This is a genomic window from Saccharococcus sp. Marseille-Q5394 (assembly GCF_946901335.1).
Classification (GTDB): domain Bacteria; phylum Bacillota; class Bacilli; order Bacillales_A; family Planococcaceae; genus Sporosarcina; species Sporosarcina luteola_C.
Genome location: NZ_CAMPPQ010000001.1, coordinates 403,060 through 518,402, shown reverse-complemented (window position 1 = coordinate 518,402; position 115,343 = coordinate 403,060). Strand labels below are relative to the sequence as shown.

Here is a 115,343-nt window from a genome sequence, read left to right as displayed (position 1 = left end):
GTATATCTGTCCTTGAAAAATACGTACACGGCAGAAAGGGAACCTTTGCCATACCTCAAGGAATCAGCAGTTCTTTGGCAGGAAATCATGTCGATAGATGGAGGAGAGTCGACTAGAAAGACAGCATTCCGGAATGGAAAGGGAAGCCCGCTTACAGCCTATTTAAAAGAAAGGACAAGTGGGACTTCTGATATTCATCGTTATCTTTCATGGGCTTTAATCGGTACATCCCTGTTCAAACCATCACGTAAACGACAGGAGGAAATTGGGAATCTACTAAATCAGGGCGATGAATTCTTGGAAGATTATTTAACAAAACGATTGGTTGTCATGCCGGTGTATCATACCGCAGCCCCACCCCATGGAATTGTTTATAAAGAGATTTTTTCAATTAGAAAGACTTTCCTGAATTACATGCCGTTTGCGGCGTATGCGAACACATGGGGGCTTCCTTCCCTGACTGTCCCAATCGGAAAGGATCGTGATGGGATGCCGATCGGTCTGCAAATCATTGGCAAAAACGGAAATGAAGATGCTATCTTTTCGCTCGGTTCGTTTCTTGAGAAAGAATTTGGAGGTTACTCGAGAGTCGATTAACTATATATGTATATTAAAAGGCAGACGAGGGAAGGGGATCCGTTTTCTATCGTCTGCCTTCATCGGCATCCTTGTCAATGCACTATAGTTATAAATTCTTATTTCTAAATTTGGTGGTGAAAAGTGGATGCTATGATATAATGCATTTGTGAAAAGTAAATTATTAATGAGGAGTAATGGAAATGTTAAAAGATTTCTTTATCGGCCTATCCCAAAACCAATTTCTGAATAATGCTGCAAAAAAATACGGTTTACAAATGGGCGCGCAAAACGTTGTAGCAGGAACAAACATTGCTGAAACGATTGAAAGCATTAAGGAATTGAACAAACATGGCATCTCTTGCACTGTCGACAATCTGGGCGAGTTCGTCTTTGATAAAGAAGAAGCGATTACTGCAAAAGAACAAATACTTGCAGTCATTGAAGCTATCCATGAAAATGAAGTGGATGCGCATATCTCATTAAAACCTTCCCAACTTGGCCTTGATATCGACTATGATTTCTGTAAGGAAAACATTGAAGAAATCGTAGCTGCGGCAAATGAATACGGGATTTTTGTCAATTTCGACATGGAAGACCATGCCCGACTCCAGCCATCATTCAATCTATTGGACGAACTTTCAGCTAAGTACGACAATATCGGAACGGTCATCCAAGCTTACTTTTTCCGCGCGGAGGAAGATTTGTACAAGCATAAAGATTACCGACTCAGAATCGTCAAAGGGGCTTATAAAGAGCCAGCGGAAGTCGCATACCAAGATAAACAGGATATCGATAAAAATTATATCAAATTGATTGAATGGCATTTGTTGAACGGTAAATTTACATCCATTGCGACACATGATCATAATGTCATTAACCATGTGAAGCAATTCGTCAAAGACAATAATATCCCGAACGACAAATTTGAATTTCAAATGTTATATGGTTTCAGGAAGGACATGCAATTGGATTTAGCAAAAGAAGGGTATAACTTCTGTACATACGTTCCATTTGGCCAAGATTGGTACGGCTATTTCATGCGTCGCCTTGCTGAGAGACCGCAAAATATGAACCTAGTCGTGAAACAGGTGTTTACAAAGAAGACAAATACAATGATTGGCTTAGCTGCTGGGGCATTCCTACTGGGACGTCTTACGAAAAAGAAATAAAAAAACGGCCGGCCACTGGTTCATAATCCAGTGACTGGCCGTTTTTTATCCGAATATGACAATTACAATGAAATAGATGACCATTGCAATCAAACCGATTGGAACTCCGAATCTTGCCCACTCGACACTTTTAATATTCAATTTGCCAGCAGCGATAATATTCGGGATATTCCCGGGGATTAGCATCCCACCACTTATGAGTAGACCTAGCAAGATTGCTTTAATTGTAGGTTCGTCCATTTCACTGCTAATTTCTGCAGCTGCAAGCGTTGCGTTATCTAGTACGGCAGAAATCATATTGATCCAGTACAGAATATATGGGTTCAAGTCCAAAAGGAATCTTTTTATGAACGGTTCGAAGCCTGCACCCAATAAAGTCAACGCCATAACGAATAGATAAACCTTAAATCCTCTAATCAGGATATCCAACAATGATTCTTTCCCTTGCTTAGCTTTTAAGCCCCCGTACTTTTTGACGGGGCGGATTAACATAATTGCCAATAAGCCGAAAGCGAATACTCCAGGGATAACATCAGGTCCAATAAGTCTTAAGAGATAAAAGAAATTTTCATCCAACTTACTTGTTGCGATCGTGGATAGAGGTTCACCTATTGGAGTTAATACAGCCCCCATTCCAATCGAATAACAGGCGAGTATGACAAACCGGACTTCCGATTTGCGATCCAGTTCCAAAACACTGACGATCGCAACTAAAACAAGAGCTGCGATGATTGCCGTGATGACACTTGAAACAATTCCCAGGATAATGATGACCAGCGCTAGAAATAGTCTGAATGGTAGTATCCGGCTTACTCCTTTAATCATTTTTTCAAAAGGCTTCTGCAACCATTTGAAAATGAGGCCAGCCACTATGACGGCAATCGTAATATGTATTGGGTCTTCCAGCGCCTTCAACACTAAATCCTTATTCAAAACTCCGCTGACTATGACAGCTGCAATCCCCATAACGAAAAGGAAAACTTCCAAATTGCGCTCGACGAATTGGATTGTAAAGGGTAGGAACAAAACTAAAGCTAAAATGATCGACAATCCCAAAATCATAATCTATCCCCTTTTCCACAACTGAATTGACTTTTAATTCTATCATATCATTTTAATTTTCAGAGGAGAACAATCTATTGAAAATAAAAAAGCAATACTGCGAACAGTATTGCTACTAAAGATTTTATTTAATTAATGGACACCCTTCATAAACTTCGAAATAACTGGAGAGATGGCGAATAGAATTAGACTTAACGCGATCGCCACACCGCCAATGATCCCAAAATACATCATTTCTGTTTCAGCGGAGTAAAACTTCACTAGCTGTGCATTCAATGCTTGAGCCGCTGCGTTCGACAGGAACCATAAGCTCATCGTCTGCGCGGAGAAGGCCGCAGGCGCAAGCTTCGTCGTTGCGGATAATCCAACCGGTGAAAGGCAAAGTTCGCCTAATACTGCAATGAAGATGCTTAGCACAAGCCAAAGTGGATTCACAAGCGTATCCGCTCCACCGAAATAGGCCGGCAACAGAATGACTATGAACGAAAGTCCTGCAAACAGAATTCCGAACGAGAATTTTTGTGGAATCGTCGGTTGGCGATTGCCCATTTTAATCCACAACCAGGCAAAGATCGGCGCCAGCACGATGATGAACAATGGATTAAACGATTGGAACCATGCAGGCGAAATATGGAAGCCGAAAACATCCAAGTTCGTTCGCTTGTCTGCAAAGAGCGCTAAAATCGTTGAACCTTGTTCTGCAATCGACCAAAACATGACAGAAGCCAAAAACAATGGAATGTAGGCAAGAATTCTTGATTTTTCATCTGAATTCGTCTTTTTGCTTCGATACATGACGACGAAATAACAGAAAGGAATTAAGAATCCAAGGATCCCTACAAGCCCGATGAATGATTCGAATGTGAGCCATCCTCTAGGAATGGAAATGACCATAAGGATGACTAAGACAACTACAGCCCCCAAAGTAGTCAACATGAAGCGTTTGCGTTCTTCAGGCTTCAATGGATTAGGGACTTGAGTACCCGCAAGACCCAAATTTTTCTTTTTCGTCAACATGAACATGACAAGCCCGAAGAACATCCCGACTGCAGCGATGCTGAATCCAAGATGGAAGTTATATTTCAATCCGATCTCTCCTACAATCAAAGGAGAGAGGAATCCACCCATGTTAATGCCCATATAGAAAATACTGAAGCCTGAATCACGGCGAATATCGTTAATGTCATACATATCTCCGACGATGCTCGAAACGTTCGGTTTCAATAGACCTGTCCCAAGAACAATCAATCCCATTGAGATGAAGAGCGCTGTCGCTCCTCCTGGCATTGCAAGGACAATATGGCCAAACATGATCAGAATTCCGCCGTAGAAAACGGCTTTCGACGTTCCGAACAGACGGTCTGCGAGCCATCCTCCGATTATGCCGGACATATAGACGAGTGCACCATAAATGGACATGATGGAAAGTGCTGTCGTCTCACTAATTCCGAGTCCGCCTTTGGTAACCTCGTAGTACATGTAGAAGAGGAGGATTGCCCTCATTCCATAATAGGAAAAACGTTCCCAAAATTCTGTAAAAAATAAAGTGAAAAGGCCTTTTGGATGACCGAAGAATCCTTTTTGGGGAACGCTTTCAACAATTTGCTCTTTCGTTATTTGTGACATTTGAAATGTTGCCTCCTTTAAGTATTTCATTATTATATAGACAAATTAATTATATTGTCAAAATAAAAATAGGCAATTTTAAATTTGTTTTTACCGTGATAATATAATGTTTTCTGACACCTGCTGTATTTTTAAAATTAGGTTTATAGTGAAATATCTGTCCGGAACTTTCGCTTTTGGAACTGTTTTGTAGGGAACGGTACGTCTACGTTCAAAAATGTTTGAATTTGAGCTATCATGTAGATATGCAGTTAGTAGAAATGGATGTGTTGTTATGAGCCAATTGATTGTTGAAAACCTAACAAAAAGTGTTGGAGAAAAAACGTTGTTCCGTGATATATCCTTCACAATCATAAATGGGGATAAAGTCGGCTTGATCGGAATTAATGGGACTGGCAAGTCAACATTGCTTTCCATTATCGCCGGAACCGAGGATGCGGATTCCGTCAGAATGGATCATCCGAATAAGTACAGTATTTCTTACTTACCGCAAACACCTGTACTTGATCCGGACAAAACAGTAATGGAAACAGTATTCATGTCAGATGCGCCAATTATCAAATTGAATTTGGAGTATGAAAATGCGCTTGCCGCACTTGAAACCGACTCATCCTCGAAAGAGAATCAAGAAAGGTTCTCGCGTGTCCAAAATGAGATGGACGCAAAATCGGCATGGGATTTAAACACGAAAGCGCGGATGGTCCTGACGAAATTAGGAATTGATACATTTGATAAGAAAATGGGCGAGCTTTCTGGAGGTCAACAGAAACGTGTGGCTTTGGCGAAAGTAATTATTGAACCGGCGGATCTTTTACTTTTGGATGAACCGACGAACCATCTCGATGTCCAATCAATCACTTGGCTGCAGGAGTATTTGAAAAGTGAGCAAGGGGCCGTCATGTTCATTACTCATGACCGCTATTTCCTTGATGCGGTCTCTACCCACATTTACGAGTTGGCTGATCGCAAGTTATATACCCACACCGGAAATTTTGCCGATTATTTGGAAGCGAAGGCAATCCGTGAAGAGATGGCGGAAGCGACGGACGCAAAGATGCAAAATCGGTACCGGACAGAGTTAAAGTGGATCAGACGTGGAGCGAAGGCCAGATCGACAAAACAAAAAGCGCGGATCGGACGTTTTGAAGAACTGCAGGAGAACTTGAAAAAGGAAGGTTCTGCGGGTGACATGGATGTGACGCTGAAAACATCCCGTTTAGGCAAGAAAGTGATTGAAGCTAATGAAGTTTCAAAAGCATATGAGGATAAAAAAATCATCTCTCGCTTCAGTTGCATTTTACAATCGGGGGATCGGATAGCTATTGTCGGTCCGAATGGAGCTGGCAAAACCACCCTTATGAAGTTGTTTGCGAAAGATCTCGAACCTGATAGCGGTTCGATTGAAATGGGATCAACAGTAAGAATAGCGCATTTTCATCAGCAGTTGCCGAAAATGGCCGAAAATAAGCGCATCATTGAATATATAAGAGAAACATCAAACGATATAGAAGATAGTAGTGGGACACGGATATCGGCTACTCAAATGCTGGAGCGCTTCTTGTTTCCTTCCTCGTCACATGGCACGCCGATCGGAAAACTGTCCGGCGGGGAAAGAAAACGGTTATACTTATTGAAATTACTAATGGAACAGCCCAATGTGCTGTTGCTCGATGAACCGACAAACGACCTTGATATCGAGACGTTATCCGTACTAGAGACCTTTATTGATTCATTCCCGGGTGTCGTGTTAACGATCTCCCATGATCGTTTTTTCCTTGACAGGACATCTACAAAGCTTTGGGTATTGGACGGGTCAGGGAACGTAGAGGTCCATTACAGCCTCTACTCGGAATATCTAGAATCGGAATCGGTGAAAACTGACGATGCCTCATCCGAAAAAATCATTCAAGATCCACAACCGAGGGAATCGGTTCCGATGAAGAAACGAATGACTTATTCGGAGAAAAAGGAATGGGATACAATTGAAAAAAGTGTCGAAGACATCGAGTCTAAAATCGAACTTACTGAAGCCCAAATGGTCGAATCCGGTTCCAACTACGATCTTTTACGTGAATTGACAAAAGAATTGGATGAATTGAATGCTGAATATGAGCGTCTAATTGAGCGATGGGCATATTTACAGGAAATATCCGAACAAGAATGAGAGGAGTGTTGGCAATGAAGATTGTAACAATAGAACCGACCCCTAGTCCGAACTCGATGAAACTTATTGTGGACGAAGAGCTCCCGATGGGTGTCAGTTATAATTATAAGAAAGAAGATGCGGAACATGCACCCTATCCAGTGTCGGAAATGCTATCTATTAAAGGTGTAAAAGGGATATATCATGTAATGGATTTCATGGCGATTGAACGTGTAGGTACTATTGCATGGGAAGACATCCTTGCTGAAGTGCAAGGAGTATTTAACAAAGATTCAGTGGATGTAGAGAGGAATTTGGAAAAAGCTCCAGATGATCATTATGGTGAAGTGTATGTCCATGTCCAAACGTATAAAGACATCCCTCTGCAAGTTAAAGTGTTCGATAGCGATTCGGAGCTGCGTTTTGGTCTTAGTGAACGGTTTAGCATAGCGATGGAAAAAGTGCATAGTACGGAAGTGGAAAACTATATCCTCCTTCGGAAATGGGCAGATTACGGCATCCGGTACGGTGACAAACAGGAAATTGGGGAAACAGTCGTCCAAGAAGTCGAAGCCGCTTATCCTGAGGAACGCTTACATGAAATAATAAATCAGTCGCAGCAAGGGAAGGGTAACCTCGAAGAGAAGAAACGTAAAGTTACATTGGAAGATTTTAATGTAAAAGAGTGGGAAAAACGTTTCCAACTGATTGATCAGATGCCCGATCCCGATGTAACAGATCTCCCTTTGCTAGAATGTGCGCTGGAAGATGAAAAAATGTCTATTCGCCGGCTTGCAACTGTTTATCTTGGAATGATCGAGGATGAATCTGTCATTCCTTACGTGGAAAAAGCATTAAAGGATAAAAGTTGGGCGGTGCGGAGAACGGCAGGAGACTGCATGAGTGATTTAGGATTTGCAGGCTTTGAAAACGCTGCAATAGAGGCATTGAAAGATAAGAACAAGCTTGTGAGATGGCGCGCTGCCATGTTCCTATACGAATCGGGGACTGAAAACGCGTTAACTGTTTTGCATGAAGCAGAAAACGATTCTGAATTCGAAGTGAAGCTGCAAGTCCGAATGGCCATTGCAAGAATCACTGAAGGTGAGGAAGCGAAAGGTTCCATCTGGAAGCAAATGACGGAAGTACACGGCAATTCTGCCAAACAATAAAAAATCATTAACGTAATAATATTATGTCAACTCAATCGATAGGTCACTGTTCAATACTATTGAATACATGAAATTGCTTCGTATTCAATGTAGAATGAGAGCGATAGTATCGATTTGTCGAAAGGGGAATGAATTATGAATGCTTACGATGAGTATATGAAAGGCATTGTAAAACCGATGAGGGAGGAACTCGTTCAATCGGGCTTTACGGAGCTGACGACAGCTGAGCAAGTTGAGGAGAAAATGAAATCACTTGAAGGGACCGCATTGATTGTCATTAATTCAGTTTGCGGTTGTGCAGCAGGACTTGCCCGACCGGCAGTGAGGGAAGCGCTGCAAACGGTTGAAGCAGCACCGAATCATCTATTTACAGTGTTTGCCGGCCAGGACAAAGAAGCGACAGAGATGATGAGAAGCTATTTCCCTGAAGTACCTCCAAGCTCACCTTCCATCGCTGTATGGAAAGACGGAGCGCTTGCCTACTTCATTCCAAGGGAGCAAATCGAGAATTTTGAAATGGAACAGATCAAAGATCATCTGAGCGGCGTCCTTGAACAAGTTTGTGCAAAATAAAACAATTATCACGACGGCAGGTAGACCAGATCCGACTACGTACAAAGTAGCCGAGATTGCAAGTTCGGAGCTTGGTTTTCCGGTTGTCGAAAGGAAAAAACGTTCCATTTTACGCATGCAGCGCGAATACGATGCCGATGTCCTTGTCGCAGGTAAAGACCGTTATGAACTATTCCGTGAGGGGATGGAACAGCCGTTATTTTTTCATCCGAATTCGGCAGCTTTCCGTTTAAAGCGCATTAGTAAAGGGGAGCCAGATCCACTCGTTGAGGCGAGTGCATTAACGGAAGGTGATACATTCCTTGACTGTACGCTAGGATTAGCGTCGGATAGCATTGTTGCTTCTCATATAATAGGGGCAGATGGGAAATGTGTAGGATTGGAAGCAGATCCGACTGTTGCTTTTGTAGTAAAAAAGGGTCTTCGAAGTTTTCCTGCCACTTTCGAGGCGTTGGAGATGGCCATGCAGAACATTGAAGTCATTCATTCTGAAGCGATTGAGTTTTTGGCGAATCAGCCCGATCGTTCGTGGGATGTCGTGTACATCGACCCTATGTTCCATGCTCCGATCGAAGAATCGTCGAATTTCAAACCACTACGGCAAGCAGGCGTACATACTTCCTTGACTGAAAAGTGGATGCAGGAAGCATTCCGAGTATGCAACCGACGCGTTGTCGTGAAAGACAGGTTCGATTCAAACGTATTCAGCCAATTCGCCATGCATCGTAAAATTAGATCGAACACCAAGTTCCATTTCGGTTACTTATCCAGATGAAAAAAGCCGTCCATACATTTACTGTTTGGACGGCTTTTTGTATCAATTTGTAAAGTTCAATGAGCTTAAATAAAGGACGAGTGCGAGCATTCCAATTCCCATAAGTAATTCTACGTTCATTTATAAAACCTCCTTCATAAAACCTCACAATAATCTTCAGTTTTATTGTACAATGAATTTAAGAAATATGAAACCTTTACAAATCCTTTTCGTAATATTAGGAAAGACGATTTGTAATTGATAAATAGAATAAAAATAGCGATTCTGTAATGGGAAATTTCCAAATACATAAAAAGCAGGTGGCCTGATGAAAAAACATTTGCAAAACCTTATTATCGCACTCGTTGCGGTCCTGACGCTTGGTGTTATTTCACCAAACCATGAGATATGGACGAATCTGCATCCGAAAGACGACACGAGGCAAGCTGGCATTCCGACTACCTCCAAACATGACTTACAGTTAGGATTAGAAGATTCCGTTTTTGAGCGAGAATCATTTGAACATACTCTATCAATTGAAGATGCTTTATTGCAGCCCGCCAAGGAATTGGCATACTTGAAATTTGGATCAAGAATAGGTCCTGTCATTCAAAATGAATTTGATAGCAATATTTACCCGAAGATTGAAGAGGTTATTCAACAGACGGTAGCGTCTACTGGAGGACTTGGGAATCGAATGCTTTCCATTACTGAGACTCCTTCCGGTGATTACGCAGAGAAAATGTTTCATGTTACTGACAAAGATGACAATAAAGATCTTATACGCTTTCATGTACGTACCGAAAAACGGCCACTAGACGGTTATTTCTATAACTTCCACTACCATACCGCAGAAGACGGTTTCATAGTGCATCATTCTCTTGGTGATATATATTGGTCCAAGAACACACCGCCAAAATGGTTATCATAAAAATGTTAAAACACTCGTCGGAATAACGAGTGTTTTTTTACTACCGTAATGGAGATGTTGGGCTGACGTTTTACACTTCAATAAACTACTATTGAATATCAGAGGAGAGACAAACGCATTTTATGCGAACTAACAAAACCGATTTTTCCTATTCAGGGAAGGTCGGTTTTCTTGTTTACAGGGAACACGCCTAAGCCCTTATTCACCTCTATGCATACTTTGGTATGAACCAGCTATTTGCCCAACTACTAGTAAATAGCTGAAATATTGAGGGGATGTGTACCACTGTTGATCGGAAAGAGATTCAAACATAAGTTAGCATTATTGGGGAGCCTGCTTTTAGTTATGGGATTGGTCTTGAGCGCTTGTGGCACCACTGAAGATGCAAAACCACAAACCACTGCAGACCAGAAAATTCGGATCGGTTATCAGAAAAATGGTCCTTTGTTCATCTTGAAGAACTTAGGAACGTTAGAGAAAAGGTTAGAACCGCTCGGATATAAAGTTGAGTGGAATGAATTTCAAGCAGGGCCAGCTCTTCTCGAAGCTTTGAATGCCGGGAGTGTCGATTTTGGAAGAACAGGTAATTCTCCTCCGGTCTTTGCACAGGCCTCGGGTTCTTCGCTGCAATATATAGCTGTGGCGTTCTCGAAGTTCGAAGGCTCAGGGATTTTGGTGAAGGCTGACTCACCCATCCAAGAACTTGAGGATTTGAAAGGAAAAACAATCGGTTTTGCTAAGGGTTCAAGCTCCCACTATTTACTTGTGAAAGCTTTGGAGAAAGCAAACCTGAAGTATGAGGATATTACACCAGCATTTCTATCGCCGGGAGATGCTCGCGTTGCGTTCGAACAAGGAGACATCGATGCTTGGGTGGTTTGGGATCCCTATACGGCCGACACAGAAGTATCAACAGGTGCGCGACTTTTAGTAAACGGTGAAGGGTTAACTACGGACCGTGATTTCTTTCTCTCATCGTCAGATTTTGCAGGTGAACATAGTGACATTTTGAAGGAAGTAATCGATGAAATCCAGAACTCCAGTAACTGGGCCAATGAAAATCCTGAAGAACTTACGAAGATGCTCTCAGATATTTTAGGGATTGATGAAGCTTCCATGAAGCTAGCGGTTGATAGACGGGTACATGGAGTAGAGAAAGAGATTTCCGATGAAATCATAGCTGAACAGCAGTCCATCGCAGACACATTTTATGAATTAGGAATTATCCCGACAAAAATCAACATAAAGGAAAGGATATTTTCATTTGAAAAGGATGGGGGGAAATGAGACCCGCATTTACGAAGACCCTTTACAAAACCCTCCCTTGGGTTGTACCCTTCCTGCTTCTGTTCATTTGGCAAATAGCCAGCATGACAGGAATCCTGTCAGCTAAAATCCTATCTGCACCGTCGGATGTTCTCCTTGCGGCAGTTGAGCTGACACAATCCGGTGAACTGTTCCATCACGTTTGGGTGAGCCTTGGGAGGGCTGTAAACGGCTTCTTGATCGGAGGAAGTATCGGGTTCATTTTAGGTATCGTGAACGGATTATTCCGTACATCTGAAATGGTACTTGATACATCTGTACAGATGCTGCGGAACATTCCACATCTGGCACTAATTCCACTTGTCATTCTATGGTTTGGGATTGGGGAAGAAGCAAAAATTTTCCTCGTTGCTTTAGGGGTACTCTTCCCAATCTACATTAATTCGTACCACGGCATTAAATCTGTCGACTCAGGGCTAATCGAGATGGGAAAGATGTATGGGCTGAGTAAAGTCTCCCTATTTTTCAATGTGATCTTCCCGGGAGCACTCTCCTCCATCTTAGTCGGAATCCGCTTTTCGCTAGGAATGATGTGGATCACCCTTATTGTTGCTGAAACCATCTCCTCCACAGCCGGAATAGGCTATATGGCGATGAATGCCCGGGAATTCATGCAAATGGATGTCATTATCCTGAGTATCTTACTGTATGCCTTCCTCGGTAAACTATCTGATATGATTGCACGTTTCCTCGAACAACGATGGCTAAAATGGCATCCGAGTTATGCAAAACAACAATAGGAATGGAGGATAGCATGAAAGAAGAACAATTTCACGTACAGCTCAGGGATTTGAAGAAATCATATAATGGTACGATCGTACTTGATCAGTTATCTTTGAACATATGTAAAGGGGAATTTGTCGCGATTGTTGGAAAGAGCGGCTGTGGGAAAAGCACGTTGCTCCGGCTACTCTCCGGCTTGGAGAAACCATCGGAAGGACAGATCCTGATTGAACAAGAACAATTGATGTCCATCAATCGGCAATCGTGCATGATGTTCCAAGATGGACGTTTACTGCCTTGGAAGAGGGTTTTGGAGAATGTTGAATTAGGTTTGAAAGGATCTCACCGAGAAGAGGCTATGACAGTTTTGAAACATGTCGGTCTAGAACATCGGATTAAAGAGTGGCCTGCCAAACTATCTGGAGGTCAGAAACAGCGGGTTGCATTGGCGAGGGCCCTCATCCATAAGCCTAGTCTATTGCTCCTCGATGAACCGCTTGGAGCACTCGATGCGTTCACCCGACTGGAGATGCAGAGCTTAATCGAAAATATATGGCAGAAACACGGGTTTACGGCATTACTCGTTACACATGATGTGGAAGAAGCGGTTACGTTAGCAGATCGAGTTATCCTGCTCCAAGACGGGCTGATTGCCCAGGATGTAACGATTCCGCTACCGAGGCCTAGACAACGGGATCATGTCACCTTCACTTCCATAGTCAAACTAATATTGGATCAGATTCTTCATGAGCCAAATCCTAGCGAACCGGACAGGACGGAAGAGATTAGTTATCACCTCAAACCCGTGCCTAAAGCGGTTTTATGAGAAGTTGCCGTGGCATTCGATAGACGAATGCCACGGCGAAATTATGGTATCCATTCTTTTGTCCAAGCATAGACTGATACAGCACAACCCATTGTGCTATACCTAATTAGGATGATGCCAAGTGAAAAAAAGAGCACGTAGACAACCCATAGAAAAAAATAGTAGCAGCTTCTTCAGAAAATATATTCTTGTGGCAACAGGGGCAGTTATTCAAGGCTTTGCCATGGGCGTGTTTTTATTTCCAAACTATATCCCTTCAGGTGGAGCGGGCGGCTTTACTGTCTTGCTGAACTATTGGTTCGGAATCCCGTTAAGTTTAGCCCTATGGATCATGAATGCTTCTATGTTATTATTTGCCTTGCATTTTCTTGGCGGCAAAAGTACAATCGGCACCCTCTTTGGGATAACCATCACCTCAGTTTCTGTTAGTCTGTTTGAAGTGTCTATGGATTCCCCATTCTCATCAGTATCGCTCGACTTATTATTCGGATCTATTTTTTTGGGTACTGGAATTGCCATTCTTCTTAGACAGGGCGTATCAAATGGTGGCGTAGGAGTCATCGCGTTGATCATTGCCAAGTATAAGAGAATCAATCCAGGAAAGTCTCTATTTTGGATCAATGGCGCCATCTTTGTTTTAACTGGTTACGTCATTGTATGGGAAATCATTATTCAAGCTTTGGTTTGCCAATGGGTATCGACGACTATTGTTAGATGGTTGTACAATGTACGCGTGCCGAGAAAAAAAGTCATTATTGATTTGATTTGGGGAAGGGATTAGGTATAAAGTGGTTTAGCGCATAAATTAAACACGTAAGGAAACCATACCTTTAATCAGCAAAATTTTTGATTGGACGAGGTGTGGTTTTGGAAAAAAGTATTGATAAAGTGAGTGCATGGTGTATTGTAAGTTTGGCTTCAATTCCTCTCATCATGACGCTAGGAAATTCCATGCTTATCCCTGTACTTCCTATATTGGAAGACAAGGTTGGAATTACATCATTTCAATCGAGTATGATCATTACGAGCTATTCGGTTGCGGCTATTTTCCTTATACCAGTAGCAGGTTACTTATCAGATCGCTTTGGGCGAAAAATGGTGATATTACCTAGTTTAATCGTTTCTTTATTCGGAGGTCTGGTAGCTGGGTTTGCTTCATGGAAGATGGAAGACCCTTACTCGATAATTATTATCGGTCGGGTTTTACAGGGGATAGGGACGGCCGGAGCCATGCCAATTGTATTGCCACTCGTAGGAGACCTATATCAAGACGACAGCGAAAAAACGAGTTCTTGCTTAGGTATTATTGAAACATCGAACGCGTTTGGAAAAGTGTTAGCCCCCATCTTAGGTTCAGTATTTGCCGCTATATTCTGGTTCCTTCCGTTCTTCTCCATTTCAGCGCTGAGTTTAATTTCAATTGTACTCATATTTTTCTTTGTTAAAGTCCCAAAAGAAAAAGATGTGCCAGTAAAGTTTAAAAAGTTTTTAGGGAACACAAAAAAAATATTTAAAACAGAAGGCAAATGGCTGTATACCGTATTTCTTAATGGGGTTCTTGTAATGCTTGTTTTATTCAGTATGTTATTTTTCTTATCGGAAAACCTTGAAAAAGTCCATGATATAAAGGGCATTAAGAAAGGTTTCGTCCTTGCAATTCCACTATTGTTTTTTTGTGTTGCTTCTTTTGTTTCCGGTCGGAAAATTAAAGGGGATCTACCGACCATTAAAAAAGTAATGATTTTTTGCTTGATCGCAATGTCCGCAAGTGTCATTTTTGTTGGGTTTACGAGCAAAAAACTGATCCTTCTGTTAGTCGTAACGAGTGCAGTAGGCATCGCAATTGGCGCTTTATTGCCTGCACTTGACGCAATTATTACGGAGAATATAAAAAAGGAGTTAAGAGGTACCGTTTCCTCTTTTTATAGTTCAGCAAGATTTATCGGTGTTGCAGCAGGTCCTCCTATTATGTCACTAGCCATGAAAGATTTTCTTAAAGGAAGTTATATTATCGCAAGTGTACTCGGTGTTATCTTAACGTTCATTGTTGTTAAGTTCATTAAAGTCGATGAAATTGAAGAATCGAATAAAGTAACATAAAGCGATTCTTCAATCAGTGAAGGTTTTACTGTCCATTTCTGTGGAATGAATAATAAGGACCTAACAGCAGTTTTGAGCTGTAAGGGTCCTTTTTATAATGCAGATATGTAAATAATGAACCTTTAATTTGATTTCAAACTAAAAAGGATGAGGGAAATTCCGGCGAATAGACAAACCATTCTAGTTAATGAAATTTTATCAGCCAGGCCATGTAAGGCTAGTCCAGTTGTAACAATTAAAATACATGGACCTACTAAAGCAAGTAGCGAATTAATATAAAAGGCTTTTTCCAAATCATTGAACTTAAACATGAATGCGGCAGCTGTTATTTCTATACTCCCTGAAATTACTCTTAAAATAATGATGAATAGCAGTGCTCTTTCTATAATGGTAACCACATCCCCTACTCATATTCAATCCTACTATATGCAACGAAAGTAAGAATTATTTTGGAACATTGCAACTAGGATAGGGTGTATACATTATAGGAGTACCGGAGTGTTTCAGTTTATAAGGGAATGGTTTTCTAGAAGGTTTATCGACCGCATTCAATAAAAACTCCTGTTGCAATGCCGCCAAGGCGATATTGGTTATTATTTTTGATATACTGTCAAGTAAGCACAAGGAGGATTTAGTACATGAAACAATACTTAGAGTTATGCTCCCATATTCTTGAAAAAGGGACTGTGAAAGAGGATAGAACAGGAACAGGGACAATTAGCGTGTTCGGCTATCAGATGAGATTCGACCTGCAAGAAGGATTCCCTTTGATGACAACAAAAAAAACAGCATTCCGCCTAATTGCCTCAGAATTGTTATGGTTTTTAAAAGGTGACACAACTCTTCGAACGTTAATTAATGACCGAAATCCGATTTGGGATGAGTGGGGTTTCGAAAAATGGGTGGAAAGTTCGGAATACGAAGGTCCGGACATGGCAGATTTCGGCAGGCGCAGTCTTCGAGATGAGGAGTTCGCAAATACATATAAAATGGAAATGGTTGCTTATAAAAAACGTATTCTTGAGGACGATGAATTTGCAGCGAAATATGGAGATCTGGGACCGATATACGGAAAGCAATGGAGGTCTTGGAATGCGGGAGAAGGCGTCATAGACCAGATTGAACAGTTGATTGATGGGATAAAACGAAATCCGGATTCTCGAAGACATATTGTCACTGCCTGGAATCCATCCGAAGTGAATGATATGGCTTTGCCGCCATGCCATGCATTATTCCAATTTTACGTAGCGGATGGTAAGCTTTCCTGCCAACTCTATCAAAGAAGTGCAGATGTATTCCTTGGTGTGCCTTTCAATATTGCTTCATATGCATTGCTTGTTCATTTGATTGCGCATGAATGTAATTTGGAAGTCGGAGAATTTGTCCATACGCTTGGTGATGCGCATCTTTATTTGAATCATCTGGAGCAAGTAAAAGAACAATTATCAAGAACTCCGAAAAAATTGCCTACATTGAAATTGAATACGGAAGACAAATCGATATTTGAATTGACATATGAAGACATTTCGGTTGAAGGATATGATCCTGATCCGAAAATCAAAGCTCCAATTGCGGTATAAACCAAAAGCAAAGGGCGCCTGCCTAGAAGCGATAGGCACAAGGCGAAGATGCGGCGTGGCGTCTATTGCCACAGAGCAGCTTTGACTTATGACCCCGAGCTTCTGGCGCCCGGAGTATAGACGTAACGAAGAAGGAGGATGGTGAAATATGATTTCTTTACTTGTGGCATATGATCTAAACCGGGTGATCGGCATTGATAATAAAATGCCGTGGCATATCCCGGAAGAGCTGAAATACTTTAAAAAAGTAACGATGGGCAAGGCCATGGTTATGGGAAGAAAAACGTTTGAATCAATTGGACGGCCGTTACCTGGCCGTTTGAATATTATCGTCACACGCAACAAAGATTATGTAGCCGATGGGGTAGAAGTGTTCCATGACCTCCACAAAGCAATTGAACGAGCGGAAGCGTATTCCGATGAAGTTGTTATTATTGGGGGCGCTGAAATCTTCAAGTTAACGATGGATATTGCTGATCGTTTATACATAACGGTCATCCGCAAAGAGTTTGATGGGGATACGTTTTTCCCTGAAATCGATGATAGCTGGAAACTTGTTTCTCAATCGGCCGATCAGTTTACGGAAGATGGGATACCATATTCGTACTTGATATATGATAAGATGCAGAAATAAAGACAAAAAAAGCGTCCTCATACATATAGGAGGACGCAGAAAAACATAGAAGCACTGCCTGCGATGACGAAGATATGCCAAATTGCGTGATTGAAAGGGATCTTCCTCCATGCGTAGAAAATCGAGCCGAAAGTGTAGAGGATTCCGCCGATAACTAATAGTGCGAAGCCTTCTGTCGGCAAATTGACATATAACGGTTTAATGGCAGAAACGATCAACCATCCCATCACAATATAGAAGACGAGTGAAATGGCTTCGTATTTATGGATGAAAAATACTTTAAAAAGTATTCCTGCAATGGCAAGTCCCCAGATGACTCCGAATAGTGACCATCCGAGGGCTCCTTTGATCGTGACTAGAAGAAATGGCGTATATGTGCCTGCGATAAGAATGTAAATCGCGGAATGATCGAAAATGGAAAACAATTGCTTCAGTTTTACAGGCATACTGTGTAGAAGTGTACTCATAAGGAACAAAAGCACCATGGACACTCCAAAAATAGTGAAACTGACTACCGCAGTTGCACTGCCATGTTCTATTCCCGCAATTATGAGCAAGACAAGGGCTGGGATGCTCAACGCAAATCCAATACCGTGTGTGATTGCATTCCAAAGTTCCTCTCTTGAATTTTTATAATCAAAAGCTTCGGACATAATAAAACCTCCTTGCAGTTACAATCCTAACATACTATGACTGCCGCCAATATAATAAAGGAAGTGCTATTCTTGAAAAAAATTCATATCGTTACCGACTCGACAGCGGATTTAATAGAAAACTATATTGACCAATACGATATCCATGTTGTTCCGCTTACAATCCATATTGACGGCAAAACATATACCGATGGAGTCGATTTACAGCCAGAATCATTCATACAAAAGATGAAAGGGAGCAAAGAGCTTCCTAAAAGTTCGCAGCCTGCCGCGGGTGTTTTCAAACAACTGTATGATCACCTCGGTGAAGATGGCAGTGAGATCATCTCTATCCATATGACAGGTGGAATGAGCGGAACTGTGAAATCGGCTGAAGCTGCTGCTGAAATGACCGATTCGAAAGTGACTGTTATTGACTCTATGTTCATTTCACATGCGTTGACGTTTCAAGTCGTGGAAGCTGCCAAAATGGCCAGTGAAGGAAGAAGTGTAGAGGAGATTGTTACGAGACTGGTTGATGTTCGTAAAAACACCACGCTTTTCGTAGTTGTCGATATGTTGGATAATCTCGTTAAAGGTGGACGTATCGGCAAAGGGAAGGCATTGATCGGATCTCTATTGAATATTAAGCCGATTGCAACTTTGCAAGACGGCGTCTATACACCTGTAGGGAAAGCACGAAGCCATAAGCAGGTCGTATCACAACTATTCAAAGCCTTTAAAGAAGAGACGGCAGGCAAAATAATCCGTTCAATCGGCATATCCCATGCTAATGGAATGGCAATGGCTGAGCCGCTTATGCAGCTAATGGAAGAATCAGGTTGGAAAGATGTCAAGTTCTCTTTCACTTCACCAATCATCAGCACACATACCGGCGAAGGCGCTATTGGATTCATGTATTATACCGACTGATCACTCGGCAGGCGGTTCAAATTTCAATAAAAGGGGAACTGTGTTTATGAGAAGAATTTTCTTATTGATCGTCTTCTCATTCGTTTTAACAGGATGCCAGGAAAATGCCATATATGAGACAACATCATTTTCCAAAAGGGAAGGCTTGGCACTATCGGACTATCGAATTCCAGATTATTTTATTCCTGAACCTGTCACTGTCATAGGGCTTGGAGATTCACTTACCCAAGGTGTGGGGGATGAGCTGAAGAGAAGCGGATATTTCGGTCGTGTTGCACTAGCAATGAATGATTGGAAAGGTGTAGAAGAGATCGATTCAATAAACTTGGCCAAACGAGGAAGGCGAAGCGACCAATTGATCGATCAACTGGAAAAGGAAGACATCCAGGAGCAAATTAAAAAGGCTGATGTCATCTATATGACAATCGGTGGAAATGACATGATGAAAATCGTCAAGGCGAATCTTTTTAATTTGACCGCAAAGCCGTTTTATGTCGAATTGGGTAAGTTTGAAAATCGGCTCGATGAAATATTTAAGATGATACGCGGATTAAATGGTGATGCAGTCATAGTCGTTGCCGGCTTATATAATCCGTTATCCATCGTCACCGATGAAGCGAATGAATTTGAAACTGTCATCGAAGATTGGAATGAGGCAATTGAAATTCAGGCTGTCATGGACGGAAAGGCCTGTTTCGTTCCTGTCGTTGACTTATTTGTTAGCAATGAAAACATGGTATACCACTCCGATTTCTTTCATCCAAATGCGAAAGGATATGAATCGATGGCAAATCGCTTTATTGAAAAGATCAATCAATGCGGTTTGATGGATTTGTCGGATGGAAAATTGGATATGTAGAGGTGACCGTTGGTGAATCTTTGGAAAATAGGTTTTTTCGTCCTTGCCGCAATAATAGCCTCCGCTATTATTGCCTTAGTAATATTTCTAGAAAGTCCGGGAGATTCGGATCCGCTTCCATTAAATCAATATACGCCGAAGGGCAGTGTATTGAGTGTCAAAGCGACGAGAAATGATTTGGAGGCGCTCGCGAATAATTATATCCGTAAGGCGATGAAGGGAGATGCACTTCCTGTCACAATGCTAATCAAGGAAGACGTCAGACTCAATTCTGAGTTGACTGCATTTGGGATGACATTTCCCCTCATGATGCACTTTGATCCGGTTGTTCTGAGTGATGGAAACTTAATGCTGAAACAGACTTCCATGGAAATCGGCGAATTGGAACTTCCTCCATCGGCCGTTTTAAGTGTATTGCGCGATTCGTTCAAGTTGCCTCCATGGATGATCGTCAGACCTAAAGAGGAAGAAATATTCATCCACTTATCGGAACTGGAAATCGCAGGGAATTTACAAGTTCGGGCTAAATCGGTCGATCTTGTGAATGATAATATTGAACTTGAAGTGACAATACCCAATGATTGAGGAGTGATAGTATTGGCAATTCAAAAAGCGACGTTCGCCGGAGGTTGTTTTTGGTGCATGGTAAAGCCTTTCGATCGGTATAAGGGTGTCTTATCTGTCATCTCCGGATATACGGGTGGAGATGTTGAAAACCCTTCATATGAACTCGTCTGCACAAATTCGACGGGACATCGTGAGGCAGTTCAAATCACCTTTGATGATTCTGTAATTTCATATGAGGAGCTGCTTGCTATCTTTTGGCGTCAGATTGATCCGACAGATGCAGGGGGGCAGTTTTTCGATCGAGGGGAATCATATCAAACAGCGATTTTCACCCACTCACCTGAACAAGAAGAGCTAGCCATGAAATCGAAACAGGAGCTTGCGTCTTCCGGTAAGTTCGACAAGCCGATCAAAACTGAAATTTTAAAAGCAAAACCATTTTATCCTGCGGAAGAAGGACACCAGAACTATTATGCGAAAAACCCTGCTCACTACAAACGGTACTCTATCGGATCGGGACGGGAGCAATTCAAAACTGAACATTGGGGTGATCAATCATGAAGGAAGATCTTAAAATGAAACTGACCGATATGCAATACTATGTGACACAGGAAAATGGAACGGAACCGCCATTCAATAATGAATTCGACAGTCATTATGAAGAGGGAATCTACGTAGATATCGTTTCGGGAAAACCGCTTTTTAGCTCCAAAGATAAATATGATGCAGGATGTGGTTGGCCGAGCTTCACTAAACCGATTGAGACCGAGGAAGTGACAGAGCACTTCGATACAACCCATGGAATGCGTAGGACGGAAGTACGGAGCAGAACAGCGGATTCCCATTTAGGACATGTTTTCCCTGATGGTCCCGGGCCTGCTGGTCTACGTTATTGCATCAATTCGGCAGCTTTACGATTTATACCTGCAGATAAGCTTGAAGAAGAAGGTTATGGCAACTATTCCCGTTTATTTACTGACTGATAGGAGGTTTAAGATGGATCGTTCTTTTTATCAATTTGTCTTATCATTCCGAGGCGGGAATAAAGACGATGAAAAATCCGCTTTTGCAGAAGCGGTGTTCAATGACCATAGTTTCCCTAAAGATGAAAAAGGCTTTGATCCGCTTTCCCGTTACTTGGAGGAAAAAGCAGATCCCGAAATGCCAAGCATTGTTTTCGATGAATTGTATACATTGTATAAAGAGCGGTTCCAGTAGGGCCGGAGCATCATCTTCATTGCATAAAATGAGGATTAACTGTATGATTAGAAAAGAAATTTGAAAGTGAGGCGTGTACATTGAGCATACATATTAATGCAAAAAAAGGCGATATTGCAGATACGATTCTCCTTCCGGGAGACCCATTGCGTGCGAAATATATCGCAGAGACATTCTTGGAAGATGTAAAGCAGTATAACGAAGTGAGGAATATGTTCGGATATACAGGAACATACAAAGGAAAGCGGATCTCTGTACAAGGTACAGGTATGGGTGTTCCGTCAATTTCGATTTACATCAATGAGTTAATGCAAGAATATGATGTACAGAAATTGATTCGCGTGGGTACTTGTGGAGCGATTCAAAAAGACGTGCACGTACGCGACGTTATTTTAGCGCAAAGTGCGACAACGAATTCGCCGATTAACCGGACGTTTTTCAACGGTGTCGACTATGCACCGACAGCAGATTTCGATTTATTGCTGAAGGCTTACAATGCAGGTTTGGAAAAGGGTCTGAAGTTGAAAGTTGGTAACATCTTCACAGAAGACTTCTTCTACAATGAGCATGCAGAGCATGAAAAGCTTGCGCAATACGGTGTGTTAGCTGTCGAAATGGAAGCTGCCGCCCTCTACACATTGGCTGCAAAATTCGGAAGACAGGCATTAGCAGTATTGACGGTAAGCGACCATATCCTTACTGGTGAAGTCACAACTGCTGAAGAACGCCAAACGACATTCAATGACATGATTGTTGTTGCACTTGAAGCTGCAATTCAATAATATTGCAACGGAGGACCGCTCGCTGCATCAACGGCGGTCTTTTTTTGAATGAACCGTTAAATCGGGAAGGAAAGTGGGGAATGGGATGGACGAAAAAGAGAAAAATGGCGGCAATGAAGCTGAAACAAACTATGAACCGCCGGCAAAACGTTATATACGAATGAAACCGTTCTCGTTAGTCATGCTCATATTCGGTCTCGTTCTTGCGACGGCCGCGGTGACTTTTTTTGCGTTGACGACAGGTGAGGATAAGGTCGTTGAAGTAGTCAGTCCTCAAAACCCGACGGCAGAGCGTAAGGAATTCAAAAAGCTATATGAAGCTTATGATGAAATGAAAAAAACCTATTATAACGAAATTGATGAGTCGGTAGTTATCGATGGGGCAATTAATGGGATGATTGAAGCACTTGGTGATCCTTTTTCGGACTATTTGAATGAAAAGGAAGCACGTCAATTAACTGAAAGTATTTCTTCAAGCTTTGAAGGAATCGGTGCGGAAATTCAAGAGTTAAACGGGTATATTAATGTCGTTTCTCCTATAAAGAATTCGCCTGCGGAACGCGCTGGCCTTTTACCGAATGATATGATCATCGCAGTAGACGGCAAAAGCATTCAAGGCATGTCCTCATCAGAAGCTGTCCTTCTAATTAGAGGGAAAAAAGGGACAACGGTCACCCTTTCCGTCCGACGGGGTGAAATTGGAGAACCATTTGACGTGAAAATCGAAAGAGACGTCATTCCGATTGAAACTGTATACGCGGAAATGCTTGATAACAACATTGCTCATATTCATATTACAAGCTTTTCTGAACATACGTATGACGAATTATTGGCGGCCTTGGCTGAAATGGAAGACAAAGGAATGGAAGGCCTTATAGTGGATGTCCGTCAAAATCCAGGGGGCATGCTGAACACGGCAATCGATATTTCTGACCTATTCGTTGAAAAGGATAAAAACCTCTTCCAATATGAAGGCAAAGGTAATAATCCCGAAGTATATGTTGCCTCTGATGGTAAGAAAGTAGACGTTCCTGTGACACTGATCATCGATGACGGAAGCGCCTCTGCATCTGAAATTTTGGCTGGCGCATTAAAAGAATCTGCAAACGTACCTCTCATCGGCATTAAGACATATGGGAAAGGAACTGTCCAGACACCAAAGGATTTGCCTGACGGCTCCAACTTGAAATTGACGACAGCTAAATGGTTAACGCCTAATGGCAACTGGATACACGAAAAAGGAATTGAGCCAGACATCGAAGTTCCGTACCCATCTTACGCCATGCTTCCATTCCTTGATCCGTCAATGGAAATGAAAGAGGGAATGGTATCACCTGCAATCAAGACGGCAGAGGAAATGCTTAGCGCTGTTGGATATGATCCTGGAGAAATCGATGGACTGTTCGATCAAACGACGGAGACAGCTGTTACAGAGCTCCAAAAAGCATTATCCTTGAAAGAGGATGGCATTCTTGTTGGTGATACGACTTATGGATTGATGAATGAATTGAGAAATAAAATCCATGATGAAGATCCACAGTTGCTAAAAGCAAAAGAAGTTCTATTGGAACAGATCAAAAAATGATTGAAAAGCGTCCACTCCTCCGCGGTTGGGCGCTTTTCATATATAAAAGAGGGGTACAGATGATTGATGTATATTTGTTAAGCGGTTTTTTAGGCAGTGGGAAAACTTCATTATTAGTAAACTTGATTTCCCAACTGAAAGAACAAGGAAAGAAGCCAGCGATTTTCATGAATGAATTCGGCTCTATTTCAGTCGACTCTGATACAGTCGGCAAGGAAAAAGACATTCCTTTGAAAGAACTCTTAAATGGATGCATTTGTTGTACCGGTTCTGAAAAGACAGAGGCACAGCTGCAAGGACTGTTGGAAGAGAATAATGACATAGATGTCATATTGATTGAGACGACTGGTGCGGCCCATCCTGTTGAAGCTTTAGACGCGGTTTACTCGCCTTTATTCGCTGAAAGGCTTCAAATCAGAGGGATAGTAACTGTAGCAGACGCAAAAAGATGGCTGGAAAGGGATAAGATGTCACCGCAGGTACGATCATTATTCATGGAACAAATCCGCCATGCGCATGTTCTCTTGGCGAATAAAATGGATTTATTGACAGAATCGGAATTGGCAACCGTTTCGATGGAACTATCTAATTTCAATAATTCAGCGCCCATTATTCAAACTACTAATGCGGATATCTCTTTCTCCTTCATTGAAAAAGTGTTAAGTAACGCTCAAAATATGACAGGTACATCCATCGTTTCAGGCAGGAATCTACCTTTATCATCCAAGTTAATCACCTTTGATAAGCCTGTTGATAAAGATGAATTTGAAGAGTGGGTCAAATCATTACCAGATACGGTATACCGGATGAAAGGCTACGTACCGGTAAGAGGAATACCAAACCCTTTCCTTTTCCAATATGCATACGGAATGGTCAATTGGCTTCCGGAGTATGTGAAAATGGAACCGAAACTTGTAATCATCGGTGAAGGAATCAATGAGATAGAGTATAAGGAATACTAGTGATGGCGTGACTGTCAACCCCGTATTAAATGAAATAATAGTAGAATCAGCCAAAACCATCCAATTCACTTGTTGTAGAACCGCCTTTGTCATCGTGTTCAGATATTAATTGGTCCCTTTGGAAATTCATTCCGATTCTCCACTTCTCCCATGCGTTATGATAGTTTGCGAAGGGAGGAGTTATAAGATGAAAAAATCGATGGCAGTCATCTTGCTCGGTTCGGCGTTCTTATTGTCGAACACAAATAATGCTGAAGCTTCTTACAGCAATAACGACTTGAAAGTGCAAAACGTTCAGTACTATGTATATGAAGGGAACTATTCTGCGTACAATTCAAAAGAGGTTACTCAATATATAAATACGTACTTGAATGGACTTGAAAAGTATTTTGGTAAAAACATAGAGGTTTCTCTACAACAAGCTGAAATTCCGGTTATGCAACCGTCCGACGAAAAACCTATGGAGCAGGCTAAACCGGCAGAACAACCGAAACCTGCAGAACAACCAAAACCTGCAGAACAACCAAAACCGGTTCAACAGCCTCAACCGATTGAACAAGCAAAACCTGTAGAAAAGGCAGAGCCTGTTGTGGAGGAAAAACCGGTTGAAAACTCTGTGCAAAATGAAAACATCTCCGCTATTGAAAAAGCGGTACTTGATTTGACCAACGTCGAAAGACAAAAGGCCGGATTGCACCCTTTGCAAATCGATAAGAATTTAATGAACTCTGCTCGTCAAAAATCAACAGATATGTCGAGAAATAATTACTTCTCACATACGAGCCCGACATATGGCTCTCCTTTTGATCAAATGAAAGCGAACGGTGTTACATACCGTTCTGCTGCTGAAAACATCGCAATGGGTCAGCGTTCTGCTGAAGAAGTTGTGAAAGCTTGGATGGAGTCCCCGGGTCACAGACAAAACATTATGACACCGAACTTCACTCATATCGGCATTGGTTACGATGCAAACGGGAACTATTGGACACAACAGTTCATCCAAAAATAATTGCAATTGAAGAGTCATCCTTTGTGCCGCCATGGTACAGAGGGTGACTTTTTTTGATGCAATTCAGGTGATTCCCATATATGAGCCATTACAAAACGTTTAAAACATTTTTGCTGGGCACATACTTTTCCAAGAGGTGAATATCATGGATGACGTAAAATCGAATGACAGTTTGATTTTATATATACAAAACCTTTTCCATGATTCCGCAGATCTTATTGTGCGGAAAATCACTTGGAAAGATGGAGATGGGATTATCTGTTTTTTCTCTACAATGACGGAAAGCAGCGAAGTGAATAAGCAGATTGAGATTCTTCGACTTCGTTCAATTGCTGAACTTCCAAATTGGGCGGGAACCGCAACCTCGAGTGTAGAAGCATTTTCAGTACCGAAATTGGTCAATAGTGTTACCAATGGATTTGTTGCAATTTTTTTCCCTGCAACGAATCTGTTAATGACCATTACAATCCCCTCATTTGAAGTACGTTCAACGACCGAGCCGACTAATGAATTCGTCATTCGCGGTCCCCATGAAGGTTTCGTGGAAAGCATCGACAAAAACATTTCGCTTATCCGGAAGCATCTACCCATTCCAGATTTAGTTAGGAAGGATATACTGATTGGAACAGATACGAATACGAAAGTTACGTATGTGTACATCGAGTCCATCGCTGATAAAGATGTCGTAAACGAAGTTAAAACACGACTTAAAAATATTGATCGTTCCAAAATATACAGCATTGGACAAATCGAGGATTATTTGGAGGATTCGGTTTGGTCTCCTTTCCCCCAGTTTTTGAACACAGAAAGACCGGATCGTGCCGTGGCGAATTTATTGGAAGGGAAAATTGTCATTTTCACGGACCAGTCTCCTTCAGCACTCATTGCACCGGTCACTTTTTTTTCGTTTTATGAGTCACCGGACGATTTTAATGGACGTGTCATCGTCGGATCATTCTTTCGGATGCTTCGATTATTCAGTTTCCTGATCGCCGTTTTCCTGCCCGCATTTTACATTGCTGTCGTCGGCTTCCATTCGGAAATCTTGCCATTCGACCTAAGTAGAAAAGTGAAATTAGCTGTGGAATTTATCCCATATCGTCCAATAATTGAAGCACTAATTGTGGAACTTTTCATAGAAATCATCCGGGAAGCGACAATCCGGCTACCAGCGCCGATTGGTCCAACAATCGGGATAGTCGGTGGTCTCGTAATCGGAGACGCAATTGTCAATGCGGGTCTCGTGTCGAATTTAATGGTGGTTGTCGTGGCAATGACTGCAATTTCAAGCTTTGTCGTGCCGAGCGTCGAAATGAACACGACAATACGGATAATCCGGTTTCCATTCATGCTTGCTGCCACATTTTTTGGTTTTTTCGGCATCGCTATTTTAGCACTCATCTTGTTTATCCATTTACTGAATAGATCTTCACTGAACCAACCCTATCTATCACCGGTTGTCCCATTTGACCCTTCCCGTTTTAAAAATATTTTCTTCAGGCTTCCTTATTATAAAAATCATAAGCAACAACAAACATTTAAACACGGCGGAGGCAAACGGAAGAAGGGGGATAGAAATTGAACTTCAATATATCTAGAGGTCAGTTTTTTCTTCTTCTTTTTATAGTCCAGTCAGGATCATCATTTTTCTCCTTCCCGTCTCCTTTTATCAATGAAGCAGGGAGGGATGCATGGCTTATCTTCCTCGTTGCAGGGGCGTTCCACTATGTGATGTTGCTCTTCTTTGAACGAAATTACAGACATTTTAAGATTGGTCAAATTGTCGGATGGTTGTATAAAGGTTATTGGCTATTTGTATCCATCGTATATCTTGCCTATATCGATTATACATTAGCGGTATGGGGGTTCCCGAAAACACCACAATTCATTGTTATCGCAGTTCTAGTCAGTGTATCTCTGTATGCTAATTTAAGCAGGGCGGAAACGGTAATAAACTTGTCTGTCTTGTTGATTCCACTAATATTATTATTTTTAGTATTCCTACAGTTCGCTTGGAAAGATTTAGTGTGGACGAATCTTTTTCCGGTAGGTGAGTCGACGAGTGCGGAATGGACGAAAGGACTACTCAAAGCACAGCTCGCTTTCATAGGTATTGAACTGTATTTGTTTTTCAGAAAGCATGTTGACGAGAAACAGAAAATAAAAGGTCGACCGTTATTTGTCTATCAACTGGTGTGGTTCTTATTCTTTTTCTTCTCTGTCGTCATAGTACTCTTATATTTCACGCCCCAGGGATTGGAAAGGATTCCCGAACCGCTATTATTTCTATTAAAAGCACAGGAAGTAACTTTTGTTGAGCGCCTCGATTTGTTTTTTTTATACATTTGGACGGTATGGACCATTGTCACCGTAACGATAATCTCCTTTGCTGCAATGTATGTTCACCGGCTTCATAGTACTAAGCATGACAAAAGGGATACAATCATTTGGCACATACTCCTCGTCTTGTTGCCTTTGCTCTTTTTGTCCAAACAATCTATGGAGCAACTGAATCATTTGATCATTTATGTGTATCTTGTTTTTGGCTTACTCGTTCCGGTCACCGTTATAATTACGAATCGGAGGAAGCGAAAATGAAGAAAATCGTACTCGTTTCTATCGCCTTTTCACTTCTACTAGCTGGTTGTTGGGATGAACGACTATACAAGGATATTACGATCGTCCCGCTAATCGGCTATGATGGAGAACCCGGAAAATGGACGGGATACTTCACATATGGTGTAGTTGCTAATCCTGATAGCTTTAGCTTTTCGACTGTTGAAGGAAGCGGCGTTTCCATAGAGGAAGCTCGACTCGATGCAAATCGGAAGACGAGTGAAACACTTGATCCTTCGCAAGTTCTAGTCGTACTTCTCTCTACAAAAGCAGTAAAGACGGATCTCTTGGAGACTTTCGATATCGCTTATAGAATGCCGCGTACCCGGTTAAGCAGTCGCTTTGTTGTAGTGGAAGGGGATTTAGCACCTTTTATGGAAAAGACAGAAAAAATGGGTAAAGAGGTCCCCGACTACTATGATGAAACTTTAAACACTGCTATATTTGCTTCTATTATTCCTGACGAAGATATCCAGTTAGCTGCCAGATTGCTATTAGACGAAGGGATTGACCTTCAATTACCGTACGTGAAAATGTCGGAAACGACAGGCACACCTGAGGTGGCGGGAGTCGTATTGTTCAGTGACAAAGTTTTTTCGGGTCACACGTTAGATACAAAGGAGTCAACCATCATTCAAATTCTTAAAAAGAAACCTGGGGACGAAACGATGTTCACATACGAGTGGGAAAAAGAAGGTAAAAAGTATCCGGTTACCGTGGGACTAGTCAAGTACAATAAGAAATGGAACATAAAGGATAGCAAGATCAATGCTGCCTATAAAATGAAAGTTCAGGTTAATGAATTTGCTAATAATCATTTAGATGAAGAGAAGAAAAGGAAAGAGTTGGAGGGGTTTCTCTCTAAAGAACTGACGAATGATTTTAATGAAGTGATTAAGAAATTACAGGAAGCGAAAAGTGACCCTGTCGGCTTTGGTAGAACAGTACGTGCGTTCCATCCTCACTTATGGAAAAAAGGGAAATGGCAAGATACATTTTCTGAACTCGACATTAATGTAAAAGTCGAGGTTGAAATTACGAGAACTGGGATATTAAATTAAATTAACTTAAATTAAAACCCGCGAGCTAGTTTTTAGCATCGCGGGTTTATTATTACCTGAATTTCCTTTTCTGAATATGGAGCAGTCGGAGTGTCAATGCGATTGCTCCGACCGTCAGACCTGCAATGAGGCCGACCCAGTAACCGAACGGACCCAAATCGCTATACGTCGCCAAAAGAAAGCCGATGGGCAAACCGAGCACCCAATAAGACATTATTGCCATAATGAATGTCATATTGACGTCTTTATATCCGCGTAATGCACCTTGGACGGGTGCTTGGATCGCATCAGACAACTGAAAGAGCGCTGCATAGATGAGGAACTGAGCAGCCATTCCGATGATTTGTACGTCTGTCGTATAGAGTGAGGCGATTTGTCCCCGGAATATAAGGAGGATGATGATGGCTATGGCACTGAATGCAATGGCAAGACCGACAGCCAGAAAACTGTATTGTTTCGCATCACGGAATTGACCAGCACCGACAGACTGTCCGACTAGAATGGTTGCGCCCATCGAAATGCTTAAAGGAATCATATAGAGAAGAGACGAGAAATTCAGGGCGACCTGATGTGCCGAAATAACAATGGTCGAATAGTTACTCATCATCAATGTAACCGCGGAAAATATGCTCGTTTCGACAAATATTGAAATCCCGATTGGCACGCCGATGAATAATATCTCTTTCCACCTTACAAATGAAAGCTTGCCCCATTTATTAAATAGTTGGTAATCGCTGAACGATCTGTGTTTCCAAGCGACACCATAGGCAATGAAAAAAATAAGCCAATAGGTGATCGCTGCTGCATAACCTGCCCCGACACCACCTAATTCGGGAAAGCCCCAGTTTCCATAAATAAGAAGATAGTTCGTGAAAATTGTAAGCGGTGCAGATAAAAGAATGATAGCCATTGAGACGCGTGTTGCGCCGAGTGCATCGAAGAAACAACGTAATACGGTGTATGCGAAAAGCGGAAACAGCCCTAAGCTCATAGCTTCCAAGTAGTCGGCAGCTACAATCCGGACCTCCTCTTCGAGCGGCATTGATTCGAGGATCGGTGAAACTCCATATCGAATGATCATGAAAACGACACTAGCGAGGGCGATTGATACATACAGACCTTGCTGAACAGTAAATTTCACATCTACGTTCCGGCGGGAACCTATTAGCTGGGCGATAATGGGAGTCAATCCCATCAAGATGCCGGCTAGACCGGTATAGACAGGTACCCAAAACGAAGAACCGATTGTTACACCTGCAAGATGGTATGTATCATATCGCCCAGTCATAAGAATGTCGAAGAAGGTAATCATGTACAGGGCAACCTGCGTAATAAGAATTGGCATAACAATTGTAGCCAGTTTTAACGACTTTTTCTTAAATGGAACGGTAGTTTGCAAGTAAATCATCCTTTAATCCAAAATTACCCCCATTGTACCATGGTTCGTTTGCTATAATGACTATGGAGTTCAATTAGAATGAATTCATATACTTGAGAATAGATGAGGTGAATGGCCATGAAACGGCCTGTCGTATTACTAACCGGGGGCGGCACTGCAGGTCATGTGTCGGTAAATGAAGCACTTATCCCCGTATTCATTGAAAAAGGATATGAAATCCATTATATCGGTTCCCACGATGGCATTGAAAAAGAATTGATAAAAGATGGTCATCGTGAAGTGACCTACCATGCAATCCAAAGCGGCAAGTTAAGACGTTACTTTTCCATGAAGAATTTCTCCGATCCATTCAGGGTAGGAGCCGGGGTTTTACAGGCATATTCGATATTGCGAAAAGTGCAGCCGGAAATCATTTTTTCGAAAGGCGGATTTGTTTCCGTACCTGTCGTTTTAGCTGCAAAGCTTGCAAAGATCCCCGTTGTCGTCCATGAATCGGACGTTACTCCGGGACTTGCAAACAAGCTCGCTCTACCGTTTTCAAAACATATATTTACGGTCTTCGAGCAGACGCTTGACTATATACCTGCCGGAAAAGCAACTTGTGCAGGTGCTGTCATCAGACCTGAAATATTCCAAGGAGACAGGAAAGAAGGACTGCGGATTGCGGGTTTGACAGGAGAGAAACCGATATTTATCGTCATGGGAGGCAGCCAAGGATCAGCATTGCTCAATAACGCCGTGCGAAGTGAATTGGATGCTGTGCTGGAACATTTTGAAATCATTCATCTATGCGGTAAAGGGAATATTGATGAGTCTTTGGAACAGATGAAGGGCTATACCCAGTTTGAATATGTGACCGAGGGGTTGCCGCATTTATTGGCGGCATCCGATTATGCAGTATCACGTGCAGGGTCGAACGCTATATTTGAATTGTTGTCCGTCTTAAAACCGATGCTGCTCATTCCTTTATCCGCTTCACAAAGCAGGGGAGATCAGTTATTGAATGCCTCCCTGTTCGAATCTCTAGGTATTGCAAAAGTGATCCAAGAAGAAGAGTTGGGTGAAAACTCCATGGCTGAGCTTTTCTCATCACTAAGGGAAGATAGGGAGAATCTTGTATCCAATATGAGAAATGTTTCGCACACGAAATCTCCGGAAACAATGGTGGATTTAATCCTCTCATACAAAAATTAGCTGGAATAGAATTCGGCAGTTGTAAAAAGAAAAAAGAGAGTTGCAAATAAATGAAAAGGAATCTATTTTGGTTGAATGCCAATATGTCAATAAAATAGAACTAATCCCTTCCCGTTCTATTATTTGCGTGGTAATATGGATACGGATAAAAAATAGAAACACAACATGCCAAAAGGCAAAATGTGGAGGTCATTTTACATGTCGAACAATGTTGGTACCCAACGTTCCCCTTATTCGGTATTTGCTGGTCCGAACCTTGGGTATGTAATGGAAATGTATGATCAATTTAAAGCGTCACCCGAATCGGTGGATCCCGAACTTGCTGAAATGTTCAGAAGCTACGGTGCGCCTTCTATAGAGGGTGCAGATCAAAATACAGCAATGTCAGCTGTGCCAGAAAGTAATTTTGGAAAAGTTCTGGCCGCCTACACGCTAATCGACGCTATCCGCACATACGGGCATCTTGCCTCGGATATATATCCGCTGAACGATAGACCTAAAGATGCAACGCGACTGGAACTTTCGTTTTATGGTTTATCCGAGAGCGATTTACAGTCGATGCCAGCCTCCTTGTTTGTGAAAAATCCGCCCGCCCATGTAGAAAGCGGACTGGATGCAGTAAACTATCTGAAATCATTATACACTGGGAAGATTGCTTATGAATTCTCTCATGTGATTGATGAAGAAGAGCGAACTTGGATCCAATCGAAAATTGAAAACGGAGAAATCTCCGTGCAGCTTTCTGAGGATGATAAAAAGGCTTTACTTGAACGGCTTACAAAGGTCGAAGGCTTTGAAAAATTCATTCACCGCACATTTGTCGGGGCAAAGCGTTTTTCCATTGAAGGACTTGACTCTCTAGTCGTCCTCATTGATGAGTTGGTTCGCCGTTCCGAGGCTGACAGAGTGAAGAAGATACTGATTGGCATGGCACACCGGGGACGTTTGAATGTATTGACCCATATTTTGAATAAACCTTATGAAATGATGTTCGCTGAATTTGCCGGCGTCCCATCCGAGCCATTTCTACCTGAAGATGGAACGCTAGCGACAACACATGGCTGGTTCGGTGATGTTAAATACCATATGGGAGCTCTATACAAAGCTCCTTCAGGAACGGAACGTTTCTTGGCTTACAACCCTTCCCACTTGGAAGTCGTTAATCCGATAGTAGCAGGTCAGACTCGAGCCGCACAGGAAACGACATCTCATGAAGGACTGCCTGAGCAAGATATGAAAGCGGCATACGCGATCATGATTCATGGTGATGCAGCATTCCCAGGTCAGGGCATTGTTCCTGAAACGTTCAACTATAGCCGCGTCCGCGGTTATAAGACTGGCGGTTCAATTCACATCATCGCCAATAATACGATCGGTTTCACAACTGAATATTACGATTCGAGATCAACCCATTATTCATCTGATCCTGCAAAAGGTTTCGAAGTTCCGGTACTGCATGTCAATGCTGACAGTCCGGAAGATGTTATGGCTGTTGCGGCGTTTGCATTCGAATATCGTCAGAAGTTCGGCAAGGATATTTTAATAGACTTGATCGGATATCGCCGTTACGGGCATAACGAAATGGATGAACCATTAGTGACGAACCCGATGATGTACCATTCAATCCATAAGCACCCGACTGCACGCCAAATATACGGTTCGAAACTAGTTGAAGCAAACATCTTGAAAGATGATGATGTTGAAAAGTTGGATGCTGACATTTTTGCGATGATGCAAGCTGCATACGACAAGGTGAAAGAGGATTCCTCCAAAGCGAAAGAAAGGTCCAATGCGACGCCTGAAGCTGTCATGGCAGGATACCCTAGGGATCTTGAAACCGGTGTAGACCATGACAGATTGCAGCGGATGAACGAAGAGTTGCTATCCTACCCGGATGACTTCACTGTGTTCAGCAAGCTGGATCGGATCTTGAAGCGTCGTGAAGAACCTTTCAAAGGAAAAGGAAAAGGAAAAGTCGACTGGGCACATGCCGAACAACTGGCATTCGGTTCCATTCTACAAGACGGCAAGCCAATCCGCATTACAGGGCAAGACGTCCAACGGGGCACTTTCGCGCATCGACACCTTGTGCTGCACGACGAAAAGACAGGAGAAGAATTTGTACCGCTTCATCATATTAGCGACTCCAAAGCTTCATTTGTCGCTTACAATAGCCCATTGACTGAGTTTGCCGTTGTCGGTTATGAATTCGGTTATAACTTGGAGAAAGACCAAGCATTGTCGATTTGGGAAGCCCAATATGGCGACTTTGCAAATATGGCACAAGTAATGTTTGACCAATTCATTTCCTCCAGTCATTCAAAATGGGGACAGCAGTCCGGCATGGTCATTCTTCTGCCGCATGCATACGAAGGTCAAGGACCGGAACACTCTAGCGCACGTCTCGAAAGATATTTGCAGCTAAGTGCAGAAAACAACTGGACGGTTGCAAACATTTCAAGCGCAGCGAATTATTTCCACGTCTTGCGCAGACAGGCAATGATGCTTGGAACTGAAGTGGAGCGTCCTCTTGTCATCGTATCACCGAAATCACTTCTTCGTCATCCGCTCGTCGGTGCCGAAGTGAGCGATCTCGCAGAAGGACATTTCCAAACTGTTCTTGAACAGCCTGGAACAGGCCAAAATCCTGAAAAAGTGAAGAAGATCCTATTCGCAAGCGGTAAAATGGCAATCGATCTTGCAGAGAAAGTTAAGGACGGAGAAGGCTTCGACCACTTGCATATCGTACGCGTGGAACAGCTTTATCCATTCCCATCCGAAAAAATTGCGGAAATCACTGCGCGCTATCCAAAAGTGAAGGAACTTGTCTGGGTCCAAGAAGAGCCTAAAAACATGGGATCTTGGTCATTTGCTTTGGAATACATGCTGGAAATCGCGGGAGATAAGAAATCAGTTTCCTACGTAGGCCGTATTCATCGCGCGAGCCCTTCAGAAGGCAATGGGGAAGCGCACAAAGCAGAGCAACAACGCATCATCGAAGAAGCTTTGAAAAAATAATTTCACATTAATTAAAGATATTTGTTGCAACCGTTGAAACGGTAGAACAGAGGAGGAATTTATTGTGGCTGAAATCAAAGTACCTGAGCTTGCAGAATCGATTACTGAAGGAACGATTGCAAAGTGGTTGAAACAACCCGGTGAAAGTGTTGACAAAGGCGAGTTCATCGTAGAATTGGAAACGGATAAAGTAAACGTGGAAGTCATCTCCGAAGAAGCCGGAGTCATCCAAGAACTTCTTGCTGCAGAAGGTGACACAGTTGAAGTCGGTCAAGTCATCGCAGTCGTAGGCGAAGGTTCCGGAGCTCCAGCGGCACAACCATCTGCTCCTGCTCCTAAAGCTGAAGAGGCTCCTGCAGCAGCACCGGCACCACAGGAGGCGGCAGCTGCGCAAACAACTGAACAGTCTTCTTCCGATCGTACAATCGCAAGTCCGGCAGCTCGAAAGCTTGCACGTGAAAAGGGCATCAATCTTGCTGATGTATCACCAGTAGATCCAATGGGCCGTGTTCGAGCGCAAGACGTTTCAGCACATGGTACAGCACCTAAAGCTCCTGCTGCACCTGCAACTCCTACTAAAGTTGCTGCAACACCTGCACAAGATGGCCGTGAAACGCGAGAAAAAATGACGCGTCGCCGCCAAACGATTGCGAAACGTCTATTGGAAGTCAGACAATCAACTGCAATGCTTACAACATTCAATGAAATCGACATGACTGCAGTTATGGAACTCCGTTCACGTAAAAAAGACGATTTCTATGACAAGAATGATGTGCGTCTTGGTTTCATGTCTTTCTTTACAAAAGCGGTTGTCGCTGCTCTTAAAAAGTACCCATACGTCAACTCGGAAATCGATGGCGACGAAATCATCTTGAAACACTATTACGATGTAGGAATCGCAGTTTCAACTGAAGGCGGATTGGTTGTTCCAATCGTCCGTGATGCTGATCGTAAGAATTTTGCTGAAATTGAATCTACAATCGGAGAGCTTGCTGGAAAAGCGAGAGATAATAAATTGACGATTGCAGATATGTCAGGCGGATCATTCACAATCACAAACGGCGGTGTATTCGGATCTTTGTTCTCGACACCGATACTAAACGGTACTCAAGTGGGTATCCTAGGAATGCACACAATTCAAAAACGTCCTGTAGCTGTTGGCGATAATGTGGAGATTCGTCCGATGATGTACATTGCATTGTCTTATGATCACCGTGTCATCGATGGAAAAGACTCTGTCGGATTCTTGAAAATGGTCAAAGAATTGATTGAGAACCCAGAAGATCTCCTTCTTGGATCTTGATTTCTACCTAACTAAAAAGCCCGAGTTTCTCGGGCTTTTTCAAATTACTGAAATTGGATGGTGAACAAAATGTCTTTCAAAGAGTGGACGACTGCCCCGACACTGCGTAAAGTAATCTGTAAGCATGCGGATGCGGAAAAGTATGTCGTTAACGATTGTTTAACACCCGGGAAAGAATATGATGTGAAAAACGAAACAGACGAATTCATTTTCATCGTGGATAATACCGGGAAAGTCGGCGGCTATTATAAAACGTATTTCGAATGAATCTTTGCCCATGCCGATCGTTTAGGCATCGGGCATTTTTTAGGAGGATGAGCGATTCATGGATTCTTTTATCGCAAATGAAAGAGCAAATCGGCATGAGAGAAAGTATGAAAATCAATATACCGCTCTAATACAGGAGGGCGGCTATATTTCCCCAATCCCTGATTTATGGGAAGATATCCTGATCGGAGTGATATTGAAGAAACCCGTTCTTTTGAAAGGCCCCTCAGGCTCAGGAAAAACGAAGCTTGCACAGAGCATCTCTCATTTTTTCAACCAGCCGATGCATAGCGTGAATTGCTCTGTCGATTTGGACGCGGAATCTCTTTTAGGTTTCAAGACGATCAATGCAAGCAGTGGGCAATCAATCATCGAATTTGTTGAGGGCCCTGTCGTTCAGGCGATGAAAGAGGGGCATATCCTCTATATAGATGAAATCAATATGGCGAAACCGGAAACCCTCCCCATTTTACATAGTGTACTTGACCATAGGCGAATGCTTACAAATCCTTTTACAAGTGAAGTTATACATGCACATCCAGATTTTACGGTAATTGCAGCTATAAACGAAGGATACGTCGGAACATCACCGATGAATGAAGCGCTGAAAAACCGATTCATTTCATTTTCGATTCCTTATTTGTCCGGTGAACAATTACGGGAGATCATTCAAAATCTTTTCCCTCAAGCAGAGGCGAATTTAGTCGATACGATGATGAACATCAATGAAGATCTGAGAAAGCAAGTGGTGAACGGTTTATTGTCTGAGGAAGCCGCTTCTGTCAGAAGTTTATTGGATGCAATAGCGTTAGCAGAGCACATGCCAGTAAGTCGCGCCATCCGGTACGCGATTGCTGAGAAACTGGAAGACAGGATGGACAGGGATCTTGTCATGGAATTAATGGAAACATGGGTGAAGTGAGGCGTAAACCATGGTCAAATTAAATCGGTTCATACAATTCAATGATGAAACGATCGATGCAAACTTACTGCTTCTTTACGAACGGTTAGGGAGGGCGCTTGCGGATGCGGAATTCCTGGAATTGACAGAGCGTAAACTGTTCGAATTCCAGCCGAAGGAAGGCACCATTTCAATTAGTGTGTTTTGGAGGCATCGTTCCGAAGAAGTGACGCATGCCGGCCGGTTATCAGACGTGTATTTATTGACAGCTGGTTATTGGAAGCATTTTTCCGTTCCGGATTGGATCCGGTTCAGAGATAAGTACAAAAGCCACGTTTTGCGGAAGTTTGCTGAAGAGCTGATGCTTATGTTGGAGGAATACAGACTGATTGATGTGGTCGAAAAGGAAAGGCCTGGTACAGCAAAGGCATTTTCAATCAGACGGCAACTTATGCTAAACTTTCACAGGGATCGGCTCCTATCCAACACTAATAAAGCGTTTATTGCTGATGCATTACTGAATCAGCTGTACATCACATTACACGAAGGTTTGTTGACCGAAACACAAGTGGATTGGAATTTGCCGATCAGCCAAATCATGATGATTGCTGCATATACGACCGATGCGAAATCAACTGAAGAAGTGGCCGAACTGGCAGAGCGTATCATCTTCATGGTCGAGGAAATCATCGAAAATGACCTTATTCATCAATATTATGCTGTCGGAGACGCCATCACGGAAGAGACAGCCGTATTTCATTATCACGAAGGAATGACGGATGCAGAACAAGGGGAACCGAAACCGAAGGAAACGATTGAAGAAATTTTCCGTACATGGCATCGTGAAAGTGAAAGTGAATCGGGTGTTCATCTCGAATACGAGCTGGAGCATGGCCGAGCGGGCAGGGGGGACGGTGAAAATACGACTGAAGGCAATGAACATGCCGATGTCCAAGAAACAGGAACTGGACAATCAGAGGGAAATGAGAGCAGCAAATGGTCCGATGAAGAACGGAGCGGTTCAGGGAAGAAGTCAAAGAGGAAAACGGCAGGTCATGACTTCGGCAAGGAAAACGTCAATGTCGTATATGAAGAGAGGGCAGTTCAAGCTGTGCGCGATGATGCGAATCTAGCTAAACTACTGATATGGCGTGAAGAGCAAAAACCTTTCGTCCGTTCATTTGCAGAGGAAATGAGAAAGCGGATTGAGTTGAAAACGGATGCAAAAAGGAACCGGTTGATGAAGGGCAGGCTGTCTACAAAATTGACGACATTGCTAGTGGATGAACGTCCACGTCCATTTTACCGGAAAAACATCCCTTCGGAAAAGTTGGATGCGGTTTTCGGTTTGCTTGTAGATGGTTCCGCATCCATGATGGATAAACTCGATGAGACAAAGAAAGCCGTTTTACTATTCCATGATGTCTTAAGGGAGCTATCTGTCCAACATGAAATATCCTCTTATTACGAAGATGCCAATTATGCTACCAAGGATATACAACCGAATGTTTTTGGGATGATGCACACATTTGACGATCAGAGGAAAGATGACGGGTTGACCATTCTTTCATTTGATACGAATGAAGATAATCGAGACGGTTTTGCAATTAGATGGATGACGCGCAGGTTGCTGGGCAGACCAGAGAAGCATAAATTCTTACTGGTCTTTTCGGATGGTGAGCCGTCTGCATTTGGTTATGATCGGAATGGTATTCTGGATACGAGGGAATCGTTGTTGGAGGCCGAGAAGAAGGGAGTCTCTGTCATCCATTTGTTTTTATCGTCAGAGGAACCGACAGATGATCAACGTGCACTATTTTCGATGATGTTCGGAAATAAATCCGCAGCATCGCAATCCGTTGAACATTTTACGGATCAGACATTGAGAATTTTAAGGAAGCTGTTGGTAATTGCAGTGGGATGAAAGAAGGAAAAAAACCGCCAAGAGGGCGGTTTTTTTGAATGTTATAGTGGTCGATTTGGGGATTGGGTTTTTTCGTGCACGGCTAGGAGGCGTTGTTTCAATTCTTCTTCCATACGGGCAATTTCCACTTCCGCCTGCTTTCGCTTCGCACGTCCATCGGCTTGGATGACAAGCGTTTCTTCGATTGTTTGGATCAGGTTTTCCTGCGTTTTCTTCAATGTGTCGATCTCAATGATGCCACGTTCATTTTCTTTTGCAGTTTCGATGGAGTTCACTTTTAGCATTTCAGAGTTCTTCAATAGAAGGTCATTCGTTGTTTTTGTCACTAGACGTTGGGATTCTACGGCTTTCCGCTGTCTATTCAATGTTAACGCGATAGCGATCTGGTTCTTCCATAACGGAATGGAAGTCATGATGGAAGACTGGATCTTCTCGGCAAGCGTCTGATTCGTCTGTTGAATCATCCTGATTTGCGGAGCGCTTTGAATCGTAATCTGTCTCGAAAGCTGAAGATCGTACAGTCGTTTTTCCAACCTATCTAGGAATTGTCCCATGTCGTTCACTTCTTGGAACGCCATTTGATCATTCGAAAGTTCCGCTTGCCTTTGCATTTCAGGAATAATGACGTTTGCAATTTCGTCTCGTTTCAGTTCTGCCGCAGCAATATAGACATTCAATGCTTGGAAGTATGTCTTGTTTTGTTCGTATAAGCTGTCTAGCATTTGGACATCTTCAAGCAGGCCGCGCTTGGAATGCTCAAGCTGGACACCGATGCGGTCGATTTGTGTGCTAAGCTTCTGGTATTTCGTCATCATCTCTTGGATAGACCTTTTCGCTTTTCCGAAAAGTCGGCTGAGGCCGGTTTTTTTCTTCTCGGAGAGATCTTCAGGATCAATTTCCGATAGCTTGCTCATTAAATCTCCTAGCACATCACCTACGGGGCCGATATCTTTACTTTGTACGTGGTCTAGCATTTTATGGGAGAAACGTGATAGTTCATTTTGTGCATTTGCGCCATAAGTGATGATCGCTTCATAATTACCTACAGGAATTTGTTCGGCTAGTTGTCTCGCTTTTTCCTGCTCTTCGGGTGATAGCCGATCCATCAGTTTTACAGCCACTTGGCCTTTCGTTTGCTCCGTCTGCATTTCTTTCGGCAAAAGTGGCTCATTCATATTAAACGGATTGTCCAAAAGGTCATCCATTGTTTTTACCTCGGAATTCGTCACGTTATTTTCTGTCATTACGCATTTCTCCTTTCATCTCGAGCAACGGTTTATTATTTTTCATCGTCACATCCACATAGTCCAGTTCAAGTTGCAACTGTTCTATATCTGTTGCCAAGGCGCCTCGAAGATCCTGCTCCAATTGTTTGTTCACTTCTGTAAGTGTTTCCCTTGTATGTTGGAGGGCAACCCTGATTTCCTGGTCGTTCAATGGTTGATTGACCAGAATTGCATATTTGGAAGTCAACTCGACAGCTGAATCGAGATGCGAATAGAAAAATTTCTCAACATGATAGAATTTTTTAGGGTTTTTGCGTACTATGGTAAGAATCCTTTTTGCCAAGTTATTCATCTCATATACTTGTTTAAATGCCTGGACAGAGCGGACCTGACCATATAACCCGTTCAATTTATTTATTTTTGATTTAGCTTCAGAAATCTGTGTTTTAATATGCTTATATTCCGATCTTGACATGCCGAGCTCCTTGACATTCGACGAAAGTTGTATTTGTTTGATCGTGAAATTACCACCTAAGTATATTGCAATCATCAGACCGGTTGCGGCAACTGGATTCATGCCTGCAGCAAGGATCATCGTTAACCAAGAGCCGAAGCTGATTGGCGCCGCAATTAAATGCCGTTGGAAAAACTGCTTAACTTCTTGCATCGTCTACAGGCCTCCTTATATTCTCTATCCTTTACTACGTTTAAAACGACCAAAAGTTTCATCCCCTTAGTCCAATTATACCTGATTCCTTACAGAAATACATTGTAATGGGCGTGTGAATTCATTTACTTGGATAGTTAATCGAGATTTGTTAAAATGAATCCACTCACGGCTTTTTAGTTAGGGGGAACGTTAAATGAAATATGAAGTTGTTTATATGAAAGCGGATTACGAGCCGTGGTGGATGTTTGAAGACTGGGAAAAGAAAATCCAATTAAGGCAGGCATTTGAATCCGCTCAAGAGGCTTTGGAATACTTACGTGAATTGAACAAGGAATTTGGGTCAAAGTACAAATACCGAGAAGAGCGAAAAGATTGTTTTTTCGCGTATTGGTCAGATAATGAACGCATCTTCTGTGAAGGTTGCGATGAAGATTTACAAATTTTCCATGGAATCATTTCCTTGACAGATGGAAAGCCTTCTTCGTTTATGATGATGAATAATTCGAATATTTGATAATGTTATATTGACAATTAATTTGGGTATGGTATAGTAGCAGTAAGATAAAACGATTTACCGAAGCAGACGTATTCACGTATTACAAAAGGTGATCGGCGTTGTCGGTGCTTTTTGTAATATGTGAATTTTTTTCATATATTAGCAAGAACAATTATTTGGAGGTAGTCACAAATGAAACAAGGTACTGTAAAATGGTTCAACGCTGAAAAAGGCTTCGGTTTTATCGAAGTTGAAGGGGAAGACGATGTATTCGTACACTTCTCTGCAATTCAGGGAGACGGATTTAAATCTTTGGACGAAGGACAACAAGTCGAGTTCGAAGTCGTAGAAGGCAATCGTGGTCTTCAAGCTGCTAACGTAGTTAAACTATAATTCGTCAGACAAAAGAGGCGCCTTTAGAGGTGCCTCTTTTTTACGTGCAAAAGCGAAGACGGCCTACCTAGATGCCGAATTTCTGCGGTTTCTCCAGAAATTGAGGCATCCTTCCAGCCGCCGGAGCTAGACGTTTCCTATTCAGGTTTCGTAACAGATTCCAAAGTTGAAGTGACAATGTATTCCTCATCAACGGTTTCCATAATCGACTCGCGTTTCACTTCTCCGAAGCCTTCCACAAAATATTTACGGTTGACGAAATCATCGCCTTTTTCTTCAATGACAAAAGCATGATCGAATGTCTGATAAGGTGTTTCAACCGTTACATCCTTCTCGACAATCTTCCAATTGCCGAATTCCGTGCCGACATTCAAAGGCTTCTTGAGGTAAATGCCGATTGGTTCCATCGCATTGATGTCTTGCAGGGAAGGGAAGTCCTCATGTAAATCCACTGGCTTTTCTTCCATTTTCAAGATCTGCTCTTTCTCAATTTTGTAAATGCGCCTGATTACTGCGCCACCATTATTTTCATGAAGAATTACATAATCTTCATACGGATGGGCAAAATCAATATCCAACTTTGCAAATTCATTTCCTTCTCCTTGATACCGCGCAGTTGATCCTGCCGGAAGGAAGAATTCAAGTAATGATTGGTCGTTTTGATTTGGTTTTGTGTTCGAGCCGTTGGAATTCCCTTGTTGTTCGTTCGGTTTTGTTGTTTCCCCGCTATTTCCCGAATTGTTCAGGCTAGTAGTTTTGTTCGTACAACCGGAAGCGATCAACGCAAAAAGTAAGACGTGTAATATTATGGATTTTCTCTTCATCTGCTGCACACTCCTTTCCGGTAGTATTGCCGATAAGATGATGAATATCCTTATATATATCCATTACCGATGTCAGATTTTCAAAACCAAAAAACCGTTTTCCATTAAAGGAAAACGGTTTACGTATTAATTGGAGACAGATTGCTGGTCTCTCCATTCCAAATATTCATCATACTGCATCATTTTATCGAGAATCGTTCCGTCTTCACGGATTTCAATAATTCGATTAGCTACCGTCTGAATGAATTGCTGGTCATGGGAAGTAAAGATCATAGCGCCTTTAAAAGCGATCAAGCCGTTATTCAATGCCTGAATCGACTCCAAATCCAAGTGGTTCATCGGCTCATCTAGCAGAAGGACGTTAGCATTATTCAACATCATTTTGGAAAGCATGCAACGTACTTTTTCTCCCCCTGATAATACGGATGGTTTCTTTTTAACTTCTTCACCGGAGAAAAGCATCCGGCCAAGGAAACCGCGTAAAAACGTTTCCGTCTGATCTTCAGGTGAATATTGGCGCAGCCATTCAACTAATGATGTTTCAGATCCTTGGAAGTACTCGTTATTATCAAGAGGGAAGTAGGAACGGGAAGTCGTTACGCCCCATTTGAATGTCCCTGCGTCCGGTTCAGCTTCTTCGGCAAGGATTTCCAACAATGCTGTTTTAGCTAGCGGGTTGCCTAACAGGATGATCTTGTCCTCTTTATTCATCGTAAATGTAACATCTTTTAGCATGACTTTGCCGTCTTGTGTTTTGGACAGGTCTTTAACGCTTAGCACATCATTACCGATTTCACGTCCGATTTGGAAGTTGACGAATGGATATCTGCGTGATGAAGGTTTAATGTCATCTAATTCAATCTTTTCAAGTGCTTTTTTACGGGATGTAGCTTGTTTCGATTTTGACGCGTTTGCACTGAAACGGGCGACGAAAGCTTGTAATTCTTTAATCTTTTCTTCTTTTTTCTTGTTCTGGTCTTGTGCCATTCTTAATGCCAATTGGCTGGATTCGTACCAGAAATCATAGTTTCCTGGATACAGTTGGATTTTTGAGAAGTCGAGGTCCGCGATTTGAGTACAAACCTTATTAAGGAAATGACGGTCATGGGAAACAACGATGACAGTGTTCTCAAAGTTAATTAGGAATTCTTCCAGCCATTGGATGGCTTTCAAGTCCAAGTGGTTCGTTGGCTCATCCAGCAGCAAGACATCCGGTTTACCGAATAACGCTTGTGCAAGAAGTACTTTAACCTTTTCCGAACCGCTCAGCTCAGCCAATTTAACATGATGGAGACTTTCAGGAATGCCCAAACCTTGAAGAAGGATTGCGGCTTCCGATTCAGCCTCCCAACCATTCAATTCAGCGAATTCACCTTCAAGTTCAGCTGCGCGCATGCCATCTTCATCTGAAAAATCTTCTTTCATGTAAATAGCATTTTTCTCGGTCATAATATCATAAAGACGTTGATGTCCTCTGATGACCGTATCAAGCACTTCGTTTTCCTCATATTCGAAATGGTTCTGCTTAAGGACTGCCAAACGCTCATCCTTGTTCATGATGACGTTGCCTGTTTGAGGTTCAAGTTCGCCTGATAAAATTTTAAGGAATGTTGATTTTCCGGCTCCGTTTGCACCGATCAATCCATAACAATGACCAGGGTTGAACTGTATATTCACATCTTCAAACAGTTTACGGTCACCGAATTGAAGACTAACATTACTAACTGCTATCATAAAAATCCTCCTAAATTCACAATGCTCCTATTATAACACGGATTCTGCATCGAGTGGTATGGGTTCGATCCGCTTTTCATACTTTTTCAGTTCATATCGTGTATGATTGTAATGTACATTTTCCTGCATGAGTGTTTTTCCCTTCTACCTCCGATTCATTTCCACAAAAAAACCCCCGTATTGGGGGGATCAACATTTGAATACGCTTCGTTGCCGATACGCGTCCAATAGACATAGCTCTTTATTCAATAAATATTCCATTCGCACATAATCCTTTTTTGTTGCAACGGCATGCTTATCCAATCCGGACATGGAGAACAGAAAATAATAGTCCTTCACTTTGCGGAAAATAAAAACAGTATGGGGGAACTCATCAAATCTACATTTTACTTGATACTTACGAGTATATTCCCAATGGAGAAGTTTCATGGTACATCTTTCCTTTCACTACTTAGTATAGTTGAAAAAGGGAAGGAACACAAGTTCGCAATCAACATAGTATAAGGAGTTTTGTAATGTCACAACGTTCTTTGAAACATAACACCATCTTACTTATCATTACGATTTTTATCGTTGCGGTCAATATGAGGCCAGCCATAACATCAATTGGTCCGATGCTCGATATCATTCGGGATGATCTATCTTTGACAAACGCAAAAGTGAGTCTCTTGACGGCTTTACCGGTATTTTGCATGGGCCTGTTTGCGTCTTTGGCACCTCTTCTGAATCGCAAGCTGGGATTGACACGTTCAATGTATCTCATGCTGTTTGTCATTGGTTTAATGACGGCGATGAGGGGATTATATTCTAATTATGCTTCGTTGCTCCTATCTGCAATAATTATAGGGATTGCAATTGCCGTCATGGGCCCACTTCTCTCTGCGATGATCAAACAGAGTTTTCCGGAACGGGCGACGAGTGTAATCGGTGTCTATTCATTCGGTATGGGAGTTGGCTCTTCATTAGGAGCAGGACTTACCGCCATTTTCTTCGAATCCACCGGCTCATACCCGTTTGCACTCGGCATCTGGGCTGTTCTATCGGTTGCGGCAATTTTCTTCTGGAGACTTTCAGTAAAAGGGGATAGTAGTCTTATGGAGGAGGTAAGGGAGAAGGGGGAAAAGAGGAAAGTGGACGCCTTGTCACCATGGCGACAGAGAAAAGCATGGCTATACTTGCTCTTTTTCGGCTTACAAGCGTCAAGTTTCTTTGGTATCATTACGTGGATTGTTCCACTAGCAACAGATGCCGGAATGTCACTCGTGCAAGCGAGCACTCTATTAAGTGTAATGATGACGTTGCAAATCTTTTTGAATCTCCTCTTTCCAATCGTTTATGAACGTTTTCCGAAAAGGAGATTCTGGCTGTTTGTGTTTTTAACAATGGGATTACTTGCATTCGTTTTGTTTTGGACGGGAGATCGCACGCTTATGTGGGTGAGTTCCATTCTCATGGCGATTCCTCTGGCTGGTCTATTCCCAATTGCGTTATTATTTCCATTGGATGCGACCGAAACAGCGGAGGATACAAATGAATGGACCGCAATGATGCAGACGGGCGGCTATCTAATCGCAGGGTTTTTGCCGTTATTGATTGCATTGATATACGATTGGACTGGCGAGCATCAATATACATTGATGATTTTCATGGGCTTGTTTGTAACTATGATGATCTTGACGTTTATGATTGGTGACCGTGAGCAGAAAGTGGAGTAGGGATTGAAAACAGGTGAAGGATTAAATCCTTCACCAGTCAGACTGTAGACAAACATCAAAAATTTCGGTGTTTGCCTTCGGTCTTTTTTCTTTTAAAATAGAGATAAAGCTAACAATGTTGATTTCCGCTGCGAGCGGACGCTTTCCGCGGGCACGGCTTCAGCCGCTTCCCTCGCTGCGCTCAGTCCAGGGTCTTCAGCTCGCGCTGTTCCCGCTGGAGTCGCCGCTCTCCGCTCCAATCAACGGTGTTTCCTATTAAATGAATGAAGTGATGGATATGATGACGAAGAATCAAATTAATGAACGCGAACAGTTGGAAATGCTGACCATAGAGCAGTTGGTTCCTCAAGACCATCTGGTGCGTAAACTGGATGCGGCCATTGATTCTTCCTTCATCTATCAATTAGTTGAAGACCTTTACTCAACAATTGGAAGACCTAGCATAGATCCTGTAGTACTCATCTAGATGACATTCATTCAATATACCTTTGGTATCCGCTCCATGCGTCAGACAATCAAGGAAATAGAAACGAACGTGGCATATCGCTGGTTCCAAGGCTTCGGCTTTCATACTGAGGTTCCTCACATCTCCACGTTCAGGAAGAAATATGCCCGTCGTTTTGCAGATACTGATCTGTTCGAGCGGATCTTCTATAATGTTCTAAACGAGGTGGCAAACCGTGGGCTTCTCAGCCGTATCATATTTCATTGATTCTACCCATGTGAAAGCCAGTGCGAATAAGAGTAAGTTTGAGAAGAAGGATCTTCGTAAAAAGACGCGGGCTTATGAGAAGAGGCTACAGGCTATCGAACAACCACGAAGGAAGGATACCGTCAGTATGCCTCGTCACAATCATGAAATCAAAGAAATATACGGGAAGCGTAAAGAGACGATTGAACGTGTCTTTGCCAATGCCAAAAAGAATCATGGCACGCGATGGATAACCCTAAGGGGACTTTAAAAAAATGTCAATGCAGGCGATGCTGACTTTTCCGCCTTAAATCTTAAGAAGCTGGCTAGTTGGACATGGGGAGCGCCGGCTATGGAGACTGAAATGATACCCCTGTCTTAAAGGATTTCCAGTTGATTGGAGTGCAGGGCGGCGACTCCTGGGGAATCAGCGCAGCGTGAAGACCCGCAGGAAAAGCCGTAATGAAGAACGGCTTTTGCGACCAAAAGCGATAGCGTTGGGAGCACATCCGAGGAGGCTGAGGGCAAGCCCCCGGAAAGCGTCCGCCCGGAACGGAAATCAACGTCGCGTCAATCTAACGTTTTTGCATTAATGCGTCTAAGAAGACAAAAGGAATGGAAATCAATTCGATTTCCATCCTGTTCCCTACAGTCTGAGGTGAAGGATTAAAATCCTTTACCTGTTTTTTGAATCACTCATTTCCAGTATTCTGATATGAAATCGTCCCGTCCTGATTTAGCACGGTCCTCTTCATAATGTTGCTGCTCTTTCTCATGGTAGTCCTGGTGATATTCTTCTGCACGGTAGAATGTCTCCGCTGGACGAATATCTGTCACGATTGGCTTCGCGAACCTGCCGCTATTGGCGAGCTCTTTTTTCGACTTCTCCGCAGCTTTCCTTTGTTCCTCGTTGTAATAAAAGATGGCTGTCGTATACGAATGTCCACGGTCGTGGAACTGTCCGCCCGCGTCTGTCGGATCGATTTGGGGCCAATACAATTCAAGAAGTTTTTCATATGTAAATATAGAAGGATCATAAGTGATCTCGACGACTTCCAAGTGTCCCGAGTCCCCTTTTTTCACGTCTTCATAAGTAGGGTTTTCAACGTGCCCACCCATATAGCCCGAAACGACGTCAACAATGCCATCCCATTCCTTAAATGGCTTCACCATGCACCAAAAACAACCTCCGGCGAATACCGCTTTTTCGATTCCTTCACATGTCATCGTCTACAACCCCTTTCAATGTATAATCTAAATTGTAGCACACGAAAGAAAGGCTGCATACGGGTCATCCAAGACCGGAATGCAACCTTCTCTCGAAGTGCCAATGAGTGGTTGTGCTTTATTGTATTATGAATTAATAGACAAAGCTTGCGCCAATAATGATTAACAGGATAAAAAGCACAACAATCAAAGCAAAGGAAGAACCGTAACTGTTTCCGCCCCCGCCACCGTATTCACGACCCATTTATACCACCACCTTCAATATAGATTATGCTTCGCTTCACTACTTGCATGGGGAAATGACCAGATTCCGTGGCATTATCTTATAGCCCTCACATGGTATACTATCCATATACATACGCAACCATTGGCACTCACCAATCGTCCCATACGTGACTTTACAATTTGGAGGAATTAAACTTGAACGAAGACCAGTACGAAGGCCCGGTGCCAAGAAGAAGAAGGAGAAGAAAGCTACGGATAGGCAGGTTATTCTTCACGATCCTGTTCATCGCTTTCATCGTGACAGGGCTTTATTCATACTTTCAATATAAGGAAGGGAAGTCATTGGCGAAAGGGAATATCATTGACCCAGGCCCTTTCCGTGGTGATGTTATCGATCCACAGAACCCCTCCGTCGAGAATTACCTGTTGTTAGGCATTGACGATGATGGGAGCGGAAAGTCGCGCACGGACACGATGATGGTCCTTTCTTGGAATAAACAAGAAGGGTCGATCCGCATCGTTTCATTCATGCGGGATATTTATGCAGATATTCCTGGATATCAATCCTATAAACTTAATACGGCCTATTACTTGAACGGGGTACAGACCGTTAAGGATACAATTACAGGCATGTTCGGCATCCCGATTCATCATTATGCCATTGTGGATTTTGACAATTTCGAGTCGATCATCGATATTGCGTTTCCAAGTGGAATAAAAATTAATGTCCAAAAAGAGATGTCCGAAAAGATCGGAGTCACACTCATGCCCGGCGAACAGCGCTTGAATGGCAAGGAACTGCTTGGATATGCCCGCTTCCGCGCCGATGCACAGGGGGATTTCGGCAGGGTGACAAGGCAGCAGGAAGTAATGAACGCAGTTAAAGATGAGGCGATGAGTCCTGGAATGCTTCTTCATGTTCCGAAATTATCCGGTGCATTATCCGGCTTCATTGAGACCGATTTAACGACAAAGGACGAAATTTCAAAAGCATTCACCCTTTTGGTGAAGGGCAAAGCCGATTTGGAAACGATGACGATTCCTGTTGAAGGCACGTATCGGTTCAACTCATATGCACATGCTGGATCGGTTATCGAGCTTGATGTTGAAAAGAATAAAGAGGCACTTGCAGCCTTTCTTGATTTAGAACTTGAGTGATGGAAAGTGGGGGAGTCAATGGATTACGAAGAAATTAGGTCGACAGCGCGCAAAGAACTGAATGATGGAACACCGCGGATTATTCGTTTCCTAGGAGGACGAGCCACAATGTTCGTGCTCCTATCAATCTTGTTGATTGGCCTGATTATTTTAGTATTCAGCAAAGTGGATTTCGTCTTTTACCCGATAAGAGTATTCTTTTCAACTGTCGTACTGCCAATAATCCTTGCAACAATTGCCTATTATTTGCTGCGACCTATACTCCGTTTTTTTGAACGGATAAAGATTCCGAGAGTTTGGGGGATATTCATCATATTCGTCGGTCTTATCGGTTTGATTACTTTATTGGTTTTTCTAGTTTTTCCTTTTCTAAAGATGCAATTCGCTAACTTGATTGAAGAGTTTCCTACGTATTTCAATCAAATGCTCATCAATGTTGACACATTTTTGCGGACCTCCATTTTTTCAGCGTATTATAAAGAAATGGATATAAACATCAACAGTTTTCTCGACAACGGGAAAGGGAACATTGGTGAATTCATTACAGATGCAGTTGGCGGAATCGCTTCCGGGATCACCTCATTCATTTCAGCATTGACCGGTTTCATTCTTGCGATTGTGACTGTTCCATTCATCCTTTTCTATCTTTTGAAGGATGGGGATAAGCTTCCACAGATGATTAAGAAAATGTTGCCGCCACGCCTCCGGGATGATGCGGAAGTGATTCTCAATGATGCAGATCATCAGATCAGTGCTTATATCCAAGGTCAAATCCTTGTCGCCATAAGCATCGGAATTATGGTATCGATCGGTTTTCAAATCATTGGCATGAAATATGCACTATTATTAGGCGCACTCGCGATGTTCACGAGCGTCGTTCCGTACTTGGGTCCACTTATTGCAATTACGCCAGCAGTCATCATTGCCATCGTCACATCGCCTTTAATGCTTGTGAAGCTTGCCGCCGTCTGGACGATTGTTCAATTGGTCGATGGGAAATTCATATCCCCGCAAATAATGGGGAAGTCATTAAAAATCCATCCGATTACAATCATTTTTGTTTTACTGACTGCAGGATCTCTATTCGGGGTGGCAGGGGTCGTTCTAGGCATACCTGGTTACGCCTTATTGAAGGTGGTTTTAACGCATATGTTCAAGTTGCTGAAGATCAGGTATAACAAGTACGAACCGGATCGCGCTATGCATTATGAAGATGTACAAGTATAAATGAAATGAACGTCCGATATGGGCGTTCATTTTTTGTTTGATAATATTATTATGTAAACTTATATTTTATTGAAAAAGGCACCCGATTCTATATCGATGTGCCCTTAACCTAATCCGTCTCATACATGATTGTCCCAGTTAATGAAAGATCGTAGCCTCCTAACGCTCCGATTTCATTTTGAAATGCGGGTGAGCGAAGGATGGATAAGATAGAATCACGTAAGAATTCATTCTCGGGAGCCTTGTACATAACGAGGTCGTACCGTTCCTGGACGAGCGGGATGAAGTCTACGCCTACCATTGCCGCAGCTTTTTCAATACCGACACCGACATCCGCAAATCCGGATGCCACTTTGCTGGCGACGGAGATATGGTTCAGTTCCTCTATATGATAACCTTCGACGTATCGGGGAAGTATGCCTTCCAACCGCAACTTTTCATCTAACAACACTCTCGCGCCTGACCCTATTTCCCGATTGACCATTTTGATGGAGGGATTGCTGAAATCCGCCCACGTCCGTATATTTTTCGGATTGTTCTTTTGTACGAATAGGCCAGCCGACCTCGATAGCAAATTGATGACTACGAATTCATGACCGGTAAGAATCCTTTTAATATAGGGGATATTGTACATTCCCGTATCCCCATCGAATAGATGGGTACTGACAATGTCTGCTTCCCCTTCATACATTGCAATCAAGCTGTTCAAACTGCCTGTGTACGAACGTAGTGGACGGTAACTAGCACCGCTTCTTCCAATTGCATTTGCAAGCAGGTCCAGGCTGATGTCCTGTCCACTTATGATCAGTTTCCTTTGTGATGCTGGCTGATACGGTTGAGGTGGTGGAGTTGGTTCAGTCCTTTGAATCGGTAGTTCAGGTGTTGTCTCTGAAGCCGTTTTTTCCTGTTTGACAAGATTCCCGCAACTTTTCGATTTATCCTTGTAAGCTTCCAGGTCTTCTGAATCGACACGCATTTGCCGTCCTACCCGGTATGCACGAATATCTCCTTTTTTTATAAGATCATAGACGGTCAGTTTGGAGACTTTCAAAAGATCCGCGATTTCCTCGGTCGTATACGACGATTCCTTATTTCCGGTCATAAGTAACCTCCTGTCAGATTCTTATTTCTATTTTCTCTTAAATTGAAGTAAAAAGCAATATATTCAGATATAACTAGATATAATCAATAATAGGAAAGTATAATTAGTTATAAGTAGATATATCCTGTTATATTGTGTTATATATGAATATATCTAATAGTAACGAGTGAAAGGAGGAGTAATTTGAAAAAGTTTATAAAAACGATGCTACTTCTCGCCATTGCTGCCATTCCGTTAGGGTGTGCAAATAAAGGAGAGGAGGGTATGGAGAAAAAGGAGATTGCAATTTCAGCAGCCGCCAGTTTGACAGATGCTTTGACCGAATTGAAAAATGTATATGAAGATGAGCACGATGACGTTTTCATCACTTTGAATTTCGGAAGTTCTCGAAAGCTTGCAACTCAGATTGAGCAAGGCGCCCCCGCTGATATTTTTCTTTCAGCAAGTTCGGATGACATGGAAAGGTTGAAGGAGCAGGGGCTAATCAATGAGTCGACAATCGTGGATTTCACAGAAAACTCTCTTGTGTTAATTACGAATAATGTAGTTCAGAATCCCGTTTCATCATACGAACAGCTTGGTACCGATAAGTCAGATCATATTTCCATGGGAGAGCCGGATACTGTCCCGGCAGGAAGATATGCGAAAGAAGTTCTGGAGAATCTGCAATTATGGACACCTCTACAAGACAAACTTGTCATGGGGTCGGACGTAAGGCAAGTGTTGACGCATGTTGAAATGGGGAATGCAGATTATGGCATTGTATATGCAAGTGATGCATGGACCTCAGATAAAGTGACTGTCGTGGCAGTAGCCGATCCCACTTGGCATTCAAACATCATCTATCCGGGAGCAGTTGTGAGCGATTCCGATCACCCATCCGAATCACAGGAATTCCTAGAACTCCTATCAGGGGAAAAGGGAAGAGCGGTATTGCAGAAGTATGGCTTCAAATAAGCAGAAGAGGAGGGAGCGACGGACATGGATTATTCACCCTTATTGCTTTCCTTAAAAGTGGCGGCCATTTCCACTATGGTCGTATTCATTTTCGGTGTCTTTTTTGCACGCGTTTTTGCAAGAAAACAATTCTTCGGTAAATCGGTGATCGAGGCCATCTTCATGTTGCCTCTCGTCTTGCCGCCTACTGTAGTTGGCTTCGCCTTGCTGCTTCTATTCGGCAAACATGGTTGGATCGGAAAGTGGCTGCTCGAGTGGTTCGATGTCCAAATTGTTTTCACTTGGCTCGGCGCAGTCATCGCTTCCATTGTCGTCTCCTTCCCACTGATGTACCAAAGTGCTGCAGCGGCATTCAACAGCATGGACGACCGGATCGAAAATGCCGCCCGAACATTGGGAGCATCAGAATGGCGTGTATTCAGGACCATTAGTTTCCCGCTGGCATGGCCAGGTCTGCTCGCCGGTCTCGTCTTATCATTTGCAAGAGGGCTCGGAGAATTCGGAGCCACCCTTATGATTGCAGGCTATATACCTGGAAAGACCGATACGATTCCGATGTCTATCTATTTCGCTGTTGAATCGGGACAAATGGAGAAAGCTGTGTTTTGGGTTGTCATCATCGTCGCATTGGGCTTCAGTACAATCTTGTGGCTCAATTGGTGGAGCCGACGAAACATGCTGCGCTATACGAATGAAAACCGAAGTAGGTGATTTTATGTTGGAAGTGGATATAAAAAAGCGGTTATCCCATTATGATCTTGAAGTCGATTTCAGTATGGGAGATGAAATCCTTGTCTTGTTCGGGCCATCCGGTTCCGGCAAAACGACGATTTTACATACGATTGCTGGATTGACAACGCCAGACGAAGGATCGATCAAATTGGGGGAAAAGGAGTTTTACAGTGGCAAAAAAGAATCCATGTCAGTCCAGGCAAGGAATGTAGGCATGTTATTCCAAGAGTATGCTTTGTTCCCGCATATGACGGTTGAGCAGAACATCCAGTACGGCATGAAGAGGAAGGACGAGCACCGTTCCTTTGTCATTGGTCAACTCCTGCAAGTGTTAGGTATCCAGCAACTTTTAGTGAAATATCCACACCAAATATCCGGCGGTGAAAAACAACGAGTTGCTCTTGCGCGAGCATTGGCATCGGAGCCATCCATCCTGTTATTGGATGAGCCTCTTTCCGCTTTGGATAAACAAACGCGCATCGATTGCCAAAATGAACTGATCCGCCTTCATGAAATGTGGAAGATTCCGTTCATCGTTGTGACGCATGATAGGGAAGAAGCTGAAAAATTAGGGGATCGTATTTTATTTCTCAATCAAGGAAAAATCATCGATGAGATGGAAGCTCCGTATACCAGAACACCGCATTCTTCTTATTCTAACTAACCAATGTTATAATTCGAGGTAATCATTGTACGTAGGAATGGGGAATGGCAATGGAGGCCGGCAGAACAGATTCTCAGTTCGTTATGTTTTCGTTAGTACATCTTTCTGTTCTTTCATTCATCGTTATTATCGTTATTCTTCTTTTTATGCAACGGAAGAGATTGCGAGAGTGTGTTCATAGATTGAATATGGCTGAACGTTATTTTGCGCTCTCTTTATTGGCGATGGATATCTCGTATCATATATGGCTCATTTCGACTGGACGTTGGGGATTGGATGACTCACTGCCGCTAGAATTATGTAGCATCTCTCTATTTGTCTCAATTGTGCTGCTATTGACCGGTAATCGGCACTTGATCGATTTTGTCATTTTCGCTGGCATCGGTGGCGCTCTCCAAGCAATGGCAACACCTGTTCTTGACATGAGTTTTCCTCATTTCCGCTTTTTCCATTTTTTCTATACACATGCGGGAATTATAGTAACGGGGCTTTATTTCGTATGGGTGAAAGGGTATGAACCTACGTTTAAAGGTGTCATGAAAACAATGTTGATCATCAATGCGATTGTACCGTTTATTCTAGCTGTAAACTGGCTCTTTGATGGGAATTATATGTTTCTTCGAATGAAACCCCACAATGGCAGCTTGCTTGATTTTTTAGGTCCTTACCCATGGTATATATTGTCACTGGAAGCGGTGGCTTTCATCATATTTTCGGTCATTTGGCTAGTACTGCGAAGAAGGGGAAGCAAGGCAGTACTTTAACTTTGCCGATTCAGCGTATTTTCTATATAGACAATCATTCATCAGGAGTGCTAAAATTTACTAACGGACAATAGGGGAGGGAGATGACCAAAATGGAAACGAACAAACAATCAGGGGATAAAGGGAAAATCAGCTTGAAAGATGCAGTCAAACAACAGCTAGAAGCAAAGAAAAATAAGACGCAGTCAGCAAAAACAAATGGTAATCCAATTCAACAAACTCCGAAAATGAAGAGCCAACAGTCGAAGAAAGTAACACAATCGAGCCGGAAAATGGGTGTTTAATCAGTACGATAAAAAAAGCAAATCCCAACAAGGGACTTGCTTTTTTCTTTCCTTATAACTGTTTCATGAGATTTGCCATTTCAATCGCGGAGACTCCTACGTCCCATCCTTTATTTCCTGCTTTCGTCCCGGCACGTTCAATCGCTTGTTCAATTGAGTCTGTCGTCAATACGCCAAAAATGACTGGTATCCCTTCTGTCATATTGATGGCGGCAACTCCTTTTGCGACTTCATTACATACATAGTCGAAGTGGGGGGTAGACCCTCTAATGACAGTGCCTAATGTAATGACGGCATCATATTTCTTTGAAGCCGCCATCCGTTTTGCGATGATCGGAATTTCAAAAGCGCCGGGGACCCATGCGATTTCGATATCATCGGTGTCAACTCCGTGGCGGCGCAATGCATCCTCAGCTCCACCGAGTAGCTTCCCTGAAATGAAATCATTGAACCGGGAAACGACGATGCCGATTTTAAGTCCTGTACCAATTAAATGTCCTTCGTATGTCATACTCATTCGTATTTCCTCCTCAGTTATGCAATAGATGCCCTAGTTTCGTCCTTTTCGTCTCCATATAGAATCGATTGCCATCTTTAGCAGGAAGTTCGATAGGGATCCGATTCTCTATCGTAATGCCATGTTCTGATAGGCCTTCGATTTTACGTGGATTATTCGTCAGCAATTGTATTCGGGTGCATCCTAGATCAGAAAGGATTTGTGCGCTAATGAAATACTCCCGTAAATCATCCCCGAAACCTAAGCGGGTATTTGCCTCGACTGTATCATATCCTTGTTCCTGAAGTTTATAAGCTTTCATTTTATTGACAAGACCGATTCCGCGGCCCTCCTGGCGCATATAGACAAGGACCCCTGTCCCGGCTTCCTCAATCTGGGCAAGCGCTGCCTGCAGCTGTGGTCCACAGTCACACCGGCAGGATCCGAATACGTCACCTGTCAGGCATTCCGAATGAATCCTGACGATAGGAGACTCGGTTTCACTGATTTGACCTTTCACTAAAGCGATATGTTCCTGTCCAGTCAATTTTTCTACATATGTTGTCGCTGTGAAATCTCCATACGAAGTAGGTAAATGAATTGTGACAACCTTTTCAACAAGCGTTTCAATTCGCTTGCGGTATGCAATCAACTGTTTGATTGTTAAAATGACGAGTTCGTGTTGCTTTGCAATTTCCAGTAGCTTTTGTCCTCGGGCCATTGTTCCATCATCATTCATGATTTCACAAATGACACCCGCTGGAGTCATCCCTGCAAGACGGGCAAGGTCGACTGCAGCTTCCGTATGTCCTGGGCGCTCCAATACGCCGCCCGATTTCGCGACTAACGGGAAAATATGGCCAGGCCTTCTGAAGTCAGAAGACTTTGAGTCTCTATCTATCATTTTTAAGATCGTTTCCGAGCGTTCAAATGCTGAAATACCTGTATGGCAAGATGAATGGTCAATACTGACCGTGAATGCTGTCCCATGGACATCGGTATTCGTATTTGTCATTGGCGCTAATCCTAATCGGTCCGCCATCTGTTGTTCAATGGGGGTGCAAATTAAGCCGCGGCCTTCTTTAGCCATGAAATTGATCATATCCGGAGTCGCATAATCAGCGAGTGCAACAAAGTCACCTTCATTTTCACGACTTTCATCATCCACGACAATGATCGCTTTCCCTTTCTTCAATTCTTCGAGTGCTATTTCAACCGTTGTAAACATGTCTTCACCCCTCATTCTAAAAATCCGCTTCTGGCGAGTGCATCCAGCGTCAACCCGCCGGACGGTTCGGTTTTTTTCCTGGATACAATTCGCTCTAAATACTTTGCAAGGATGTCACATTCCACGTTGACTAAATCCCCGACACGCTTATAACCAACTATCGAATCAGCTTGAGTTACTGGAATAAGGGATATCGTAAACCCTTGATCCGAAATGCCGAAAACGGTCAAAGAGGTGCCGTCAACCGTTATGGAACCTTTCGGGACAAGATGCGACTGGAATTCTGAAGCTAATTGAATGTCCATATAAATTGCATTTTCGACCGTTCTGACTGCAACAATTTCACCGATGCCATCGACATGACCCGTCACAAAATGGCCGCCAAAACGACCATTTGCGGACATGGCACGTTCCAGATTTACACGGTTCCCGGATTTCAAAGTGTAAAGCGTAGTCGCCATGAAAGTCTCAGGCATTACGTCTGCTGCAAATTGCGTTGTTGAGAAATCCGAGACGGTAAGACATACTCCATTAACGGAAATACTGTCTCCTTTTTTCACGTCCGAAAGTATATGGGTGCACTTAATTACCAATTGCATTGAAGAAGAACCTTTCTTTATCGCTTGAACGGTTCCAATTTCTTCAACAATTCCTGTAAACAATCAGCTTACACCTCCATTTTGAAAAGTGCATGAAGCTTAAGATGTCTTAGACATCTGTCTAAAATATTTCGTATAGGGTTCTTTCCACCATGGGGCAAACGGGTGGTGAGGAAAGGGTTGTCTAGAAGAAAAACGACGTAGATTTTTGATGTCTCAAAAATAGTGAAAATGCCCTGTTGCTAAAATCCGCCTCTTTTTTACATAAATTCACGATCGCTTCAATTCCAGCATCCCGAAGAAACCTAATCCTGTTACCATTAACGGAAGGATTGGGATTTTTAGATGCGACGAAAAAACGCCGCTTGCGATGATTGTCTCAGTACACACACCTACTTCAAGTTTCGCAAGAGCGAGATCTAGCTCCAAATAATCGGCGTGGTCCATTGAATTCCCCCTCTCAATTTTAGAAAGGGCGGATAGAGTTGGGCATGGTCATCAAACACGAGCAACTTCTCCCATCCAGACTTTAACTGTCGGTGCCGGAGTTTCACCAGCTCCACCGTCTTCCTTAGGGAAGAACGGGTCACGGACTGACAAGCATAGCGCTTGATCACCGCCGGTAAGGAATTTCACCTTGCCCCGAAGTTTCGTTTTGATTTGACCGATTCAAATTTAACACATATTTGAAACAGTTGCCAAGTTACTGAGCGTACAATGCACACGGGATTATTCGTCATCTGCGTGATTCAATGATAAGATAAATAGGGATTCCATGAGGAAGAGCATAGGTTTCTATGAACTTTTTTGAAAAGATGGGTCAAAATCCTTTATTGAAAAATGAACCTTAAGAATGGCGTGAATTAGTAACTGAAAATGGTTTATAATTGAGTGAGTTATGTATTTTAATGTTAAGGGAAGAGGGATGTTGGATAATGACTGGTTCGATTCATCAACGGAAAGCGGAGCATATCGACATCACGCTCAATGAAAAAGTGACAGGGAACCATATTACGACCGGATTGGAAAGGGTTCACTTCATTCATTGCGCACTACCTGAAATTGACTTTAGTGATATCTCCATCGAGAGTAAATTTGTGGACCAAATGCGCCCAACGCCTTTTATGATCAGCTCCATGACTGGCGGGGCTGCATTCGCTGAAACAATCAACCGTAATTTGGCGCTTGCCGCAGAAGAAAGAGGTTGGATTTTGGCATTGGGATCCATGCGCGCACTTATTGAGAGTAAGGAACACCGGGCATCCTTCCAAGTAAGGCAATATGCTCCATCCGTACCGATCATTGCAAATTTGGGTGCGGTTCAATTGAATTACGGATTTGGCGTTGATCAATGCCGACAAATAATTGAAATGACAGATGCAGATGCTTTGGTATTGCATCTGAACAGTCTTCAGGAAGTTATTCAACCGAACGGAGATCTGAATTTCAAGGATTTATTAGTGAAAATCGAAGAATTGACGAATGCATTGGAAGTTCCTATAGGCGTGAAAGAAGTCGGTTGGGGAATCGACGGGGAGACAGCCAAAAAGCTATGTGATATCGGTGTATCTTTTATTGACGTAGCGGGTGCAGGCGGGACATCTTGGAGCCAAGTGGAAAAATACCGTTCAACCGATCCAGTAAAGCAAGCCGCTGCTGAAACGTTCAGCGTATGGGGCATTCCGACGGTCGATTGTGTTGTGTCTGTCCGTGAAAAGATCGATACGCAAACAATTGTTGCAAGTGGCGGCATGTCGACTGGACTGGACGCTGCGAAAACAATAGCATTAGGCGCAGATGTCGTCGGTTTCGGAAGATCTATCCTTAAAGAAGCGACACAGTCTCCGGAAGATGTCTTACGAGTGATGGAAACGAAAGAACTCGAGCTGCGAATGGCTATGTTCGGGGTCGGCGCATCTACATTGGCGGAATTGCAAGCGAGCGACAGAGTACGCTATGTGAGATAGTATTTTTTTGAGATGGCCACTTGCAAACGCGGGTGGCTGACTTTCATTTATATTCAGTCAATTAGTTGAAAATAAGAACATAAGTTTGTATAATGGATTAAAAGGGGAAGTGGAAGAAATGCCTCGTAATCCAGGAATGACAGACGAAAAGATCACTGAATTGTATAAAAGCGGATTGAGCTATGACAAACTTTGTGCCATTATTGGGTTGTCGGACCGTGCTATCCGTAATGTATTGATGAAGCATGGAGTTGCATTGAATCCAATTGGCCGTCGGAGAATCCATGAAGTGAACGAAGACTTCTTTAAAACATGGTCTCATGAGATGGCTTGGGTATTGGGATTATTCATTACGGATGGCCATGTGAATAAGAAAGTCCATTCTGTATATTTAGCCCAAAAAGACGAAGATTTATTGAGAAAAGTAGCCAAGCTTATGGATGCGAATCCGACAATTGCACAAGGTACCGGTACGAGAACAACGCCCATGTTAATTATTAACTCGAAAATCATTAAGCAGGATCTAGAGCGGCTTGGTGTCAAACCGAACAAATCATATTCAGTGGCTTTTCCGGAGGAAGCTGGTGAACTGTTTAACGAAAATAAAAGGTTAAGAATGATTCAACATGCCATTATATCGGAACAAACAATTTTGCAATTGGAGTGATGAGAATGTGGAAAATAGTAAATGGTAAACTACAACATACAACTGATAAGAGTCGAATTGTATTCAGAACAACAATAAGCAAAGACCTAATAGCTAAGTTAACCAAAGTAGCAGATAGCAATAATACACATATTAACTATTTGTTAGAAACGGGATTCATTAATTTATTGACACTAGAAGATGGAATCTCGTTTAATAAAGAGCAACGTCCGAAAGACCGAGAGCATTATAAAACCACTTATGATAAAGAGCTGTTTGAAGAGATAAAAGCTCTTGCTAAAAGTAATGATCTATTTATTAATGACGTTATTGAGTATAGTGCACAGTTTATTGATGTTGAAAACAGTAAAAATAAGAATCATCGGTATAGGATAGAGGTGTAAGGAGGGATATAAATAAGAATACTTTTCAGTGCCATGGTCATAATATATATTAGCAGAAGCTGAATATCACATTAAAGTATACTTGAAACAGTGAGACAGAACTGAATTTTTCAGATGAAAAACCTGCAACGGATCATAAAATGATTTCCGCTGCAGGTTCTGATAGTTTCTCTTCTAATACGATATTCCTTCGTTTCATTTGAATAAAAAATAATAACGTCAAACTTAGACTTACCATCCCGAAAATAATCACCATCGTCTGTAGTCCGACAATATCTAAAAATGCTCCAGCGCTCAATAATACTACTTGGAACATGACCCGCTCTAACATATTGCGGAAAGAGAAAAATCGGCCATGGTACGCTTTCGGCATCTGTTTCTGAAAAATAACCATTGCTGTCGGAAAAAAACAACCTAATGCAAATCCCAATACAGCAAATGCAGCCAATGTCACAACTATATTATGTGCAAAATATAGCATGAACTCAGCAACTGCCACCATAGTTGCAAAGAAGAATAAAATCACCGTGGTCTTCCATTTTCTTGTTATGAGCTTTACTGCAAATGATCCAATCATGAAGGCAATCCCTTCAAAAGTATAAATCAATCCTTTAATCGATGCAGAATCCTGAATCTCACTAATATTGATGACAATGAGATTGAAAGACCCGATAAACAATAAAGGGATCATCGTCATAATTAGTGTCATGCCGACTGCGGGAAACTCTTTTAAGACAGGAAATACTTCCAAAAAACCGCCTTTGTCCCCATCTTTCCTATGGGAGCGTTCACTCCCCTTCCCTTCATCGATTTTGAGCATCATTGTGAAGCCCAACAATCCTGCATACGCAATCATTGAAACCCAATACAATGATGATAACGACCAGTACACCAGCATAACACCTGCGAGAGCAGTACCGAGGACACGCGATATCGTGGCGACGTTCATATGCATTCCGTTCATCGTCAGCAAATCCTCATCTTTTACGACAAGAGGGATTGTTGACTGCAACGCAGGAAAATAGAACGTTGCCGATAATTGAATGGATATGATGAATGCAACCATCCACCAGACAGAACCTGTTGCAATGGCGAGTAACATGAATACGACACTGATCAGCCTTCCCAGCCCTGCGACAATTAAAACGGTCTTCTTTCTCGACTGATCAATGATCCGCCCGGCTGTAGGACCAGCTATGATACCTGCCAATAATCCGATTGATAAGATCATTGCCTTTACGAAGTCCGATGGGATCTTTTCTTGTAAGAATTCCAGATTTCCAATAATTCCAGTCCATAAACCGAGCCCGGCAATCATTTCACCAGATAAAATGATCCAAACATTACGGTTTTTCCACATTCACGTTCACCAATCCCCATTAGTAATTAATTATTATATATTTCGACTTTCGAATTATTATACGTCAAAATCTTCCTATTGTCACGAATATTTTATATTTCAGGTGCAATGCAAAAAAACGTCCACTGGCAGGAATTCATCCTTGCCAGTGGACGCTTTTCATCATGCTTTCGTTTCAGCTTTCAGTTCTTTATAGATTGCAGTTATTCTTCCATTTTTGTTTTCGTCCACCAGTGAGCTCCCATTCGAGTAGCGATCGACAAGCCTCAATGATCCCGACTCGAGAGCGATTTTATTATCTTTGCTAGTCGAAAGGATAACAATTTCGCTTGGTTTCACTAATTGCGTGCCAACGATCCGGTGCGGGTTTGTTTTCAATTCTTTCAACACAACAACACCACGTTGCGCCCTAGCCGCACTCTCCAGTTCCTTCAAAGCCATTCTCTTGACGGATCCTCTTTGCGTGGCAATCAATACTGATTCCGCTTCATCGTGGACAACTAGTATTGATACAAGTTTATCTTCTGTCCTTAGATTGATACCTCGGACTCCGGCTGTTCGTACGCCTGTAACCGACAATTCAGTGAGCGAGAATCGAAGTGCGTACGCCTGTTCGCTGAATAGGATTATATCTTCATCCCCCGCCACGAGTTGCACATCAACCATACGGTCGCCTTTTTTAAAGTTCATCGCCTTGAACGTCCGGGAATAGCGTTGTACTTGGAAATCGGAGAGCTTGGATATCTTGACATTCCCGTTATCTGCAGCGGTCAGAACGGATGTTTGGTCATCGAAGCTTTCGATACCAACTGCTGATATGATCTCCTCATTCGGTTCCAATGAGACGATGCTTGATATATGTTGACCTAGATCACGCCAACGAATGTCAGGCAACTCATGCACTGGTTGATACAAGTAGTTGCCAAGCGATGTGAACAACAGGAGATGATGCTGTGTATTCATGACTGTCTCCATGAGACTGTAATCAGATTCCTTCATCTCTTGTCCGGTGCCGTTTGACGCACTATACGAACGCATGCTCGTACGCTTCACGTAGCCGTCTTTTGTAACCGATACGACGACTTCCTCGCTCGGTACAAGGATATCGAGATCAACTTTGATGTTTTCAATCTTCTCCTCGATGACTGATCTTCTTTGTTCGGAAAACTGCTTGCGGATCTCCAATAATTCCTTCTTAATGACCGCCGAAAGTTTTTTGTCGCTCTTAAGAATGGCGTCCAACTGTTCGATCAGCTTTCGTAGATCAGCATCCTCTTTTTTAAGCTCGGTAATATCCGTATTCGTCAATCTGTATAATTGAAGGGAGACGATCGCTTCTGCTTGAACTTCTGTAAATCCAAATTTTGAAATGATATTATTTTTCGCATCGCGTTTATCTTTCGATGCTCTGATCGCCTTAATTACTTCGTCGAGAATTGATAAAGCTTTCATAAGACCCTCCACGATATGAAGCCGGTCTTTCGCTTTCTGGATATCATACTTCGACCTTCTCGTGACGACATCCTTTTGATGGTCGATGTAAGCATCCAATAACATCGGCAACGACATGAGCGTCGGTCTTCTATTCGAAATGGCTACCATATTGAAATTATACGTCACTTGAAGATCGGTATTTTTCAATAAATATTGCAAAATGGCATTGCCATCCATATCTTTCTTCAACTCAACGACAATCCGAAGCCCTGTACGGTCAGATTCATCACGCACATCTGCAATTCCATCGAGCTTTCTATCCAACCGCAGTTCATCCATCTTCTTCACTAAATTCGCCTTGTTTACATCATATGGAATTTCGGTGATGACAATTTGCGATTTACCGGCTTTTAACGATTCGATTTCCGATTTAGCGCGGATGATGAAGCGGCCTCTCCCCGTTTCGTAGGCCGTTTTGATTCCATCCGTCCCTTGAATGATTGCACCCGTAGGAAAATCTGGCCCTTTCAAGACCGTCATCAATTGTTCGACTGACACGTCCGGCTCGTCCATTCTCATCAGGACTGCATCGATGACTTCATGTAAAGCGTGCGGTGGAATATCCGTCGCGTAGCCCGCGGAAATCCCTGTTGACCCGTTGACGAGTAAATTCGGGAATCGGGAAGGCAATACGGTCGGCTCGGGTTCGGTGTCATCGAAGTTCGGAATGAATTCTACCGTGTCTTTTCCGATGTCACGGAGCATTTCAGATGCGATTGCAGAAAGCCTCGCTTCCGTATACCGCATTGCAGCTGCCGGGTCCCCGTCGACCGATCCATTATTCCCATGCATTTCAATCATTAGATGGCGAAGTTTCCATTCTTGGCTCATCCGCACCATCGCATCGTAAACGGAAGTATCACCATGAGGATGATAGTTACCAATAACGTTTCCGACTGTCTTTGCGGATTTCCTGAATGCTTTATCATGAGTGTTCCCTTCATGGAACATGGCGTAAAGAATCCTTCTTTGAACAGGTTTCAATCCATCCCTTGCGTCTGGAAGCGCCCTGTCCTGAATGATGTATTTACTATAACGTCCAAAACGGTCGCCAATCACTTCTTCCAAAGGCAAGTCTTGGAATCGCTCAGTTGAAGTCATTCAAAGTCCCCCTCAACATGCAAAAATTCATTTTCTAAAATATTATGGTCTTCAGTACCAAAATCGACGTTTGACTCAATCCATTTTCTTCGCGGCTCGACCTTGTCCCCCATAAGCGTGGTGACACGTCTTTCCGATTGCGCCCCATCCTCGATGGTCACGCGGATGAGTGTACGGGTTTCCGGATTCATCGTCGTATCCCATAATTGATCGGCATTCATCTCACCGAGTCCTTTGTATCGCTGCAACATATAGCCTCGGCCGATTTTTTTGATCGCATCGTCAAGATTGGCTTCCGTCCACGCGTACTCGACTTGCTCCTTCTTGCCAGCCCCTTTTGAGACTTTGTAAAGCGGCGGTAGTGCAATAAACACTTTCCCTGCCTCAATCAATGGCTTCATATATCGATAGAAGAACGTCAGGAGAAGCACTTGGATATGCGCCCCATCGGTATCTGCGTCTGTCATGATGATTACTTTGTCGTAAGCGATATCATCGATTTGAAAATCAGCGCCGACTCCTCCGCCGATTGCATGAATGATTGTATTGATCTCTTCGTTTTTCATTATATCTTCCAATTTGGCTTTTTCGGTATTGATAACTTTACCGCGCAGAGGCAAGATTGCCTGAAACGTCCTGTCTCGACCTTGCTTGGCTGAACCACCGGCGGAATCCCCTTCGACAAGGTACAGCTCATTTTTCGCAGCATTCCTCGACTGTGCCGGTGTCAGCTTTCCTGTAAGCAGAGTATCCGAACGGCGTCGTTTTTTTCCAGAACGCGCATCTTCACGGGCCTTCCGGGCAGCCTCCCTTGCCTGTTGAGCACGGATTGCTTTTCGGATCAGGTTACCGCTGAGCTCCGCATTCTCCTCCAAAAAGTACAGGAGTTGCTGGGAGATGATTGCATCAGTTGCCGCCCTTGCTTCACTCGTCCCCAATTTCCCCTTTGTCTGACCTTCAAATTGGAGAATCTCTTCAGGAATCCTGACCGATATGATTGCGGATATCCCTTCCCGAATATCGGAGCCATCGAGGTTTTTATCTTTTTCCTTCAATATGCCGGTTTTCCTCGCATACTCATTAAATACACGGGTCATTGCGGTTTTTGCACCTGTTTCATGTGTACCGCCATCTTTTGTCCGTACATTATTGACGAAAGAAAGTATCGTTTCAGAATAGCCATCGCTGAATTGAAATGCAAATTCCACTTCAATCTCTTCAGACACCCCTTCAAGGTATGCGACATCATGAAGAACATCCTTCTCTTCATTCAAATAGGAGATGAATGCTTCGATGCCTGTTTCGTAATGGAAGACATCATGCTTTTCAGTTCCTTCTTCCTTTAGGTCGATTTTTAAGCCTTTCAGGAGGAAGGCGGATTCCCGTAGACGTTCCGACAATAATTCATATTGATATTTGATTGTTGAGAAAATCGTCGGATCGGGTTTGAAATGGATCAATGTCCCTTTCTCACGTGACGAACCGATTTCTTCTAGTGTAGTGACAGGCTTTCCGCCATTTTCAAACCGTTGCCTGAATTTTTTTCCATCACGAAAAATCGTCACTTCCAGCCACTCGGAGAGGGCATTGACGACAGAAGCGCCTACGCCATGTAGACCGCCACTTGTCTTATAACCACCTTGCCCAAACTTTCCGCCAGCGTGAAGGACGGTCAAAATTACTTCCGTCGTCGGCTTTCCCGTCTTATGCATCCCTGTCGGCATTCCGCGTCCGTAGTCGCGTACACCTATGCTGCCATCTTTGTGTATCGTAACGTCAATTTCCGAACCGTGTCCGGCTAGTGCTTCATCAACTGCGTTATCGACGATCTCATAGACTAGATGATGAAGTCCCCTGGAATCTGTGGAACCGATATACATTCCCGGACGTTTCCGTACTGCATCAAGGCCTTCCAGCACTTGAATCGAATCATCATCATATGTGTAAATTTCTTCTTTCTTCGTCAAATCGCAACCCCCATCAAACGAATGTTCTCTTTCTCTTTGTATACTATCGTATCGCTTCCTGTAAAGCTTGTCAAATCAACGTTTCAGGAAGCTTGCTCAATTAATTGTATAGAATAAACCGGCTGATTGCAATGAGATGAGGAAAATCTAGACAATCGGCTGACTTTCAGAACTTCATACATTCCATTGTCGGCATTCATCTGTTCTGCTAAACTTGAAACACATAACTATTCAATAATGGTAAAGGGGAGCGTCATGGAAATTATCATTCTTATACTAATCGCTTATGTACTCGGCTCCATCCCATCTGCATTATGGATCGGCAAATTGTTCTACAATACGGATGTGAGGCAGCATGGCAGCGGAAACCTCGGTGCCACGAATACGTTCAGGGTTCTAGGAAAAACTGCGGGAATGCTCGTCACAATTATTGATATTTTGAAGGGGACGGCTGCTGTGTTGCTTCCCCTACTACCTTATTTCAGTTCAGCAGGTATTCATCCACTTCTTCTTGGGGTTTTCGCTGTTATCGGCCATATGTTCCCTGTCTTTGCGAAATTCAAAGGAGGCAAGGCCGTTGCCACTTCGGGCGGTGTTTTGCTGGGCTATAACTGGCCGATTTTCATCATCGTCCTTCTTACATTCCTCATCGCTTTGAAGATAACGAAAATGGTATCTCTATCGTCCATGATCGTGGCGGTTGTCGGTTTCATTTACTGTATTGCCTTCTATTTATGGTCTGGCGATTTCTATTTAATGATCATTGTCGGTTTAATGGGGGTATTCATCTTCTACAGGCACCGGGCGAACATCGCCAGGATCAAAGCGGGAACCGAGTCTAAAGTGAAGTGGTTGTAATACAATGGAAGCAGCAACCGAAAGGCGGGATACTGAAATGAAAATCGTTTTGTCGGATGATGCGCGAAAATGGTTTGAAGAAGAGATGGTAGCTCAAACAGGCGATTATATAAAATTTTTCGCTCGTTATGGCGGGTCCAGTTCGTTGCATGAAGGTTTTTCGCTCGGAGTTATGAAAGAAGTGCCTGACGAATTGGCGGTCGAGACGGAAAGAGACGGAGTGCATTTTTATATTGAACAAAGGGACTACTGGTTTTTCGATGAACATGACCTTCATGTAGATGTTGATTCGCATTTGAATGAGCTCGTTTATACGTATGAAAAAGCGTGATGGCACTAGCCGCACGCTTTTTTTATTCCTCGAATTCCCAATTTCGGGCTGTAATCTATTTGTAAAGAAACCCGTTCAGTCTTCTGCTGGCTTGCAATCTCGCAAACCTCCAATTCTAAAGGTAAATATTGCCTCAAATCTACCCCGTTATTCCATGCTACGATCATTCTCAGGTAAGACATTACTAATCTCAGGAGGCAAAACATGAAACGCAAACTACTTTCAGCAGCATTAATCACGTGCGTCAGCGTCAGCTCTTTGGCAATTCCCTCATACGATCAATCTCAAACAGTCTCTGCCGCCACGGTAACTTCTCAAACATCGCAACAGGCTGTGGCAGCCAAAGCGGAGCAATTGATACAAACCGCAAAAAGCTTAATCGGAAAATCGACATACAGTACGGCAGTCTATAAGCCTACTTATCCGTACAAGTTTTCTTGCGCCACTTTCCTCATGTACATATTTGAGAAAAACGGTGTCGACTTGGCGACATACAATGAAGATTATATGATGCAGCAAGGCACTCCGGTTGCAAAAGGGCAATGGCAAAAAGGTGATCTCCTCTTCTTCAGTAGTAAGGCATCGAAGATCCCAGATCATGTCGCTATGTATATCGGAAATAACAAGGTCATCCACATGGCGGATTCCAAACAGAATATAATCATTTCCGACTTGACTGACAAGCCTTACTATACGGAAAACTATATCGGTGCACGCCGCGTGCTCCCTAGTTTGATGTCAGCCAATCCTGCAACGAAAGGCGATAAAATCGTCAGCTTTGCCTATGATTTGAAAGATACGGCGACAATAGGTTCCGTGAACAACGAAAGCACTAAAAAGTTCACAAGCACAGGTTTCGTCAACCATGTATACAAAAACAACGGCATCACATTGAATGCTTCCAATTTAAAAAACCTTCAAAGCAAGGGGGCAACCGTTTCCAAAGCCAACTTGAAGAAAGGCGATCTTGTTTTCTTCAATAGCGTGAAAGGATCAACGAATCCTAGCCTGGTTGCCATTTATGCAGGCGATCATCGTCTCATCCTCCCGAATTCGGGCGGTGTTGTTACAAGGGTTATGCTCGTGGATTATTATAAAGATCATTATATTACGGCAAAAAGGGTCTTCACGGACAATACGACTGTGGCGCCTTCCGTATCCAAGCAGTCAACCACAACTACTACAACATCTGCGGACAAGCTTGTCAACTTCGCACAAAGCCTTACGAATAAAGCGAAATTCGGTTATGGATATAATGAGAGTACATTGACATTCACAGGAGCCGGTTTCACTTATTATGTATATAAAAAGCAAGGAATTGATTTGAAAAGCAAGATGGCCAGCCAGCAATCCCAAATCGGGACTGCGGTACTGAAATCCAATCTTAAAAAAGGAGATCTTCTCTTTTTCTCTTTGGATAATAAAAGAACTCGTATTAACCAAACGGGCATTTATATTGGAGGAAATCAATTTATCAGCCTATCCACTTCTGGAAATGTTGTAAAACAAAGCCTTTCCTCCACATGGGCAACGCAAAACTTCATGAAAGCCCGACGTGTTCTTAACTAAATACATGAAAAGAAGCATCTTAACGTCTAAACGTTGGATGCTTCTTTTTCATTCACCGCTTCAACGACTCTGCAAACTCAATCATGCCTCTACTGGACATCGGTCCTTTGATAAGCACAATCGACTGATCATCAAATAAATGATCCAACCGATTTCCGATTTCACTCACATCTTTGAAAATCCTTATATTTGCGCTGCTTCCATCCCGCATTGCTTGCCTCGCAATTTCTTCCGCCTTTATACCGATTGTAATTAGTGCATGGATATTCCGCTCCGCAACCATACTTCCGATTTCACGGTGGTATTTCTTTTCGAAATTCCCAAGCCGGTTTATATCCCCTAATATGAGGATGACCTTTTTCCCTTTTCCAATTGAGTCAAGCACCTTCAGTGCCGCTTCAACAGATGTGGGATTGTTCGTCCATGTATCGTCGATGATTGTGCAGCCGTTTTTGCCACTAGAGAATTCCAAATGCCTGCTCATGTTCTTATACGTTTTCAAACGGGAGAGCGCGGCTTTCAAATCCATTCCCATTTCACGGACAGCAGCCAACGCAGCAAGCGCATTGCTCACTTGGTGTTCCCCATACCCGGGAACAAAGGCGTTATATTCCAAACGATCGACATGCAGCATGAAATCCATTCCGCCCTCTCCATAAGTGATCCGGGAAGCTCTGAAATCCGACTTTTCATCCATTCCAAAATAAATGATTTTCCCTTTGAAGCGGTGGATTCTCAGCTTTTTACTATTCTGATCATCTGCATTTAAGATAAGTGTGCCGCCATCCTTGATGCCGCCGATGATCTCTTCTTTCGCTTTTATATAGCCTTCCAGATTTACACACCCGTCCAAATGATGAACCCCAATATTTGTGATGATCCCAATCGTCGGCTGATAAATCATGCACTGGTGCTTAATATTGCCTGAATTGCCGAGGCCGTGTTCGAAAACTGCCGCATCCGTTTGTTCATCGATCCCCATCAAATAAGGAAATGAACGTCTCGGTTCATTTTGGCTGCTGACCGATGCATGCACATTCCATTTTTCAGAGAGCATATGTTTGATCATATCTTTCGTTGTTGTCTTGCCGCACGTTCCTGTTATCGTCACAACTGGTAGTCGAAACTGATTCCGATAATAATCGATGAACTTCCAATAGGACTGGACGAGGCTCGTCACTTGCATGACCGTCGTATTCGGCAATACATCTTTAACGTTAATTGAGGACTTATCGGTTATGACAAGGGAAGGACCTTTCCTATCGATTTCCATCCAATTAATCGCTTCCCCCCTGCTTGCAAAAAGAAGGGAATTTCGCCTCGTATAATCATGTCGATTGTAGTAGATGGCATCTTCCACATTCCAATCTACCGGTCCCGTAATGATTTTTCCTTTGAGTATTTTCCTGATGTCATTGACAGCTATCGGCTTCATTGCATTTCCTCCCTTCCAACGTACTTCGATCAGTCACTCTTTTTATTTTTCTTTATATAATAAGAAATCCTCTCGTGGATTTCATTGTTGTCATACATGTAAAACATCGAAAGAGACGGGGCATAATTCCCTTCGATCAACCATACCGCCCCTTTATCATCGATTCCTATATCAAATCCGATAATCGAAAGATCCCCATTGTTTTTCAATAGTCTTTTTGAAGATTTTTTGCATACCATTTCAATCCATTTTGCACAACGCTCAAATGAAATTTCATTATTTTGACGTGATAGGGCATTTTCCAATGTGAGTAATTTACTAGCCCTGTTTGAAACGAAATAATCCTTCGCAGCGACTTTAACGACCTGCCCTGTTAAGATCCAACTACCTTCATCGAACTGGGTGATGACCCGCACATCGCAAGGTTTCCCATCGATCTCCATTAGAGATATCCTTTGCTGAACAATATAGTCTCTCTGCGAAAGATAATGGTTATGAACATAACTGAACAGCTGCTCAAAATCATCTACGACCTGTCTGTTTTGCTTTTCATGCACTTCAAAAGCCAAATCACCAGTTAGAGATATTTTTACGATTCCTCTACCCTGTTGCCCTACACATGGCTTGATGATCACCTCTGGATAGGTATTCAAAAATGCAAGCAATGTCTTTTTTGTACACAAATCCGTAGCTGGCAGGAATGAACGTAAAGACCTCTCTTGATGAAGTGAATGATACTGACTCCATTTACTATTGCGGTCATGTAAAATTGTGTCAGCGAGCCAGAAACTTCCGAATCCGTCTTTGACGATATCCACTACGATTGTATGGCAGTCTGGAAAAGCGGTACCCAACATTTTAGCTGCTGTTACTGAACTGTTGAGCATCCTTATATTGTATAGATTGTAATGAGGAACGCTGTTTTTGTCTTCAGTTGCACTATGGACGATTTTCCAATGTGCTGTAGGAGATTTTCTATGAAGGGTGAAACTGCACTGGTAGAGAGTTGACGGATTTGCTGGGCAAGCTTGAATAACGTAATACTTTTTAGTGAAAATTCGTTTTGTTAAATAATCGTATATTTGCTCTTTGTTTGAAAAACGTAAGGCTTGATTCCCTGTTAGCGATTCAATACCATCATTAGTAACTGAAATATGGACTTCTTGCGGTCCTACTAGCGGTTTGATGATGAAGTATTTGTATTTCACGACAAAACTGTAGAATGTCCCTTCAGATAATAATTTTGTTTCCAACAGATTCACTGATAAACCGGAATCCGTCTCCAATATCCTTTGTTGACCATAACGTCCTCGAATACCCTTCACAGACTACCCTCCTTCAGCTTTTATCCAATAAATCTAGAACCCCCGACCCGATATCGGGAGTTCACGAACCGTTAATCATCATCGCAACCGAGTGCTATGATAGAACCTTGCGCAACCGGTGCTGCACCATTTTGATTGAAGAAACCGGTTATGACAAAGCTTTGTACAATATCTACGTTCGCCGGGGCAACCTGGTCTCTGAAGACGGCTACAAATGGAAACTGATCGTCATCCACGAGTCCGGTGCCGGTAACGGTCACTTCACAGTTTTGACCCTCTCTTCTACAAACGACAGAAGTGAAAGAATTTGCAACAAACATGAAGCTGTTCACACCACCCATTGTCTCTGTGTCTACAAATTCCAAAGACAATGATGAAGCAGCCAATGTTGTGACACATACATTTGCCATGTACGTCAAGTCACCTCTGACTGTCCCCATCTGTCCATTGAAGCGGACATTGTTCCTTCTTGAAACGGCATTGACCAACACGCCACAAGGACATTCCATACCCATAATGATATCCCCCCTTTCTATTTGAACTACTTCTACTATATTGATAAATGCAAGTAGACAACTTGGTGTTTGTCCCAATTCAGGTAGTAAAAATATTACCATATGGGTGTTTCACACATGAAACTCATTCAAATGCCTGTCGTTTATCCTACCTGTCAATCAGCCTCTCCCTCTCAATAGGTTTGAGAGCTTTTTAATTGCTTCACTAAACATGTCACCTTTGATAAGCATGATAGAATCTTCTGTTGCAATCTTTTTCAGCAATTCATAGGCAAGAATATGATTATTGAATGAGTGAACTTCCATTGAAGAACCTTTTTTAGAAACAGTATCTGCCATTATTTTTGCATGTTTTCCGACAGTGAATAGTACATCGATTTTACTTTCCGCAATGATTTCTCCCGCCCGTTCATGAATGACATAACCCCAAGATCCAAGGTCGGTTATCGTGCCGACAACTGCTATTTTCTTTTTGGCAGATCCGATATTCTCCAACACCCGCAATGCCGCTTCCAATGAAGTCGTCGTAATGCTCCATGTGTCATCAATGATTGTTGCTCCGTTCAACCCCTTCACTAGCTGCAGTTGCTTATTGAGCGTTGGGAAAGACCTGAATTGAACAGCAATATCAGCAAGTCCCATGCCAATCCGATGAGCTGCTGCAATGGCCGCGAGCGCATTGTATATTTGGTGTTCTCCGTGACCAGGAACAAGCATTCTGTATCTCTTTTTCTGATATTCGACAGTCATATACATACCTTCAGGAGAAAAGCAGACATCACTTGCTTTGAAATCACTTTTCGAATGGATGCCGACTGTTACAATTGTTCCAGTAAAACTTTTTAAATCCAGTTTTTTCGTGTTCCGATCATCTGCATTAATGATTAAAACACCGTTTGGTTGAAGAGCGCTGCACATTTCCCCTTTCGCAGAGATATAGCCTTCCAATGTCTTGCAGTAATTGAGGTGATGTTCCCCTATGTTCGTAATGATGCCAATCGTCGGTTTCAAATAGGCAGCGGCATTCGAAATATCGCCGGGCGCACCGACCGCTGTTTCGAATACAGCTGCCTCTGTCGTATCATCCATCCCCAGCAGGTAAGTCAAATGTGCGGTTCTTGAATTATTTGTACTGTTTGTGTGCGCGACTTTCCTACTGAATGAAAGCAGATGACGAATCATCTCCTTAGTCGTCGTTTTACCGGACGTACCTGTCACTGCGATTACAGGGATATCAATGGAAGCCCGATAGTTGTTGACGAATTTCCAGTACGATTCCTGTAGATTTTCAACTTTTATAATTGTCAAATCCTCTGTTTCTGCCCTTACTCCCATTTCCCGGTCCGTCACGATCGCAAGCGGGAAAAAGGGCTTCAAGATCTCCCATCTGATCATCTTCCGATTCAAAAATAATATCGTATGATGATGCCTTACTTGTTTAAGTCGATAAGCACCGTGATGTATAATCAGATCGTCATTTCCTTGGATCAATTTTCCAGATATGATTTTCCGGATATATCCTGTCGTTAGAGGTTTCATTTGGTTCACTCCCTTCCCCTTTCCTATCGTATGCTTCCCACTTTAAAAGAGCCTGTACGAAAAACCTGTGTACATCAAATCGGTAATAGTTACTGGCATATAGGATGAATAATCATGTCGATTAACGATTACTTCATAACATATTAAGAGGGATTTTACACAAAGGAGTTGAATTTGTTGAAAAAGATCATATTTACCGGAACAAATGATTCGGATTCGCATAGGCAGGTACCGCAACAGGCTATTGAAGCAAAAGCGGAGAAATTGATCCAAACGGCAAAAAGCTTGATTGGAAAATCGATATATAGTACGGCAGTGTACAAGCCTACATACCCGTATAAATTTTCTTGCGCAACTTTCCTGATGTACATTTTCGGGATAAATGGAGCCGACCTTGCGACGTACAATGAAGACTTCATGATACAGCAAGGAGCTCGAGTTGCTAGAGGAAAATGGCAAAAAGGCGATCTTCTCTTCTTCAGAAGTAAAACGACAGCGAAAGACCCGGATCATGTCGCTATGTATATTGGTGATAACAAGATCATCCATATGGCTAACCCAAAACTGGATATCGTCATTTCCGAATTGAACAGTAAATCGTATTATACGGAAAAATATATAGGTGCACGCCGTGTGCTCCCAAGTTTGATGTCACCCAATCCGCCTACGAAAGGAGACAATATTGTCGATTTTGCTTACTATTTGAAAGACCAGGCGACGATTGGACCTGTAAACAATGAAAGTACTAAGAAGTTTACGAGCACCGGTTTTGTCAACTATGTATATAGAACCAATGGGATCACATTGAATGCATCCAGCTTAAAAGACCTTCAAAGCAAGGGTACGCCCGTCTCCTGTTTCAGCCTGAAGAAAGGGGATCTTGTTTTCTTCAATAGCAAGAAAGGATCATCGAATTCTAGCCTTGTTGCCATTTATGCTGGAAATCATCGTCTCATCATCCCTTATTCGGGAGGCGTCATTACAAGGGTTCTGCTCGCAGGTTACTATAGCGATCATTATATTACGGCAAGAAGGGTCTTCACTGATGACACTCCCCACTATCCTATCGAATACCCTTCGTATTAAAGAGCCTGTATGAAAAACCTGAGTACACCAAATCGCGATAGTTACTGAACTATATGATGTATAACCATGTCGATAAACGAATCCTTCATAACCTATATAGAGTGTCTAAATGAAGGAGTTGGACTTATTGAAAACAATCATCTTTATCGGAACAAATAAATCAGGTTCAAGTAGGGATGCAATCAGAGCTGCCGAACGGCTCGGTTACTTCACCGTATTATTTACTAGCAATGAAAAACAGATCAAGCAACGGAAGGAATATGTAGATGTCCACGAAATGATATTCGTTGACACGACTAATTACGATTCAATGCGGAAAGAAATCCATTCTCTGCTATCCAAAGGAAACGTAATTATGACAATTATCAGTTTTGTCGACTCGAATGTCGCCCGTGCCTTAAAACTGTGTGAGGAATTCTGTCCGAACGGCACCTCCTTTAAAGCTGTCGATATTATGGAGAACAAAGCAGGGACAAGGGCTTCCCTAAAGGGACTTCCGTACTCACCCAAGTTTTTGACTATATCCCCTAAAGCGAAGTTGGGATTGATGACACTTGAGGCATTGCCTAATTTCCCCCTAATTATAAAGTCAGCATCCTCTACAGGTTCGAAGGATGTTCTGCAGGCTTCCAACTTTGAGCAACTGATGCGACATGTAAGGAAGCTGAATGAGAAAGATCCCGAAGAATCGATCATTATCGAGGAATACATCGAGGGGGACCAATACTTGATAGAGGCGATTGTCCATGAGAGGAAAATTCAAATCGCCGGTGTCATCCAACAGGAAATCACTTATGGCAAACGCTTCATCATCACCGGGTATGGCGTGCTTGCAACTGTGCCAAAACAGCTGAATGACAGCATCATGGAAGTGCTAGAATCCATCGTTGAAAAACTCGACATCCGAAACGGAGCGCTGCATATCGAAATGCGTCTGACGAAAAACGGTTGGCGGCTGATTGAAATCAATCCTCGAATTTCTGGTGGAGCAATGAATAGTATGTTGAAAGCCGCTTTTGGTTTTGATTTGGCAGAGGAAACAGTAAAATTATACTTAGGTGAAAAACCGCTTTTAGTTAAGAAGCAGCGGCATTTCGTCTTCACCCAATATGTCATCATCGAGCAAAAAGGGATTTTGGAAAGAGTGACAGGCAAAAAGAGAGCTAGAAATTCGCCAGGGGTCGTCGAAGTGTATGTGAAGCCTCGAAAAGGGACGCTCCTGACACCGCCACTGTCGATGGGTCATCGGTATGCATATGTCATCGCCCAAGGAACAACGTTGGAAATGGCAAAGTCATTGGCGAAAAAGGCCGCTGAAGAAATCCAATTTCACCTTAAACAATAAAAATGAGGACTCCCGAATAATGGAGTCCTCATTTTTATTCAACTATAGTTTTGGTCGATATATTTGACGGTTTCAAACATATTTGTTTTACTTGCTCCCTTAATAAGGATTGTATCGTCTTTACGTATTAGTTTTGACAGCAATGCATGTAATTTCTCCCGATCTGTGAAATGATGGATTCTGTTGGCAGACATGCCTCTTTTTTTCGCTTGTGCGCCGATTTCCTCAGTCCGGAACCCATAGGTAATTAATAAATCAATCCCTTGCTGCTGGATGTAGTCCCCTACTTTTCGGTATTCCTTCTCGCGAAGATCACCAAGTTCCCTCATTTGTCCGATGATAGCAATTTTCCGATGCTTTGCCAGATTTACGAGAACATCAATCGCTGCACGCACACCTTCCGGATGGGAGTGTACGGTATCGTCAATCATTGTGATATTATCTTTGCAATTGTAGATCGTCAAACGCCGCGGTGGTTTCTTGAAGAGAAGACCCGTCTTGATTTCCATCGGTGAGAATCCTAGCTGATCCGCGATTGCAATTGCCGACAATGCATTATACACATGATGCTCCCCGAAAATCGGGATGAACAGTTCGATTTCTTCATTTTGCAGCTTCAGTTTAAAGCTCATGCCCTGATCCGCATATTGAACATCATAAGCTCGATAATCAGCAGGTTTCTGAATACCTATTGTTATCTTTTTCCCTTTGAAATCTCTCGTCTCCAAAAATCGTGAATTGTCATTATCCCGATTAAGACATAGTACTCCAAATTGATCCATCCCATGAATCAATTCCGATTTAGCTTTCGCTACACCCCTCGGATCACCGTTGAAATTCCCGACATGTGCCAACCCGACATTTGTAACAATGGACATATTCGGCTGGATGATCTGGCAATGCTCTGTGATTACGCCTGGATAGGCCATGCCATATTCAAGGACAACAGCCTGATGGGATGAATTGATTTCAGCTGCATGCTTTTTCGTATGTTCCGTCGTATTCCAGTAGTCCTTCGATTCGAAGACATTCCACTTCTTAGATAGGATGGAAGAGAGAAAAGCTTTCGTCGTTGTTTTGCCGGCACTTCCTGTAATGGCGATAATCGGCGTTGCTTGCTTTCCATCTGATTTATTGCGCTTCTTTTCCTTGATTTTCATTTGAATAGCCTTTTGATTTTTCGCTACATACATGGCGTACTTGATTGTGTTTTTAACGACATCCAATTCGAGATAAAACGCCGGAGGACAGCCTGGGCGCCAGTTTACTTCATAGATCCATAATTTCAATTGATCATCCATTCCGACGTCTACTCCGATTTCATCAATAACTTCGCCGAATTTTTCCATTTGGAGCTCATCTAAATGCTTGGCGAGTGATAATGAAAAGAACTCCAGCTTCTTTCGGATATTGAATGCTTCTTCCTTGAATTCATGTTCCAAAAATGGGTCCAAATAATTCGTATAGCCGCCACTATTGATATTTGCAATGATGGATCCCTGCGGTGCAATCCGAGGGTAAATTGTCGTAATAACCCACTCGCCATCCCCGTTTTTTTGGACGTGCAGCCTGAAATCGAAAACTTGCCCTGTCTTCGTCACTGATTGAATGTACGGTTGGACGATGAATGTCTCTTTCGATAATTTTTGTTTGATAAAGCCATTTAACTGGGATTGCCCATAGATCTTATTCGTCCCTTCACCTTTCACAGTGAATCGGTCGCCTTCTTGCACAATAAAAAAAATCCCTTTTCCTTTTCGGCCATCAATCGGTTTGAAGACCACTTTCTCAAAAGCAGTAAGGAATTTGAAAAAATGATCCGCACTCTTGACAACTTCAGTAGGTATTAAATAGTTCGCAAAATCTTTTGCTTCTTTCAATCGACGGTTCACACTCCACTTATTGCCGATTGAGTATGTCGTAAAAGGAATCTCTTTTTTCAACTTCTCGATAGTCTCTTTTGACTTCGATAACTTCTCCGGACTCCCTGCATTATAGATGACATTTGGAAAGGGCATGATTTTTGTCTTCCATTCCCCTTTTTCGTACACTTGTCCCTTGATAGTACGATTCAAAAAATTCACTTCTCCAGGCGAGAAATAGAAAAACTTCGCACCTTCCGCTTCCGCGACAGCCGCAAATGCATAAGCTTTCATGACAGTATCCGGATCTTTCCGATGATGCAACATGCCTATAATCGTCATGAACATTCTCCTTTACTCTTTTTGACGGTTCTCTCTAGTACATTCATGCGCATCTGAAATGATAAGGACAAGAGTTTACACGCGGGGTATTTAGTTTTCCAATTCTATGTTTTTGACACGATGACTGGCAATGGACGGTCGACAAGTTCGTGGGGAAGCGGGGTAATTGCTGAGAAGATGCAAAGTTTTACGATGATGCAATGGGATGTCTTTATCAACGTATAAAGGTCCCGGTGTGTTATTGCCGGCAGACCTTTTAAATCTACCGGTTGAAGCAAAGATAACTTCGCAATGCAGCTGTACTCATTGATTCTCTCCACTCTAAAATAAGGAGTGGCATTTCCATCTACTATTGCGGTGAAAGGGTCAGAATGGATTGTAGATTGCAGCATGAAGGGAATGGTGTCCTTAGTGTCTGGCAGATGAATGAAACGCATTCCCTTTCCAAACTCTGCGAGTAATTGCTGCTCCTTCCATAATTCCCTCATCTCTTCACATAGAATGCACTTCTTCAACTCTTTCCCCTCCCTTTTTATATGTTCTTCAATTTAAAACGGGTCGATGTAGAATTTTATCAATCTGGCAGCATTTTCTGCCCGTTCCTTAGCCACTTCCATTGCCTCACCGATCGCCATCACATATCCGTTCCGATGACCCATAGATAGTGGCGGCATGATCATTGCACCGATGGACGGCTTTACTTGTACGTCAACAACTCCTGTGCACAATACAGCCTGTTCAAGCCCGTCTATGTCCAGTAAATAACCGGGAATATTAATCGTTATATATGAGGTATGGACAGACTGCTGTCTTTTTCTGATCAAGTCAGGTTCTTCACCGAGGTAGAGCTTGATCGTCTCTTTAACAAGATTGATCCCGTACGCCTCTTCGATCATGCGGTTCATGGCTCCTCCGGAAATCCGAGGATTCAGCTCTATCAATTTCCACCCAGCAGAAGTGAGACGCATTTCAAAATGGCAAGCACCGTGATGAAGTCCTATTTCGTTAACGATTGTAGTGACCGTCTTCCATAAACTTCTGTAATCTGCTTCGTCCATTTTCGTAACTACACCGTATGCGGTAACAATGAAGGAGTAATCGAAAGTGATTTCCTGTTGGATGACTGCCACGATGATTGGGATTGTCTCTACGACAACAACTTCAATGACATATTGGGGACCTTCTATGAATTCTTCTATGAGAACTTGCTTTCCGACCAACCGTTTTGCAAGCCGCTTTACAGCAATCTCGAATTGTTCTTCATCTTCAATGTAATAGACATCTTTTGACCCGTGGGAAACCGGGTTTTTCACCATAACAGGATAGTTACTAGTTGATTGTTTCGATTCCCCTAAAGGAATTATTTCAAAACCGCAAGACGCCTTATTGTTTTCTAATGCAAGACGGGTCGCCATTTTATCCTCCATCAATCGCAAAGCTTCAGAGGAAATGGCGGATCCACAAAATTCATTGGATAGATTTGCAGCCATCGAGACATATGGATCGACAAAACTGATGATTGCTGTAATATGTTGACCTGATTGGAGAAGTTGAACAAGTTGCTTCCGTATAATTCCCTCTTCCATTGCCTTCAACAAAACGAGTTGAACATCTACAAGCTTCCTTCGCAGAAATGCTTTTCGATCCGTCAGCAAAATGGCAGTGTAGCCTAACCGGCCAGCAGCCGCCAATGCGTCCATGCTTGATCCAGACATTGATGAGCCGATAAACACAATTGCCCCCATTTCTCCATCCTTCCACGAAGACAATCCTCTTCTTTCAATTGTATGCCAATGAATATTGCTGCCTTAGGCAATTAAAATAAGCATGAAGGACTATCCCTCATGCTTACTTAGTAAGTTAAATCGATTTACTTGTTCCACTAGTCCGGCGTCCAGCAATGCTCGCAACTCTGTTTTACCGAACAGGTCGAAATGCGGATAATCTTCATGGTGGTCGACCCATTCAGGTTTCAACCCGTATCTTTTTCCCCATTCGATTAATTTATCAAGATCTGCACAGCCCGCCTTCGTTACCGTTTTACAGCCTGGGAAACGATCATCGAGCCAGTAATGGGTGAGAAATACAATTTCCCCGGCACGGACTGCTTCTTTCCACGCTTTTAATTCTGCCCGATTAATACCGAACGCCATCAGTCGGCCACCCTGCAGATTTCGGTATACTTGGCGTCCCAATCCGGATCAATTTTCCGTAACGAAACTGGACGGAAATTTTCACTTTTGACTAAGATATGTTCAGAAGTGGCGGTTGCTGCGACCGTTCCATCTTCATGTAGAATTTCGTAGCCGTACACTGTGCGAAGTTTCCCATGGGACTCGACCCAAGTCCGGACGGTTGCGGTCTGTCCGTATCTCATGGCTGCCTTGTATTGAATTGATAAGTCGATAACAGGGGACAGATAGCCTTCCGCCTCGAGACCCGCGTATGTAAAGCCTAAGTCTTGAATAAGGCTCGTTCGGCCAATTTCCATCCAGACTAAGTAATTGGCATGATAGACTACTCCCATCTGGTCCGTCTCCGCATACCTAATTTCCACTTCTTTTTCACTGACAAACACTATCATCACCTCTGTTGTCCATTATACAAAAGAGATGAAGATATTGCTGTTTGTGTATCTTAAGGGACAATGCTCTCAACGGGCTGTTGCTTCTTCATTTCCTCCACTTTAGCTCTTCCCGGATTTGAACCTGTTATGCTTCCTTTAATAACCGCTTCAATCTTATCGCCAATCTTGAACTCCTCGGTGTTAACACCTTCCAAGCTGATAAAGTCAAATACGTATGCGTCAAGTTCAGTATTTTGTATTTCATCTTTGAGCAATTCATAATCAAAGATGTTTAAATCTACTCCGACTAACAGAGTGTCATCTTTCACTTGAAGTATATACCCTTGAATTACGGTTTCGGGATTTTCAGTTTGCTCCATTTCAGATTGCATAATAACATATTCAGCGATCTCGGTAAATTTTACACCGTCCGAACCTTGATCGCAGCTAGACCAATGATATTCACGATCCCCGCCGTTAATATATACTTTTAAATAATAGTCTCTGGACTCTTCTGACTGACATGTAGTCTTTAAATCGAGGTCTCCTAAATAATTTGCCATTACTAGCCTTTTAAAGACCTCTTGTTTCACTTGCGTAGATAGTTGAAAATCACTAGTTGTTCTTGTTTCTTTTGAGTTAATAACTTTTGTAACTTCTTCTGTTTTCGTATTCACTTCATTTTCCAGCTTTTCTCCGTATTTCAATTCCAACTCGAATAGATCTTGTCGTGCCAAATTGTATTCTATTTCCAAAATCTCATCCATTCCGAAAAATCCATCTGAGCATCCTGTGGCGATATAGGAAGTATTCGTGGGATTGACTTCCTCCAACAAATTGTTGCATATAACGGTCGTTATTTTACCACTTCCAAATTTGTCACGCGTTGAATCATAGGTCACTTTTATAGTATCTTCTTTGTAATTCAGGTCTGTAACGATAGGATCCCCTTCAATTGTGTAATGGACAATTCGTAAATCAGATGAAATACCATTTTGCAAATTATCGTAGAAGTTCTTCATTCTTTCCACCCCTTCAATGCTTCCGTGGGTATTGAGAACATCTACATTTTTTACACCTTTCACAGACGGTTTTACGTTATCATTACTTGTTGCGTGGGACCCTTCCTTATCAATTGGATTTTTTCCTTCATCACTTGCATTGCAGGCGGTTAAGATGAAAAGAAATGTTAATAACAAAAATGAGCAGTACAATTTCTTCATCAACTTTTCACGTCCAATCTAATCATTTCTAGATCCCAAGTTTAACTTATGAAAAATCGTCAATGATTTCTACTACCTCAATTTCCCCATTAATCAATAGCTCAGTCAGCTCGCTTTTCGAGTTGCCCTTCCAGTACTCTTTTGCTTGTTCAATTTTTGTCGTGAAAGTTACGCCATCTTCTTTTGGGAGTAGTGCAGCATCTCCTTCGAAATGACTTCCTTTCACTCGTAATTTCACAATCTGTAATACCTTTCGATTATAGGAGTCAAACAATTCCTTCCATTTCAATGCGTCTTCATATGTCTTTGCCGCATATAAGCAAGATAACCTAGAAGGGTAATTAGGGTACTCCTTTACTCTCACCATTTCTGTTATGACTTCTCTTATAGCGCTGATGGTTTGGTCCATATACCTGCTAACCACTTCAGCATCTTCCTTATTCAAATGTAAGCCATCGCTCGTATGATGATCTTGTAAAATACGTAAAGAGTCCTCTCCCTTAGAATTCAATTGTTCTCTAAAAAGAAGCGATATAATGTGTTCTGTTGATTGTCGCCAAAGTTGATAATCTGTCCGATTTCCATTTTCTTATTCGTGACGATATGGTATGCAAACAGCTGATTATCTATAATTATTCGCCTCCCATTTCACTACAGTTGCAATTAAGCCATATAAAAGTTCAATCGTAAAATTCCATATGTGGTTTATCTTTTTTATAATAGTTTAATCTGTCTTGTAAAGTACCAGTATGAAATTCAAACTTATGTCCATCTGGATCAGTAAAATAAATCGACTTCATATCCCTTTTATCTCTTAGACGACCGCTTAAAATATTTACGCCTAATCTTTCTAACTGGTTATATATATTTTCAAAGTCTGCCTCTTCTACTGAAAAAGCAACGTGAGTGTATGATTGGCTAATTTCCTTACGGGGAATATCTTTTTCCAAATTAAGAGCTAACCAAATACCGTTCAAATCAAAATAAGCAGCGCTCCTCCCTTTAACCAACAAATCAGCCCCAAAAACATCTTGGTAGAATTTTATCGACTCTTCCAAATCGGAAACTGAAAATAATAAATGATTTAATCCTTCTATAAACATCATTTTCACCCCGGAATAATTGTTTCTACAACGCTCGTTTGCTTAATTAAATATAACCACATATTATGCATGACACTTTTCATTATGGCTGGCCGGGTGATATAACTTCTCCAATTGTGTTCAAAGTACTTCTAACGAACTCAGCAAATTCCGCCTCTTCTTCAAAAAACGGATAATGGTTGCTATATAGAAAGAAAGTGAATCTGGCGTTCGGAAGGTATTCCGCAATTTGAACACCGAATTTATGCGGACATTGTGCATCATGTTTACCTGCATATATATAAGACGGCAAGTCAATTTTCTTCAAATTATCTCTGACGTCATATGTCTTGCAGTCCACTTTTCTGAAATACGTCAATCGATCCCCGACCGTCTTGCCGCTATTCGGTTTCTGAAGAGCCAACTCCATTTTCTTCTCAGAATGAAAAGACATCAAATTCCATTCACGGCCTAGAGCCCGTCTTTCCTCCAAAGACAGATCCGGAGTATCAATTCAATTCATTATTTCCACAATCCGTTCAAAGTTCGGGTTTTCTTGACAATACATACTTCCTGGATCAGCACTGTACTCAATGCTTGCAGCAGCGCCCCCAGCGACAATCTTCGTTAAAGATTCTTCCCTCATTACAGCATACACAAGAGCTAACATGCCTCCTGTCGAATGTCCTGCAAATCCCCATTTCGTTAGTTGAATCGCTTCCCGGACTGCTTCCAAATCCAAAACGGATTTTTTCATGCTATATTGCTCTTCTGATTGCGCGCCTTCCGATTTCCCTGCTCCGCGTAAATTGATGAGGTAGACATGATAATGCTCCGTAAACGGATTTGCGAACGCATTTCCTCTTTCAGTGTATTCACTGTATAGATGAGTAACGGCTATCGGCTCTCCTTCTCCTTTTTCAAAAACCTCGAAAGTCCCTCTCTCAGTATCAACAAAACGTTGTACCCACATATCAATGCCCCTATATTTCTATATTTTCTAACTATAGTTAATTATATCTCTATTATTATTGAAATGAAATAAAGAAAAGACTAAGCGGTTTGCTTAGCCCTTCTTTAGTAAAGACGAGATTTTTAAAGAAACTTAACGTTGAAGCAATATAAGATGACATACTGCACATACTTTATTTCAAATTGTTTTAGGAGGCTATTGTCAATAATGCGAAGGATCTCGATATTATGTCTACTTATATTAATTACATTTCCATTTGGAACGGATGCTCACAAAAGTGAATTGGATAATGAAATCTCTAGGCAAAATCAATCTAATGAAAAAGTTGTTGGGAAATTACCAGAAGCGAAGATCGCTTTATTTGCAAATGAAAGTGAAGGATATCTACAGAAATTTCGATTGGAAGTAAATGGAGTTACTCAACATTTCCCATTTTGGATTAATGTTTCTAATGAAGCATATTGGCCCCAACTTATTTATAAAGACATTAATCAAGACGGTGAAAATGAACTAATTGTCATTCTGACAAGGGGATATGGGACTGGGGTTGTCAATCAAGAAGTCCATGTTCTCCATAAAACTGAAACTAATTTCGGCAATGTTTACCGAGAAATCCTCGTTGATAACCCCATGGCCATCCTTTTAAAAAACGTAAAGACAGAATTAACTAAGTCGCACGCTCTGATTACGATTGGGCATCATAAGACAGAAATTGAAATTGACAAGTTAGGTATTGAACCAAGAAAATTTTTTTCTGACATCACTACAGCTAATTTATTGCGCTTTGAAGTCATTGAGAATAAATTAATGGCTATTATCGGTGCCCAGGTCTCCCCAGTGGGCGGATATATAGGAAGCTTCCATATTACGTATGAATATAAAAATGATCTGTATGAGGCAAAGAAAATTGAATTCATTCAGGATTCAAATGTATAGAGAAGGGTGCCAGAAGGAGCACCCATTCTCACTGGCTATTATTTAAACAATCTGTTTGAAAATCCTCGATTTTCATTTGACCAAGGTCCCCTTCATTTCGCTTGCGAACGGATACCATTTTCTTTTCAACTTCCTGATCACCAACGATCATCATGTAGGGAATCTTCTGCTTCTCCGACTCCCTGATTTTCAATCCCATTTTTTCAGTGCGGCGATCCACTTTCACACGGCACCCTTTTGCAGCAAGCTGTACTTTAACTTCATTTGCATAGAAAACATGCTTATCGGCTATCGGAATGATTCTCACTTGTTCCGGTGAAAGCCATAACGGAAATTCTCCAGCATAATGTTCAACGAGAATAGCTAGGAATCTCTCGACTGAACCGAAAATCGCCCGATGGATTATAATCGGCAGTTCGAGTTCATTCTGCTCATTAATATACCGACAATTGAACTTCTCGGGCATTTGGAAATCCAATTGAACTGTGCCGCATTGCCAACTCCGTCCTAACGAGTCAAAAATGTGAAAATCAATTTTTGGTCCGTAGAACGCTCCATCCCCTTCGTTAATGCGATAGGCCATCCCCCGCTGTTTCAACACTTCTTCCAGCGATTGCTCCGCCTCGTTCCACAAGTCGACGGACCCCATATAATTCTCGGGCCTTGTCGATAATTCGACTTCATAACTGAAACCGAACTCCGAATAGATGTCGTCGATCAAATCCAATACACGATCGACTTCGTATTCAATTTGAGCATTACGAACGAATAGATGTGCATCGTCTTGTGTAAATGCACGGACGCGCAAAAGTCCATTCAATGATCCAGATAATTCATGACGATGTACCAAGCCTAATTCCGCATAACGGATCGGCAATTCCCGATAACTTCTTCGTTTATGATTAAAGATAAGCATCGCACCCGGACAATTCATCGGTTTCAACGCATAATGATGTTCATCCACATCGGAAAAATACATATTTTCATGATAGTGATCCCAATGACCGGATTGCTCCCAAAGTTCTTGCTTCATCATGATTGGAGTTTTGATCTCCTCATATCCCGCCTCCTGATGCTTCCGTTTCCAAAGTTGCTCCAACTCATTTCGTACAATCATCCCTTTCGGCAAATAAAACGGCATACCTGGGGCTTCATCTGACGACATGAACAATTCAAGCTCCTGGCCTAATTTCCGATGATTCCTTTTTTCAATTTCCATTTGTACTGACATTGTAATTCCTCCTATTTTATATATAAAATGACCGCACTCCTCCCTAGTAAAGGGACGAATGCGGTCGTGGTGCCACCCTGATTTCGCCATGTTTAATAAACGTAGCGCTCAAACGATATAACGGTCTCCCGATCATAGTTTTCTGCTCGTGCAGTCCTCTACAATAGCTCAAAGGCGGTAAATCAATTCTTCCACTACAGGACTTCCAGCCATGGTCCTGTTCTCTGGCGAAGCTTCCGAAATGAATCATGTCCTTTTCAACGCTTTGTATGAAATTAAAAAAAGACCGCATTCTTCCCTAGTAAAGGGACGAATGCGGTCGTGGTACCACCCTGATTTCGCCAGGCTTAAAAACGTGGCGCTCAATCGATAACGGTCTCCCGATCATAGTTTTCTGCTTAACGCATTCCTCTATGATAGCTCAAAGGTGGTTAATCATCTTTTCCGCTTCAGGACTTCCAGCCCATGGTCCTGTTCTCTGGTGTAGCATCCAAGATAATTCATGTCCTTTTCAACGCTTGTTTATTGATAATTAATTTTATTGTATTATATGCAACTATTTCATCTATGTCAATAAGGAATGATCAATAACGCAGACCTCTTCCATTTTCAGCAATTGCATGGGCCAAGCGAATCGTTGATACTGCCAACTCGGCATAGGACACTTCACGGTTAGGGTTGAACTGGTTTTTCTCTGCTTTTACTAAGCCCAACGAGTTTGCAATGGCTACATAACCCGTATTTGCGGATTGCACTTTATCGGCATCCGCAAAGCCAAGCTTATAGATGCTGTTATCTTTTGCAGCCTGCTCAAGTCCTAATACTCGAATCATCCAAACTGAAAGTTCTTCTCTTGTGACTGGTGCATCGACAGCGAAGTTCTTACCATCCACTTTAATGATACCCGCTTCGACTGCACGTTCAATCTCTTTATATAACGGATGTTTAGGGTCTATATTGTCAAACGTTTGGTTCATTTCTTCCTGCCCGTAGTAATAGCCGCCATAATAGAAATAAGTGAGTGAGTTCATGAGCACTTTTAATGCTTCCCCTTTTGAAATGGCAGCGTCCCCATTAAAGCTTTTCGCATCTTTAACGTCCAACACTTTGGCGTTAATGAGATAATTGAGCTCTTCTTCCGCCCATGGATGTGTTACGGTTATTGAATCTTTACCGTTCAGCAAGTTATTCCATTTTCCTGTATTGGCGTTCACATAACTAAAGGATTCGTCGTTGAATACAGGTAAATAGACGAGGTCATAATGGTTTTCCTTTACATTTTTAGCATGTTTCATATACGTAAGCTTTAGGCTAAGCGCCTCTTCAAAAATCGTTTTTACCTTTTTTTCGGAAATTACGTCTTTACTTGATGGCCAATTTTCGATTTCTTGATAATTGACATTAAGGCTGTTTAAGGAACCGTCAGCCGCTATCCCTACACTGATCTGATCACCACTGACGACAATTCCATTCACGATTCTCGGGAAGGTGAAGTTATACGAACCCAACCTATCGTCGACATAAGGTTCTTCAATAGGCATTGCATAGTTATGCAGATAGGAAGGGACCCATTCTTTAAGAGATTTCACAGCCTGGCTAAGCGCCTTTTGTTGGCTAAGTTTATTTTCTTTTTTTGAATTCTCCCCGATTTCCATCAGAAGATGGTCTTTCATATTGTAGTAGTGAATAATTTCACCTGTATTTTTATTAATTTCTAAACTTGATCCAGATCCACCATTTGCATATTGGTACATATATTGGACATAAATGACTGGTACTCCATTATAATTCTCCATTTCTTGAATTGACTCAATCCTTAACTTTACTTTATCAGAATCAATGGCAAGAAACCTTTCGGCAATCTTTTTCGCGTCTTCTACCGTAATGCCATCCTGCTTTGCAGGAAGCGGCTTTTCTGTAATCTTTTCAATTTTCGTCTTCCCTGGCAAGTTCGATGCATAGCCGTTTGCAGTCATCCACTTCCCTGTTGCCGCTTCAACACCCTGTATTTTTGCCGTTGGACGGTAGACGAGCTCTACAGTGCGGTCGCTCGTTTGGTAATCGTAGTTTATTTGATAATTCAATTCCACATAAAGATTTTCTTTCACTTTTTTCAGCATCTCATTTTTATCTTTAGTTTTTGTGACATCATCAAAAGTTGATGATGTCGCACTTTCACCAGGAAACATTTTGTAAAAATTAACGATTTCACCATTTCCTAATACAGAAACCTCCATTCTTTGATCAGCAATGGATACCTGATTTTTTGTACGTGCAAATGTAAACGAATAGCGTATCGGTTCTGTTAAGATTTGTTGCGGATAATAATTGAATGTATCTGCTTCTAATTGATAGTCTTTTCCATCAAGAAACTTCTTCATAAAATCTTCTGCGATTTTCCTTGCTTCCTCTTTTGAAACTTTTGCTGGGAACAAAGCATCCTTCACGTTAGGAGGCTGATAGGAAAAGTATTCAAGATCCAGATCCTTCCCGACAAAACCTATATTCCCATACACTCTCTTCCCATCAATCATTTTAGTGAAATAAAGATCATGCCGCACAGTTTCATCCTCAGGATAAATATGCGAACTGTTCACTTGAAAATCGGCATTTGTTAAGTAATCAAACTGATTGGGGAACACCTTCCGGAATTTCTTAATCAATTCCTCTTTCGAGATAACAGTATTTGTGGCAGCAACTTGGATACGTACTTCTGGTTGTCCCTTCAAAGTAGTTGAAGCATCGGCAATTGAAGAAAACATTCCTAGAGACAAAACGGAAGAGGTTACAATCATACTTAGTTTTTTCATTTTCACTAAAAAATCCTCCTTAGTACAATTCTTTTTGTGTTAGAAAGCAATCTTTAGATTGTATGATTGAGGGTTAGAGAAAAGAACGTAGTGAATTCAGCAAGTTCTATATAAGCAATATTTATTGATCAGTAAAAACTCATAAAGAAAAGGCGCCCGATTTTATCGGACGCCTTTGTTAAGCTTATTAGTTATTCTTCATTTTATCACGAAGAACCATTTGAAGGATTCCGCCGTGACGGTAGTAGTCTACTTCTACGTCAGAGTCGAAACGTGCTAATACGTCGAATTCTTTGACGGAGCCGTCCTTTGCAGTTGCTGTCACTTTCAGGATATCGCGAGGTTTTACACCTTCCGCGATGTTCACGCTGATTTCTTCTTCGCCAGTAAGACCAAGTGTTTCAGCGCTTTCCCCTTTCATGAATTGAAGAGGAAGTACACCCATCATGACTAGGTTCGAACGGTGGATACGCTCGTAACTTTCCGCGATGACTGTTTTGATACCTAGTAGTGAAGTACCTTTTGCAGCCCAGTCACGTGAAGAGCCCATTCCGTAGTCTTTCCCAGCGAGAATGACAAGGCCTGTTCCGTCCTCCTGATAACGCATAGCTGCGTCATAGATCGGGCAGATTTCTTTTGTCGGCCAATACGTTGTGTAGCCGCCTTCCGTGCCTTTTGCAATTTGGTTACGGATACGGATATTCGCGAATGTACCGCGCATCATAACCTCATGGTTACCACGTCGGGAACCGTATGAGTTGAAGTAACGTGGTTCTACTCCATGTTCGCGCAAGTATTTTCCAGCCGGTGTATCTTTACCGATTGCACCTGCAGGAGAAATATGGTCCGTTGTGATTGAATCACCGAATTTACCGATGACACGAAGTCCAGAAAGAGCTTCGATATCAGCAGGCTCTTTTGAAAGTCCTTCGAAGAACGGCGGGTTTTGGATATATGTTGAGTTTTCATCAAAATCGTACAAGGAATCGTCAGTTGTTTCGATAGCATTCCAAGCTTCGTTTTCAGTGAATACACGAGCATATTCTTTACGGAACAATTCAGGTGTTACTGTCGCTTTAACGACTTCCTTCACTTCTTCCGTTGTTGGCCAGATATCTTTGAAGTAAACATCTGTGCCGTCTTTTGCTTTACCGATCGGATCTTTTTCAAAATCGATATCGACAGTACCAGCAAGTGCATAAGCGACAACAAGTGGCGGTGAAGCCAAGTAGTTCGCTTTTACGAGTGGGTGGATACGTCCTTCAAAGTTACGGTTACCGGATAGAACAGATGAAACTAACAGGTCGTTTTCCGTAATCGTTTTCTCGATTTCCGGAAGAAGTGGACCGGAGTTTCCGATACAAGTCGTACACCCGTAACCGACTGTGTTGAATCCGATTTGATCCAAGTAATTGGAAAGACCGGATTCTTCGAGGTAGCCTGTAACGACTTTTGAACCTGGCGCAAGTGATGTTTTCACGTATGCAGGAGGTGTAAGTCCTTTTTCGACAGCCTTCTTCGCAACAAGTCCAGCACCTAACATTACGTATGGATTGGAAGTGTTCGTACAAGAAGTGATCGCTGCAATTGCAAGGTCTCCTGTTGTCATGCCGACAGTACGGCCGTCTGCGAACTCGACTGTAGCTTTCTTTTCGAATTCCTTCGGAGTAAGACCGAAGCCTTGGTTCCCTTCAGGAGCAACAACAGAATCTTTGAACGAACGTTGTAATCCGGAAAGCGGAATCAAGTCTTGTGGACGTTTTGGTCCAGCAAGGTTCGCTTCGATTTTCGTAAGATCAATTTCAATTACTTCCGTATATGTCGGCTCTTCTTTATCAGGAGTGAAGAACATGTCGTTCTCTTCAAGATATTTTTGTACGACTTGAATATGCTCTTCATCACGGCCTGTCAAACGCATGTAATCAAGAGATTCTTCGTCAACTGGGAAGAAACCGCAAGTTGCGCCGTATTCAGGAGCCATGTTAGCAATTGTCGCACGGTCTGCAAGTGGCAATTTGGATACGCCTGGTCCGAAGAACTCGACGAATTTACCAACAACGCCATGTGCACGTAGTGTTTGAGTCACTTTAAGCGCAAGGTCAGTCGCAGTTGTGCCGTTCGGAAGTTCGCCAACCAATTTCACACCGATAACTTCAGGGATTGGGAAGTATGAAGGCTGTCCAAGCATTCCTGCTTCAGCTTCAATTCCACCAACACCCCATCCGAGAACTCCGATACCGTTGATCATTGTTGTGTGGGAGTCTGTTCCGACAAGTGTGTCCGGATACGTTTCAAATGTGCCATCTTCGTTTTCCACTTCATGGACAACCGCAGCAAGGTACTCTAGGTTCACTTGGTGAACGATACCTGTTGCAGGAGGCACTGCACGATAGTTATCGTAAGCTTTTTGTGCCCAGCTCAAGAATTGATAACGTTCAGCGTTACGCTCGAACTCGAGTTCCATATTAAGGCGAAGTGCATCTGATGTGCCGTAGCGGTCAACTTGTACCGAGTGGTCGATAACAAGGTCAACCGGAATTTCAGGATTGATTTTGTTTGGATCTCCGCCCATTTCAGCCATAGCTGAACGCAGAGATGCTAGGTCAACGACAACTGGAACTCCAGTGAAGTCTTGTAGGATTACGCGGGAAGGTTTGAAAGGAACTTCTGCGTCCTTGTCTGCATCCTTGCCCCATTTTGCCAAGTTTTCAACGTGTTCGTCTTTGATCACATACCCGTCATGTTGGCGCAGGACGGACTCAAGTAGCACTTTTACTGAATAAGGTAGTCTGGAAATATTCGCAACGCCGGCATCTTCAAGTGCTTTAATATGGTAATAGTTATATGTTTTACCGTTCAACTCGAAAGATTTGCGGCTGTTGTGCAAATTACTTTTTGCCATTTGTGAATTCCTCCTTTATCTATTGAAAAGGTTTTGTGTAAGCGTTTCTCTACTCCATCATAGTACAGCTAAGTTCATAAGTAAAATACTTAAAAATTATAGTCTTTCATAAGAAAACCTGATGACCGTATGTATGAAGGCATAAAGAATCAGCTCACTGTCAAGTATATTCTGAAAAACTCGTTCGCGCAAAGTTTTGAATCTGTGTAATAGAAATCTACTGAGTTTTTATTATATATGTGGCATGATAGATAGGAAGATATGTAAAAGGGAGTGGGATTGTTGAAAAAAGCATTGTTGGTAATCGATTACACTTATGATTTCGTTGCAGAGGACGGAGCACTGTCATGCGGTCAGCCAGGCATTGACTTGGAAACGTATATTGTTGACCTGACAAAGGAGTTCTTGGCCGAAGGGGATCTTGTCATCATGCCCGTCGATCTTCACGAAGAAAATGACCCTTATCATCCCGAATCAAGGATGTTCCCTCCGCACAATATTAAAGGGACAGCGGGACGGAATCCATACGGTGCACTTCACGCTTTATATGAAGAGAATCAAGATCAGATTATCTGGATGGATAAAACGCGTTTTAGCGCTTTTGCAGGAACCGATCTCGAATTACAGCTTCGAGCACGCGGAATAACTGAATTGCATCTTGTCGGCGTTTGCACGGACATATGCATTCTTCATACGTCGGTCGATGCCTATAATCGGGGTTTTGATATCGTTATCCACGAAAGAGGGGTTGCGAGCTTCGATCCCGCTGGCCATGAATGGGCACTACGACATTTTGAAAAGACACTCGGAGCCAAAGTAATCCGCTAATCTCAATATTTTTTAGTGATTCTCTTATGTAGATGTTTAATGTATGGGAAAAACGGATATCCAAATACTACATAAGCAATTATGAATCACTAAAAAGGAGATGGATTAAATGAGCTTTATTTGGTTTCTAATTATTGGTGGAATTATCGGTTGGCTCGCAGGACTTATTTTAGGAAAAGACATTCCAGGTGGAGTCATCGGTAATATCATTGCCGGTATCATCGGTGCTTGGATTGGCGGTATGCTGCTTGGATCATGGGGTCCTAAAGTTTCGGACTTCTATATCCTACCTGCATTGCTCGGTGCGATCATCCTCGTGTTTATTGTGAGCTTAATCATGAAATCGATGCGCAGAGCTACTTGAATGAAAAAATGAAAAAGAGCGTCAAGAGATTTTTCTCTTGACGCTCTTTTTCATTTACTTTCCAATCTCTGGGTTTCAAATTCATTGAAGAACCATAAGACGTCTTCTACATATTTATCACTATGGTTGTAATGGAATACCGCCTTTTCAATCTCCCCATCGGCTGCCCCGCTCTTGGACAAATAATGTGCGGCGCTGAATATCGCATCTTCAATATCAAATGGATCTGCAATTCCATCCCCGTTAGCATCGACTCCGTACCCGCCATACTTTTTAATGACAGTAGGATCGGTCTTGTCCTTATCGGGTATATTCCCTTTTCCAAGGCCTCCGCATCCCGGATATCCCCACCCTACAAATGTGCAAGGCATGAACTGCATATGACCTTCAGCTCCGGCTGGAGATAATAAAGGATCCATCGTTGAAAAGCGTGTTTCAATCCGATGATGGGCAGCGAGAAGCGTCCAAGGAATGCCGTACTCCGTTGCAGCCGCTTGATAGACCGGAATATACTCTTCCGGTATGACCAATGCGGTATGCCGATCTTGGAATTCCAGCAACGTGCTTGCAGATTTCTTTATGAGCTCGGGATTTTGGATACCTGTCCAAATAATAGCCGATATGGTGAAGGTGGTTACAGCAACAGGGATAAGTAAAACGATCATAAAAATTTTCGTTTTAATGGATAACCCCTTTTTCTTCTTCTTCACTGTACCACCCTTTTCATTTCATTCTCGTTACGATTTAGGCTTTTCTTTAATGAGCGCTTTCATGTCTTTCACGATTTCCTCGTAAGGAACTTCTTCCGCCCCACTGTAAGTCTTTACAGACACTCCGTCTTTATTTACTAAGCTGAATGCCGTTCCATGGACAACTTGGTCTTCCCCTGGAGCTTTACTGACGAACGTCTTGAAAGATCCAATTGCCAAGTTTTCAATCGTTTCCTGGCTATATCCAGTCAACATTTCCCATTTGCTTTGATCGACAGGTTCGAATGCATCTACGTATTCCTGCAAAGCTTCAGGCGTATCATTTTTAGGGTCTATGCTGAAAGATACGATTTTATAATCTTCGACGCCTTCGTCATGCAGCATCTTCTGCAAATCTGTCATATTCGCCATCATTGGCAGACAGACAGTTTCACAGTTTGTGAAAACGAATTGGGCAATCCAGACAGTCCCCTTCAAATCGTCAAGAGATACTTGCTCATGATGTTGGTTCGTAAATTCAAACGGTTCAATCTTATATTTATGATCCGCCTTGAATCCACCCATTGAACATGCACTCATTACTAGCATAAGCATCGTAATGGACAATAAAAATATTTTTTTGCGCATATACAGACTCCTCCACTTTCAGTACTTACTTTATCATAGTGGATGCATACTTATCAAACAACCGCATGGGATCATCGTTCTTGTCCAATCTTTGACGTTTCCGTGAAGTTCATTTCACATTTAATGAAACAAGCGCAGGGTGCCTTTCGCTGGATTGAATTTAAAAAGGCCTCCAATGCGACCCGAAATGGAGGAAAGGATACTTTGTCCGTGTATTTTTTTGAAAAAGCTCTTATAATGGAGAATAGAATGGAAGAGGTGAAGACAGTTGCAAGATTTTTTTATGTGGTTCATCATTTTTTGGTGTGTCGTCCTGATTGGACTTTTTGGAATCGGTGGCTTTTTCATGTTCCGCAAATTCCTGAAAGTGTTTCCGAAGGCGGATGGTAAATCGACGCTTGATTGGGAAGAGCATTATGTGAATGAATCCCTTCATCTCTGGAATGAGGAAGCGAAAGATTTATTGAATGAACTCGTAAGCCCCGTTCCAGAATTATTCCGTGACGTCGCTAAACAGAAAATCGGCTCTAAAATCGGCCAAATTGCGTTGGAAGACCGTGCAAAGGCGGTAAGCTTCGATCATATTATCCGCGGCTACATTCTCGCCACTCCAAAACGCGATCATAAATTTTTACGCAGGAAATTGGATTCGATGGAAATCGATATCACTCCATACGAGCATTTATTTGATTAACAAAAGCAGAGTCACCGGAGTCTAGACGCGATACAAAAAACCTCCCTTACACTTGGGAGGTTTTTTCAATGGTGTTTTTTAGTTTGTAATATTTCACTAGCATCCCGATGCGCCAAGGAACAATCATGCCGAATGCCAATATCCAGAACATGCCGCCAAGCTCCCCGACGTCGATGGTGCTGCTTAAAATCAATTTCGCGACAAAACGTACAATTAAAAGCCCGAATAGGATGAACAGGAACGCTCTGGATTTTTTGACGTAAAGCTTTTCATCCTTTTCCTCAAAATTTGTCGTTTTGATCAACACAATCGAAAATAGCATTCCAACAAAGACCGATTCCAGAACTTGTGTCAAAGGCACCCTGAATTCTTCAAATAAAAACATAAGAGCCCCTGTCGACATGAACAGTGGCGGCAAGATGATCCGTTTCGGTGAAATCGGTCTTTTCGCCGCCTTTGTCCGGACGATGAACGCCATAGTTCCCATAAAGAGAAACAATAGCGTTGACCCGACAATCAAGTAGACGGATGGTATTTCATTGAAAATGAAATCAACGATTCTCTCAAGCTCAAGCATGGTCCTCCCCCCACTCCACCAACTCGTCCAAACGGTACTTCAACTGTTCCATCTGTACGAATCTGGCAAACCTGGCTGTTTCCTTGCCCCGATGGAACAGAAGGACAACCGGGGCGGTGAATAAGGCGAGCTGGCCCGCCATTTCAGGAACTTGTGCAGCATTCACTCTATAAAAAGGGAATGGATATTCCTCTTCCAGTTCGGCCACTTGCGGATATAGCCCTTCACAGACGGAGCAATGATCCGTTTTGACAAACAATAATAGCCGCGGCTCACTTACCGTGATGTCCAGCCATTGTTCAAAAGATCCGATCTCGTTCATCGGCAGTTCCTCCACTTCAAAAATCAATTACGCCTCCAAGCAAGATGCTCGGAGGCTATTATTGTTAAAAACCTTGGAAATCGCCGAATATCGGGCTAAGTAAGCTTGTTAGGAAAACAATGCCGTCAAAGAACAGCAATAGTCCGAAGGCAATCATAATATAACCGCCGACTTTCATTATTAGGTTGCTGTTTCTTCGGATCCAGCCAAGTCGTGTAATGAAGAACGACAAGACGAAAAACGGAATCGCAAAACCGAGTACATACATCATCATGTATAGCATACTGGAACCAGGATTTGCTGCCGCCAGTCCGATGATGGCTCCGATGATCGGTCCCATGCACGGTTGCCATCCCGCAGAAAAGGCGAGCCCGATCAATGCTGTCCCTAAATAACCGGCAGGACGGTTTTTGAATTGCAGCCGATGTTCTTTCATTAAAAACTTCGGTGTAAACAATCCAATGACCATGAGTCCGAATAAGACGATGAAAATGGCACCGATTTGTCTAAGCAGATCTTTATACTGGATGAAGAAAGTGCCGACAAATGATGTACTGAACCCTAAAAAGACGAAAACTACCGAAAATCCGAGTAAAAAGAAAATCGTATGGAGTATGCCGTTGCGGTTCATCCTTTTCGAATCCGCTTTCAAATCGTCGATCGACATGCCGGTAATATAAGATATGAATGCCGGATACAATGGCAGGACACAAGGCGAAATAAAACTGAGAAAACCCGCGCCGAATGCTAGGAATATATTTAAATCAGTTGCCATCATTCTCTCCCCTTCATTTTTCTTCTCCCATCGTATCAAATCTGAAGCCGAAATTCGCTTATTTTAACTGTGAATACTTTATGACATCGTAGAAAAGCGCAGGGCGCCCGGAGCTGGACATCTAAAGATAGCTGAGTCAAAGGTCCTGAAATGACCATATATATTGGGAAATGATCAATAAGTTTTGAATGGTACAGCTAGACACAGAAAAAACGGCTTGCATCGCATTGTGTTATTAATGCAAGCAAGCCGGTTCATCTATCACTTATATTGCGTCATCCATAATTCCATTTTGAAGCTGATACATCATATAATACAATCCTTTTTGCGTCAGCAATTGCTGGTGGTTTCCGCGTTCGACAATCTCACCTTGGTGGAGGACGAGGATCAGTTCGGCATCCTGGATTGTGCTCAACCGATGGGCGATGGCAATTGTGGTCCGGCCCTTCCGCATTTTTTCCAGGCTTGCTTGGATGGCGACTTCCGTTTCCGTATCGATATTAGCAGTCGCTTCATCCAACACAAGGATTTTCGGATTTGTCGCGATTGTCCGTGCGAACGCGACAAGTTGGCGCTGTCCGCTTGAGAACGTCGATCCCCGCTCCGTCACTTTCTGTGAATATTTATCCGGCAGCTTTTCAATAAATTCATTCGCCTGGACGAATTCGGCTGCGGCACGTACTTCCTCCGAGGACATCCCTTCATTATGAAGGCGTATATTGCTTTCGATATCCCCATAGAACAGGAATGGATCCTGTAGAACTAATCCAATTTTCTTCCTCAGTTCCGCTTTTGGCAAGTCCTTCAAGGAAACACCGTCAATGAGGATTTCTCCTTGGCCGTACTCATAGAACCTCATGAGCAAATTGATGATGGAGCTCTTTCCGCTTCCCGTATGACCGACCAACGCAACGGTTTCGCCGGCATTCGCAGTGAAAGAAATATTTTTCAATACATCGTTCTTGCCGTCGTAGGAAAACGTCACATTCCGGAATTCGATCGTTCCTTCCTGGATTTCCTTATGCTCGGTTTCCTGTTGCGCAGGCTCCATGTCAGGATCATCCATTAATTTAAATACACGTGACGCCGAAACGAGCGCCTGTTGGAAAATGGACATCCGCTGCATCACTTGTTGGACCGGTTGGAATAAACGGCCGATCAGCGTTGTGAACGCATAGATGATCCCTACTTCGACAGCACTATCCAGTGACATGAATCCGAAATAGCCAAGGACGCAAACGATTGCGAATGCATATAGCAAGTCGATGAATGGTCCTAACAGCACACTATCAAATTTGATGTTCCGCATGCCTGCGCGATAGTGTCCCTCGTTGATATCATCGAACTCCTTAGACAAACGCTCCTCTTGCCGGAAAGCCTGAATCATGCCCATGCCTGATAATGATTCGGCAATCTTGGCATTCAATTGGCTCAGTCTCTCCCGGATATCTTGATAGAAATCCGCACTGTATCGTCGGTAAACGATGATGATTGCCAAGAATAACGGCAAAAGCACCATGGATGCAAACGATAGTTTCACATCTAGTGAAAAGAGAGCGATATAGACACCGATAATGACGAAAATTGCTTGCAGGAACGTGACAACGACACTGACAAACATCTCTTTGATTGATTCCGTGTCGTTCGTCACTCGTGACACGATGCTTCCTGCAGGTGTCCTGTCAAAGTAACGCATACCTAGCCCTTGGACTTTCGAGAACACATCGATCCTCATTTGTTGAATGACCTTTAAGGCGATGTCCTGAAAACGGAGCGACTGAAAATAGGACACGACGACAATGAATATTTGCAACCCGATGTAGACGAGCGCAAGCGTCATCACTTCATTCTTCGGGAAGTTGAGCGGCGTCAAATAATTATCGATGAATGATTGGATGATGAGTGGGCCGATAATGCTTCCTGCTATTGTTAAAACAAGGAAGAATAATGCGATTGAGATGCTTACTTTATGTGGAATTGCATAGCGCATCAACCGCTTGAACACTTTCCATTGATCCTTCGCTGTCAATTTAGGCTGTTTTTCCAACTGCATCACTCTTCCCCTCCTTGCTCGACAAGTACTTCCAATTGCTGCAAGTCGTACATTTCCTTATATCTTCCGTCCAATGCAATCAATTCTTCATGTGTGCCCGCCTCGACAATCGTACCTTCATGCATGACGATTATTTTATGGGCATGCTGGATGGCGCTTAATCGGTGGGACGTAATGACTGTCGTCTCGCCTGTCCGTGTCCGCTTCAGTGACTCGAGGATCGCTTCTTCGGTTTTTGCGTCAACCGCTGACAGCGAATCATCCAAAATGAGCAATTCGGGTTGCATGATTAGTGCGCGTGCAATGGATACTCGTTGCTTCTGGCCTCCGGACAAGGAAACCCCACGTTCCCCAACGACTGTTTCATAGCCTTCTGCGAATCCTTCAATATCATCGTGGATATGAGCTAGCCTTGCTGCTTCATAAATCTTTTCCCGATCAATTTTCGGATTTGTGAACGCGATATTTTCCGCAATCGTCGTTGAGAATAGGAAATGATCCTGTGGCACGTAGCCGATTGACTCGCGTAAACGCTGTTGTTTGTATTGATTGATCGGGTGGCCGCCATATACGATGCTTCCTTTATACCCTTCAAATTCTCTCAACAATAATTTCAGGATTGCCGTTTTTCCGGAGCCGGTCTTTCCGACAATGCCTAGCGTCTCTCCGCGCTTCAAAGTGAAATGGACGTTATGGAGTGCCGCGCTTTCATCGTCTGGAAATTTGAATTCATCGACGTCGAAGTGAAGATCCCCTTCCGGCCGGCGATCGATGGCTCCTGTGACGTCCTTAATATCCGGATTGATGGACAATAGTTCCGTAATACGGCTGTACGAAGCATTTCCGCGTTCCACAATATTGAATAGAAACCCGAAAGCGAGCATTGGCCATACAAGCAGTCCCAGGTATGTACTGAACGCGACCATATCACCGATGGACATATCCCCTGAGATGATGAATTTTGTTCCGAAGTAGAAAGATAGGATGTAAGATACCGCAAATATGCCTGTGATGGTAGGATCGAATAGTGCATCGACTTTTGCCACTCTCATATTTTTCGCGACTACATCCGTTGAAAGATCCGTAAAATCTTCAATATCTTCCTTTTCCTGACCGAATGTTTTGATTACTTTTATGCCAGAAATGCTTTCTTGCGTCTTATCATTTAGATTGGAGAATGCCTCTTGTGCAAAGCGGAAACGCTTGCGCAGCAATCTACCGTAATAGCTTGTCAGGAAAATCATGAATGGAAACGGAATTAGTGCAATGACTGTCAATTTCCAGTTGATGGTCAATGCCATTGTCAAGATGACGAAACCGCCCGTGGAAATGGAGTCGACAAGCGTCAAAATTCCCATTCCTGCCGTCTGTTGAACGGCGTTGATGTCATTCGTCGCATGGGCCATCAAGTCCCCAACCCTTCTTTTTTGATAAAAGGAAGGTGACATTCTTGTAAAATGATTGAATAATTTCTCCCGCATCGTTCGCGATAAAAGAACCGCAGAGCCGAAGATCATCACGCGCCAGTAATAACGGGACACGTACATGAGAATTCCCGCGATTGCTAAGATGATGAGCCATTTCGTCAGCTCGGAAGCTGTCAATGTGGCTTCCGTAATATCATCGACAATCAAGCCGATGATTTTTGGAGGAAGCAATTGCAATAAGGAAACGAACACGAGCGCTGCGACGCCAAGTCCATATTGTTTCTTCCGTTGTTTGAAAAACCAGCCAAGCTGCAGTAAAACTTTCAAAGTAATCCCCCTTTTTCTCTATCTTTGAATAGTCTATCAAAAGTCCGAACAATAGAAAAGGTACGAAACTCAAATTATTCGGATTCTGAAATACTTTTCAGGTGGACAAAGGGGATGCGATGTGTTTCGCCGTTGTCGGAAATGAGGTGCAACGTTCCGTCCAGCGTGTTGATTTTTTGGATGTATCCTTTGCTTTCCGCTACTTTTTCGTGGTCCCAATAGTGTATGGAAATTTGCAAATTCCTTTCTGCAGCTTCGTGGATTTGATAGTTCCATTGTTCGAGTTGCTGTTCATCGGGCTGTTGCCTTAGTTGATGCTCGTCTTCTTTTTGCCATTCGCGCAGCTGTTCGAGATGTTCGGGCAGCATCATCGACGTCCATTTAATACGTCCTCGATCACGGATCATCTTATCATCTCCCTTGACTAATTAATAACCGGATTTCCGCTTCAGGCGGACGCTTTCCGCGGGCGTCGCCGCCTTCCGCTCCAATCCTAGAAGATACTTAATTTAAAAGTTCAATTGATAACTATAGGGAATTATTCCACGAATTTCCATAATACAAGAAATGACCAACAAAGATGAGGTGAAAAAATACCTGTTGACACGCAGAGAAACTTGAAGGTGAGTTGGCTGAATTAAAACGAAAACTAAATGATGTTGGCTAATAGACACCCGACTCCTGACCAAGTTGGATGGTCTTTTTTATATGCGTCTACTTGTAATGCCCGCCGATGAGTTTGGAGCGATGGACGGCGGTTCCTGCGTCTGTGTAGGAAACTGCTCGCAATATAGCTGTGGAGCCGTATTTTTTGCGCAATGAATCCATTGCTTCCCCGAGTTGGCGATTGCGCCATTTATGCTGATCGAAAAGGCTGAGCTGCATGGCATATTCGTTTTCAAGATTTGCCAAGCTGATGGCGATGCGCCGTACGGGACGGCCGTCGTGGAATTCGTCGAGCAGCTTTGTGCAAAGCCGGTAAATAGCCATCGTGTCATTTGTCGCCTCATGCATCGAACGGGAACGGCCGAAGCCTCCTCCAAGTGAATTCTTCGAATAGCCAATGGACAGATGGACCGTCCGACCCGCCTTGCCTGCCTGCCTCGCCCGCAATGCGACATCTTCACACATTTCGAGGATGACAGCGAGGATGTCTTCCCGCTTTGTGTAATCGCGGTATAGAATCTGCCCCTTTCCGTAGCTGATCTGTCCTTCAATGAGCGGCGCACCGAGATCGGACAAGTCGATGCCGTGCGCATGATGATACAATTGATTACCCATGATGCCAAATTTCGTTTCAAGCCGTTCGAGAGGCGTACGGGCTAAATCGCCTACTGAGAAGATCCCCATATTGTTCAACGTCTTTTCAAGTCGGCTGCCGATGCCCCACATTCGGCTGAGCGGGGCGACCGGCCATAACCTCTTCGGTACATCTTCATACGTCCAGCGGGCAAAGCCGGTCTTTTTCGCATCCAAGTCAAGGGCGAGCTTCGCCATCAGCATATTCGGACCCATTCCACAGGCGGATCGGAGCTGGTATTGGCTGACAAGCTCGTCTTGGATTCGCTCGACCGTTTCCTCAGGGTCACCCCATAGCCGCTCGGTCCCTCCCAAGTCAATGAAGCTTTCGTCGACGGAATAGACATGGATTGCCTCTTTCGGTACGTAGCGATTCAAATTTTTGGCGATTTCCATTGAAACATCAATGTAAAACTGCATTTTCGGCTCAATCAGCCGTATGGATGGGTCATCCGGGATTTCATAGAGCCGCATTCCGGTCTGCACACCGAATTCCTTCTTCAACGCGGGAGAAGCAGCCAGGACGATGCCCCCTTTCCGTTCTTTATTGCCGATAATCGCAATCGGCGTATCCATAACATCGAGCCCTTCGATTGCAGCCGCACAACTGGCATAGAAGCTTCGCATATCCAGACATACAATTTTCCGGTCCGGCAAATCTTCATACATGCATATCCCTCCCGAAAGTAAAAAGAACATCCGTTCTGTATAGTATACCCAGAACAGATGTTCATATTCAATGGTCCTTATTGCCAATTGGGAAAAATGGAAAGTAGATTATCGCTTAATAGTCCAATAGCCTTATATTCTGCAATAAAAAAAAGCATCTATCCCGTTTGGATAGATGCTTCTTCGTTTCATTCCGCTGTCATACTACTAACTTTCTCTGGAAGCTTGAAATCTTCGATATCATTAAAATAACTATACGTCGCGTTCAATTTCTGACGAGAACGATATGAATTACCATCACGATAATTCCTCATATCGGAAGACCATTTGAAACTCGTCACGTAAGATGTGCTTTTATTGAAAGTGATGACCAATTCAACTTTGTCAACGATGTTGAAGCCATCCTGAGATGGTCCGATATCCGGGAAAAGTTCTTTAATCCGCTTGTAATCGTTGCGGTCTAGTGACAATTTCAATGCATAACCATACTCGATCGGTTCGAGTACAAACTCATCTTCGAATTCTTTGAATTTGGACAGATCAAGCATTGGATGCGATTCGGCAGCCAGCGTTCCGAACAATTCTTCGATCGACCCAGATGGCAGCTCTTCCCAATCGCTTTCATTTTCAGGCTTTGCAAACGTCCGGTCGCCCACTTGATATAAATCTTGCTTCCAGCTTTTTACGCCGCGCGGGGAAATGATCGATTTTTGGCGTACTTTCATCGGATCAAGGAAAGCGTCAATCGTCATATCGAATTTTGCGCCTGCTTTTTCAGGATTTTCGATATCTCCGTCATATACAGTCACTGCGTAATCATCGTACACAATATGGGCTCGTACAGCTTTCAACGAATTTTCCATCGCTTCTTGTGATTTATCCAATAAATCTCCAGCCGTCATTTTCTTTTGAGCCGTTCCTGAACTGCTGCAAGCAGCCAGCAGAAGAACAAGCGAGCCGACAGCAAGGGCATTGATTATTTTTTTCACATGTAAACTTCCTCTCTACAAAACCTACATTCATTTTACTGGAATTTGCGCACTTCATCAATCCATTAGCCGGATATTTCGCTAGAGAAGTTGCATTTTCGTAAAATCATAGATGACAATCAATTTTCTTTAAAATGCCAAATGTCCGTCGTAAATTCCTCAATGGTGCGGAGATTTGGCGTAAAACCGATTCCCGGAGCGGTCGGCACAGTGATATAGCCATTCTCCACGATTACTTCAGGATCGATGATATCCTTTTCCCAATAACGGGACGAACCTGCCGTATCGCCTGGAAGAGTGAAATTCGGGAGTGATGTTAATGCAATATTATGGGCGCGCCCGATTCCCGCCTCCAGCATGCCGCCGCACCAGACGTGAATCCCTTTCTCCATGCAATAATCATGGATCCGCTTTGCTTCAGACAAGCCGCCGACTCTACCGATTTTCACATTGATGACTTTAGTGCTTCCAAGCTCGACCGCTTTCCTTGCGTCTTCAAATGAATTGATGCTTTCATCAAGACAGATCGGCGTCTTCAACTGTTTCTGCAAGACGGCGTGGTCGATAATATCATCGTGTGCGAGCGGCTGCTCAATCATCAGAAGGTTGAATTCATCCAACCGCTTCAACAGGTCGATATCATCTAATGAATAAGCCGAATTTGCATCCGCCATGAGCGGAACGTGAGGAAAAGCGGATCTCAATCCCCGGAGGACTTCAACATCAGCTCCAGGCTTGATTTTCACTTTGATCCGTTTATAGCCTTCCTCCAAATACCTTTGCACTTTATCAACCAAATCGGCTAAATCCTTTTGAATCCCAATGCTGATGCCGACTTCAATCCGCTCGCGTTGACCGCCTAACGCTTCTGCCAATGAAATGCCTTTCCGTTTCGCGTACAGATCCCAAATGGCGCACTCTAGAGAGGCCTTTGCCATATTGTTGCCACGGATCGGCGCAAAGAGGCTGCCGACGTCATCAGGATGGCTAATGTCCTTTCCAAGCAGAAGAGGGATAAGGAAATCGCGAAGCATATGCAAGCTCGTTTCCACAGTCTCCTCCGTATACCACGGGGCATCGAAGGCGACCGATTCTCCCCAGCCCGTGTTCCCCAGCTCATCATGCACTTCCAATAACAGAAAGTGCTTATCCTGCATCGTGCCGAAACTCGTTGAAAAAGGCTCTTTCATTCTCATTTTCATCTCGCGGATTGTCACTTGTGTAATTTGCAAAATCGATACCCCTTTCTTATAAATTCGTAAAAAACACCCTGCCGCTACGACAGGATGCTTGTACTTACTTTACTGTTTCAACGTCAACTGTCATCCGCCATCCGAACGGGTCTTCCGCTCTTCCGGTCTGGATGCCCGTCATCGTGTCATAGACTCTTTGTGCCAAGTCGCCGATCTCTCCGTTATTGACAGTGATTTTCTTTTCGTTCCAATAAAGCTCACCGATTGGAGAGATGACCGCCGCAGTTCCCGTGCCGAACGCTTCTTCCAAGATCCCCGACTGATATGCTTCGTAAAGCTCTTCCATGGAAATCTTACGTTCGGTAATAGGAATGTCCCAATGCTGCAGCAATTCGATGACGGATTTTCGTGTGATTCCTTCCAGAATGCTTCCATTGAGCTCAGGTGTGACCACTTCCCCGTTCAACTTGAAGAAGACGTTCATCGCACCGACTTCCTCGATGTATCGATGTTCCTTTCCATCGAGCCATAGCACTTGCGAATAGCCTTTAGCTTCCGCCACTTCCTGCGCTTTCATCGCGCCTGCGTAGTTACCTGCTGTTTTCGCACTGCCTGTCCCACCTGTTACCGCACGGACGAATTCGGATTCGACAGCAATCTTGACTGGGTTGATGCCTTCTTTATAATAGGCACCGACCGGCGAAAGAATGATCATGAAGCGGTACGTTTTCGATGGAGCGACACCAAGATACGGTTGCGTCGCAAAGATGAATGGCCGGATATAAAGAGATGTCCCTTCAATATTGGGAATCCAGTCTTTATCAACTTGGATCAGTTTTCGAAGACCGGAAAGAGCGAGTTCTTCATCGAAAGCCGGAATGCAAAGCCTTTCATTCGAACGGTTTAATCTTTTCATATTCTCTTCGGGTCGGAAAAGGAGCACTTCTTCATCATCCGTCACATATGCCTTCAGTCCTTCGAACACTGTTTGGCCGTAATGGAATACCATTGCCGCAGGATCGAGCAAGATCGGTTCATACGGAACAATTTTCGGATCGCGCCAGCCTTGCCCTTCCGAATAATCCATCGTAAACATATGGTCGGTAAATATCGTCCCGAAGGAAAGCTGATCGAATGCCGGCTTCGTTTTCGGATTCAAGGTATTTTCAACTTCGATTACTGAATTGGTCATCGTAAATCCCCCTTCTGCTATGTATTTTTTCATTATACACGAAACTGTGGCAACGGATATGGTAAAATGGTTGAAATGGAGGGATGACATTGACTGGAACTGAGAAAATGCCCGGAGAAGAACGCCGGCAATTGATTTTGGAAACTTTGCAGAAAGCCGAAAACCCGATGACAGGCAAAGAGCTTGGTGAACTGACAAATGTCAGCCGCCAAGTCATCGTCGGAGATATTACATTATTAAAAGCGAAGAAGGAACCGATCCTTGCTACGAGTCAAGGGTACATATATATGCACGCCTCTGTTGGACCGGAGAAAATTGAGAAAGTACTCGTCTGCCATCATACACCGGAACAGACCGAGGAGGAGTTGAACATCCTCGTCGATCACGGCTTGACTGTTAAAGATGTAAAAGTCGAGCACTCTGTCTATGGAGATTTGAGTGCTTCCATCATGGTGGCGAATCGGCTGGAAGTGAAGGAATTTATAAGGCGAGTCAACGAAGCCAATGCGGTATACCTTTCCAATCTAGCTGAGGGAGGCATCCATCTCCATACGGTTATCGCCGACGAACAACATCAAATCGATAATGCCGAAATCGAATTGAAAAAAGCGGGTATCCTCGTGGAATGATGAATAATTAACTCGTAACCAAAAAATCCCATAAAATCAAACCTTTGTACAACAAGGTTTAAGTAACTTACATCATCTTTTATAGATGATGTTTTTTATTGTTTATGTAATCATATGGCTTTCTAAACTTATCTCGAAGGTCAAATTGGGTGCTAATAGAAAAGTTCTAATCATATTCTTAAAAATAGAAAACAATAAGAAGGAGTGTAAAGTTTGATAAGAGAAGTTAAGGTTGGTTTACGGCCCCTAGTACAAAACATAAACTTACCTACTGTTTTGAAAACAACAGTACTTCCGGGTGACACAGTCGAAAGATTATTTATTGCAACCCAGATAGGAGAAATCTATTACATAGGAAACGGAGATATAAGAACTTTTTTAGATATTCGTCCGCGAGTCTTAAAACTAGGTGCTGCTGGTGGAGGTTATGACGAACGGGGATTGCTTGGTCTAGCGTTTCATCCCAGTTTTTATTATAACGGTTTGTTTTATCTTCATTATTCAGTAGCTGGAACACAAGGACCAGGTGCTCTACCTCAGTCAGAAGCTGCAAGACCTGCTCGTAATGCTCTTCCTGAATTTTTTAATCCTAATCCGTGTGACCCTAGTACCTTAAACCTTAGGTGGGTAAATAGAGAAACGCAATATGATCATATTGATACAGTTGAAGAATGGATTATACAACCAAATGGTCAACCTCAAAAACGGCGGACGTTACTTAATTTAAGAAGACCATTTTTTAATCATAACGGTGTCAACAGCTTAAACTTTTCACCTGAAACAGGAAAACTTGTGTTAACAACCGGAGATGGTGGATCTGGCTATGATCCATTTAACTTAAGTCAGAACGATATGGAAATAGCGGGTAAAATAATTGAAATTGATGTAACTAAGAATACATTTATCAATAATCCACCCGTAGTCACACGTTTTAATGAACTTCCAGTAAGCATTCAGGAAACACTAACTGTAATTGCTAAAGGGGTTCGAAATATACCAGGCATTTCATATCAAAGGTTTTACAATCAATATATCAAGTATGTGGGAAATGTCGGCCAGGATTTAGTAGAGTCAATTTTTTCATTCGTTCAATATAAACCAATACCGGTTACTCAGCTCATTCAAGCTTCTTTACTAAAATCTCAACCTGACCAGGAAGGATTTATTAACTTTGGCTGGCGTGGGTGGGAAGGTGCTTTTCCTACTTCAATAATAAGGGGTTGCTCTGCAAATCCGACTTTGGATGAAAAAACATTTGCTTATTACAATGATGCAGTAGAAACCTCATTCAAGCGTCTTCAGCCTTTAACTAGTTATTTTCATCAAGATCCCCGACCCGATAAGTTTGGAGGAACTGCGCTTACAGGAGTGCAAGCCTACACGGGGAATGGAATACCCGATTTAACAGGAAGTGTTGTGTTTACCGATATCGCCCGGGACGAGGCATCCCAACTTCCGGGGAGAGGGGTTTTAGCTTATACGAGGGTAAGAACAGATGGTAAACTAAATGATTTTAGTGTTGTACAAACTGATTATAATTTTGGTTCTCAATCAGCTTATTATGTTAGTTTAGGAACAAATCTAAATAAAACCAAGCTTTATTTAGGGGTTTATGGCTCTATGAATGTGACTGACTACAACAAAGGAACCATCTTTGAAATTGTTCCATGATTTTTAACTCTAATCTTTACTCAATACTAGATAAGTCGCATTCTCATATGATAAACGAAAAGTGACCGACAGTATCTGAAAAATACTTCGGTCCTTGTATTTAGAGAGTAGGCATCTTATCTATTAATAGCCGTAAGGACGGTTGTATGGTTGGTTGTAGTATGGATAGTATGGATAGCGAGAGTATGGTGGGTATGGTGGGTAGAATGGGTAGAATGGGTAAATCGGGAAAAATGGGTATTGAAAACGTGGGCGACGTCTTCTACGACGTCTTCCATAACTGTCGTATTCATAGTCATCATCATCGTATCTGTCGCGATCAAAATCAAATCGTGTCAATATTTCTCCTCCTTTTGATGTCAGTTTAGGTTATGTAATGTAAGGTATGACAGTCTGTGCATTCGCCTATAGTTAACATCGCTAAACTTCAATTGGTCCAACAAAAGATTTATGAATAGACGAATAAAATTAGATCTCCTATAAATCGCCTTATCGACAATAGTTTAACCTTTCTACCTTCCATACATATAGTATGAAAAAGGGAAAAGGAGTTATATTTTTGGAAATACCGGTTTCTGGATTCATGTATCATTCAGATGATTCTGACCCTGTGCATTCCCATCAGCTTTTTATTACTCAATGGGATGGAAGACCCGTACCTGCGCATGTCCACGAATTTAGAGGTGTCACTTCTTTCGATGTAGGACATAATCACAGATATGCCGGAACTACTGAACCAGCCCCAAGTGGTGTACCACACACTCATAGATACTTTACTTTTACATCAGTCGATGATCGACATCGACATGAGATTCATGGAGTTACTGGTCCAGCTATTCCCCTACCTAACGGCGGTCATTATCATGAATTTAGTGGTTTTACTACTGTAAATGGTGCTAATCCCCATAGGCACAGTTATAGTGGAAGAACAAGTTTATAATGGCTTTTTCTTACTTGCAATATATATAACATTAATAAAACAACTTAAAACTCATTATCAAAAAAACCCTTGGACCTCCAAGGGGTTTTACTCTTCAACTCACTTTTTCATTTGAAAAATAATTGTTAACCAAACCACGAAACCATTATGGCAGCTTATTTGCCGTTTCCATCAAAACCGGTTTCCGCCTTCAATTGTTCCAAGAAATCAATCATGAAGGCGTGGCGCTCCTCGGCAAGACGCTTTCCTTCCTCGGTCACCATCAAATCTTTCAATAAAAGCAGCTTCTCATAAAAATGCGTGACGGAAGCCGTGTTCCTGGAACGGTAATCATCCTCGGACATTTCTGTCCTCGCGATTTCATCCGCATCGTATAATTTCCTTCCCCTCGCCCCTCCAAAAGCGAACGTCCGGGCAATACCTATTGCGCCGATTGCGTCGAGGCGATCCGCATCCCTAACAATCGCACCTTCAATTGAAACAATCTCTTCTTCGTTGCCGCCATTGAACGAAACGCTTCTGATCGTTTCAAGAACCTTCGCTGTCAATTTATCAGCTGCACCAGCAGACCGCAACAGCTCCAGTGGGGTCACGTTTCCGATCTCTTTATATTTCGGATCATCGATATCATGCAACAGGACAGCAAGCCTAATGACTGTCAAATTCGCTACAGGCATTGTCCGTGCAATAGCTTCAGCGCTTTTCATGACCCGTAAAATGTGATCATAATCATGGCTCGCATCAAACTGCCTATAGATATCAATCACTTGCTCTGTGCATCTTTCAATGATTTTTTCCATTTGAACACCTTCTCATTTTTATTTTCTATGTAAGGATTGGAGCGAACGCCGTTACGAAGAACGGCGTTTGCGAGCACAAGCGCAGCGTTGCGAGCAGGATCCCGCAGGCTGTCTTAATTTCTGCATCAGGCGTAGAAATACGGCACATCGAACCCTTCGCTGTTCGATTGGAAAGCGTCCGCCTGAAGCGGAAATCCCGTATATCATAAAATCTATATTTAGATTCGACTGAAAATTTCGGCGTGTCATTGACGTTAATTGTCGATTCATGTATAGTAAATGCATCCATGTTAATAATGGGAAAGACATTGAAATGCCGAGGGAGGAATAAGCATGTACCAAGGTAAAGTAAAATGGTTCAGCAATGAAAAAGGTTATGGCTTCATTGAAACGGATAACGGTGAAGACGTGTTTGTCCACTATACTGGCATTATGTCAGAAGGATTCAAGACATTGAATGAAGGCCAGACCGTATCCTTCGAAATCATAGAAGGTAACCGCGGACCCCAAGCGGCAAATGTCTTGACTATAACATGAATGATGAATATGTATATGTACAAATCCCGCCTAGTAAATCCAGGCGGGATATTATTTTGTCAATTTATTCATTTCATTCCCTAAAAATTGAAGTTGTTCCCCGATTGTGCACGTTTGGATGCAAAACTGATGCGCCCCTGTTTTCCCGATGTCCTTCGCTTGTTGCCTTTTGACAAAACATCCTTCACAATACGTATCAAGCACTTCATTGATTTCATTCATGACTGTCAATTTATCCATAGCAGCCTCCCGGTAAAGTCGTTCATTTATTCTAATATGCTTTTCAGCAGGTTGCAACAAAGAAAAGGAGAGATGAAGCATGATCGAATTGTACGTTGATGGCGCCAGTGCCGGAAATCCAGGCAAGAGCGGCATCGGGATATACATCAAAGGTGAAGGAAAGATTGTCAAATTCTCCGAACCAATCGAGCCGACGAACAATCATACAGCAGAGTTCATAGCCCTTCTTCGCGGAATAGAGGAGGCCGCAAAACTGACAACGGGAATCGTCTCGGCACGCTCTGATTCCAAAGCTGTCGTCTCGGCTGTGGAAAATGAGTTTGTGAAAAACGAATTACATAAGGACTATTTGAATAAAATCCTATCCATTGCCAAAACGTTCGATTACTTTTTCATCAAATGGATATCGGATACCGAAAATCGCGCCGCGGACGCACTTGCCCGGGAAGCGATCCATAAACAAGGGAAAAAGGACGGGGAAGAATAATACTGGGAAGCATTCCCCTTCCGGCTATTGTCCCCCTACCCTACCTCGCCTTCATGAATGTAACGGTGTCTTGCATGTTGTCGTAAAGCAACCATTCCTTATCGGAAACGACTGCACCGACATTGACGAGCGTTTGGCCATCGTTCACGTCATATGGATGATCGAAAAGGATGGCCTCTTCCTCAGTTCCATTGCGCAGCAATCCTGAACGGTGGCTATGACCGTAGAACGTAAGGTTTTTCGACACTTCCGCTTCCAATAACGACCACGGTTCACCGCCCCACTTCCATTGATGGCCGTGGATCACTTCCGCCTCGCCAAGTTCGATTCTGTCAGGCATTGCCGACAACATTCCAAGTAAAGGGTCATCCGTTTCCGTTATGAACAAAATTCGTTCTTCCTGATTCCCTTTTACTGATGGGAAAGTTAGCAGCTCTACAAAACCTTTGGGTATAAGCATTACTTCTTCAAGGCTTGCAAACGTGCGTTCATTCACAAAGCGCTTGCTGATCGTACATTCGAACAGATCCCCGGTGCCGATCAAAACAGCTCCGGGTGCCCGTTCTTTAATATGGGACAGGACGTCCGATAAATCCTCTTTTGAGGAATGAACATCCCCTATAATTGCATATTGCATTTTCATGGTCCACCGCCTTCATTTACCCCTTTGCCACTTCTACGAATTCCCTTGAAATCCAGTCGCTATAACTTCCTACATACAACTTGACGTGCTCATAGCCAGTTTGTTTCAGCATCGCAAATAACGGAGCGGCTGTTACACCGCTTCCACAGTATACGACGATTCCTTCATCATGCTTCACGATTTCGGCAAGCTGCTCACCCACAGTATCACTCAAGTTAAAAGAACCGTCTTTTTTCAACTGCTCCCAGTCGAAATTCAATGCCCCGGGAATACGTCCGGCAATCGGGTCGATCGGTTCGACTTCTCCGCGATACCGTTCAGCGGAACGTGCATCAAGCAGCACATTGCCTGTTTTCCCTTCTACCGTCTTTTCGACGAATTCACGTGTGGCAAAGATACTGTCATCCCAGACAGGGACGACATTGGAAGGTACAGACGGATCCGTACTTTTGGATACAGGAACCCCCATTGCCGCTAATTCCTCGAAACCTTCCTGTAAAATGAAGGAGTTTTTGAATCCCCCGTATTGAAGAATCCACCAAGCCCTTGCCGCAAAAGGGCTGCCGCCGTCATCATATATAAATATTTGGTCATCGAGTTCTAGACCGCTCTTCCTGAATAATAATGTCAAAGACTCCTTGGCGGGCAATGGATGCCTTCCCGCTTTCTTCGTCATATCGGATAGGTCATTCTCGAGATGCCAGTAGAGCGCCTCTTTAATATGCCCCTCTTCAAACTTTTTTCTCCCCAATTCACTGTCCTGCAATGAAAAACGTGCATCAATCCATTTTACATCTTTAGTATCCAATTCATTGACCGACTTGAAAACGTCACTCATTTCAACCCATCCCCTTCAGTTGAATTTTCTTATGGATTGCTCTCCATTCTTCCAATTGCTCGGTATCCTGCAAGAGGGAGCGCTCGGATTCAATCTGCTTGATGCTCTGATTTAGTAAATGAAGCCGCAACCCTTCCGCTTCAGCCTCGATCCACTGCTCTGACCAAAACTCTATCCGTTCTTTTTCCTTACCTAAATAGATAGCGGCATCTTGTTTCAACCGTTCTTCCAGATGGTTTTTCAATACGAGCCGTTCGCCTCTTTCGAAAAATGACTTCTGATTTTTAAATGAACGGTTGACATCTTTATAGATGGCAGGATTTTCGAAAGGCGTGGTGAACGACAGCATTTCGGACTCTTCCGTTTCATACGGCGAAGGGGAAATGGAACTGTCCTGACCGTTAAGGAACCGCACTTCGGAACGCTCCCGCTCCTTCAATAACTTATTCATAAAATTGAGCATGCGTAAATTGGTCACTTTCAACTCTTGTGTCAAATCAAAACCGACCATGTGTACCGTTTCGGAAAGTGCCATCGTTAGTGCTTTTTCCGCCGTATGATTGGCGAATGTGGAAGGACTATAGCCTTCCTTGAAGAAGTCTCCAAACCGAAGAAATACCCGCTGTAAAATATAGTAAACCAATTCATTCAATTCATTGCTGGAAGCTTTGCGGAACACTTCTGCAAAACCATGTGCATAACGTGCCCGCACCTCCTGTTCAAATCGGTCGAGTTCCACCAAGCGCTCGGCCTTACGAGATTTATTTGCTTTCGCACGTTCAATTAATATTGCAAGCCTGTTGACGGCTTTAGCAGCTTCTTCGTCCAATGCCTGAACGGCAAGCCCTTTCAGGTCATCCTTCAAGAAATGGTTGAAATGCTGTTCAAAGACTTCCATGGAGCTATCCATACGACCGTCGATCTTCGCTTCCAATGCCTGCAAGCTGGAAATGCCGTGAACTCGTGGATGACGGATCCCGAAAGCAGCCAATTCCTGTTCAACGAATGAAAGGACGGTCTCCGCTTCCTCCGCATCATTCGCCAAGTCAATCGCATTAACGATGAAGAACATCTTATCCAATTCAAATGCATCTTTCACTCGTCCTAGCTGGATTAGGAATTCACGGTCGGCTCGCGCAAAGGCATGATTATAATAAGTGATGAAAAGAATTGCGTCAGCATTCCTTATATATTCGAAAGCGACGTCAGTATGCCGCGCATTGATGGAGTCTGCTCCCGGTGTATCGACGAGGGTGATGCCTTGCCTAGTCAAAGGACAGTCAATATACAAGTCAATTGAGTCGACGAAGCAGCTCCGTTCCTCCTCCGCGACGAATCGGGTAAATTCGGTTTGATGGACATTCATGACAGTCCCGAGTTTATCCTTATATACCGGGTAGCCGGTCTGAAATGCACGAATGAATGTTTTGTGAATGTGCAAGCTTTCGTTTTCCAGCTCTTTCCCTAAGACGACACCGGCTTTTTGGAACGCGTCTTCCAATGTTGAGATCGGCATCCCGATCGCTTCAAATGAAACTGCCACATCTTCGGTCATCTGGCTATTCGTTTTTAAATGAACATCCGCTGTCCGATCCTTTTTCCCTGCTGCAATTGGTCTGATCCTGTTAATCGCGGCTGTTGTCGGGTTAGGAGAAACCGGCAGCACACGGTCGCCGATCAAAGCATTGGAAAAGGAAGATTTCCCGGCGCTGAACGCACCGAATAAAGCGACAGTGAACTCCTGATTAGAAAGCCGATCCGCTTTATTCCGCAAATACTCGGCGGTCTCCGAAAATCCGGGAA

Annotated in this window: 112 protein-coding genes, 3 pseudogenes and 1 riboswitch (2 of these 116 only partly in view); of the genes and pseudogenes, 62 read left to right on the top strand and 53 right to left on the bottom strand. The window is 42.8% G+C overall.

Annotated elements, in window-relative coordinates; all coding sequences use genetic code 11:
- Positions 1-597 carry the 3' portion of an amidase gene (locus OC538_RS02580; protein WP_262173135.1) on the top strand. It extends 822 nt beyond the left edge of the window, so only the last 597 of its 1,419 coding nucleotides appear in the window; its start codon lies beyond the left edge, outside the window; it ends in the stop codon at positions 595-597.
- Positions 598-779: 182 nt separating this feature from the next.
- Positions 780-1,748, top strand: coding sequence for a proline dehydrogenase family protein (locus tag OC538_RS02575; RefSeq protein ID WP_262173132.1), 969 nt, complete (start codon positions 780-782; stop codon positions 1,746-1,748).
- 45 nt (positions 1,749-1,793) lie between these two features.
- Here the strand turns inward: OC538_RS02575 and OC538_RS02570 are convergent, their stop codons facing one another.
- Both OC538_RS02570 and OC538_RS02565 read right to left on the bottom strand, forming a co-directional pair.
- Positions 1,794-2,810 (bottom strand): DUF1646 family protein, encoded by a 1,017-nt coding sequence (locus OC538_RS02570; protein ID WP_251694522.1) that lies wholly within the window; start codon positions 2,808-2,810, stop codon positions 1,794-1,796.
- 132 nt (positions 2,811-2,942) lie between these two features.
- On the bottom strand, positions 2,943-4,436 hold the full coding sequence (locus tag OC538_RS02565) for a peptide MFS transporter (RefSeq protein ID WP_251694523.1): 1,494 nt from the start codon (positions 4,434-4,436) through the stop codon (positions 2,943-2,945).
- A gap of 274 nt (positions 4,437-4,710) precedes the next feature.
- Between OC538_RS02565 and OC538_RS02560 the strand changes: the two genes are divergently transcribed.
- The 10 genes from OC538_RS02560 (at position 4,711) to OC538_RS02515 (ending at position 14,984) form a co-directional block, all read left to right on the top strand.
- Positions 4,711-6,600: an ABC-F family ATP-binding cassette domain-containing protein gene (locus OC538_RS02560; protein WP_262173127.1), complete on the top strand. Its 1,890-nt coding sequence runs from the start codon at positions 4,711-4,713 to the stop codon at positions 6,598-6,600.
- A 14-nt stretch (positions 6,601-6,614) separates the two neighbouring features.
- Positions 6,615-7,751, top strand: a complete 1,137-nt coding sequence (locus OC538_RS02555) for a conserved virulence factor C family protein (RefSeq protein WP_262173124.1) — start codon at positions 6,615-6,617, stop codon at positions 7,749-7,751.
- Positions 7,752-7,886: 135 nt separating this feature from the next.
- The gene (locus OC538_RS02550; RefSeq protein WP_285846977.1) at positions 7,887-8,324 is read left to right on the top strand and encodes a BrxA/BrxB family bacilliredoxin; all 438 of its coding nucleotides are present in this window, start codon (positions 7,887-7,889) and stop codon (positions 8,322-8,324) included.
- Positions 8,302-9,099 carry a class I SAM-dependent methyltransferase gene (locus OC538_RS02545; protein WP_262173122.1) on the top strand — a complete coding sequence of 266 codons (798 nt, stop codon included), beginning with the start codon at positions 8,302-8,304 and terminating at the stop codon, positions 9,097-9,099. The genes OC538_RS02550 and OC538_RS02545 overlap by 23 nt, the downstream gene beginning before the upstream one ends.
- Before the next feature lie 307 nt (positions 9,100-9,406).
- On the top strand, positions 9,407-10,009 hold the full coding sequence (locus OC538_RS02540; RefSeq protein ID WP_262173120.1) for a YpjP family protein: 603 nt from the start codon (positions 9,407-9,409) through the stop codon (positions 10,007-10,009).
- A gap of 288 nt (positions 10,010-10,297) precedes the next feature.
- Complete coding sequence (locus OC538_RS02535) at positions 10,298-11,296, top strand: sulfonate ABC transporter substrate-binding protein (RefSeq protein ID WP_316044264.1); 999 nt, start codon at positions 10,298-10,300, stop codon at positions 11,294-11,296.
- Complete coding sequence (gene ssuC / locus OC538_RS02530) at positions 11,293-12,075, top strand: aliphatic sulfonate ABC transporter permease SsuC (protein WP_262173119.1); 783 nt, start codon at positions 11,293-11,295, stop codon at positions 12,073-12,075. Before OC538_RS02535 ends, ssuC begins: the two co-directional genes overlap by 4 nt.
- A gap of 14 nt (positions 12,076-12,089) precedes the next feature.
- A complete protein-coding gene (locus OC538_RS02525; RefSeq protein ID WP_262173116.1) occupies positions 12,090-12,884 on the top strand; it encodes an ATP-binding cassette domain-containing protein in 795 nt (264 codons plus the stop codon).
- Between the two features lie 121 nt (positions 12,885-13,005).
- A complete protein-coding gene (locus OC538_RS02520) occupies positions 13,006-13,665 on the top strand; it encodes a YitT family protein (protein ID WP_262173115.1) in 660 nt (219 codons plus the stop codon).
- A gap of 152 nt (positions 13,666-13,817) precedes the next feature.
- Entirely contained in the window at positions 13,818-14,984 is a 1,167-nt protein-coding gene (locus OC538_RS02515) for an MFS transporter (RefSeq protein ID WP_262175110.1), read from the top strand.
- Between the two features lie 122 nt (positions 14,985-15,106).
- Here the strand turns inward: OC538_RS02515 and OC538_RS02510 are convergent, their stop codons facing one another.
- On the bottom strand, positions 15,107-15,382 hold the full coding sequence (locus OC538_RS02510) for a YqhV family protein (RefSeq protein ID WP_251694532.1): 276 nt from the start codon (positions 15,380-15,382) through the stop codon (positions 15,107-15,109).
- Between the two features lie 240 nt (positions 15,383-15,622).
- Between OC538_RS02510 and OC538_RS02505 the strand changes: the two genes are divergently transcribed.
- Entirely contained in the window at positions 15,623-16,564 is a 942-nt protein-coding gene (locus OC538_RS02505) for a thymidylate synthase (RefSeq protein ID WP_262173112.1), read from the top strand.
- 148 nt (positions 16,565-16,712) lie between these two features.
- Entirely contained in the window at positions 16,713-17,198 is a 486-nt protein-coding gene (locus OC538_RS02500; RefSeq protein WP_251694534.1) for a dihydrofolate reductase, read from the top strand.
- Between the two features lie 17 nt (positions 17,199-17,215).
- On the opposite strand, the gene trhA is transcribed toward OC538_RS02500, so the two are convergent.
- Entirely contained in the window at positions 17,216-17,851 is a 636-nt protein-coding gene (gene trhA / locus OC538_RS02495) for a PAQR family membrane homeostasis protein TrhA (protein ID WP_251694535.1), read from the bottom strand.
- A 72-nt stretch (positions 17,852-17,923) separates the two neighbouring features.
- Between trhA and OC538_RS02490 the strand changes: the two genes are divergently transcribed.
- From OC538_RS02490 to OC538_RS02430, 13 genes are all read left to right on the top strand, one after another.
- Positions 17,924-18,763: a DegV family protein gene (locus tag OC538_RS02490; RefSeq protein WP_251694536.1), complete on the top strand. Its 840-nt coding sequence runs from the start codon at positions 17,924-17,926 to the stop codon at positions 18,761-18,763.
- A gap of 46 nt (positions 18,764-18,809) precedes the next feature.
- A complete protein-coding gene (locus OC538_RS02485; protein WP_262173107.1) occupies positions 18,810-19,622 on the top strand; it encodes a GDSL-type esterase/lipase family protein in 813 nt (270 codons plus the stop codon).
- A 12-nt stretch (positions 19,623-19,634) separates the two neighbouring features.
- Positions 19,635-20,207: a YpmS family protein gene (locus OC538_RS02480; protein WP_251694538.1), complete on the top strand. Its 573-nt coding sequence runs from the start codon at positions 19,635-19,637 to the stop codon at positions 20,205-20,207.
- Positions 20,208-20,219: 12 nt separating this feature from the next.
- A complete protein-coding gene (gene msrA / locus OC538_RS02475; RefSeq protein ID WP_251694539.1) occupies positions 20,220-20,750 on the top strand; it encodes a peptide-methionine (S)-S-oxide reductase MsrA in 531 nt (176 codons plus the stop codon).
- Positions 20,747-21,172, top strand: coding sequence for a peptide-methionine (R)-S-oxide reductase MsrB (gene msrB / locus OC538_RS02470; RefSeq protein WP_251694540.1), 426 nt, complete (start codon positions 20,747-20,749; stop codon positions 21,170-21,172). Before msrA (OC538_RS02475) ends, msrB begins: the two co-directional genes overlap by 4 nt.
- A gap of 13 nt (positions 21,173-21,185) precedes the next feature.
- Complete coding sequence (locus OC538_RS02465; protein ID WP_251694541.1) at positions 21,186-21,407, top strand: YozE family protein; 222 nt, start codon at positions 21,186-21,188, stop codon at positions 21,405-21,407.
- 80 nt (positions 21,408-21,487) lie between these two features.
- Positions 21,488-22,189: a purine-nucleoside phosphorylase gene (gene deoD / locus OC538_RS02460; protein ID WP_251694542.1), complete on the top strand. Its 702-nt coding sequence runs from the start codon at positions 21,488-21,490 to the stop codon at positions 22,187-22,189.
- A gap of 85 nt (positions 22,190-22,274) precedes the next feature.
- Positions 22,275-23,774 carry a S41 family peptidase gene (locus OC538_RS02455; RefSeq protein ID WP_251694543.1) on the top strand — a complete coding sequence of 500 codons (1,500 nt, stop codon included), beginning with the start codon at positions 22,275-22,277 and terminating at the stop codon, positions 23,772-23,774.
- A 59-nt stretch (positions 23,775-23,833) separates the two neighbouring features.
- Positions 23,834-24,736 (top strand): CobW family GTP-binding protein, encoded by a 903-nt coding sequence (locus OC538_RS02450; RefSeq protein ID WP_262173099.1) that lies wholly within the window; start codon positions 23,834-23,836, stop codon positions 24,734-24,736.
- Between the two features lie 187 nt (positions 24,737-24,923).
- Complete coding sequence (locus tag OC538_RS02445) at positions 24,924-25,745, top strand: CAP domain-containing protein (protein ID WP_262173097.1); 822 nt, start codon at positions 24,924-24,926, stop codon at positions 25,743-25,745.
- A 145-nt stretch (positions 25,746-25,890) separates the two neighbouring features.
- Positions 25,891-27,327 carry a spore germination protein gene (locus OC538_RS02440; RefSeq protein WP_251694546.1) on the top strand — a complete coding sequence of 479 codons (1,437 nt, stop codon included), beginning with the start codon at positions 25,891-25,893 and terminating at the stop codon, positions 27,325-27,327.
- Positions 27,324-28,343, top strand: coding sequence for a GerAB/ArcD/ProY family transporter (locus OC538_RS02435; RefSeq protein WP_251694547.1), 1,020 nt, complete (start codon positions 27,324-27,326; stop codon positions 28,341-28,343). Before OC538_RS02440 ends, OC538_RS02435 begins: the two co-directional genes overlap by 4 nt.
- Positions 28,340-29,422: a Ger(x)C family spore germination protein gene (locus OC538_RS02430; protein WP_262173095.1), complete on the top strand. Its 1,083-nt coding sequence runs from the start codon at positions 28,340-28,342 to the stop codon at positions 29,420-29,422. The genes OC538_RS02435 and OC538_RS02430 overlap by 4 nt, the downstream gene beginning before the upstream one ends.
- A 52-nt stretch (positions 29,423-29,474) precedes the next feature.
- On the opposite strand, the gene OC538_RS02425 is transcribed toward OC538_RS02430, so the two are convergent.
- Positions 29,475-30,821, bottom strand: coding sequence for an MATE family efflux transporter (locus OC538_RS02425; protein WP_410055844.1), 1,347 nt, complete (start codon positions 30,819-30,821; stop codon positions 29,475-29,477).
- Positions 30,822-30,938: 117 nt separating this feature from the next.
- Here OC538_RS02425 and OC538_RS02420 point away from each other — a divergent pair, with 117 nt between their 5' ends.
- The 6 genes from OC538_RS02420 to OC538_RS02395 all read left to right on the top strand — a co-directional run bounded on the left by OC538_RS02420 (position 30,939) and on the right by OC538_RS02395 (position 39,428).
- Entirely contained in the window at positions 30,939-32,015 is a 1,077-nt protein-coding gene (locus OC538_RS02420) for an undecaprenyldiphospho-muramoylpentapeptide beta-N-acetylglucosaminyltransferase (RefSeq protein ID WP_262173092.1), read from the top strand.
- Between the two features lie 198 nt (positions 32,016-32,213).
- The gene (locus OC538_RS02415) at positions 32,214-35,033 is read left to right on the top strand and encodes a 2-oxoglutarate dehydrogenase E1 component (RefSeq protein ID WP_262173091.1); all 2,820 of its coding nucleotides are present in this window, start codon (positions 32,214-32,216) and stop codon (positions 35,031-35,033) included.
- 64 nt (positions 35,034-35,097) lie between these two features.
- The gene (gene odhB, locus OC538_RS02410; RefSeq protein ID WP_262173089.1) at positions 35,098-36,336 is read left to right on the top strand and encodes a 2-oxoglutarate dehydrogenase complex dihydrolipoyllysine-residue succinyltransferase; all 1,239 of its coding nucleotides are present in this window, start codon (positions 35,098-35,100) and stop codon (positions 36,334-36,336) included.
- A 69-nt stretch (positions 36,337-36,405) separates the two neighbouring features.
- Entirely contained in the window at positions 36,406-36,603 is a 198-nt protein-coding gene (locus OC538_RS02405) for a DUF6501 family protein (RefSeq protein WP_251694552.1), read from the top strand.
- A gap of 58 nt (positions 36,604-36,661) precedes the next feature.
- On the top strand, positions 36,662-37,525 hold the full coding sequence (locus OC538_RS02400) for an ATP-binding protein (protein ID WP_262173087.1): 864 nt from the start codon (positions 36,662-36,664) through the stop codon (positions 37,523-37,525).
- A gap of 10 nt (positions 37,526-37,535) precedes the next feature.
- A complete protein-coding gene (locus OC538_RS02395; protein ID WP_262173086.1) occupies positions 37,536-39,428 on the top strand; it encodes a vWA domain-containing protein in 1,893 nt (630 codons plus the stop codon).
- A 41-nt stretch (positions 39,429-39,469) separates the two neighbouring features.
- Here OC538_RS02395 and OC538_RS02390 read toward each other — a convergent pair whose 3' ends face one another.
- Positions 39,470-40,672: a toxic anion resistance protein gene (locus OC538_RS02390; protein WP_251694555.1), complete on the bottom strand. Its 1,203-nt coding sequence runs from the start codon at positions 40,670-40,672 to the stop codon at positions 39,470-39,472.
- Positions 40,659-41,321: a 5-bromo-4-chloroindolyl phosphate hydrolysis family protein gene (locus tag OC538_RS02385; protein WP_251694556.1), complete on the bottom strand. Its 663-nt coding sequence runs from the start codon at positions 41,319-41,321 to the stop codon at positions 40,659-40,661. Before OC538_RS02385 ends, OC538_RS02390 begins: the two co-directional genes overlap by 14 nt.
- A 196-nt stretch (positions 41,322-41,517) precedes the next feature.
- Here OC538_RS02385 and OC538_RS02380 point away from each other — a divergent pair, with 196 nt between their 5' ends.
- Together OC538_RS02380 and OC538_RS02375 are read left to right on the top strand one after the other, a co-directional pair.
- On the top strand, positions 41,518-41,838 hold the full coding sequence (locus tag OC538_RS02380) for a DUF1033 family protein (protein WP_251694557.1): 321 nt from the start codon (positions 41,518-41,520) through the stop codon (positions 41,836-41,838).
- 174 nt (positions 41,839-42,012) lie between these two features.
- Positions 42,013-42,213: a cold-shock protein gene (locus OC538_RS02375; protein ID WP_147055882.1), complete on the top strand. Its 201-nt coding sequence runs from the start codon at positions 42,013-42,015 to the stop codon at positions 42,211-42,213.
- A gap of 137 nt (positions 42,214-42,350) precedes the next feature.
- Here OC538_RS02375 and OC538_RS02370 read toward each other — a convergent pair whose 3' ends face one another.
- Positions 42,351-43,037: a hypothetical protein gene (locus OC538_RS02370; RefSeq protein ID WP_262173083.1), complete on the bottom strand. Its 687-nt coding sequence runs from the start codon at positions 43,035-43,037 to the stop codon at positions 42,351-42,353.
- Positions 43,038-43,163: 126 nt separating this feature from the next.
- Positions 43,164-44,771 carry an ABC-F family ATP-binding cassette domain-containing protein gene (locus OC538_RS02365; protein ID WP_251694559.1) on the bottom strand — a complete coding sequence of 536 codons (1,608 nt, stop codon included), beginning with the start codon at positions 44,769-44,771 and terminating at the stop codon, positions 43,164-43,166.
- Between the two features lie 515 nt (positions 44,772-45,286).
- Here OC538_RS02365 and OC538_RS02360 point away from each other — a divergent pair.
- A complete protein-coding gene (locus OC538_RS02360) occupies positions 45,287-46,486 on the top strand; it encodes a CynX/NimT family MFS transporter (RefSeq protein WP_251694560.1) in 1,200 nt (399 codons plus the stop codon).
- A 92-nt stretch (positions 46,487-46,578) separates the two neighbouring features.
- Here the strand turns inward: OC538_RS02360 and OC538_RS02355 are convergent, their stop codons facing one another.
- A complete protein-coding gene (locus OC538_RS02355) occupies positions 46,579-46,725 on the bottom strand; it encodes a hypothetical protein (RefSeq protein WP_184211497.1) in 147 nt (48 codons plus the stop codon).
- Positions 46,726-46,763: 38 nt separating this feature from the next.
- On the opposite strand from OC538_RS02355, the pseudogene OC538_RS02350 reads away from it, so the two are divergent.
- Positions 46,764-47,559, top strand: a pseudogene (locus OC538_RS02350) (transposase).
- Between the two features lie 314 nt (positions 47,560-47,873).
- Here OC538_RS02350 and msrA (OC538_RS02345) read toward each other — a convergent pair.
- Both msrA (OC538_RS02345) and OC538_RS02340 read right to left on the bottom strand, forming a co-directional pair.
- Positions 47,874-48,404, bottom strand: coding sequence for a peptide-methionine (S)-S-oxide reductase MsrA (msrA, locus tag OC538_RS02345; protein ID WP_251694561.1), 531 nt, complete (start codon positions 48,402-48,404; stop codon positions 47,874-47,876).
- Positions 48,405-48,537: 133 nt separating this feature from the next.
- Positions 48,538-48,648, bottom strand: coding sequence for a YjcZ family sporulation protein (locus tag OC538_RS02340; RefSeq protein WP_251694562.1), 111 nt, complete (start codon positions 48,646-48,648; stop codon positions 48,538-48,540).
- 176 nt (positions 48,649-48,824) lie between these two features.
- Here OC538_RS02340 and OC538_RS02335 point away from each other — a divergent pair, with 176 nt between their 5' ends.
- Both OC538_RS02335 and OC538_RS02330 read left to right on the top strand, forming a co-directional pair.
- Positions 48,825-49,787 carry an LCP family protein gene (locus tag OC538_RS02335; protein ID WP_251694563.1) on the top strand — a complete coding sequence of 321 codons (963 nt, stop codon included), beginning with the start codon at positions 48,825-48,827 and terminating at the stop codon, positions 49,785-49,787.
- 18 nt (positions 49,788-49,805) lie between these two features.
- Positions 49,806-51,014 (top strand): AI-2E family transporter, encoded by a 1,209-nt coding sequence (locus OC538_RS02330; protein ID WP_251694564.1) that lies wholly within the window; start codon positions 49,806-49,808, stop codon positions 51,012-51,014.
- A 109-nt stretch (positions 51,015-51,123) separates the two neighbouring features.
- Here the strand turns inward: OC538_RS02330 and OC538_RS02325 are convergent, their stop codons facing one another.
- On the bottom strand, positions 51,124-52,116 hold the full coding sequence (locus OC538_RS02325; RefSeq protein WP_262173080.1) for a helix-turn-helix transcriptional regulator: 993 nt from the start codon (positions 52,114-52,116) through the stop codon (positions 51,124-51,126).
- Between the two features lie 183 nt (positions 52,117-52,299).
- Here OC538_RS02325 and modA point away from each other — a divergent pair, with 183 nt between their 5' ends.
- The 5 genes from modA (at position 52,300) to OC538_RS02300 (ending at position 55,517) form a co-directional block, all read left to right on the top strand.
- Positions 52,300-53,073 carry a molybdate ABC transporter substrate-binding protein gene (gene modA / locus OC538_RS02320; protein ID WP_251694566.1) on the top strand — a complete coding sequence of 258 codons (774 nt, stop codon included), beginning with the start codon at positions 52,300-52,302 and terminating at the stop codon, positions 53,071-53,073.
- Positions 53,074-53,097: 24 nt separating this feature from the next.
- The gene (gene modB, locus OC538_RS02315; protein ID WP_251694567.1) at positions 53,098-53,784 is read left to right on the top strand and encodes a molybdate ABC transporter permease subunit; all 687 of its coding nucleotides are present in this window, start codon (positions 53,098-53,100) and stop codon (positions 53,782-53,784) included.
- 4 nt (positions 53,785-53,788) lie between these two features.
- Positions 53,789-54,469 (top strand): ABC transporter ATP-binding protein, encoded by a 681-nt coding sequence (locus OC538_RS02310; RefSeq protein ID WP_251694568.1) that lies wholly within the window; start codon positions 53,789-53,791, stop codon positions 54,467-54,469.
- 50 nt (positions 54,470-54,519) lie between these two features.
- Positions 54,520-55,233, top strand: a complete 714-nt coding sequence (locus OC538_RS02305) for a TIGR02206 family membrane protein (RefSeq protein WP_262173079.1) — start codon at positions 54,520-54,522, stop codon at positions 55,231-55,233.
- 92 nt (positions 55,234-55,325) lie between these two features.
- On the top strand, positions 55,326-55,517 hold the full coding sequence (locus tag OC538_RS02300) for a hypothetical protein (protein ID WP_251694570.1): 192 nt from the start codon (positions 55,326-55,328) through the stop codon (positions 55,515-55,517).
- A gap of 52 nt (positions 55,518-55,569) precedes the next feature.
- Here OC538_RS02300 and ribE (OC538_RS02295) read toward each other — a convergent pair whose 3' ends face one another.
- From ribE (OC538_RS02295) to OC538_RS02280, 4 genes are all read right to left on the bottom strand, one after another.
- A complete protein-coding gene (gene ribE, locus OC538_RS02295; RefSeq protein ID WP_285846986.1) occupies positions 55,570-56,034 on the bottom strand; it encodes a 6,7-dimethyl-8-ribityllumazine synthase in 465 nt (154 codons plus the stop codon).
- A gap of 13 nt (positions 56,035-56,047) precedes the next feature.
- Entirely contained in the window at positions 56,048-57,241 is a 1,194-nt protein-coding gene (locus OC538_RS02290; RefSeq protein ID WP_251694571.1) for a bifunctional 3,4-dihydroxy-2-butanone-4-phosphate synthase/GTP cyclohydrolase II, read from the bottom strand.
- An 11-nt stretch (positions 57,242-57,252) separates the two neighbouring features.
- Positions 57,253-57,903, bottom strand: a complete 651-nt coding sequence (gene ribE / locus OC538_RS02285; protein ID WP_262173078.1) for a riboflavin synthase — start codon at positions 57,901-57,903, stop codon at positions 57,253-57,255.
- Positions 57,904-58,110: 207 nt separating this feature from the next.
- Entirely contained in the window at positions 58,111-58,287 is a 177-nt protein-coding gene (locus tag OC538_RS02280) for a hypothetical protein (protein ID WP_251694573.1), read from the bottom strand.
- Between the two features lie 59 nt (positions 58,288-58,346).
- Positions 58,347-58,494: riboswitch (FMN riboswitch) on the bottom strand.
- A gap of 281 nt (positions 58,495-58,775) precedes the next feature.
- On the opposite strand from OC538_RS02280, the gene fni reads away from it, so the two are divergent.
- The 3 genes from fni to OC538_RS02265 all read left to right on the top strand — a co-directional run bounded on the left by fni (position 58,776) and on the right by OC538_RS02265 (position 60,857).
- Positions 58,776-59,807, top strand: a complete 1,032-nt coding sequence (fni, locus tag OC538_RS02275) for a type 2 isopentenyl-diphosphate Delta-isomerase (RefSeq protein WP_251694574.1) — start codon at positions 58,776-58,778, stop codon at positions 59,805-59,807.
- Between the two features lie 118 nt (positions 59,808-59,925).
- On the top strand, positions 59,926-60,474 hold the full coding sequence (locus OC538_RS02270) for an LAGLIDADG family homing endonuclease (RefSeq protein ID WP_251694575.1): 549 nt from the start codon (positions 59,926-59,928) through the stop codon (positions 60,472-60,474).
- Positions 60,475-60,479: 5 nt separating this feature from the next.
- Positions 60,480-60,857, top strand: coding sequence for an rRNA methyltransferase (locus OC538_RS02265; RefSeq protein ID WP_262173077.1), 378 nt, complete (start codon positions 60,480-60,482; stop codon positions 60,855-60,857).
- A 133-nt stretch (positions 60,858-60,990) separates the two neighbouring features.
- On the opposite strand, the gene OC538_RS02260 is transcribed toward OC538_RS02265, so the two are convergent.
- From OC538_RS02260 to parE, 3 genes are all read right to left on the bottom strand, one after another.
- Positions 60,991-62,217, bottom strand: coding sequence for an MFS transporter (locus OC538_RS02260; protein ID WP_262173076.1), 1,227 nt, complete (start codon positions 62,215-62,217; stop codon positions 60,991-60,993).
- Positions 62,218-62,379: 162 nt separating this feature from the next.
- Entirely contained in the window at positions 62,380-64,812 is a 2,433-nt protein-coding gene (gene parC / locus OC538_RS02255) for a DNA topoisomerase IV subunit A (protein WP_262173075.1), read from the bottom strand.
- A complete protein-coding gene (gene parE, locus OC538_RS02250; RefSeq protein ID WP_262173073.1) occupies positions 64,809-66,779 on the bottom strand; it encodes a DNA topoisomerase IV subunit B in 1,971 nt (656 codons plus the stop codon). The genes parC and parE overlap by 4 nt, the downstream gene beginning before the upstream one ends.
- Positions 66,780-67,034: 255 nt before the next feature.
- On the opposite strand from parE, the gene plsY reads away from it, so the two are divergent.
- From plsY to OC538_RS02235, 3 genes are all read left to right on the top strand, one after another.
- The gene (plsY, locus tag OC538_RS02245) at positions 67,035-67,637 is read left to right on the top strand and encodes a glycerol-3-phosphate 1-O-acyltransferase PlsY (protein WP_262173071.1); all 603 of its coding nucleotides are present in this window, start codon (positions 67,035-67,037) and stop codon (positions 67,635-67,637) included.
- A 37-nt stretch (positions 67,638-67,674) separates the two neighbouring features.
- Entirely contained in the window at positions 67,675-67,968 is a 294-nt protein-coding gene (locus OC538_RS02240; protein ID WP_262173070.1) for a HesB/YadR/YfhF family protein, read from the top strand.
- Between the two features lie 204 nt (positions 67,969-68,172).
- Positions 68,173-69,537, top strand: coding sequence for a C40 family peptidase (locus OC538_RS02235; protein WP_262173068.1), 1,365 nt, complete (start codon positions 68,173-68,175; stop codon positions 69,535-69,537).
- A gap of 52 nt (positions 69,538-69,589) precedes the next feature.
- Here the strand turns inward: OC538_RS02235 and murF are convergent, their stop codons facing one another.
- The 4 genes from murF to OC538_RS02215 form a co-directional block, all read right to left on the bottom strand.
- A complete protein-coding gene (gene murF, locus OC538_RS02230; protein ID WP_262173067.1) occupies positions 69,590-70,972 on the bottom strand; it encodes a UDP-N-acetylmuramoyl-tripeptide--D-alanyl-D-alanine ligase in 1,383 nt (460 codons plus the stop codon).
- A gap of 29 nt (positions 70,973-71,001) precedes the next feature.
- A complete protein-coding gene (locus tag OC538_RS02225; RefSeq protein ID WP_262173066.1) occupies positions 71,002-72,297 on the bottom strand; it encodes a YheC/YheD family protein in 1,296 nt (431 codons plus the stop codon).
- A gap of 71 nt (positions 72,298-72,368) precedes the next feature.
- On the bottom strand, positions 72,369-72,812 hold the full coding sequence (locus tag OC538_RS02220; RefSeq protein WP_251694585.1) for a hypothetical protein: 444 nt from the start codon (positions 72,810-72,812) through the stop codon (positions 72,369-72,371).
- A 159-nt stretch (positions 72,813-72,971) separates the two neighbouring features.
- Complete coding sequence (locus OC538_RS02215; protein WP_251694586.1) at positions 72,972-74,351, bottom strand: Mur ligase family protein; 1,380 nt, start codon at positions 74,349-74,351, stop codon at positions 72,972-72,974.
- Positions 74,352-74,528: 177 nt separating this feature from the next.
- Here OC538_RS02215 and OC538_RS02210 point away from each other — a divergent pair, with 177 nt between their 5' ends.
- Positions 74,529-75,437 carry a C40 family peptidase gene (locus tag OC538_RS02210; protein WP_262173065.1) on the top strand — a complete coding sequence of 303 codons (909 nt, stop codon included), beginning with the start codon at positions 74,529-74,531 and terminating at the stop codon, positions 75,435-75,437.
- 127 nt (positions 75,438-75,564) lie between these two features.
- Positions 75,565-76,782 (top strand): ATP-grasp domain-containing protein, encoded by a 1,218-nt coding sequence (locus OC538_RS02205; protein ID WP_262173064.1) that lies wholly within the window; start codon positions 75,565-75,567, stop codon positions 76,780-76,782.
- A gap of 38 nt (positions 76,783-76,820) precedes the next feature.
- On the opposite strand, the gene OC538_RS02200 is transcribed toward OC538_RS02205, so the two are convergent.
- The 9 genes and pseudogenes from OC538_RS02200 to OC538_RS02160 all read right to left on the bottom strand — a co-directional run bounded on the left by OC538_RS02200 (position 76,821) and on the right by OC538_RS02160 (position 84,830).
- Complete coding sequence (locus tag OC538_RS02200; protein WP_262173063.1) at positions 76,821-78,986, bottom strand: YheC/YheD family protein; 2,166 nt, start codon at positions 78,984-78,986, stop codon at positions 76,821-76,823.
- Positions 78,987-79,090: 104 nt separating this feature from the next.
- Positions 79,091-79,501: a CotY/CotZ family spore coat protein gene (locus tag OC538_RS02195; protein ID WP_262173061.1), complete on the bottom strand. Its 411-nt coding sequence runs from the start codon at positions 79,499-79,501 to the stop codon at positions 79,091-79,093.
- A gap of 33 nt (positions 79,502-79,534) precedes the next feature.
- Positions 79,535-80,755: an ATP-grasp domain-containing protein gene (locus OC538_RS02190; protein WP_251694591.1), complete on the bottom strand. Its 1,221-nt coding sequence runs from the start codon at positions 80,753-80,755 to the stop codon at positions 79,535-79,537.
- Between the two features lie 66 nt (positions 80,756-80,821).
- Positions 80,822-81,139: a hypothetical protein gene (locus OC538_RS02185; protein ID WP_262173059.1), complete on the bottom strand. Its 318-nt coding sequence runs from the start codon at positions 81,137-81,139 to the stop codon at positions 80,822-80,824.
- The gene (locus OC538_RS02180; RefSeq protein WP_251694593.1) at positions 81,139-81,564 is read right to left on the bottom strand and encodes an acyl-CoA thioesterase; all 426 of its coding nucleotides are present in this window, start codon (positions 81,562-81,564) and stop codon (positions 81,139-81,141) included. The genes OC538_RS02185 and OC538_RS02180 overlap by 1 nt, the downstream gene beginning before the upstream one ends.
- A 59-nt stretch (positions 81,565-81,623) precedes the next feature.
- Positions 81,624-82,775 carry a DUF4362 domain-containing protein gene (locus OC538_RS02175; RefSeq protein WP_262175103.1) on the bottom strand — a complete coding sequence of 384 codons (1,152 nt, stop codon included), beginning with the start codon at positions 82,773-82,775 and terminating at the stop codon, positions 81,624-81,626.
- 46 nt (positions 82,776-82,821) lie between these two features.
- Positions 82,822-83,360: pseudogene (locus OC538_RS02170) on the bottom strand (DUF2441 domain-containing protein).
- A gap of 95 nt (positions 83,361-83,455) precedes the next feature.
- Positions 83,456-83,878, bottom strand: coding sequence for a FosM family fosfomycin resistance protein (fosM, locus tag OC538_RS02165; RefSeq protein WP_262173058.1), 423 nt, complete (start codon positions 83,876-83,878; stop codon positions 83,456-83,458).
- Positions 83,879-83,960: 82 nt separating this feature from the next.
- A pseudogene (locus OC538_RS02160) lies at positions 83,961-84,830 on the bottom strand (alpha/beta fold hydrolase).
- Between the two features lie 282 nt (positions 84,831-85,112).
- Here OC538_RS02160 and OC538_RS02155 point away from each other — a divergent pair.
- On the top strand, positions 85,113-85,766 hold the full coding sequence (locus OC538_RS02155) for a hypothetical protein (protein ID WP_262173057.1): 654 nt from the start codon (positions 85,113-85,115) through the stop codon (positions 85,764-85,766).
- A 28-nt stretch (positions 85,767-85,794) separates the two neighbouring features.
- On the opposite strand, the gene thrS is transcribed toward OC538_RS02155, so the two are convergent.
- From thrS to acnA, 3 genes are all read right to left on the bottom strand, one after another.
- On the bottom strand, positions 85,795-86,997 hold the full coding sequence (gene thrS / locus OC538_RS02150) for a threonine--tRNA ligase (protein ID WP_262173056.1): 1,203 nt from the start codon (positions 86,995-86,997) through the stop codon (positions 85,795-85,797).
- Between the two features lie 584 nt (positions 86,998-87,581).
- Positions 87,582-89,807 carry an S-layer homology domain-containing protein gene (locus tag OC538_RS02145; RefSeq protein WP_262175098.1) on the bottom strand — a complete coding sequence of 742 codons (2,226 nt, stop codon included), beginning with the start codon at positions 89,805-89,807 and terminating at the stop codon, positions 87,582-87,584.
- 187 nt (positions 89,808-89,994) lie between these two features.
- Positions 89,995-92,709 (bottom strand): aconitate hydratase AcnA, encoded by a 2,715-nt coding sequence (acnA, locus tag OC538_RS02140; RefSeq protein ID WP_251694597.1) that lies wholly within the window; start codon positions 92,707-92,709, stop codon positions 89,995-89,997.
- Between the two features lie 282 nt (positions 92,710-92,991).
- Here acnA and OC538_RS02135 point away from each other — a divergent pair, with 282 nt between their 5' ends.
- Together OC538_RS02135 and OC538_RS02130 are read left to right on the top strand one after the other, a co-directional pair.
- Positions 92,992-93,537 (top strand): cysteine hydrolase family protein, encoded by a 546-nt coding sequence (locus OC538_RS02135; RefSeq protein ID WP_262173054.1) that lies wholly within the window; start codon positions 92,992-92,994, stop codon positions 93,535-93,537.
- Between the two features lie 109 nt (positions 93,538-93,646).
- On the top strand, positions 93,647-93,901 hold the full coding sequence (locus OC538_RS02130) for a GlsB/YeaQ/YmgE family stress response membrane protein (RefSeq protein ID WP_251624282.1): 255 nt from the start codon (positions 93,647-93,649) through the stop codon (positions 93,899-93,901).
- Between the two features lie 50 nt (positions 93,902-93,951).
- Here OC538_RS02130 and OC538_RS02125 read toward each other — a convergent pair whose 3' ends face one another.
- Both OC538_RS02125 and OC538_RS02120 read right to left on the bottom strand, forming a co-directional pair.
- Positions 93,952-94,611 (bottom strand): lytic transglycosylase domain-containing protein, encoded by a 660-nt coding sequence (locus OC538_RS02125; RefSeq protein WP_262173052.1) that lies wholly within the window; start codon positions 94,609-94,611, stop codon positions 93,952-93,954.
- A gap of 27 nt (positions 94,612-94,638) precedes the next feature.
- Complete coding sequence (locus OC538_RS02120; protein ID WP_262173051.1) at positions 94,639-95,238, bottom strand: SCO family protein; 600 nt, start codon at positions 95,236-95,238, stop codon at positions 94,639-94,641.
- A 283-nt stretch (positions 95,239-95,521) separates the two neighbouring features.
- On the opposite strand from OC538_RS02120, the gene OC538_RS02115 reads away from it, so the two are divergent.
- A complete protein-coding gene (locus OC538_RS02115; RefSeq protein ID WP_251695282.1) occupies positions 95,522-95,932 on the top strand; it encodes a DUF2621 domain-containing protein in 411 nt (136 codons plus the stop codon).
- 46 nt (positions 95,933-95,978) lie between these two features.
- Here OC538_RS02115 and OC538_RS02110 read toward each other — a convergent pair whose 3' ends face one another.
- From OC538_RS02110 to OC538_RS02065, 10 genes are all read right to left on the bottom strand, one after another.
- Positions 95,979-96,479 carry a CcdC family protein gene (locus OC538_RS02110; protein ID WP_251695283.1) on the bottom strand — a complete coding sequence of 167 codons (501 nt, stop codon included), beginning with the start codon at positions 96,477-96,479 and terminating at the stop codon, positions 95,979-95,981.
- A gap of 22 nt (positions 96,480-96,501) precedes the next feature.
- Positions 96,502-96,858, bottom strand: a complete 357-nt coding sequence (locus tag OC538_RS02105) for a thioredoxin family protein (protein WP_410055843.1) — start codon at positions 96,856-96,858, stop codon at positions 96,502-96,504.
- A 37-nt stretch (positions 96,859-96,895) separates the two neighbouring features.
- Complete coding sequence (locus OC538_RS02100; RefSeq protein WP_251694601.1) at positions 96,896-97,606, bottom strand: cytochrome c biogenesis CcdA family protein; 711 nt, start codon at positions 97,604-97,606, stop codon at positions 96,896-96,898.
- A gap of 265 nt (positions 97,607-97,871) precedes the next feature.
- A complete protein-coding gene (locus tag OC538_RS02095; protein WP_251695285.1) occupies positions 97,872-99,659 on the bottom strand; it encodes an ABC transporter ATP-binding protein in 1,788 nt (595 codons plus the stop codon).
- Positions 99,659-101,413 (bottom strand): ABC transporter ATP-binding protein, encoded by a 1,755-nt coding sequence (locus OC538_RS02090; protein WP_251694602.1) that lies wholly within the window; start codon positions 101,411-101,413, stop codon positions 99,659-99,661. The genes OC538_RS02095 and OC538_RS02090 overlap by 1 nt, the downstream gene beginning before the upstream one ends.
- Before the next feature lie 74 nt (positions 101,414-101,487).
- The gene (locus tag OC538_RS02085) at positions 101,488-101,820 is read right to left on the bottom strand and encodes a YolD-like family protein (protein WP_251694603.1); all 333 of its coding nucleotides are present in this window, start codon (positions 101,818-101,820) and stop codon (positions 101,488-101,490) included.
- Positions 101,821-102,127: 307 nt separating this feature from the next.
- The gene (locus tag OC538_RS02080; RefSeq protein WP_262173048.1) at positions 102,128-103,381 is read right to left on the bottom strand and encodes a DNA polymerase thumb domain-containing protein; all 1,254 of its coding nucleotides are present in this window, start codon (positions 103,379-103,381) and stop codon (positions 102,128-102,130) included.
- A 188-nt stretch (positions 103,382-103,569) separates the two neighbouring features.
- Positions 103,570-104,370, bottom strand: coding sequence for a DUF6612 family protein (locus tag OC538_RS02075; protein ID WP_262173047.1), 801 nt, complete (start codon positions 104,368-104,370; stop codon positions 103,570-103,572).
- A 119-nt stretch (positions 104,371-104,489) separates the two neighbouring features.
- A complete protein-coding gene (gene menC, locus OC538_RS02070) occupies positions 104,490-105,602 on the bottom strand; it encodes an o-succinylbenzoate synthase (RefSeq protein WP_262173046.1) in 1,113 nt (370 codons plus the stop codon).
- 64 nt (positions 105,603-105,666) lie between these two features.
- Complete coding sequence (locus tag OC538_RS02065) at positions 105,667-106,755, bottom strand: branched-chain amino acid aminotransferase (RefSeq protein WP_251694607.1); 1,089 nt, start codon at positions 106,753-106,755, stop codon at positions 105,667-105,669.
- Positions 106,756-106,844: 89 nt separating this feature from the next.
- On the opposite strand from OC538_RS02065, the gene OC538_RS02060 reads away from it, so the two are divergent.
- The 4 genes from OC538_RS02060 to OC538_RS02045 all read left to right on the top strand — a co-directional run bounded on the left by OC538_RS02060 (position 106,845) and on the right by OC538_RS02045 (position 109,995).
- Complete coding sequence (locus OC538_RS02060; RefSeq protein WP_262173045.1) at positions 106,845-107,384, top strand: transcription repressor NadR; 540 nt, start codon at positions 106,845-106,847, stop codon at positions 107,382-107,384.
- A gap of 216 nt (positions 107,385-107,600) precedes the next feature.
- Positions 107,601-109,055, top strand: a complete 1,455-nt coding sequence (locus OC538_RS02055; protein WP_262175088.1) for a PQQ-dependent sugar dehydrogenase — start codon at positions 107,601-107,603, stop codon at positions 109,053-109,055.
- Positions 109,056-109,205: 150 nt separating this feature from the next.
- The gene (locus OC538_RS02050) at positions 109,206-109,412 is read left to right on the top strand and encodes a hypothetical protein (RefSeq protein WP_262173044.1); all 207 of its coding nucleotides are present in this window, start codon (positions 109,206-109,208) and stop codon (positions 109,410-109,412) included.
- Positions 109,413-109,614: 202 nt separating this feature from the next.
- Positions 109,615-109,995 carry a YmaF family protein gene (locus OC538_RS02045; protein ID WP_251694610.1) on the top strand — a complete coding sequence of 127 codons (381 nt, stop codon included), beginning with the start codon at positions 109,615-109,617 and terminating at the stop codon, positions 109,993-109,995.
- Positions 109,996-110,150: 155 nt separating this feature from the next.
- Here OC538_RS02045 and OC538_RS02040 read toward each other — a convergent pair whose 3' ends face one another.
- On the bottom strand, positions 110,151-110,795 hold the full coding sequence (locus OC538_RS02040) for an HD domain-containing protein (RefSeq protein ID WP_262173043.1): 645 nt from the start codon (positions 110,793-110,795) through the stop codon (positions 110,151-110,153).
- Between the two features lie 333 nt (positions 110,796-111,128).
- Between OC538_RS02040 and OC538_RS02035 the strand changes: the two genes are divergently transcribed.
- Positions 111,129-111,332, top strand: a complete 204-nt coding sequence (locus tag OC538_RS02035; RefSeq protein WP_251694612.1) for a cold-shock protein — start codon at positions 111,129-111,131, stop codon at positions 111,330-111,332.
- Positions 111,333-111,383: 51 nt separating this feature from the next.
- Here OC538_RS02035 and OC538_RS02030 read toward each other — a convergent pair whose 3' ends face one another.
- Positions 111,384-111,572, bottom strand: a complete 189-nt coding sequence (locus OC538_RS02030; RefSeq protein WP_262173042.1) for a zinc-finger domain-containing protein — start codon at positions 111,570-111,572, stop codon at positions 111,384-111,386.
- Positions 111,573-111,651: 79 nt separating this feature from the next.
- Between OC538_RS02030 and OC538_RS02025 the strand changes: the two genes are divergently transcribed.
- A complete protein-coding gene (locus tag OC538_RS02025; protein ID WP_251694614.1) occupies positions 111,652-112,059 on the top strand; it encodes a ribonuclease HI family protein in 408 nt (135 codons plus the stop codon).
- A 40-nt stretch (positions 112,060-112,099) separates the two neighbouring features.
- On the opposite strand, the gene OC538_RS02020 is transcribed toward OC538_RS02025, so the two are convergent.
- The 3 genes in view from OC538_RS02020 to OC538_RS02010 are tightly spaced (at most 16 nt apart) and all read right to left on the bottom strand, a layout consistent with a single transcriptional unit that may run on beyond the window.
- A complete protein-coding gene (locus OC538_RS02020) occupies positions 112,100-112,702 on the bottom strand; it encodes a metallophosphoesterase family protein (protein ID WP_251694615.1) in 603 nt (200 codons plus the stop codon).
- Positions 112,703-112,718: 16 nt separating this feature from the next.
- Positions 112,719-113,540: a sulfurtransferase gene (locus OC538_RS02015; RefSeq protein WP_262173041.1), complete on the bottom strand. Its 822-nt coding sequence runs from the start codon at positions 113,538-113,540 to the stop codon at positions 112,719-112,721.
- Between the two features lies 1 nt (position 113,541).
- Positions 113,542-115,343: the 3' portion of a dynamin family protein gene (locus OC538_RS02010; RefSeq protein WP_262173040.1), read on the bottom strand. 1,804 nt of this gene lie beyond the right edge of the window; the window shows 1,802 of its 3,606 coding nt (coding positions 1,805-3,606); the start codon falls outside the window, past its right edge; it ends in the stop codon at positions 113,542-113,544.

What these genes read in the sequence shown, in the direction of transcription:
- OC538_RS02215 (WP_251694586.1), bottom strand. Translation starts at nt 74,351, where the DNA reads ATGAAACCTCTAACGACAGGATATATCCGGAAAATCATATCTGGAAAA.
- OC538_RS02565 (WP_251694523.1), bottom strand. Translation starts at nt 4,436, where the DNA reads ATGTCACAAATAACGAAAGAGCAAATTGTTGAAAGCGTTCCCCAAAAA.
- OC538_RS02325 (WP_262173080.1), bottom strand. Translation starts at nt 52,116, where the DNA reads ATGACCGGAAATAAGGAATCGTCGTATACGACCGAGGAAATCGCGGAT.
- OC538_RS02035 (WP_251694612.1), top strand. Translation starts at nt 111,129, where the DNA reads ATGTACCAAGGTAAAGTAAAATGGTTCAGCAATGAAAAAGGTTATGGC.
- OC538_RS02415 (WP_262173091.1), top strand. Translation starts at nt 32,214, where the DNA reads ATGTCGAACAATGTTGGTACCCAACGTTCCCCTTATTCGGTATTTGCT.
- OC538_RS02575 (WP_262173132.1), top strand. Translation starts at nt 780, where the DNA reads ATGTTAAAAGATTTCTTTATCGGCCTATCCCAAAACCAATTTCTGAAT.
- OC538_RS02095 (WP_251695285.1), bottom strand. Translation starts at nt 99,659, where the DNA reads ATGCAGTTGGAAAAACAGCCTAAATTGACAGCGAAGGATCAATGGAAA.
- OC538_RS02270 (WP_251694575.1), top strand. Translation starts at nt 59,926, where the DNA reads ATGCCTCGTAATCCAGGAATGACAGACGAAAAGATCACTGAATTGTAT.
- OC538_RS02220 (WP_251694585.1), bottom strand. Translation starts at nt 72,812, where the DNA reads ATGGGTATGGAATGTCCTTGTGGCGTGTTGGTCAATGCCGTTTCAAGA.
- OC538_RS02280 (WP_251694573.1), bottom strand. Translation starts at nt 58,287, where the DNA reads ATGGACCACGCCGATTATTTGGAGCTAGATCTCGCTCTTGCGAAACTT.
- OC538_RS02100 (WP_251694601.1), bottom strand. Translation starts at nt 97,606, where the DNA reads ATGGCAACTGATTTAAATATATTCCTAGCATTCGGCGCGGGTTTTCTC.
- OC538_RS02380 (WP_251694557.1), top strand. Translation starts at nt 41,518, where the DNA reads ATGAAATATGAAGTTGTTTATATGAAAGCGGATTACGAGCCGTGGTGG.
- OC538_RS02465 (WP_251694541.1), top strand. Translation starts at nt 21,186, where the DNA reads ATGGATCGTTCTTTTTATCAATTTGTCTTATCATTCCGAGGCGGGAAT.
- OC538_RS02560 (WP_262173127.1), top strand. Translation starts at nt 4,711, where the DNA reads ATGAGCCAATTGATTGTTGAAAACCTAACAAAAAGTGTTGGAGAAAAA.
- OC538_RS02525 (WP_262173116.1), top strand. Translation starts at nt 12,090, where the DNA reads ATGAAAGAAGAACAATTTCACGTACAGCTCAGGGATTTGAAGAAATCA.
- OC538_RS02540 (WP_262173120.1), top strand. Translation starts at nt 9,407, where the DNA reads ATGAAAAAACATTTGCAAAACCTTATTATCGCACTCGTTGCGGTCCTG.
- msrA (WP_251694561.1), bottom strand. Translation starts at nt 48,404, where the DNA reads ATGACATGTGAAGGAATCGAAAAAGCGGTATTCGCCGGAGGTTGTTTT.
- OC538_RS02360 (WP_251694560.1), top strand. Translation starts at nt 45,287, where the DNA reads ATGTCACAACGTTCTTTGAAACATAACACCATCTTACTTATCATTACG.
- OC538_RS02445 (WP_262173097.1), top strand. Translation starts at nt 24,924, where the DNA reads ATGAAAAAATCGATGGCAGTCATCTTGCTCGGTTCGGCGTTCTTATTG.
- OC538_RS02505 (WP_262173112.1), top strand. Translation starts at nt 15,623, where the DNA reads ATGAAACAATACTTAGAGTTATGCTCCCATATTCTTGAAAAAGGGACT.
- OC538_RS02385 (WP_251694556.1), bottom strand. Translation starts at nt 41,321, where the DNA reads ATGCAAGAAGTTAAGCAGTTTTTCCAACGGCATTTAATTGCGGCGCCA.
- OC538_RS02175 (WP_262175103.1), bottom strand. Translation starts at nt 82,775, where the DNA reads ATGAAGAAATTGTACTGCTCATTTTTGTTATTAACATTTCTTTTCATC.
- OC538_RS02200 (WP_262173063.1), bottom strand. Translation starts at nt 78,986, where the DNA reads ATGACGATTATAGGCATGTTGCATCATCGGAAAGATCCGGATACTGTC.
- OC538_RS02305 (WP_262173079.1), top strand. Translation starts at nt 54,520, where the DNA reads ATGGAGGCCGGCAGAACAGATTCTCAGTTCGTTATGTTTTCGTTAGTA.
- OC538_RS02065 (WP_251694607.1), bottom strand. Translation starts at nt 106,755, where the DNA reads ATGACCAATTCAGTAATCGAAGTTGAAAATACCTTGAATCCGAAAACG.
- trhA (WP_251694535.1), bottom strand. Translation starts at nt 17,851, where the DNA reads ATGTCCGAAGCTTTTGATTATAAAAATTCAAGAGAGGAACTTTGGAAT.
- OC538_RS02400 (WP_262173087.1), top strand. Translation starts at nt 36,662, where the DNA reads ATGGATTCTTTTATCGCAAATGAAAGAGCAAATCGGCATGAGAGAAAG.
- OC538_RS02265 (WP_262173077.1), top strand. Translation starts at nt 60,480, where the DNA reads ATGTGGAAAATAGTAAATGGTAAACTACAACATACAACTGATAAGAGT.
- OC538_RS02340 (WP_251694562.1), bottom strand. Translation starts at nt 48,648, where the DNA reads ATGGGTCGTGAATACGGTGGCGGGGGCGGAAACAGTTACGGTTCTTCC.
- OC538_RS02405 (WP_251694552.1), top strand. Translation starts at nt 36,406, where the DNA reads ATGTCTTTCAAAGAGTGGACGACTGCCCCGACACTGCGTAAAGTAATC.
- thrS (WP_262173056.1), bottom strand. Translation starts at nt 86,997, where the DNA reads ATGTCAGTACAAATGGAAATTGAAAAAAGGAATCATCGGAAATTAGGC.
- OC538_RS02130 (WP_251624282.1), top strand. Translation starts at nt 93,647, where the DNA reads ATGAGCTTTATTTGGTTTCTAATTATTGGTGGAATTATCGGTTGGCTC.
- parC (WP_262173075.1), bottom strand. Translation starts at nt 64,812, where the DNA reads ATGACTTCAACTGAGCGATTCCAAGACTTGCCTTTGGAAGAAGTGATT.
- OC538_RS02235 (WP_262173068.1), top strand. Translation starts at nt 68,173, where the DNA reads ATGAAACGCAAACTACTTTCAGCAGCATTAATCACGTGCGTCAGCGTC.
- OC538_RS02390 (WP_251694555.1), bottom strand. Translation starts at nt 40,672, where the DNA reads ATGACAGAAAATAACGTGACGAATTCCGAGGTAAAAACAATGGATGAC.
- OC538_RS02020 (WP_251694615.1), bottom strand. Translation starts at nt 112,702, where the DNA reads ATGAAAATGCAATATGCAATTATAGGGGATGTTCATTCCTCAAAAGAG.
- OC538_RS02485 (WP_262173107.1), top strand. Translation starts at nt 18,810, where the DNA reads ATGAGAAGAATTTTCTTATTGATCGTCTTCTCATTCGTTTTAACAGGA.
- ribE (WP_285846986.1), bottom strand. Translation starts at nt 56,034, where the DNA reads ATGAGTATGACATACGAAGGACATTTAATTGGTACAGGACTTAAAATC.
- fni (WP_251694574.1), top strand. Translation starts at nt 58,776, where the DNA reads ATGACTGGTTCGATTCATCAACGGAAAGCGGAGCATATCGACATCACG.
- OC538_RS02145 (WP_262175098.1), bottom strand. Translation starts at nt 89,807, where the DNA reads ATGAAAAAACTAAGTATGATTGTAACCTCTTCCGTTTTGTCTCTAGGA.
- OC538_RS02375 (WP_147055882.1), top strand. Translation starts at nt 42,013, where the DNA reads ATGAAACAAGGTACTGTAAAATGGTTCAACGCTGAAAAAGGCTTCGGT.
- murF (WP_262173067.1), bottom strand. Translation starts at nt 70,972, where the DNA reads ATGAAGCCGATAGCTGTCAATGACATCAGGAAAATACTCAAAGGAAAA.
- OC538_RS02260 (WP_262173076.1), bottom strand. Translation starts at nt 62,217, where the DNA reads ATGTGGAAAAACCGTAATGTTTGGATCATTTTATCTGGTGAAATGATT.
- OC538_RS02080 (WP_262173048.1), bottom strand. Translation starts at nt 103,381, where the DNA reads ATGTATGAAGATTTGCCGGACCGGAAAATTGTATGTCTGGATATGCGA.
- OC538_RS02300 (WP_251694570.1), top strand. Translation starts at nt 55,326, where the DNA reads ATGGAAACGAACAAACAATCAGGGGATAAAGGGAAAATCAGCTTGAAA.
- OC538_RS02515 (WP_262175110.1), top strand. Translation starts at nt 13,818, where the DNA reads ATGACGCTAGGAAATTCCATGCTTATCCCTGTACTTCCTATATTGGAA.
- plsY (WP_262173071.1), top strand. Translation starts at nt 67,035, where the DNA reads ATGGAAATTATCATTCTTATACTAATCGCTTATGTACTCGGCTCCATC.
- OC538_RS02500 (WP_251694534.1), top strand. Translation starts at nt 16,713, where the DNA reads ATGATTTCTTTACTTGTGGCATATGATCTAAACCGGGTGATCGGCATT.
- OC538_RS02455 (WP_251694543.1), top strand. Translation starts at nt 22,275, where the DNA reads ATGGACGAAAAAGAGAAAAATGGCGGCAATGAAGCTGAAACAAACTAT.
- OC538_RS02450 (WP_262173099.1), top strand. Translation starts at nt 23,834, where the DNA reads ATGATTGATGTATATTTGTTAAGCGGTTTTTTAGGCAGTGGGAAAACT.
- OC538_RS02330 (WP_251694564.1), top strand. Translation starts at nt 49,806, where the DNA reads ATGGATTACGAAGAAATTAGGTCGACAGCGCGCAAAGAACTGAATGAT.
- OC538_RS02030 (WP_262173042.1), bottom strand. Translation starts at nt 111,572, where the DNA reads ATGGATAAATTGACAGTCATGAATGAAATCAATGAAGTGCTTGATACG.
- OC538_RS02430 (WP_262173095.1), top strand. Translation starts at nt 28,340, where the DNA reads ATGAAGAAAATCGTACTCGTTTCTATCGCCTTTTCACTTCTACTAGCT.
- OC538_RS02365 (WP_251694559.1), bottom strand. Translation starts at nt 44,771, where the DNA reads ATGATAGCAGTTAGTAATGTTAGTCTTCAATTCGGTGACCGTAAACTG.
- OC538_RS02120 (WP_262173051.1), bottom strand. Translation starts at nt 95,238, where the DNA reads ATGCGCAAAAAAATATTTTTATTGTCCATTACGATGCTTATGCTAGTA.
- OC538_RS02185 (WP_262173059.1), bottom strand. Translation starts at nt 81,139, where the DNA reads ATGGCGTTCGGTATTAATCGGGCAGAATTAAAAGCGTGGAAAGAAGCA.
- OC538_RS02040 (WP_262173043.1), bottom strand. Translation starts at nt 110,795, where the DNA reads ATGGAAAAAATCATTGAAAGATGCACAGAGCAAGTGATTGATATCTAT.
- ssuC (WP_262173119.1), top strand. Translation starts at nt 11,293, where the DNA reads ATGAGACCCGCATTTACGAAGACCCTTTACAAAACCCTCCCTTGGGTT.
- OC538_RS02025 (WP_251694614.1), top strand. Translation starts at nt 111,652, where the DNA reads ATGATCGAATTGTACGTTGATGGCGCCAGTGCCGGAAATCCAGGCAAG.
- OC538_RS02555 (WP_262173124.1), top strand. Translation starts at nt 6,615, where the DNA reads ATGAAGATTGTAACAATAGAACCGACCCCTAGTCCGAACTCGATGAAA.
- OC538_RS02550 (WP_285846977.1), top strand. Translation starts at nt 7,887, where the DNA reads ATGAATGCTTACGATGAGTATATGAAAGGCATTGTAAAACCGATGAGG.
- OC538_RS02015 (WP_262173041.1), bottom strand. Translation starts at nt 113,540, where the DNA reads ATGAGTGACGTTTTCAAGTCGGTCAATGAATTGGATACTAAAGATGTA.
- OC538_RS02085 (WP_251694603.1), bottom strand. Translation starts at nt 101,820, where the DNA reads ATGATCCGTGATCGAGGACGTATTAAATGGACGTCGATGATGCTGCCC.
- modB (WP_251694567.1), top strand. Translation starts at nt 53,098, where the DNA reads ATGGATTATTCACCCTTATTGCTTTCCTTAAAAGTGGCGGCCATTTCC.
- OC538_RS02420 (WP_262173092.1), top strand. Translation starts at nt 30,939, where the DNA reads ATGAAACGGCCTGTCGTATTACTAACCGGGGGCGGCACTGCAGGTCAT.
- OC538_RS02290 (WP_251694571.1), bottom strand. Translation starts at nt 57,241, where the DNA reads ATGTTTACAACGGTTGAAATAGCACTCGAAGAATTGAAGAAAGGGAAA.
- OC538_RS02570 (WP_251694522.1), bottom strand. Translation starts at nt 2,810, where the DNA reads ATGATTTTGGGATTGTCGATCATTTTAGCTTTAGTTTTGTTCCTACCC.
- OC538_RS02310 (WP_251694568.1), top strand. Translation starts at nt 53,789, where the DNA reads ATGTTGGAAGTGGATATAAAAAAGCGGTTATCCCATTATGATCTTGAA.
- fosM (WP_262173058.1), bottom strand. Translation starts at nt 83,878, where the DNA reads ATGTTTATAGAAGGATTAAATCATTTATTATTTTCAGTTTCCGATTTG.
- msrB (WP_251694540.1), top strand. Translation starts at nt 20,747, where the DNA reads ATGAAGGAAGATCTTAAAATGAAACTGACCGATATGCAATACTATGTG.
- OC538_RS02115 (WP_251695282.1), top strand. Translation starts at nt 95,522, where the DNA reads ATGTGGTTCATCATTTTTTGGTGTGTCGTCCTGATTGGACTTTTTGGA.
- OC538_RS02440 (WP_251694546.1), top strand. Translation starts at nt 25,891, where the DNA reads ATGGATGACGTAAAATCGAATGACAGTTTGATTTTATATATACAAAAC.
- OC538_RS02395 (WP_262173086.1), top strand. Translation starts at nt 37,536, where the DNA reads ATGGTCAAATTAAATCGGTTCATACAATTCAATGATGAAACGATCGAT.
- OC538_RS02370 (WP_262173083.1), bottom strand. Translation starts at nt 43,037, where the DNA reads ATGAAGAGAAAATCCATAATATTACACGTCTTACTTTTTGCGTTGATC.
- acnA (WP_251694597.1), bottom strand. Translation starts at nt 92,709, where the DNA reads ATGGCAAAAAGTAATTTGCACAACAGCCGCAAATCTTTCGAGTTGAAC.
- OC538_RS02240 (WP_262173070.1), top strand. Translation starts at nt 67,675, where the DNA reads ATGAAAATCGTTTTGTCGGATGATGCGCGAAAATGGTTTGAAGAAGAG.